The sequence below is a fragment of the Winogradskyella psychrotolerans RS-3 genome, assembly GCF_000427335.1.
Classification (GTDB): domain Bacteria; phylum Bacteroidota; class Bacteroidia; order Flavobacteriales; family Flavobacteriaceae; genus Winogradskyella; species Winogradskyella psychrotolerans.
This window is the reverse complement of record NZ_ATMR01000124.1, coordinates 57672-173014: the sequence shown is the minus strand read 5'-3', so window position 1 is coordinate 173014 and position 115343 is coordinate 57672. Positions and strand designations below refer to the sequence as shown.

General features: G+C 33.7%; 95 protein-coding genes, 1 tRNA gene and 7 pseudogenes (1 of these 103 only partly in view). 33 read left to right on the top strand and 70 right to left on the bottom strand.

Features of this window, described 5'->3' with window-relative positions:
* The 4 genes from ADIWIN_RS12510 (at position 1) to ADIWIN_RS12495 (ending at position 3746) form a co-directional block, all read left to right on the top strand.
* Positions 1–327 carry a DUF59 domain-containing protein gene (locus ADIWIN_RS12510; RefSeq protein ID WP_020897552.1) on the top strand — a complete coding sequence of 109 codons (327 nt, stop codon included), beginning with the start codon at positions 1–3 and terminating at the stop codon, positions 325–327.
* Between the two features lie 13 nt (positions 328–340).
* Complete coding sequence (locus tag ADIWIN_RS12505) at positions 341–2176, top strand: ABC transporter ATP-binding protein (protein ID WP_020897551.1); 1836 nt, start codon at positions 341–343, stop codon at positions 2174–2176.
* An 18-nt stretch (positions 2177–2194) separates the two neighbouring features.
* On the top strand, positions 2195–2701 hold the full coding sequence (locus tag ADIWIN_RS12500; RefSeq protein WP_020897550.1) for a DUF2480 family protein: 507 nt from the start codon (positions 2195–2197) through the stop codon (positions 2699–2701).
* Between the two features lie 115 nt (positions 2702–2816).
* The gene (locus ADIWIN_RS12495) at positions 2817–3746 is read left to right on the top strand and encodes a DUF3078 domain-containing protein (protein ID WP_020897549.1); all 930 of its coding nucleotides are present in this window, start codon (positions 2817–2819) and stop codon (positions 3744–3746) included.
* A 75-nt stretch (positions 3747–3821) separates the two neighbouring features.
* On the opposite strand, the gene ADIWIN_RS12490 is transcribed toward ADIWIN_RS12495, so the two are convergent.
* The gene (locus ADIWIN_RS12490) at positions 3822–6092 is read right to left on the bottom strand and encodes a transglycosylase domain-containing protein (protein ID WP_020897548.1); all 2271 of its coding nucleotides are present in this window, start codon (positions 6090–6092) and stop codon (positions 3822–3824) included.
* Between the two features lie 13 nt (positions 6093–6105).
* Positions 6106–7317: a GTPase HflX gene (hflX, locus tag ADIWIN_RS12485; RefSeq protein WP_020897547.1), complete on the bottom strand. Its 1212-nt coding sequence runs from the start codon at positions 7315–7317 to the stop codon at positions 6106–6108.
* Positions 7318–7388: 71 nt separating this feature from the next.
* Here hflX and ADIWIN_RS12480 point away from each other — a divergent pair, with 71 nt between their 5' ends.
* From ADIWIN_RS12480 to ADIWIN_RS12465, 4 genes and pseudogenes are all read left to right on the top strand, one after another.
* Positions 7389–8339, top strand: coding sequence for an endonuclease/exonuclease/phosphatase family protein (locus tag ADIWIN_RS12480; RefSeq protein WP_020897546.1), 951 nt, complete (start codon positions 7389–7391; stop codon positions 8337–8339).
* Positions 8340–8561: 222 nt separating this feature from the next.
* A complete protein-coding gene (locus ADIWIN_RS12475) occupies positions 8562–13805 on the top strand; it encodes an FIDD domain-containing protein (RefSeq protein WP_161624674.1) in 5244 nt (1747 codons plus the stop codon).
* 43 nt (positions 13806–13848) lie between these two features.
* Positions 13849–14757, top strand: coding sequence for a PorP/SprF family type IX secretion system membrane protein (locus ADIWIN_RS12470; protein WP_020897544.1), 909 nt, complete (start codon positions 13849–13851; stop codon positions 14755–14757).
* A 20-nt stretch (positions 14758–14777) separates the two neighbouring features.
* Positions 14778–16690, top strand: a pseudogene (locus ADIWIN_RS12465) (OmpA family protein).
* Between the two features lie 160 nt (positions 16691–16850).
* On the opposite strand, the gene ADIWIN_RS12460 reads toward ADIWIN_RS12465, so the two are convergent.
* The 3 genes from ADIWIN_RS12460 to ADIWIN_RS12450 are packed head-to-tail and all read right to left on the bottom strand — an operon-like array spanning position 16851 to position 18374.
* Positions 16851–17330, bottom strand: coding sequence for a GNAT family N-acetyltransferase (locus ADIWIN_RS12460; protein WP_020897541.1), 480 nt, complete (start codon positions 17328–17330; stop codon positions 16851–16853).
* Between the two features lie 25 nt (positions 17331–17355).
* Positions 17356–17913, bottom strand: a complete 558-nt coding sequence (locus ADIWIN_RS12455) for a YciI family protein (RefSeq protein ID WP_020897540.1) — start codon at positions 17911–17913, stop codon at positions 17356–17358.
* On the bottom strand, positions 17901–18374 hold the full coding sequence (locus ADIWIN_RS12450) for a CYTH domain-containing protein (protein ID WP_020897539.1): 474 nt from the start codon (positions 18372–18374) through the stop codon (positions 17901–17903). The genes ADIWIN_RS12455 and ADIWIN_RS12450 overlap by 13 nt, the downstream gene beginning before the upstream one ends.
* Positions 18375–18427: 53 nt before the next feature.
* On the opposite strand from ADIWIN_RS12450, the pseudogene dinB reads away from it, so the two are divergent.
* Positions 18428–19539, top strand: a pseudogene (gene dinB, locus ADIWIN_RS12445) (DNA polymerase IV).
* Between the two features lie 122 nt (positions 19540–19661).
* On the opposite strand, the gene pyk reads toward dinB, so the two are convergent.
* The 5 genes and pseudogenes from pyk to ADIWIN_RS12420 form a co-directional block, all read right to left on the bottom strand.
* Entirely contained in the window at positions 19662–21104 is a 1443-nt protein-coding gene (gene pyk / locus ADIWIN_RS12440; RefSeq protein ID WP_040757220.1) for a pyruvate kinase, read from the bottom strand.
* A 1-nt stretch (position 21105) separates the two neighbouring features.
* Complete coding sequence (locus ADIWIN_RS12435; RefSeq protein WP_020897536.1) at positions 21106–21585, bottom strand: IPExxxVDY family protein; 480 nt, start codon at positions 21583–21585, stop codon at positions 21106–21108.
* A 132-nt stretch (positions 21586–21717) separates the two neighbouring features.
* Positions 21718–22457: pseudogene (rnc, locus tag ADIWIN_RS12430) on the bottom strand (ribonuclease III).
* A 6-nt stretch (positions 22458–22463) separates the two neighbouring features.
* A complete protein-coding gene (gene fabF, locus ADIWIN_RS12425; protein ID WP_020897534.1) occupies positions 22464–23714 on the bottom strand; it encodes a beta-ketoacyl-ACP synthase II in 1251 nt (416 codons plus the stop codon).
* Between the two features lie 13 nt (positions 23715–23727).
* Entirely contained in the window at positions 23728–23961 is a 234-nt protein-coding gene (locus ADIWIN_RS12420) for an acyl carrier protein (protein ID WP_020897533.1), read from the bottom strand.
* A 180-nt stretch (positions 23962–24141) separates the two neighbouring features.
* On the opposite strand from ADIWIN_RS12420, the gene purN reads away from it, so the two are divergent.
* Together purN and ADIWIN_RS12410 are read left to right on the top strand one after the other, a co-directional pair.
* Positions 24142–24708, top strand: coding sequence for a phosphoribosylglycinamide formyltransferase (gene purN / locus ADIWIN_RS12415; RefSeq protein ID WP_020897532.1), 567 nt, complete (start codon positions 24142–24144; stop codon positions 24706–24708).
* A 102-nt stretch (positions 24709–24810) separates the two neighbouring features.
* Positions 24811–25446, top strand: a pseudogene (locus ADIWIN_RS12410) (ribonuclease H1 domain-containing protein); the annotation flags it as partial.
* A gap of 166 nt (positions 25447–25612) precedes the next feature.
* Here the strand turns inward: ADIWIN_RS12410 and ADIWIN_RS12405 are convergent.
* Positions 25613–27181: a T9SS type A sorting domain-containing protein gene (locus ADIWIN_RS12405; protein ID WP_020897530.1), complete on the bottom strand. Its 1569-nt coding sequence runs from the start codon at positions 27179–27181 to the stop codon at positions 25613–25615.
* Positions 27182–27570: 389 nt separating this feature from the next.
* Here ADIWIN_RS12405 and ADIWIN_RS12400 point away from each other — a divergent pair, with 389 nt between their 5' ends.
* The 3 genes from ADIWIN_RS12400 (at position 27571) to ADIWIN_RS12390 (ending at position 31392) form a co-directional block, all read left to right on the top strand.
* On the top strand, positions 27571–28275 hold the full coding sequence (locus ADIWIN_RS12400) for a phage tail-like protein (RefSeq protein ID WP_020897529.1): 705 nt from the start codon (positions 27571–27573) through the stop codon (positions 28273–28275).
* 224 nt (positions 28276–28499) lie between these two features.
* Positions 28500–29426, top strand: coding sequence for a PfkB family carbohydrate kinase (locus ADIWIN_RS12395; protein ID WP_020897528.1), 927 nt, complete (start codon positions 28500–28502; stop codon positions 29424–29426).
* Between the two features lie 67 nt (positions 29427–29493).
* Positions 29494–31392, top strand: coding sequence for an amidophosphoribosyltransferase (locus tag ADIWIN_RS12390; RefSeq protein WP_020897527.1), 1899 nt, complete (start codon positions 29494–29496; stop codon positions 31390–31392).
* Positions 31393–31971: 579 nt separating this feature from the next.
* Here the strand turns inward: ADIWIN_RS12390 and ADIWIN_RS12385 are convergent.
* The 4 genes from ADIWIN_RS12385 to ADIWIN_RS12375 form a co-directional block, all read right to left on the bottom strand.
* Positions 31972–33381, bottom strand: coding sequence for an RtcB family protein (locus tag ADIWIN_RS12385; RefSeq protein WP_040757216.1), 1410 nt, complete (start codon positions 33379–33381; stop codon positions 31972–31974).
* Positions 33382–33630: 249 nt separating this feature from the next.
* Positions 33631–34473 carry a slipin family protein gene (locus tag ADIWIN_RS12380; protein ID WP_020897525.1) on the bottom strand — a complete coding sequence of 281 codons (843 nt, stop codon included), beginning with the start codon at positions 34471–34473 and terminating at the stop codon, positions 33631–33633.
* Positions 34467–34730, bottom strand: coding sequence for an SPFH domain-containing protein (locus ADIWIN_RS21425; RefSeq protein WP_020897524.1), 264 nt, complete (start codon positions 34728–34730; stop codon positions 34467–34469). The genes ADIWIN_RS12380 and ADIWIN_RS21425 overlap by 7 nt, the downstream gene beginning before the upstream one ends.
* 1582 nt (positions 34731–36312) lie before the next feature.
* A complete protein-coding gene (locus ADIWIN_RS12375; protein ID WP_051155463.1) occupies positions 36313–36885 on the bottom strand; it encodes a hypothetical protein in 573 nt (190 codons plus the stop codon).
* 590 nt (positions 36886–37475) lie between these two features.
* On the opposite strand from ADIWIN_RS12375, the gene ADIWIN_RS12370 reads away from it, so the two are divergent.
* On the top strand, positions 37476–38486 hold the full coding sequence (locus ADIWIN_RS12370; RefSeq protein WP_020897522.1) for a helix-turn-helix transcriptional regulator: 1011 nt from the start codon (positions 37476–37478) through the stop codon (positions 38484–38486).
* Here ADIWIN_RS12370 and ADIWIN_RS12365 read toward each other — a convergent pair.
* The 8 genes and pseudogenes from ADIWIN_RS12365 to ADIWIN_RS12330 form a co-directional block, all read right to left on the bottom strand.
* Positions 38437–39378: an ABC transporter ATP-binding protein gene (locus ADIWIN_RS12365; RefSeq protein WP_020897521.1), complete on the bottom strand. Its 942-nt coding sequence runs from the start codon at positions 39376–39378 to the stop codon at positions 38437–38439. The genes ADIWIN_RS12370 and ADIWIN_RS12365 overlap by 50 nt on opposite strands.
* A gap of 91 nt (positions 39379–39469) precedes the next feature.
* On the bottom strand, positions 39470–41941 hold the full coding sequence (locus ADIWIN_RS12360; protein WP_020897520.1) for an FG-GAP-like repeat-containing protein: 2472 nt from the start codon (positions 41939–41941) through the stop codon (positions 39470–39472).
* A 10-nt stretch (positions 41942–41951) separates the two neighbouring features.
* Entirely contained in the window at positions 41952–43313 is a 1362-nt protein-coding gene (locus ADIWIN_RS12355) for an Ig-like domain-containing protein (protein ID WP_020897519.1), read from the bottom strand.
* A gap of 155 nt (positions 43314–43468) precedes the next feature.
* Positions 43469–45634, bottom strand: coding sequence for a prolyl oligopeptidase family serine peptidase (locus ADIWIN_RS12350; RefSeq protein ID WP_020897518.1), 2166 nt, complete (start codon positions 45632–45634; stop codon positions 43469–43471).
* A gap of 186 nt (positions 45635–45820) precedes the next feature.
* Positions 45821–46810 (bottom strand): aspartate-semialdehyde dehydrogenase, encoded by a 990-nt coding sequence (locus ADIWIN_RS12345; protein WP_020897517.1) that lies wholly within the window; start codon positions 46808–46810, stop codon positions 45821–45823.
* Positions 46811–46994: 184 nt separating this feature from the next.
* Positions 46995–47396 carry a large conductance mechanosensitive channel protein MscL gene (mscL, locus tag ADIWIN_RS12340; RefSeq protein ID WP_020897516.1) on the bottom strand — a complete coding sequence of 134 codons (402 nt, stop codon included), beginning with the start codon at positions 47394–47396 and terminating at the stop codon, positions 46995–46997.
* Positions 47397–47477: 81 nt separating this feature from the next.
* Positions 47478–48583, bottom strand: a pseudogene (alr, locus tag ADIWIN_RS12335) (alanine racemase).
* Positions 48576–49223, bottom strand: a complete 648-nt coding sequence (locus ADIWIN_RS12330; protein WP_020897513.1) for a thymidine kinase — start codon at positions 49221–49223, stop codon at positions 48576–48578. Before ADIWIN_RS12330 ends, alr begins: the two are co-directional and overlap by 8 nt.
* Before the next feature lie 187 nt (positions 49224–49410).
* Between ADIWIN_RS12330 and ADIWIN_RS12325 the strand changes: the two genes are divergently transcribed.
* The 6 genes from ADIWIN_RS12325 (at position 49411) to ADIWIN_RS12300 (ending at position 53631) form a co-directional block, all read left to right on the top strand.
* Positions 49411–50184, top strand: coding sequence for a DUF8457 domain-containing protein (locus ADIWIN_RS12325; protein WP_020897512.1), 774 nt, complete (start codon positions 49411–49413; stop codon positions 50182–50184).
* Positions 50184–50540, top strand: a complete 357-nt coding sequence (locus ADIWIN_RS12320) for a DoxX family protein (protein WP_040757214.1) — start codon at positions 50184–50186, stop codon at positions 50538–50540. The genes ADIWIN_RS12325 and ADIWIN_RS12320 overlap by 1 nt, the downstream gene beginning before the upstream one ends.
* A gap of 41 nt (positions 50541–50581) precedes the next feature.
* On the top strand, positions 50582–51256 hold the full coding sequence (gene rsmI, locus ADIWIN_RS12315; RefSeq protein WP_020897510.1) for a 16S rRNA (cytidine(1402)-2'-O)-methyltransferase: 675 nt from the start codon (positions 50582–50584) through the stop codon (positions 51254–51256).
* A gap of 4 nt (positions 51257–51260) precedes the next feature.
* On the top strand, positions 51261–51605 hold the full coding sequence (locus ADIWIN_RS12310) for a HopJ type III effector protein (RefSeq protein WP_020897509.1): 345 nt from the start codon (positions 51261–51263) through the stop codon (positions 51603–51605).
* A gap of 91 nt (positions 51606–51696) precedes the next feature.
* Positions 51697–53058, top strand: coding sequence for a dihydrolipoyl dehydrogenase family protein (locus tag ADIWIN_RS12305; RefSeq protein WP_020897508.1), 1362 nt, complete (start codon positions 51697–51699; stop codon positions 53056–53058).
* Between the two features lie 3 nt (positions 53059–53061).
* Positions 53062–53631, top strand: coding sequence for a uracil-DNA glycosylase family protein (locus tag ADIWIN_RS12300; RefSeq protein WP_020897507.1), 570 nt, complete (start codon positions 53062–53064; stop codon positions 53629–53631).
* Positions 53632–53764: 133 nt separating this feature from the next.
* Here the strand turns inward: ADIWIN_RS12300 and ADIWIN_RS12295 are convergent, their stop codons facing one another.
* Positions 53765–54367 (bottom strand): carboxymuconolactone decarboxylase family protein, encoded by a 603-nt coding sequence (locus tag ADIWIN_RS12295; protein ID WP_020897506.1) that lies wholly within the window; start codon positions 54365–54367, stop codon positions 53765–53767.
* A 64-nt stretch (positions 54368–54431) separates the two neighbouring features.
* On the opposite strand from ADIWIN_RS12295, the gene ADIWIN_RS12290 reads away from it, so the two are divergent.
* The 4 genes from ADIWIN_RS12290 (at position 54432) to ADIWIN_RS12275 (ending at position 59082) form a co-directional block, all read left to right on the top strand.
* Positions 54432–54860 (top strand): OsmC family protein, encoded by a 429-nt coding sequence (locus ADIWIN_RS12290; RefSeq protein ID WP_020897505.1) that lies wholly within the window; start codon positions 54432–54434, stop codon positions 54858–54860.
* Between the two features lie 16 nt (positions 54861–54876).
* On the top strand, positions 54877–56568 hold the full coding sequence (gene recJ, locus ADIWIN_RS12285; protein WP_020897504.1) for a single-stranded-DNA-specific exonuclease RecJ: 1692 nt from the start codon (positions 54877–54879) through the stop codon (positions 56566–56568).
* A 69-nt stretch (positions 56569–56637) separates the two neighbouring features.
* Positions 56638–57735, top strand: a complete 1098-nt coding sequence (locus ADIWIN_RS12280; protein ID WP_081669576.1) for an OmpA family protein — start codon at positions 56638–56640, stop codon at positions 57733–57735.
* Between the two features lie 75 nt (positions 57736–57810).
* Positions 57811–59082 (top strand): MFS transporter, encoded by a 1272-nt coding sequence (locus ADIWIN_RS12275; RefSeq protein WP_020897502.1) that lies wholly within the window; start codon positions 57811–57813, stop codon positions 59080–59082.
* A gap of 8 nt (positions 59083–59090) precedes the next feature.
* On the opposite strand, the gene ADIWIN_RS21420 is transcribed toward ADIWIN_RS12275, so the two are convergent.
* Complete coding sequence (locus tag ADIWIN_RS21420; protein WP_161624673.1) at positions 59091–59246, bottom strand: hypothetical protein; 156 nt, start codon at positions 59244–59246, stop codon at positions 59091–59093.
* Between ADIWIN_RS21420 and nrtS the strand changes: the two genes are divergently transcribed.
* Positions 59218–59373, top strand: a complete 156-nt coding sequence (gene nrtS / locus ADIWIN_RS22195; RefSeq protein ID WP_369021496.1) for a nitrate/nitrite transporter NrtS — start codon at positions 59218–59220, stop codon at positions 59371–59373. The two genes, ADIWIN_RS21420 and nrtS, sit on opposite strands and share 29 nt — an antisense overlap.
* On the opposite strand, the pseudogene ADIWIN_RS12265 reads toward nrtS, so the two are convergent.
* Positions 59354–60144, bottom strand: a pseudogene (locus ADIWIN_RS12265) (UDP-2,3-diacylglucosamine diphosphatase). The gene nrtS and the pseudogene ADIWIN_RS12265 overlap by 20 nt on opposite strands.
* A 10-nt stretch (positions 60145–60154) precedes the next feature.
* Positions 60155–60607 carry a 6-pyruvoyl trahydropterin synthase family protein gene (locus ADIWIN_RS12260; RefSeq protein ID WP_020897498.1) on the bottom strand — a complete coding sequence of 151 codons (453 nt, stop codon included), beginning with the start codon at positions 60605–60607 and terminating at the stop codon, positions 60155–60157.
* A gap of 124 nt (positions 60608–60731) precedes the next feature.
* Here ADIWIN_RS12260 and ADIWIN_RS12255 point away from each other — a divergent pair, with 124 nt between their 5' ends.
* A complete protein-coding gene (locus ADIWIN_RS12255) occupies positions 60732–61361 on the top strand; it encodes a 2OG-Fe(II) oxygenase (protein WP_020897497.1) in 630 nt (209 codons plus the stop codon).
* A gap of 106 nt (positions 61362–61467) precedes the next feature.
* Here ADIWIN_RS12255 and ADIWIN_RS20890 read toward each other — a convergent pair whose 3' ends face one another.
* The 3 genes from ADIWIN_RS20890 to ADIWIN_RS12245 are packed head-to-tail and all read right to left on the bottom strand — an operon-like array spanning position 61468 to position 63503.
* Entirely contained in the window at positions 61468–61644 is a 177-nt protein-coding gene (locus tag ADIWIN_RS20890; RefSeq protein ID WP_020897496.1) for a hypothetical protein, read from the bottom strand.
* Positions 61645–61671: 27 nt separating this feature from the next.
* Positions 61672–63006 (bottom strand): MATE family efflux transporter, encoded by a 1335-nt coding sequence (locus ADIWIN_RS12250; RefSeq protein ID WP_040757210.1) that lies wholly within the window; start codon positions 63004–63006, stop codon positions 61672–61674.
* Complete coding sequence (locus ADIWIN_RS12245) at positions 63003–63503, bottom strand: GNAT family N-acetyltransferase (protein WP_020897494.1); 501 nt, start codon at positions 63501–63503, stop codon at positions 63003–63005. The genes ADIWIN_RS12250 and ADIWIN_RS12245 overlap by 4 nt, the downstream gene beginning before the upstream one ends.
* 41 nt (positions 63504–63544) lie before the next feature.
* Here ADIWIN_RS12245 and ADIWIN_RS12240 point away from each other — a divergent pair.
* Positions 63545–63618, top strand: a tRNA-Ala gene (locus ADIWIN_RS12240).
* A gap of 28 nt (positions 63619–63646) precedes the next feature.
* Here the strand turns inward: ADIWIN_RS12240 and ADIWIN_RS12235 are convergent.
* The 6 genes from ADIWIN_RS12235 to ADIWIN_RS21415 all read right to left on the bottom strand — a co-directional run bounded on the left by ADIWIN_RS12235 (position 63647) and on the right by ADIWIN_RS21415 (position 73205).
* The gene (locus tag ADIWIN_RS12235) at positions 63647–64486 is read right to left on the bottom strand and encodes an alpha/beta hydrolase family protein (RefSeq protein WP_020897493.1); all 840 of its coding nucleotides are present in this window, start codon (positions 64484–64486) and stop codon (positions 63647–63649) included.
* Entirely contained in the window at positions 64486–67245 is a 2760-nt protein-coding gene (locus ADIWIN_RS12230; protein WP_020897492.1) for a PD-(D/E)XK nuclease family protein, read from the bottom strand. Before ADIWIN_RS12230 ends, ADIWIN_RS12235 begins: the two co-directional genes overlap by 1 nt.
* Positions 67246–67306: 61 nt before the next feature.
* On the bottom strand, positions 67307–68704 hold the full coding sequence (locus ADIWIN_RS12225; RefSeq protein ID WP_020897491.1) for an OmpA family protein: 1398 nt from the start codon (positions 68702–68704) through the stop codon (positions 67307–67309).
* Positions 68705–68839: 135 nt separating this feature from the next.
* Positions 68840–70033, bottom strand: a complete 1194-nt coding sequence (kbl, locus tag ADIWIN_RS12220; RefSeq protein WP_020897490.1) for a glycine C-acetyltransferase — start codon at positions 70031–70033, stop codon at positions 68840–68842.
* Between the two features lie 41 nt (positions 70034–70074).
* A complete protein-coding gene (locus tag ADIWIN_RS12215) occupies positions 70075–72144 on the bottom strand; it encodes a UvrD-helicase domain-containing protein (RefSeq protein WP_020897489.1) in 2070 nt (689 codons plus the stop codon).
* 47 nt (positions 72145–72191) lie between these two features.
* On the bottom strand, positions 72192–73205 hold the full coding sequence (locus ADIWIN_RS21415) for a UvrD-helicase domain-containing protein (RefSeq protein ID WP_020897488.1): 1014 nt from the start codon (positions 73203–73205) through the stop codon (positions 72192–72194).
* 114 nt (positions 73206–73319) lie between these two features.
* On the opposite strand from ADIWIN_RS21415, the gene ADIWIN_RS12210 reads away from it, so the two are divergent.
* A complete protein-coding gene (locus ADIWIN_RS12210) occupies positions 73320–73928 on the top strand; it encodes a superoxide dismutase (protein ID WP_020897487.1) in 609 nt (202 codons plus the stop codon).
* Between the two features lie 110 nt (positions 73929–74038).
* On the opposite strand, the gene ADIWIN_RS19670 is transcribed toward ADIWIN_RS12210, so the two are convergent.
* From ADIWIN_RS19670 to pdxA, 18 genes are all read right to left on the bottom strand, one after another.
* Entirely contained in the window at positions 74039–74599 is a 561-nt protein-coding gene (locus tag ADIWIN_RS19670) for a 4'-phosphopantetheinyl transferase family protein (protein ID WP_020897486.1), read from the bottom strand.
* Positions 74599–74850, bottom strand: coding sequence for an acyl carrier protein (locus tag ADIWIN_RS12200; protein ID WP_020897485.1), 252 nt, complete (start codon positions 74848–74850; stop codon positions 74599–74601). The genes ADIWIN_RS19670 and ADIWIN_RS12200 overlap by 1 nt, the downstream gene beginning before the upstream one ends.
* A gap of 135 nt (positions 74851–74985) precedes the next feature.
* A complete protein-coding gene (locus tag ADIWIN_RS12195) occupies positions 74986–76260 on the bottom strand; it encodes a beta-ketoacyl-[acyl-carrier-protein] synthase family protein (RefSeq protein ID WP_020897484.1) in 1275 nt (424 codons plus the stop codon).
* An 81-nt stretch (positions 76261–76341) separates the two neighbouring features.
* Entirely contained in the window at positions 76342–76779 is a 438-nt protein-coding gene (locus ADIWIN_RS12190) for a 3-hydroxyacyl-ACP dehydratase FabZ family protein (RefSeq protein WP_020897483.1), read from the bottom strand.
* A 4-nt stretch (positions 76780–76783) separates the two neighbouring features.
* Complete coding sequence (locus ADIWIN_RS12185; protein WP_020897482.1) at positions 76784–77836, bottom strand: type III polyketide synthase; 1053 nt, start codon at positions 77834–77836, stop codon at positions 76784–76786.
* Between the two features lie 58 nt (positions 77837–77894).
* A complete protein-coding gene (locus ADIWIN_RS12180) occupies positions 77895–78605 on the bottom strand; it encodes a methyltransferase domain-containing protein (protein WP_040757207.1) in 711 nt (236 codons plus the stop codon).
* A complete protein-coding gene (locus tag ADIWIN_RS21935) occupies positions 78602–78922 on the bottom strand; it encodes an NAD(P)/FAD-dependent oxidoreductase (protein ID WP_020897480.1) in 321 nt (106 codons plus the stop codon). Before ADIWIN_RS21935 ends, ADIWIN_RS12180 begins: the two co-directional genes overlap by 4 nt.
* 377 nt (positions 78923–79299) lie before the next feature.
* The gene (locus tag ADIWIN_RS21930) at positions 79300–79734 is read right to left on the bottom strand and encodes an NAD(P)/FAD-dependent oxidoreductase (protein WP_020897479.1); all 435 of its coding nucleotides are present in this window, start codon (positions 79732–79734) and stop codon (positions 79300–79302) included.
* A gap of 95 nt (positions 79735–79829) precedes the next feature.
* Entirely contained in the window at positions 79830–80279 is a 450-nt protein-coding gene (locus ADIWIN_RS12170) for a GreA/GreB family elongation factor (RefSeq protein ID WP_020897478.1), read from the bottom strand.
* A complete protein-coding gene (gene mtgA / locus ADIWIN_RS12165; RefSeq protein WP_020897477.1) occupies positions 80276–80959 on the bottom strand; it encodes a monofunctional biosynthetic peptidoglycan transglycosylase in 684 nt (227 codons plus the stop codon). The genes ADIWIN_RS12170 and mtgA overlap by 4 nt, the downstream gene beginning before the upstream one ends.
* 3 nt (positions 80960–80962) lie before the next feature.
* Entirely contained in the window at positions 80963–82078 is a 1116-nt protein-coding gene (locus tag ADIWIN_RS12160) for an NAD(P)/FAD-dependent oxidoreductase (RefSeq protein ID WP_020897476.1), read from the bottom strand.
* Positions 82079–82130: 52 nt separating this feature from the next.
* Positions 82131–84836 (bottom strand): reprolysin-like metallopeptidase, encoded by a 2706-nt coding sequence (locus ADIWIN_RS12155; RefSeq protein WP_020897475.1) that lies wholly within the window; start codon positions 84834–84836, stop codon positions 82131–82133.
* Between the two features lie 130 nt (positions 84837–84966).
* Positions 84967–86319, bottom strand: a complete 1353-nt coding sequence (gene accC, locus ADIWIN_RS12150; protein WP_020897474.1) for an acetyl-CoA carboxylase biotin carboxylase subunit — start codon at positions 86317–86319, stop codon at positions 84967–84969.
* Between the two features lie 76 nt (positions 86320–86395).
* Positions 86396–86869 carry an acetyl-CoA carboxylase biotin carboxyl carrier protein gene (accB, locus tag ADIWIN_RS12145; RefSeq protein ID WP_020897473.1) on the bottom strand — a complete coding sequence of 158 codons (474 nt, stop codon included), beginning with the start codon at positions 86867–86869 and terminating at the stop codon, positions 86396–86398.
* Positions 86870–86900: 31 nt separating this feature from the next.
* Positions 86901–87896, bottom strand: coding sequence for a beta-ketoacyl-ACP synthase III (locus ADIWIN_RS12140; RefSeq protein WP_020897472.1), 996 nt, complete (start codon positions 87894–87896; stop codon positions 86901–86903).
* 177 nt (positions 87897–88073) lie between these two features.
* Positions 88074–88277 carry a 50S ribosomal protein L32 gene (gene rpmF, locus ADIWIN_RS12135; protein ID WP_020897471.1) on the bottom strand — a complete coding sequence of 68 codons (204 nt, stop codon included), beginning with the start codon at positions 88275–88277 and terminating at the stop codon, positions 88074–88076.
* 8 nt (positions 88278–88285) lie between these two features.
* Positions 88286–88825, bottom strand: coding sequence for a YceD family protein (locus ADIWIN_RS12130; RefSeq protein WP_020897470.1), 540 nt, complete (start codon positions 88823–88825; stop codon positions 88286–88288).
* 79 nt (positions 88826–88904) lie between these two features.
* Positions 88905–89945 (bottom strand): 4-hydroxythreonine-4-phosphate dehydrogenase PdxA, encoded by a 1041-nt coding sequence (gene pdxA, locus ADIWIN_RS12125; RefSeq protein ID WP_020897469.1) that lies wholly within the window; start codon positions 89943–89945, stop codon positions 88905–88907.
* 51 nt (positions 89946–89996) lie between these two features.
* Between pdxA and ADIWIN_RS12120 the strand changes: the two are divergent.
* A pseudogene (locus tag ADIWIN_RS12120) lies at positions 89997–90586 on the top strand (riboflavin synthase).
* Here ADIWIN_RS12120 and ADIWIN_RS12115 read toward each other — a convergent pair.
* The 4 genes from ADIWIN_RS12115 to ADIWIN_RS12100 form a co-directional block, all read right to left on the bottom strand.
* Positions 90583–90789: a hypothetical protein gene (locus ADIWIN_RS12115; protein WP_235047109.1), complete on the bottom strand. Its 207-nt coding sequence runs from the start codon at positions 90787–90789 to the stop codon at positions 90583–90585. The pseudogene ADIWIN_RS12120 and the gene ADIWIN_RS12115 overlap by 4 nt on opposite strands.
* Before the next feature lie 231 nt (positions 90790–91020).
* Positions 91021–93519, bottom strand: a complete 2499-nt coding sequence (locus ADIWIN_RS12110) for a TonB-dependent receptor (RefSeq protein ID WP_040757204.1) — start codon at positions 93517–93519, stop codon at positions 91021–91023.
* Entirely contained in the window at positions 93506–94411 is a 906-nt protein-coding gene (locus ADIWIN_RS12105) for a FecR family protein (RefSeq protein WP_020897464.1), read from the bottom strand. The genes ADIWIN_RS12110 and ADIWIN_RS12105 overlap by 14 nt, the downstream gene beginning before the upstream one ends.
* A gap of 55 nt (positions 94412–94466) precedes the next feature.
* Positions 94467–94985: an RNA polymerase sigma factor gene (locus ADIWIN_RS12100; protein ID WP_040757202.1), complete on the bottom strand. Its 519-nt coding sequence runs from the start codon at positions 94983–94985 to the stop codon at positions 94467–94469.
* Positions 94986–95376: 391 nt separating this feature from the next.
* On the opposite strand from ADIWIN_RS12100, the gene ADIWIN_RS12095 reads away from it, so the two are divergent.
* Both ADIWIN_RS12095 and ADIWIN_RS12090 read left to right on the top strand, forming a co-directional pair.
* Positions 95377–96459: a hypothetical protein gene (locus tag ADIWIN_RS12095; protein ID WP_040757266.1), complete on the top strand. Its 1083-nt coding sequence runs from the start codon at positions 95377–95379 to the stop codon at positions 96457–96459.
* Positions 96460–96494: 35 nt separating this feature from the next.
* On the top strand, positions 96495–96971 hold the full coding sequence (locus ADIWIN_RS12090; RefSeq protein ID WP_020897460.1) for a hypothetical protein: 477 nt from the start codon (positions 96495–96497) through the stop codon (positions 96969–96971).
* Between the two features lie 123 nt (positions 96972–97094).
* On the opposite strand, the gene ADIWIN_RS12085 is transcribed toward ADIWIN_RS12090, so the two are convergent.
* The 5 genes from ADIWIN_RS12085 to ADIWIN_RS12070 form a co-directional block, all read right to left on the bottom strand.
* Positions 97095–97952 (bottom strand): EcsC family protein, encoded by an 858-nt coding sequence (locus ADIWIN_RS12085; RefSeq protein WP_020897459.1) that lies wholly within the window; start codon positions 97950–97952, stop codon positions 97095–97097.
* Between the two features lie 222 nt (positions 97953–98174).
* Positions 98175–99545, bottom strand: coding sequence for a spondin domain-containing protein (locus ADIWIN_RS12080; RefSeq protein ID WP_020897458.1), 1371 nt, complete (start codon positions 99543–99545; stop codon positions 98175–98177).
* A 99-nt stretch (positions 99546–99644) separates the two neighbouring features.
* Positions 99645–100577 carry a HAMP domain-containing sensor histidine kinase gene (locus tag ADIWIN_RS19665; RefSeq protein WP_020897457.1) on the bottom strand — a complete coding sequence of 311 codons (933 nt, stop codon included), beginning with the start codon at positions 100575–100577 and terminating at the stop codon, positions 99645–99647.
* Between the two features lie 83 nt (positions 100578–100660).
* Entirely contained in the window at positions 100661–101122 is a 462-nt protein-coding gene (locus ADIWIN_RS19660; RefSeq protein WP_020897456.1) for a hypothetical protein, read from the bottom strand.
* A gap of 6 nt (positions 101123–101128) precedes the next feature.
* Positions 101129–101836: a winged helix-turn-helix domain-containing protein gene (locus ADIWIN_RS12070; protein ID WP_020897455.1), complete on the bottom strand. Its 708-nt coding sequence runs from the start codon at positions 101834–101836 to the stop codon at positions 101129–101131.
* 371 nt (positions 101837–102207) lie between these two features.
* Between ADIWIN_RS12070 and ADIWIN_RS12065 the strand changes: the two genes are divergently transcribed.
* Positions 102208–102717 carry a patatin-like phospholipase family protein gene (locus tag ADIWIN_RS12065; RefSeq protein WP_020897454.1) on the top strand — a complete coding sequence of 170 codons (510 nt, stop codon included), beginning with the start codon at positions 102208–102210 and terminating at the stop codon, positions 102715–102717.
* A gap of 90 nt (positions 102718–102807) precedes the next feature.
* Here the strand turns inward: ADIWIN_RS12065 and bglX are convergent, their stop codons facing one another.
* The 7 genes from bglX to ADIWIN_RS12035 form a co-directional block, all read right to left on the bottom strand.
* Positions 102808–104955 (bottom strand): beta-glucosidase BglX, encoded by a 2148-nt coding sequence (gene bglX, locus ADIWIN_RS12060; RefSeq protein ID WP_020897453.1) that lies wholly within the window; start codon positions 104953–104955, stop codon positions 102808–102810.
* 230 nt (positions 104956–105185) lie between these two features.
* A complete protein-coding gene (locus ADIWIN_RS12055; protein ID WP_020897452.1) occupies positions 105186–106325 on the bottom strand; it encodes a glycoside hydrolase family 5 protein in 1140 nt (379 codons plus the stop codon).
* Positions 106326–106353: 28 nt separating this feature from the next.
* On the bottom strand, positions 106354–107379 hold the full coding sequence (locus ADIWIN_RS21410; RefSeq protein ID WP_235047113.1) for a glycoside hydrolase family 2 TIM barrel-domain containing protein: 1026 nt from the start codon (positions 107377–107379) through the stop codon (positions 106354–106356).
* Positions 107355–108179, bottom strand: a complete 825-nt coding sequence (locus tag ADIWIN_RS21405) for a sugar-binding domain-containing protein (RefSeq protein ID WP_235047106.1) — start codon at positions 108177–108179, stop codon at positions 107355–107357. Before ADIWIN_RS21405 ends, ADIWIN_RS21410 begins: the two co-directional genes overlap by 25 nt.
* A gap of 15 nt (positions 108180–108194) precedes the next feature.
* Positions 108195–109811, bottom strand: coding sequence for a RagB/SusD family nutrient uptake outer membrane protein (locus tag ADIWIN_RS12045; RefSeq protein WP_020897449.1), 1617 nt, complete (start codon positions 109809–109811; stop codon positions 108195–108197).
* Between the two features lie 18 nt (positions 109812–109829).
* Complete coding sequence (locus tag ADIWIN_RS12040; RefSeq protein WP_235047104.1) at positions 109830–112790, bottom strand: SusC/RagA family TonB-linked outer membrane protein; 2961 nt, start codon at positions 112788–112790, stop codon at positions 109830–109832.
* 243 nt (positions 112791–113033) lie between these two features.
* Positions 113034–115343 carry the 3' portion of a hybrid sensor histidine kinase/response regulator transcription factor gene (locus ADIWIN_RS12035; RefSeq protein WP_020897447.1) on the bottom strand. It continues 1776 nt past the right edge of the window, so the window shows 2310 of its 4086 coding nt (coding positions 1777–4086); its start codon lies off the right edge, out of view; the stop codon is at positions 113034–113036.

Sequence of the window (115343 nt, the reverse complement as noted above, 5' to 3'; positions counted from 1 at the left end):
ATGAGCAAACCAACTATAGATACAGCAGCATTAGGAGAAAAAATCCTAAGAGTTATAAAAACTATTTACGATCCAGAAATCCCAGTTGACATCTACGAACTAGGATTAATCTATGACGTTTTTGTAAACGAAGATTTTGAGGTTAAAATCTTAATGACATTAACAACACCAAATTGTCCGGTAGCTGAAACTTTACCTTTAGAGGTTGAAGAAAAAGTGAAGTCCATTAATGAAGTTAAAGATGCTGAAGTAGAGATTACTTTCGATCCACCTTGGTCACAAGAACTTATGAGCGAAGAAGCTAAGTTAGAGCTTGGGATGCTTTAATTAAAAGGAATACATGCCAAGACGCAGTCCAAACTCTTTAAAAGACGATAAAAAAACCAGTATTAAATCATCATTTAATGCTTTAGTTTATATCCCTAGATTTTTTAAAGAAATTTGGAGAGTTAACAAAAGTCTTTTCATATTATCTGCATTCTGTAGACTCATTGGTGCCTTACTTCCTGTTGTCATTTTATGGATTGGGAAACTAATTATAGATGAAATTATATTACAAATTTCATTAGATGTACCTGACTATAATTCACTTTGGACGTATGTTGCTGTTGAGTTTGCTTTAATTATTCTTTCTGATTTAATAAGTAGAGCCATTTCTTTAACCGATGGTTTGCTTGGCGATGAATATAGTATTACTACATCGATAACTATCATTAAAAAAACCAATCAGATTAATATTAGTTTATTAGAAGATTCCGAGTTTTATGATAAACTAGAACGTGCCAGAACACAAACCAATGGTCGTGTTGGCTTAATGTCTAATGTTCTTGGACAAGCACAAAGCGCTATTTCTATTGCAACACTTGTAGCTGGTTTAATTTACTTTGAGCCTTATTTAATTATTCTGTTGGTACTAAGTATTATTCCTTCATTTATAAACGAAGTTCGCTTTAGTCAGCAACAATATTCTTTAGCAAGAAGCTGGACTTCAGAACGACGCGAGTTAGATTATTTAAGATTTATAGGAGCAAACGATAAAACAGCAAAAGAAATTAAGCTTTTTGGTTTAACAGATTTTGTGGTAAATCGTTTTAAAAATCTATCCGAAGAATATTATCAACTCAATAAAAAATTAGCTATAAAGCGTTCTGCATTAGGATTTTTATTTAATGTTTTAGGCTCCATGAGTTATTATGGCGCTTATGTGTTTATTATTTATCGCGTGCTTTCTGGATCGATTACTCTTGGTGAATTAACTTTTTTATCAGGTTCGTTTAACCGCTTAATGCGAAACCTTCAAGATTTCTTTTCAAAGTTCACACGTATTTCTGAAAGTGCTTTATACCTAAAGGATTATTTCGATTTTATAGATATTTCCATTGTTTCAAAAGTAAAAGAAGACATTCCGCTACCGAAGAAAATCACTAAAGGTTTTGAGATTAAAGACGTTCGTTTTGCCTATCCAAATTCTGAACTAGAAATTTTAAAAGGCATTACATTTAATCTTAAGGCAGGTGAAAAACTAGCATTCGTAGGGCAAAATGGAGCCGGAAAAACCACTTTAATAAAATTGCTCTTACGTTTTTATGAGCCCACTTCTGGCGAAATACTATTAGATGGCATTAATATTAACCGTTTTAATATGGCGGAATATCAAGAATATTTCGGAGTTATTTTTCAGGATTTCTTTAGATATGAATTTACCGTGAAAGAAAATATAGCTATTGGAAATATTAATGAACTAGACAACCAAAATAAAATTGAAAATGCCGCTGAATTAAGTTTAGCCAACGAGGTTGTCTCCGAATTAAAACATGGCTACAATCAACAATTGGGAAAACGTTTTGCTAACGGACAAGAATTATCTGGTGGGCAATGGCAAAAAGTAGCTTTGGCAAGAGCCTACATGAAAAATGCTGAAGTGATGATTTTAGATGAACCAACATCAGCCTTAGATGCCAGAGCAGAAAGCGAAGTATTTGAGCGATTTATAGGTCTAACAGAGGGCAAGACCAGTATTATTATTTCGCACAGATTTAGTACGGTTCGGCAAGCAGATAGAATTTTAGTTTTAGAACATGGAAAAGCATTAGAAATAGGCACACACGAAGAGCTCATAAAAAACCAAGCTTTGTATGCTGAATTGTTCACATTACAAGCTGAGGGCTATCAGTAAAACAATTACCTTTACACTATGGCAGAAGAAATTATAAATAGAATTGCAAATAGCAAACTAAAAGTTATAGATTTAGAAGACTATTACCCAAAAGGTGAGCGTGTTCTTTTTGATATTACAGATTGGTTATTGGAAGGCTTTGTACTCCGAGAAAAAGAGTTTAGAGCTTATGTTGCAGACCACAATTGGTCGCAGTACCAAGATTGTTATATGGCATTGCATTGCTCAACTGATGCTATTGTGCCAGACTGGGCTTATATGCTTATTGCTATTGAACTTCAAGATTATGCTAAATTGGCTATGATAGGATCTTTAAATGATTTAGAATCTATTTTATATGCTGACATTATTTCGAAATTAGATGTTTCAATATATGAAGGTTTACCAGTTATTATAAAAGGATGTTCTCATAAGCCTGTACCTTCAAATGCCTTAATATTACTATCGCAAAAATTAAAACCTATAGCAAGGTCTATTATGTTTGGTGAGGCTTGTTCTTCTGTTCCGCTCTTTAAAAGAAAATAATAACACAAAAGTGTGACTTTTTGGTGATTATAGGGTCTAAAAAGTGATTTCGTAACTATAAACAGAAATCATTTAATACTTATATTTGCAACTTAAAAATTTAACACAATTGATTATGAACAAAAAACTATTATTAATAGCTATTTTAATGCTATCTGTTACTTTTGGTTTTTCTCAAACTAAGGAAGAATTACAGGCTCAAAAAGCTGAAAAACAAGCAGAAGCAAACAAGTTTCAAGGTGAAGCGAATGCTATACAGAAACAAATTGATGCTTTACCAGGTTGGAGAATAGGTGCTTTTGGTACTATTGGTGGTAGCCTATCTAACTTTAACGATTGGTATTCTCAAGGAACACCAAATAACAGTTCTGGTAATATTGGTATTTCATTTAATGCATTTGCTAATAAAATTGAAGACAAATATTTTTGGAGAAACTCTTTAACTACAAATTTTGCATGGGTAAAATTAGATGATAAAGATGATCCCACTGACAGCGATTCCTTCGAGTCCACTACAGATGTTTTTAATATTTCTTCGCTTTATGGGTATAAATTAAGTGAAAAAATTGCTATATCTGCTTTAGGTGAATACAGAACAACAGTATTAGATAACTTTAATGACCCTGGATATTTAGACCTTGGTATTGGTGCAACTTGGACACCTCTTGAAAACTTAATCGTAGTGGTTCACCCTTTAAACTACAACTTTGTATTTGCTGATGATAGCACTATTTTTGAATCTTCTTTAGGTGCAAAAATTGTAGCAGATTATACACGACAAATTGGTGCTATAAGCTTTAAAACGAATCTTTCTGCATTCCAAAGTTATGAATCTTCTGATTTATCTAACTTTACTTGGACCAACTCATTTAGCTACAAATTATGGAAAATGATTGGTGTTGGTTTCGATTTTGGCTTACGTAGTAATAAGCAAGAAGCTTTAGATTACTCGGTTAATACTTTAGGTAATGCTACTGAAACTTTTGATTCTGTAGACAACAAAATACAATCATACTATACCGTTGGTTTAAGCTACGCTTTCTAACAACAACAACATTTTTAAAATGAGAAACCTGTCTAGATTAAATTTAGACAGGTTTTTTTATACAATTATATCACTCTAATTAAACTTTTTCTTTTTCTCTTTTTTCTTAAACAATCGCTTAATAAAACCATCTCGTTTTGTAGGCTCACAGTCTAGATCACTTAAAACTTGTTCAGAGGGTTTTTCAAACTGAGCCCCCGTTATTGATTTGTAATCACTGTCTTTATTCAACTTCTGATAAAACTTTGCAAAAATCGGTAAGGCTGAATTAGAACCTTGTCCCATACCTGTAGATTTAAATCCGATGCTGTGATTGTCATTACCAACCCAAGTTATAGTTACCAAATTAGGTGTTAAGCCAACAAACCATCCGTCCTTATTGTTTTGCGTGGTTCCTGTTTTACCTGCAATGTCATTTTTTAATCCGTAAGTACTTCGCAATCGTGATGCAGTTCCGTTGTTAACTGTAGATTTCATCATCTCTAAAAGCACTTGCCTCGTATAATCACTATACGCTTGTTCTTTAAAAATTTCGGGTTCAAATGTAGCTATGATATTTCCAGATTTATCTTCAATTTTAGTAATATAATAAGGGGTTACAGCTTTGCTTTTATTTAAATAACTAGCGTAAGCACCTGTTAAATCCTTCAAACTAATTTCGGCAACTCCTAATGCTAACGAAGGCTCATTGGGTAGTTTTTTTGAAATTCCTAACTTTTCAACTTGCTCTAATACCTTCGGAATACCAACTGTTTCCAAAACCTTAACAGAAATGGTGTTTACAGAATTACTTAAAGCGTTTTCTAAATTGTAATTGATATAAATGTCTTCTTCTTCGCTTCCTGAATTCGTTGGTGTCCAATCATCATAATTGGTATACGTTACTTTATTTAAAGAAAAATAAGTACACGGATTTAAATCATTATCAATAGCAGCAGTATATACAAAGGGTTTAAAGGTAGATCCGACTTGGCGTTGACTTTGCGAAATATGATCGTATTTAAAATAACGATAATCAATACCACCAACATAAGCTCTTACTGCTCCTGTGGTTGGCTCAACAGACAACATTCCTGTGTTTAAAAATTTAAGATAATGCTTTAAACTATCTATAGTAGATATATTTTTAATGGTATCTCCTTTCCAACTGAATACATCTGTAGGTCGTTTAATATTTAAAGAATCTTTAATTTGCTTTTCTGATAGCCCTTGGTCTTTATATTTTTTGACTTGGTCTAATTTAGAAATCGCACGTTCTAATAGTTTAGAATTTGTTTCCCAAGGCGAATTATTACCATACGATGTTTCAAAATCTGCTTGAAGCTTGCTCATATGTTCCTTCATGGCGGCTTCCGCTAGTTCTTGCATTTTGTAATCTAAAGTAGTATGTACAATAAGACCATCTTTATAGAGATCATAGTTTTCTCCTTCAGAATTTTTTAAGGTGTCTAAAATAGACTCTAGTTGTTTCTTTACTTCAGCTCTAAAATAAGGAGCTAAACCTAAATCGTGATTAAAAGAGCGGTACTCTAATTTTAAATCTTGGTTTGAGTAAAACTCTAACGAATCTTCAGAAAGGTAACCATAGTTTTTCATCTGATTTAAAACTACATTTCTTCGATCTTTACTACGCTCTAAATGGACTCTTGGATTGTAATACGTATTGGCTTTTAATGTACCCACCAAAGCTGCGGCTTCAATAATAGAAATATCTTGTACCGACTTATTAAAGAATTTAATGGACGCACTTTCTATACCATAGGTATTATCCGAAAAAGGAACTGTGTTGAGATACAAGGTTAAAATTTCGTCTTTAGAATACACTTCTTCTATACGTTGTGCAACTATAGACTCTTTAAACTTAGTAATCAGCATACTGAAAAACGCATAATTCTTCCGTCCATATAGATTTTTCGCCAATTGAAGGGTTATCGTACTTCCACCACCTGCAGATTTATCTTGAAGGATTAAATTCTTAACAAACACGCGCATTAAACTAATGTTGTCTATACCGTTATGCTCATAAAACCGTGAATCTTCTGTGGCGACTAAAGCGTCAATAAGATGTTTGGGTAAATCTTCGAAAGTTACAGGCTGTCTGTCATAGATATAATACTTACCTATTAATTTTTCGTCTTTGTCTAAAAGTTGTGTGGCTTGCTCTTGCTTAATAGAACTGATATCTTCTATCGTTGGGACTTTTCCGAATAAGCCAACATATATACTAATATATAGACCAAATAGAAACAACAAAATGGCTGCTATGAGAATAACGAGCCATTTTATCCATTTGTTTTTTAATATCTTTTTAATCGAAGTTGTAAAGCGTGATTGGGAAGCTTTCATATAAAAGAACTTTTTATTCTATATCTTCAACGTCGGGATATAGGAAATGATTGTATGGAAAACGCGTCACATGGATTTCTCGCACTTCTTTATAAACACGTTTTCTAAACTCTTCCATATTCTCCTTATTCAATGCCGAAATAAACAAAGCGTTGTCACCAACTCTATTCATCCAGGTTTTTTTCCATTCTTCAATAGTATAATTGGCTTCTGTACGAACTTCTATTAAATCTTCTTCATCAAACGGTTCCGCTTCATAAGCATCAATCTTATTAAAAACCATAATTGTTGGCTTGTCTTTGCTTTCTATTTCGTCTAAAATTTGATTAACAGATTCAATATGTTCTTCAAAATTAGCATGAGATATATCTACAATATGAAGTAATAAATCAGCCTCTCTAACTTCATCTAAAGTACTCTTAAACGATTCTACTAATTGCGTTGGCAGTTTTCTAATAAACCCAACAGTATCACTTACCAAAAAAGGTAAATTACCAATCACTACTTTCCTAACCGTAGTATCTAACGTAGCAAATAATTTATTTTCTGCAAATACATCACTCTTACTAATGACATTCATTAATGTAGATTTCCCAACATTGGTATAACCTACTAGAGCTACGCGTACCATTTTTCCACGATTACCGCGTTGCACAGCTTGCTGCTTGTCTATCGTTTTTATCTTGGCTTTTAATAAAGCTATCTTATCTCTAACAATACGTCTATCCGTTTCAATCTCAGTTTCACCAGGACCACGCATTCCAATACCACCTTTTTGACGCTCGAGGTGAGTCCACATTCCTTTTAATCGTGGGAGTAAATATTCACATTGCGCTAATTCTACTTGCGTTCTGGCATAGCTCGTTTGTGCACGTTGCGCAAAAATATCTAAGATTAAGTTCGTTCTATCGAGAATCTTACAGTTTAGAATCTTACTAATATTTCGTTCTTGAGCTGGAGTTAATTCATCATCAAAGATTACTGTACCAATGTCATTTTCTTGTACAAAATTAGCAACCTCCTCCATTTTCCCTGTACCAATAAAAGTTTTAGGATTCGGTAGCGCCATTTTTTGAGTATATCTTTTTATAACCTCTCCACCTGCTGTATAGGTTAAAAACTCTAACTCATCTAAGTACTCTTGTGACTTCTCTTCATCTTGATTTTGGGTAACAACACCAATGAGTACTACTTTTTCTAAATCTATATCTTTCTTTTCTATCATAATATATTAAAGTACAAAGTTAAGCAAATGGATTAGTCCTATTAATATTTTAAAAACCTATATTTAATCCTATGAATAATAATATTGACGCTTACACAATTGCATTTTATAATATCGAAAATTTATTCGATATAAAAAAAGCCCCTTTAACAAATGATAGGGATTTTTTACCAACCTCTCAAAAACGCTGGACTTTAAAGCGCTATCAAAATAAATTAATGAAATTGGGAACGGTAATTCCCAAAATAGGTAATGAAGATAGTAAAATTGCACCAGTAATAATTGGTTTAGCCGAAGTTGAAAATCAAAACGTCCTCTCAGATTTAGTAAATAGTAAGAATCTCATAGATGAAAACTATAAATTCATTCACTTTGATTCTTTAGATGAAAGAGGCATAGATGTCGCATTACTATATAAACCGGATATATTTAAAGTAAGACATTCTGAAACCTTTTCTGTGTATCTACAAAATGAAAAAGGAGAGCAAGATTATACTAGAGATATTCTTTTGGTACAAGGAGAACTAAATAATGAATCTATTAATGTAATCGTTAATCACTGGTCATCTCGTAGAGAAGGTGTACGAGAAACTGAATTTAAACGCATGGCCTCGGCAGATGTTGTGAATTCTGTAATTAAGAAGCTTAAAAAGGAAAACTTAAACGCTAAAATTATTGTAATGGGTGACTTTAATGATAATCCTAATTGTAATAGTTTGTTATTACTTGAAGAAGAAAGTGATCTCTTTAATCCATTTAAAACCGTTTGGTCTCGAGATAACGGAAGTCTAAGTCATAATTTTCAATGGAACTTGTTTGACCAAATTTTAGTCTCTACTAACTTTTTTGATACTTACAATTCTAACTTAGTATACAGCGATGCTAAAGTTTTTAATAGCAAATTTCTTACTCAATTTGATGGAAAATACAAAGGTCAGCCATTTAGAACCTTTGTAGGCAAAAAATATAAGGGAGGTTACAGCGATCATTTCCCTGTTTTTATCGAATTGAAGCCTTCATAAAAAATAGCCAACCCATTTATCGATTAATACGGTAGTTAATCTATTTTAGCAATGTTAACAACATGTTAATAGTCATTTTTTATATATTCGGGTTCGGATAGAAAAATCGTCTAACCAACGGTATCTATACGATTTGCAACTCTTTTTTTTTGCCAAACAAACAAATATCTTTGTAATCAGATGATTACAAAGACAATAAACCATTTAACAAACCGATTAATAATGAAAAAAATTACTCTATTTTTAATCATGCTAAGTTTCTTCCTGACGGCTAGTGCACAATATGATTTCCCCGCACTTACAGGCACCACAAATGTGGAAAACTTATCACCAATGACTTTTAACCTGAATAACGCAGCCAATGTAGCTGGCGTACCAGCCTCATCTTCGGGATCGTATTATTCGTTTCTGTTAACTGCAGATTGGACTGCAGGCGGTGGAGGACCTTGGTCTTCCGAAGCAGGTCTCGTAATTACAACAGCTTCAGGGTCTATTACAATGATTGAGCCACCAACCACTTATGGCGCAGCCGGGCTAGATACCGAGATTACATTTTCAGGTCTTCTTCCTGGTTCATATGACCCTACTTCAAATGGTTTTTTAGACATTGAAATAAGTCAGAGTTATCCAGATTCTGATGCTAACTGGTCTAATATTGTTCTAACTATATATGAAAGCCCAACTTGTTTTGAGCCATCAGAAATGGCTACGACGACGTTAACAACTACGACTGTAGATTTAATCTGGAATGCAGGAGACGCAGAAACAGCATGGAATTTAGAATATAATACTACTGATTTTACACCTGGAAATGGTGAAGCATCAGGAACAGATACAGCTACTGGTACACCTGCAACTTCAATTACAGGTTTAACAGAATCTACATCATATTTTGTTTATTACCAATCTGATTGTGGTACGGTTGATGGTGTTAGCGAATGGGTAGGACCATTTACTTTTTTTACTGGTTATTGTGAATCTTTACCGACAGCCCTAGAGGGTAGTGGTATCTCACAAATAGTATTAGGAGAAGAGACCTTAATCTCAGGAGGAGATCTTAATAATGAAGACTTTACAGCAACAACTGTTGATTTAGCCTCTAGTATAAATACTAATATGCAAATTACATTTGTTACTGGTTATGCATACTATGCTTATGTTTGGATTGATTTTAATGAAGATTTAGTATATGATGCGACTGAACTCGTTTTTTCAGGACAAGCACCAGTAGGAAATCCTACAACATTAGATGCATCATTTGTAATGCCAGATGTACCTTTAGGAGTTTATAATATGAGAATGACTAGTTCTTATGGCGCTCAAGCACCTCCTAACCCGTGTTATTCAGGAATCTGGGGTGTTACCGCAGATATGAGTATTAACGTAACACCTGCTCCAAGTTGTATTCCACCTACTGCATTAGCAGCAAATGGAATTGGTGCAAATAGCGCAGAACTTAGTTGGTCTCAAGTAGGAACAGTACCACAATGGAATATTGAAATTGTAACAAATGGCACTGAACCAACAGGATTAGCAACAGATACTGGTATTTCTAACCCCTATAATGCTACAGGATTAACTGGATTAACAAGTTATGACTACTACGTTCAAGCCGATTGTGGTGCAGGTGACCTAAGTGCATGGACTGGACCTTTTACGTTTACTACATTATGTGACGTAATAACCCCAGATTATATTCAAAACTTCGCAGATGTTACTTTTACCGCTATTCCAGAATGTTGGAATGAGGCTGATAATGGTAATCCAACCACTGGACCTACAGATTTAGGAGCGAGCTCTTGGACTTCTGATGGATTTCTTAATAACGGTACCACAGGCGCATATAAGTTAAATCTTTACACTCCATTTTTTGGTGATCCTTTAAATGAATGGATATTATCACCGCAATTTGATTTAACTGGTGGTCCTTTTCAAGTAGAATTTGATTTTGGAATTATGGATTTCGCTAGTTCTACACAACCAGGTGTTTTAGGTTCTGATGATGTTGTACAATTTTTAATGTCTACTGATAATGGCCTAACATGGACGGCTTTAATTACTTATGATAATACATCTGCACTACCAATTACGGGCGTACACCCTGTAATAGACTTAACAACATATGGTGGTCAAATAGTACAGTTTGCATTCTACGCTACTAGCGGAACTGTTTCTGATAGTGAAGACAATGATGTATTTGTAGATAACTTTAGAGTAAGAGGTATTCCAACCTGTCCTGAACCTACAGATTTATTAGGTACAAACCTAAGTCTAACTTCTACTGAATTAGCTTGGACAGAAAATGGAACTGCTACAACATGGAACATACAATATGGTGAAGCTGGTTTTGCTTTAGGTGACGGTACACTTATAAACGATGTTGCTTCAAACCCTTATATTTTAGAAGGTTTAACATCAGATACTAGTTATGAGTATTATGTACAAGCCATATGTGGTTCTGGTGATCTAAGCTCATTTAATGGTCCATTCGAATTCTTTACAGGCTATTGTGCATCTTTTCCAACATCCAATGATGGTGATGGTGTTAATAATGTTACTATTGGTATTACAGATTTCCCTAGTCCTGGTGATGTAACTTACGAAAATAATACATCTCCTGCAGTTAATGTTTTTAGAGGACTTGATGCTAATGTTGAAATTGAGTTTGGACATAGCGCAACATACAATACTATTATGTGGGTTGATTTTAACGATGATTTAGTATTTGATGCTACTGAGATTGTATACCAAGGTGTATCATCTGGTGGTGGCAACCCTCATACACAAGATGCCTCATTTCTTATGCCTGTTACGGCTCCATTAGGTGATCATAGAATGCGCATAGTCTCAACAGACTTTGCTCAAGCAACTCCAAATCCTTGTTATAATGGCACTTGGGGTGTTACCTTAGATTTTACGCTTAATGTCCAAGAATTAAATTGTACACTAGCAGAAGCAGAATATACAGTAGTAACAGACTGTACTACCGACACATTTTCTATTGATGTTAATATTACCGATGTAGGTGATGCAACATCTTTAGAAATTTCGAATAATTTTAATACTGACACAACTCAGGCGTTTGATGCTGGTATCTATCCAATAGGTCCATTTGATTTTGGTACTGAGGTAAAAATATTTATCACTAACGAACAAGATAACAATTGTACAATTAGTAGTAATAATTATGTGGTTGTAGGTTGTCCTCCAGTCAATGATAATCCATGTAACGCTACAGTAGCAGTTGTTAATGACGACATACTCTGCGCAGTTAGAACCTCAGGGACAATATTAGCGGCAACTACGTCTGATATTCCAGACCCGTCATGTGGTGGATCTGCTGACGATGATGTTTGGTTTCAATTTGAAGCACAAAGTGAATCTCAATTAATTGCTTTAGCAAATATTGCAGGAAGTGATACAAACTTAGGGCATGCGCTTTATGAAGGTTCTTGTGACAACTTAGTTGAAATAGCTTGTGCTGAAGCTGGCTTTTTTAATGCTGAATTATCTACTGCTACACCGCAACTTACGATAGGAAACACGTACTATATTAGAGTATTCTCTTTTGGTACTTCAAACGAAGACACCACATTTGATTTATGTATTACACCTTATGTTGCACCAGTAAATTTAGCGTGTGACTTAGCAGACAATTATTGTAGTGGTAGTGACGCAAGTGATATATTATATACTTACAACACTATAAATCAAAACGATGGAGCTGGCCAAATTGAATGTCTATTTACAACACCTAATCCTACTTACAGTGTTTTAGAAGTTGGAACCTCTGGTGATCTTTTCATTCAAATGGTTCAAAATACTGCTTTTGACGAGAATGACAATCCGATTGGAGATGAGCTAGATGTTGATTTTATTCTTTGGGGCCCATTTGCACCAGGTGATAGTTTATGTGATTTATCATCAGAAGTAGATTGTAGTTATTCTGCAGCTCCAGTAGAAGATGTAACACTTACAGGTGCCGTTCAGGGTGAAATATACCTTTTACTAATTACTAATTATGCAGAAGGCGCTGGTGTTATTCAAGTGAGACAAACAAATGTTGGTCAACCTGGCTCTGGTAGTACAATAGCAGATATTAATGCCTCTATTGTTAGTAACGAAGTCCCTATTGATCCTACTAATGATCCAGATGAAACGGATGAAGTATCAGTTTGTGGTTTCGAATCTATAACTCTAGAAACGTACTCACCATTTGCAGATGATTTTGTATGGACAAAAGATGGAACTGTAATACCAGGTGAAAACTTAACCTCTCTTGTTGTTACTGAATCAGGTAGCTACCAAGTACAGGCGTTCGATTCACAGTGTAATGCTAATGCACTATCTCAAGTTGTTATTGCAAATCTTTATAAGGATCCAGAATCATTAGCTCCACAAACCATTACAGCATGTGATGGACCAGAAGCAGATGGATCAGAACAATTTGATTTAGACGCTCTATCAACATCTCTCGCACTAGATGGCTTTACAATAACTTACTATACAAGTACTGCCAATGCTAACCAATTGATTGACGCTGTAGCATCACCATATACCTCAGTTGGAGAAACACTAATTATGAGAATAGAAGATACTGCTGCATATAACAATGGATTTATTGGATGTAGAGAATTATCTCAAGTAGAATTAATTGTAAATGCAAGACCAGTTATTAATCAGCCTGACGATTTTGTTGTCTGTGATGATTTAGATGGTGTTGTAGATGGTGAAACCGTATTTGATTTAGTCTCAATAAATGGTGATGTTACTGCAGATCCAAACATGATTATTTCATATCACACATCACTTGATGATGCAGAGGCAGGAACAGGTGCATTACCTAATTCATACTCTAGTGGAGATGAAACTATCTATGTAAGAGCACTAGATCCATCAACAGGTTGTTACGAAACGACGTCATTTGCTTTAGTAATTAACTTAGTACCATTGGCTACTTTTGATCTTCAGTATGACTACATCGTTTGTCCTCCACCATCAACAGCAACTAAAACAATAGGCATTACACCTACTAATTTTACAGATGCTGATGTAACTGTAAGTTGGACTCTAGATGGTATTGATTTTAATGGTAGTGGTTTAACCTTAACTAATGTTGTAGTAGCCGGTGAATATTCAGCTACAATAACATTTAATGAGAGTGGTTGTTCTAATACAATTACTAAAACTGTTGAAGAAGCTGAAACATGTATATTCCCAGAAGGTATTTCGCCAGGTGTTTCAATAGGTCAGAATGATACTTTTGACTTAAGTAGCTTTGGTGTTACTAAACTTGAAATATTTAATAGAAACGGAACGCTAGTATATTCAAAAAATAATTACACCGATGAATGGGTTGGACAAACTAATGATGGTGATGAATTACCAGTAGGTACTTATTTCTATACAGTAGTTTACGAAGGTGGAGCAAAGACAAAAAGTGCTTGGGTATATATTAACAGATAAATCAATAATAGAATTAATTAACTAACAGAATCAACTTATTATAATGAAAAAACTCTCTATTATAGCGGTTTTGCTTTTAGCATTTCAGATGCATGGGCAACAAGACCCTCAGTACACGCAGTACATGTATAATATGAATGTCATTAATCCTGCGTATGCAGGCTCAAAAGAAAATCTTTCTTTTGGACTATTATACAGAAATCAATGGACTAAGATTGATGGAGGACCAGAAACAGGAACGTTTTTTGGTCACACACCTATTGGCAATAACCTTGGGTTAGGTTTATCTGTCATTTCAGACCGAATTGGTCCGGTTAAGGAAACCAATGCTTATGTAGATGTTTCTTACACCTTACAATTAGGTGGAGAACACCGTTTAGCATTTGGAGTAAAAGCTGGAGCTACATTTCACGACATTGGCCTAAACTCTGATGTGAGTGTTGTAGATAATACAGATCCATTCTTCGCACAAGATATTAGTAGTACAACACCTAATATTGGAGCAGGTTTCTTTTATTATACCGACAAATACTATGTCTCTTTATCAGTACCAAATTTATTATCATCGGTTCATTTAGATGCTGATGGTTATAAAATAGGATCAGAAACACAGCACTATTTCTTAACTGGTGGTTATGTGTTTGATCTTTCACCTAATACAGAATTGAAGCCTTCTGTAATGGTAAAGTCTGCATTTGATGCACCAACATCATTTGATGTTAACGTCAATGCAAGGTTCTATAAGAAATTTGAAATTGGTGCGTCATATAGATTAGACGATTCATTTTCAGGTTTAGTTAATTTTGCTTTAACGCCTTCTCTAAGGATTGGTTATGCTTATGACGCTATATCGTCAGACATCAAAGCGTATGCACCAGCATCTCACGAGATCATGTTATTATTTGATCTTAATTTTTCGAAACGTGTTTCTCGTTCACCTAGATACTTTTAATCAGTTAAGCTAAAACAATTATGAAAAACTATAGAATATTATTATTGATTACATTGATGAGCGGCTTTTACTTAACTGCTCAGAATAAAGATACCAAAAAAGCAGATAAGCAATTTGCACAATACGAATTTGTAAAAGCTATAGAAAGCTATAATAAGCTCGTAGATAAAGGTGAAGCTGATGCTTATGTTTACGCACAACTTGCTGAAAGTTATTATAACATCTTTAATACTGAAGCTGCTGAACGCTGGTACGCCAAAGCATTGGAGACATCAGATAAGCCAGAGATGGTATATAAGTATTCACAAATGCTAAAAGCAAATGGTAAGTACGAAGCATCTAATGCGCAAATGGAACGTTTTGCTTCAATGCGTCCTTCTGATCATCGTGCTGCAGCATTTAGAAAAACCCTAATTACCTTCCTAAAATATTAGAACAAGGTAAAAAGTTTAATGTTCAGAATGCTGACTTTAACTCTGAGCAGTCAGATTTCGGTGGGATTATGAACGATGGTAAATTATACATTACATCTGGTCGTAACGATAGTCGTAAAACTTATGGATGGAACGATCAACCGTTTTTAGACATTTATACAATTACTAAAAATACAGATGACACCTACCAAGAAGCTGAGTTAGTGAATAACAAAATTAATACTAAATACCACGAAGGTTTAGTATCATTTTCACCAGATGGTAAAACCATGTATTTTTCTAGAGAAAGCTTTTATGAAAAAGATTTTCAAAAAGATTCTTTAAGTAATAGAAAATTTAGTCAAGTTTATTTATTTAAAGCTACAAAATTAGGTAAGGACTGGGATACTGTAGAAGCGTTAGCGTTTAATAGTGAAAACTATTCAGTTAAAAACCCAGCAGTAAGTGCAGATGGTAAAACATTATACTTTGCTTCAAATATGCCAGGTGGTTTTGGTGACTTTGATATTTACAAAGCAGCAATAAACGATGATGGTACTGTAGGTGAAGCAGAAAATTTAGGTCAAAAAGTAAATACAGAAGGACAAGAAATGTTCCCTTACATCAGTAGTAATAATACGCTTTACTTTTCATCAACAGGTCATTTAGGTCTTGGTGGATTAGACGTTTTTTACACAAAGGAAATTGACGGAAAAATGGCACCTATCCGTAACCTTGGTATTCCTATCAACAGTAACGGAGATGATTTTGCATTCACTATTGATGAAGAGAGTGATGAAGGGTTTGTATCTTCTAATAGAGATGGAGGAAAAGGTAGTGATGATGTGTATACATTTAAAAAACTACAACCACTTTGCGACGTATTAATCACTACAACAGTATTAGACGATAAAACTCGCGAACCTCTAAGTGGTGCATCTGTTTCTTTATTTGATGCCGAAGGAAATAAAGTAGTTTCTAAAACAACGAACGCAGAAGGTGTTGTTGAATTCATTGTAGAATGTGAACAAGATACCGAGTTAGAAGTTGTAATTGATGGCTTTGATAGTAAGAAAGTACAGGTAAAAGGTACTAACGAAGAAGAAAATAATGTTCAAATTTCTTTAGATCCTATTGAGAAGCTAATTGCAGCGGAAACTATTGATTTAGCGCCAATTTTCTTCGATTTTGATCAGTCTAACATCACAGCTCAAGCAGCTTTTGAGTTGGATAAGTTAGTTCAAATCATGACGAAATATCCTAATATGGTTATTAAAGCAACATCACATACAGATAATAGAGGAACAGATTCTTATAACAATGCACTTTCTGAGCGTAGAGCAAAAACTACGGTCCAGTATGTCATATCTAAGGGTATCGATGCATCTCGTATTTCTGGAGAAGGTAAAGGGGAAACTGAGCCTAAAGTAGATTGTTCAACAGGTTGTACCCAAGAACAACATTCTGAAAACAGACGTTCTGAGTTTATTATTGTTAGCGGAACACTTGCTGCAGAATAAACAAAATCTTATTATAATAACATAAAAAAAGCTCTGAATTACTTCAGAGCTTTTTTGTATTTAACGGTTTCGTGAATTGAAAGGTTGCACTTTTGCATGTAAGGAATTTATGAAGGAAACTCAGACGTAACAAAAAAATATAACAATCTTTGTTTAATAATTAATCCAGTATTTTTGACACACGTGGTTCGCTGTAATTATTTTTTAATTCCATATGTAATGTTGGGTATGGTTTTCCAGAAGCATCCAATTCAGAGCGTTTTATAGTTTTAAACCCACAATGTTTGTAAAACCCTACTGCCTGCTCATTCTGTTCATTGACATCAACTTTTTTCACATTTAATTGGTTAATTGAATAATTTAATAGCGTTTTTCCAATGCTTTTCCCTCTATATTCAGGGTGAATAAATAACATTTCTAAATTTTGTTCAGCAACTCCAAGAAAACCAACTATTTTTTTATCATTATTTTTGATGCATCTTAACTCAACCACATCTAAATACGTATTTAAAATTAAGGGTTTAAAATATTCAATATCTTCTTCTTTTAGGAAGTGATGCGTTGCTCGAACTGAAGATTCCCAAAGTTCAACTACACTTTCATATTCCTTTTTTTCTATTTTATATATTGTATTCGTCATTTGTTCTAATTACCGCCAACATTTGTTATCGCAAATTATAACCTTTTGCTGCCCACCAAGGATGCATTTCAATTATCAATCGACCTGCTTTAACCATTGGATCCGAATTAGCTAAACTATCCGCCATTTTTTGTGTTGGCACATTATAAATAGTAATGCCTCTTATATCACCATCATCACCAAAAGGTCCTGAAATATCGGCATAACCTAAATCGTACATTTTCCCCAAATGTGCTAAATGCTCTTCTTGAAGTATCACAACTTCTTCTTCATTTTGGTTTCGAATTGGTCCATCTTTAAGAAACGCCATAAAGTATTGTTGCATTAATACAGTATCTTTTGTTTTCTCATTTACATAATCAAAAACTTTAAACCCTTTTGCAGTCAATTCCCCTTTTAAAACAGCAATAGACTGTTTTTCTACTTTAGGAGCTTCAGCTTCTTCAGCTTCTTCAGTAACTTTATCTTTAGGCTCTATAACAATTGGTTCCTCCTTAATACTTTCGGATTTAGCTTCCTCTTTGCAAGAGACAACGCCGAAAATAAAAACCAATAAGATTAGTACTCGTTTTAATGTTTCCATAGTTTATAAGGTGTTTTAATTAATAAAGAATTATAATATTTAAGATCTCCTGTGACTTCTTTACCCAGCCAATGTGGTTTTTTATACGATTCATTTTCAGAATTCAATTCAACTTCAGCAACAATTAAACCTTCATTATCACCATAAAATTCATCAATTTCAAAAATATGATCATTAGATTTTACTTCATATCGTGTTTTATCAATAATTCCTGGTTCACAAAGAAGTAATAAGGCTTCAGCATCGGATTTAGAAATTTCTTTCTCCCACTCAAAACGAGATAAACCATTGGCTGTAGATTTTCCTTTAACCGTTAAGTAGCCTTTGTCATTTTTTAATCTTACTCTAACTGTTCGGGCTTTATCACTATTTAAAAAACCCTGTTTTATAGAGTAGGACATATATGCTTCTGTTTTAAAAGCATCAGAGTTTACCAAAAATTTTCGTTCTATTTCAATCATCACAAGTCTTAATAATTATAATTTAAAAGGCATTTAATGCCTAAATTTACAGTATGATTAACGATTTACCAATAAGAAAGATAATTCATGTCGATATGGATGCATTTTATGCCTCTGTAGCGCAAATGGATAATCCGGAACTTAAAGGTAAACCGATTGCTGTTGGAGGTGGTGGCACACGGGGTGTTGTTAGTGCTGCGAGCTATGAAGCTCGGAAATTTGGAGTAAAAAGTGCCATGTCTGGCCGGTTGGCTATAAAACTATGTCCGGAACTGATTTTTGTAAAAACAGATTTTGAACGTTATACTGAAATTTCTAAACGCATTCGCAAGATTTTTTTAGAATATACGGATTTGGTAGAGCCATTGTCGCTAGATGAAGCCTATTTAGATGTCACAGAAAACAAAATAGGATTCCCTAGTGCGTCATTAATTGCTGAAGAGATAAGACAACGAATTTTTAACGAAGTTGGCTTAACGGCTTCCGCAGGTATCTCTATTAATAAATTTATCGCTAAAGTAGCTAGCGATTACAATAAACCCAACGGACAGAAAACAGTAAATCCAGAAGATGTCTTTCAATTTTTAGAAGATTTAGACATTAGAAAATTCTATGGTGTAGGCAAAGTCACAGCTGAAAAAATGTATCAAAAAGGCATTTTTACAGGAAAAGATTTAAAATTAAAATCCTTAGAGTATTTAGATAAAAACTTCGGTAAATCTGGACGCTATTACTATGATGTTGTACGCGGCATTCATTTCAGTGAAGTTAAACCCAACCGAATTAGAAAATCATTAGCAGCAGAACGAACGTTTAGCAAAAATCTATCTTCAGAAATTTTTATGCTGGAAAAATTAGAGCATATATCAGAAGAAGTTTCAAAACGACTTACTAAAAATAAAGTCTCTGGTAAAACCATAACTTTAAAAATAAAATATAGCGACTTTACGTTGCAAACACGAAGTAAAACGTTACCCTATTATGTAAGTGATACATCCATTATATTAGAAACCGCTAAAGATTTACTTTACCAAAATAAGTTGAATAATTCTGTTCGATTGCTAGGCATCTCTTTGTCTAATTTAAATACAGAAAAGCCTAAAAAACCCAAACCATCAGATCAAGAAAAAAAAGCGTTAGTGTTCAATTAAAATTTAGCTTTTAATTTTATATATAATTCTATGTAATAGGAATTCAGATTAAACCATACATTTTTCAACATAAAAAATGCAGTATCGTTTAACAACAATACTGCATTTCGTTTATCTTAATTATTAAGGCTAGTCTCTAAAAACTACAACTTTCAATTTCTGAAACTCGTAATGTATTTACCATTCCTTTATCTTGTATTGGCATTGCTGCTAAACTAATTAACATATCACCGACTTCTAAATACCCTTTTTTACATGCTATGGCATTTACATCTTCTATCGTTTCATCTGTGCTTACAAATTTGTCATAATAGAACGCTGTAACACCCCAAAGTAAACTAAGTTGCGTTAAAATACGTCTGTTTGATGTAAATACTAAAATATGAGCAGATGGTCTCCAAGCCGAAATCTGAAACGCTGTATAGCCACTATTTGTTAATGTAGAAATCGCTTTTGCATTAATCTCGTTTGCCATATTAGCCGCGTGATAACAAATTGCTTTAGTTATATAACGCTTAGTACGAATATGTGGAGGAGATTGTGGCACTTCAATAAGTGGTGAATCTTCTACACTTCGTATAATATTTGACATTTGACGAATGACCTGAACAGGATATTGTCCAACAGATGTTTCACCAGATAACATTACAGCATCTGCACCATCCATCACTGAATTGGCAACATCATTAACCTCTGCACGTGTTGGTGTTAAACTCGTAATCATGGTTTCCATCATTTGAGTCGCAATAATTACAGGAATTCTAGCACGTTTAGCTCTTAGCACTAACTGCTTTTGAATTAACGGAACTTCTTCCGCAGGAATTTCAACACCTAAATCACCACGAGCTACCATTAAACCATCACAATACGCAACAATCTTGTCTATATTTTCAACAGCTTCTGGCTTTTCTATCTTAGCTATAATTGGAATTTTATGATCACTATGTTGAGAAATCAACTGTTCTAATTCCATTAAATCTTCTGCATGACGCACAAATGATAAAGCGATCCAATCTACTTTTTGCCCAATGGCGAAAATAGCATCTTCAATATCTTTTTCTGTTAATGCAGGTTGCGAAATATTTGTATTTGGAAGGTTAACTCCTTTCTTCGATTTTAAAGGACCTCCTTGTATAACTCTTGCCTTTACTTCAGAAACTTGATCTGTAGATACAACTTCAAAAATTAATTTTCCGTCATCTAATAAAATCCGTTCGCCTGGTTTTGCGTCTTGTGGAAACTTATCATACGTCATGTAGACGCGTTCTTTTGTGCCTTCGAAACGTTCGCCTGTAGCAAAAATAATTTCGTCACCAGGATTTACAAATACTTCACCTTTCATAGTTCCAACACGTAATTTAGGACCTTGAAGATCTCCTAAAATTGAAGCGTTATAACCAAACTCTTCGTTGAGTTCTCTAATCATTTTAATACGTTCTTCAACGTCTTTATAATCAGCATGAGAGAAATTAATTCTAAATACATTACAGCCTTCATCTAGCATTGCTTTCAATACTTCTTTGGTGCTCGTTGCAGGACCTAATGTGGCTACTATTTTTGTTTTCTTGTTTGACATCAATTCAAAAAATTAAATGGTCTTTTGACCTTATTTTTAACGGATCTACCGTATAACTTGTTATAATTTGCGGAATGGCTTTTAACTTATTTAGAATACGATTTTCATCTACATTCTGTATTTCGTCTGAAATTTTAATAAAATAGTCTACCTTCTTAAATTCAGGAATTAAATGAAATGTTTTAAGTACTTTTTCAGTATCATTAAATAATGTTCCTGTACTGTGCAAACTATCTTCCTCCTTCTTACAGACGTTAGAAATTAAATTCCACATCACGTATTCTGTTTCATTATCCCATTCAAAAATACTGTATGAGGATTCTAAATATTTAAAGTCTATATCTGCATCCTTACGTTCTAACTTAAGCTCTAAATGCTTGTTCAGCAAATAGGCCAATCGATAATCTTCTACCCTACAATGAATCGCAATTAATTTATAGGAATCATCGTAGAAATCATCTACCTGAAGTTTGTGTAAAGCCATACAATTATAACTTTGAAGTGTAAATATAGTATAATAATAACGTAAGTTTATTAAGAAAATGCTAAGATTAGCTCTCAAAATCTACGAAAACGTTATAGTTCTGTTGATTTAATTCTGTTAAGAGATTAAATACTATTGTAGCTTAGTGATTTGATTTTGTAAAGCAAAAAATGCGCGTTTAGATGCCTTTTCTTCTGCTTTTTTCTTGGATGTTGCCCTAGCTTTAGAAACTACTTTATTATTTATCGTCAGTTTTACTGAAAAATGCTTTAACTCATCCTTACCTGTATCTTCATACACATCGTAATCAAAAGTATTCTTCTCTTTTTGGCACCACTCTATTAGTAAACTTTTATAGCTAATAACTTTACCTTCTAAAGATTCAATATCTACATGCGGATTAATAACTCGTTTGTAAATAAATTTTTCGCAAAAACGATAGCCTTTATCTAAGTAAATAGCACCAACTAAAGCTTCAAAAAGATTACCATGAATGTTATTTCCAAAATTAGATGTTGGAATTTTACTTTCAACAAGATTTATAAGTCCTAACTCTTCACCTAATTTATTAAGATGTTCTCTACTAACAACCTTAGAACGCATTTTTGTGAGATAGCCTTCATCACCATGCGGTACTTTTTCAAATAGATATGCAGCAATTACAGACCCTAGTATGGCATCACCAACAAATTCTAAGCGCTCATAATTAATGGTATTACCTTTATCGTCCTTTAAATTCATAGAACGGTGGGTAAAAGCAGTGATGTAGAGTGCTTTAGTCTTAGGTTTGAACCCAAGGATATCCTTAATTTTTAAAAAAAATTCCCGTCTTCTTGAGAACGGGAATTTAATATGTTACGAATGAAACTCATTCAGGATTAATCTAGTTTTTTAAATAATACACAGGCGTTGTGTCCGCCAAATCCAAAGGTATTACTCATCGCGACTTTAATATCTCGTTTCTGAGCTTTATTGAGCGTTAAGTTTAATTCTGGATCGATGTTTTCGTCAACCGTTTCGTGGTTGATTGTTGGTGGTACAATACCATGCTGCATAGCTAATATAGAGGCAATAGACTCAATAGCTCCAGCAGCACCCAACAAGTGACCTGTCATCGATTTTGTTGAATTAATATTAATGTTTTTAGCATGACTGCCAAATACTTCAGATATAGCTTTTAACTCGGCAACATCACCTAAAGGTGTCGAAGTTCCGTGTGTATTAATATGATCTACATCTTCAGGATTTAAACCAGCATTTTCTAAACAATTTTTCATTACCGCAACAACACCAATTCCGTCAGGATGTGGGGCTGTCATATGATAGGCATCTGAAGATAAACCTCCACCTACAACTTCTGCGTAGATTTTAGCTCCTCTTGCTTTAGCATGCTCATACTCTTCTAAGATAATCGCACCAGCACCTTCACCTAATACAAAACCGTCGCGGTTAGCATCAAATGGTCTAGAAGCTGTTTGTGGATCATCATTTCGCGTACTCATAGCATGCATAGCATTAAACCCTCCCATACCAGCGATAGTAACTGCAGCTTCACTTCCTCCTGTAATAATCACGTCACAAGTACCTAAACGAATTGTGTTTAAGGCATCGATCATTGAATTTGCAGAAGACGCACATGCAGATACGGTAGTATAGTTAGGACCCATAAAACCATATTTTATAGATATGTTTCCTGGCGCTATATCAGCAATCATTTTTGGAATGAAGAACGGGTTGAATCGGGGTGTTCCGTCACCAGCAGCAAAGTTTAACACTTCTTCTTGAAATGTTTCTAAACCACCAATACCAGCTCCCCAAATGACTCCGACTCTTAATTTGTTTACAGCGTCTAAATCTAGTTTCGAGTCTGCAATTGCTTCATCCGAAGCGACCATTGCATACTGTGAAAACTTATCCATTCGCTTTGCCAACTTTCTATCAATAAAGTCAGTAACCTCAAAGTTTTTTATTTCACAAGCGAACTTTGTCTTGAACTTTTCAGGGTCAAAATGTGTTACACGAGCGGCACCACTTTTACCATTAATAAGAGCATCCCAATATTCATCTATTGTGTTTCCTATTGGCGTAAGTGCACCTAAACCCGTTACTACGACTCGCTTTAATTCCATAAAATTTGAGTTATTATTTTGCTCCTTCTATATAAGAAACCGCTTGACCAACTGTAGCAATGTTCTCAGCTTGATCGTCTGGTATTTGAATATCGAATTCTTTTTCGAATTCCATTATTAATTCTACAGTATCTAATGAATCCGCTCCTAAATCGTTTGTGAAGCTTGCTTCAGTTACAACTTCGTTTTCATCAACACCTAATTTATCTACGATAATCGCTTTTACTCGTGATGCAATGTCTGACATAATTTTTTAATTTAAGTTTTAATTAGATGGCAAAAATAAAAACTTTATTTGAATATTCATCTTTACCGATAAAATGTGTTTTTAATTTAGTAAAAATAAACAGAAGTATTTTAAGTTATACCCTAATTGTTAATTATTATTCTTTTTTTGTTTGAATAATTTGAAGAAATATACCTGTAAATGAAACGTGTTGTAATTTTTGCGTCCGGAAGTGGCTCTAATGCTGAAAATTTAATTAAGTTTTTTCACAACAGCGATAATGCGTCTGTTATCCAAGTACTAACTAACAATCCTCATGCCAAAGTTTTGGATCGCTGTAAAAAACTAAATATTAGCGCCTTATCATTCAATAGGATTGCTTTCTCTAAGTCTGAAGATGTCTTAAACATCCTAAAAACATCTCAACCAGATCTTATTGTGTTAGCTGGTTTTCTCTGGAAGTTTCCAGAGTTCATACTCAAAGCATATCCTAATAAAGTGATAAATATACACCCTGCATTACTGCCAAAATATGGAGGAAAGGGTATGTATGGAATGAATGTTCATAACGCTGTTGTGGAAAATAAAGAGACCGAAACTGGCATTACGATACATTATGTAAACGAAAATTATGACGAAGGAGCCATTATTTTTCAAGCAAAATGCACTGTTTTGTCGACAGATTCAGCAGAAGATGTCGCTGAAAAGATTCATTTATTGGAAATGGAGCACTTTCCTAAGGTGGTTGAGAAAACATTAAATCAATAATTCAGATGTCATACTGAGCAAGTCGAAGCATCTTTTATAGATGCTTAATTCCGTTCAGAATAACACAAAGAGACTCCCGTTTTCACGGGAGGTAAACATGAGCAAAAAGAAAAAAAATATTATACCGTTTGGCAAGGCCATAAAAAAGGAGTCTTTAATACTTGGAACGCCTGTAAAGCCCAAATTAAAGATTACCAAGGCGCACAATACAAATCATTCGCTACGCGTGATGAAGCCGAAAAAGCATTAGAAGGGAATTACTTTGACTATATAGGAAAGAATAAATCGTTTTCGAGTGGACTTTCTGATGCTGAACTTAAAAAAATAGGTCTGCCTAATTATAATTCTATATCAGTAGATGCCGCTTCAAGCGGAAATCCTGGCATTATGGAATATAGAGGAGTGGATACAAAGACAAAAAAACAGCTCTTTATTCAAGGTCCTTTTGAACAAGGCACTAATAATATAGGTGAGTTTTTAGCCTTAGTTCATGGTTTAGCCTTTCTTAAGCAACATAAGAGCGAGCGTATTATGTATACAGATTCTAGAACCGCTATGAGTTGGGTACGCAAAAAAACGTGTAATTCGAAGCTAAAACGTAGTGCCAAAAATAAACCGGTTTACGATTTAGTAGATCGTGCAGTGCAGTGGCTAAAAACCAATGAATATACTACCACTATTGTAAAGTGGGAAACAAAGGCTTGGGGAGAGATTCCTGCGGATTTTGGCAGAAAGTAACAATGCACGCTGTATAATACTCTAAGTCGGCTAAAAACACCTTATTGAGATCACAGTGACTTTAGAATGTTACTTTATTTAATCTTAAAGAATGGTACAAAAAAAGGGTTAGTTATTAAATTAAGATTTAATAACTAACCCTTTAAAATTATAACGTTTCTTAAAATTATTTAAGAATCACTTTTTTGGTAAGTTCTTGTTTTCCATTAGTTAATTTAACCACATAGATACCAGCATTTAATTGTGTCGCGTCAATTTCATTTGTATGAGATCCTGTTTCTAAACTAGAGCCCATTACTAAACGTCCTAATGTATCATACACATCAACTTGTGTTGTTTCTAATAATTGACCTTTTACAAAAATCTTCTGATTAGCTGCATATAGATTTAAGCTGTTAAGCGCATTATCAATTTGAGACAATGTTGAATTACCAACTCTTAAATAAAACCGTCCAGTTCCTGCTAGCGTTGTATTTGCAACAAACGTATAATTACCTTCATTTAATAAGGTAAATGTATTTGTAAGATTATCTTCAAGATACACTTCAACATCGTTTGGCAACGTCGTATTCTCAATACTGAGCGTTACTTGTTGTCCTTGTGCTACTTTAAGCCCTAAAGGAATTACAACATCATTAACGTCTGAAGTCCCTAAACTTTGAATTGCCATACTTGTGCCAACATTATCTTCCACTAAATGCGAGTATAATGAAAAACTAAGTGAAGACTCTCCAAAAAGTCTGGCATCATAACCAGGATCTAATCCTATGCTAGAATTATTATTAAAATAAATCTCTGTCGCAAAGTTAGCGTTGGAGTGTTCTGCTTTTAACCTCAACATTTGATTCACATTTTCATCTCTTCCTGCTATAAAATCATCCTCACCACTAAACACACGCATCGAAGTGGTAAAGTTGATGTCATTTGGTGTAGTACCAGCATTAGCAACTAAAAATCCTTGGCCAGGTGCAATCTTCCACGTTGTATTTACTAAATCGTTTATTATAGTAAAGTTCCCTATAACCCCAGGTCCAGACCCTGCTCCATTATTATAAGCGTATATAGCTCCAGCCTCTTCATCTAAACTTGATGCATTTTCTGTTAAAAACGCTTGTGAATCTAAATAGGTAGGGTATGGATTTCCAACAGAGTTCCATTTATATTCCTCAGCTGTTGTTATACTAACCGTTTCTGTAACCTTAGAAATTGTACCTGTAAATCTTAAAGTGCCACCTAAATTAGTCGCTGCTCTATAACCAACAGCACGTTCTAAGACGTCTCCATTACCTACTGTAGCTGATGCATAGTTAGTGTAAGATCTGTTACCATTATCATAAGGACCAAAAGCATAAACAGAACCATTAGTTGGCATTGTTGCTGAATTTGTTGTTGAACCATAATCTGCACTATAATTTAAAAAATCACCAAAAGTGGCAACCGAAGTTTTAACTGGCAATGAAATTAAATCATTACCGCCATTTACTCCAGAAGTTCCTACAACATTGACATATCGGTCGTAATTAACTACTGTTGATGGAGTAATAGTCCCATCTAACATAACACTAGAAAAACTATCTGAAGTAGATTTAAGGTTTAATTCTGCTGCGGATAGTGTTGTACCAGCTGCAATTGAAATTGAAGTACCAGGAGCAACAGTCATTGTTTTTGATAAATCTTGAGCGTTAAGATTTAAACAATAAAGTATTGAAAATAATATTAAAAAATTGTATTTCATATGAGTTAAGTTTTAATGGGAACGCGCAATAAACGCTAATAATTCTTATTATTCAAATGAAACAATATTTAATTATACTCCGCAATAGACACTAATACATCTTAACCACTAAAATTCAATAGATTACAAAATATAAAATGAAAAACTAAGTATTTTATAATTTTTATCTAAATCTGAAATTCAAATTCAACCTTCGAATCTAATTTTACCGAATTAAAAACCACTATGTCAATAACATAACATCCTATATATTAAAAATATTAGTGTTTTTTCTACCTAAACACGGTTTATAAAGCATAACCGCTCATTTTTAAATAATTGTCTATGAAGTTTGATTCTTTAAATTTTTAATGTTTATTTGTCGCTAAATCCCCTTAATTATAACAAAAATGAAATCAAATTTAACACTAATAGGTCTATTTTTAATACTAACAACTGCATCTTTTGCTCAAGTAGGTATTGGAACAGACACTCCAGACGCATCAAGTATTTTAGAATTAAAAAGTACAGAAGCAGGACTATTATTACCTAGACTTACAACTGCAGAACGCGATCTTATTGCATCACCAGCAGAAGGTCTTACCATTTACAATACAACAACTCAGAGTTTAGAAATTTATACAGACAGTTGGAAACGTTTAACTGCTGAAGAAGAAGGCACACCATCTTTAACTATGTATAGAAATATAAATGGTGGAAGTATACCTACCACTAGTAATTCATCTAATTTCGATTCTTTCCCGTTAGGAGCTAGTCATACTACAAGTATCAATACCGATTATTTTCAAGTGGTAAGCAATGGAAAAATAAAGATTTTAAAAGCTGGAACTTATTTAATCAATGCAAGTTGGGCAACTAGAAATTTAGAATCTGGTAATGTAAAATACGTTTTTGGAGTATTTAAAAATGGAATCCGTACTGGATATTTAACAAGAGGTGTAGTAAACCTGCCTTCACAAGATTTTTTTGGTGCTTCAGGTACATTTCAACATGACTTTGCTGCAAATGATGTTGTTGATATTAGCTATTTCATAGGTAATACTGCGATTGCTGTAAGCGGAGACTTAATGCATATTGGTATTGTTAAATTATAATACTTTATAAAAAACTTACACAAAAAAGCCACAATGTAAAAATTGTGGCTTTTTTTTGTTTCAGAATTATAATGATTGCTAAACTCTTTTAGCAAATCTTAAACACTATTAAAAAGGTAGCAGGTTTACTTTAATAAGAATTATATCCCAATTGGAATGTCGCATTTCATGTTTCACAAGGAATATATTTTACGTAAATTTGCACTTTAATTCAAACTACTTTTATGAGTAAATTAGTAATTGTTGGTACTGTAGCCTTTGATGCTATTGAAACACCTTTTGGTAAAACCGATAAAATTCTTGGCGGAGCAGCAACCTATATAGGTTTATCAGCTTCAAATTTCAATGTAGATTCTGCAGCAGTTTCTGTTGTTGGTGGCGATTTTCCTCAAGAATATTTAGATCTTTTAAAAGATAGAAACGTTGATATTGAAGGTATCGAAATTGTAAAAGACGGTAAAACATTCTTTTGGAGTGGCAAGTATCATAACGATATGAACTCTCGTGACACGTTAACAACTGAGTTAAATGTCTTAGAGCATTTTAATCCTATTGTTCCAGAAAACTATAAAGATGCAGATGTTGTGATGTTAGGTAATTTACACCCACTTGTACAGCAAGGTGTGCTCAACCAAATGACTAAAAAACCAAAGTTAGCCATTTTAGACACTATGAATTTCTGGATGGACATCGCTTTAGATGATTTGCTTTCTGTAATTAAAAACGTCGATGTCATTACCATTAATGACGAAGAAGCAAGACAGTTAACTGGAGAATATTCTTTAGTAGTTGCCGCAAGAAAGATTCAAGAAATGGGTCCAAAATATGTAGTGATTAAAAAAGGAGAACACGGAGCCTTATTGTTTCATGATGATAATGTATTCTACGCTCCTGCTTTGCCTTTAGAAGAAGTGTTTGATCCAACAGGTGCTGGTGACACATTTGCCGGTGGTTTTGCTGGGTATTTAGCTAAAACGGGTGATTTCTCTTTTGAGAATATGAAAACAGCCGTCATCTACGGCTCAACGCTTGCCTCCTTCTGTGTCGAAAAATTTGGCACCGAGCGCATGCAAAATTTAACTGATAAAGAAATTTACAAACGTCTAGACCAATTTAAGAGTCTGACTCAATTTGATATAGAATTAACATAAACTAACGCGCTCAGAAATTGAGCGCGTTTTTTATTTCATATAAAATAAATAGCGGAAAAAATTAATCATGAGTGATGCGTTAAAACATGAGTGCGGAATTGCACTTATTAGACTTTTAAAACCATTAGAATACTATAAAGAAAAGTATGGAAGTGCTTTCTATGGTGTTAACAAAATGTATTTAATGATGGAAAAACAGCACAACCGTGGACAAGACGGAGCTGGTTTTGCAAGTATTAAATTAGACGTGAAGCCCGGAGAACGTTACATCAGTCGAGTGCGATCTATTGCGCAACAACCGATACAGGATATTTTTGCTCAAATTAACGAACGTATTAACCACGAGCTTACAACTCATCCGGAATACCAAGACGATGTTGATTTACAGAAAAAACACATTCCGTACATAGGCGAAGTATTATTGGGCCATGTTAGGTATGGTACATTTGGTAAAAATAGTGTAGAAAGTGTACATCCGTTTTTAAGACAAAACAATTGGATGCATAGAAACCTTATTGTCGCTGGTAACTTTAACATGACGAATGTTAATGAACTTTTCGATAATCTTATTGAAATAGGTCAGCATCCAAAAGAGAAAGCCGACACCATTACGGTAATGGAAAAAATCGGTCATTTTTTAGATGATGCCGTTTCAAAAATTTATAAAGACCTTAAAAAAGAAGGTTACAATAAAAATGAGTGTTCTCCATTAATTGCAGAACGTTTAAAAGTTGGTAAAATATTAAAGCATGCCGCCAAAAATTGGGATGGTGGTTATGCTATGGCAGGTTTATTAGGCCATGGAGATTCTTTTGTATTAAGAGATCCTTCTGGTATTAGACCAGCTTATTATTATAAAGATGATGAAATTGTTGTGGTAGCATCAGAACGCCCTGTAATTCAAACCGTATTTAATGTCCCTTTTGAATCGGTAAAAGAATTAGATCCAGGACACGCCATCATCACCAAAAAATCTGGTGAAACAAAAATCAAGAAAATATTAGAGCCGTTAGAGCGTAAAGCTTGTTCTTTTGAACGCGTTTATTTTTCTCGTGGTAGTGATGCTGAAATTTACCAAGAGCGTAAAATGCTTGGTCGATTATTAATGCCTAAAGTCCTTGAAGCGATTAATAATGACACTAAAAATAGTGTGTTTTCATACATACCTAATACGGCGGAAACCTCATTTTATGGTATGATTGAAACCGTTGAAGATCACCTTAACGAAAAGAAAACAGAATCCATATTAAATGGTAATGGTCAATTATCAGCAGAGAAGGTTACCGAAATTTTATCTGAACGCCCAAGAATTGAGAAAATAGCCATTAAAGATGTAAAGCTAAGAACCTTTATTACCGAAGATAGTAGTAGAGACGATTTAGTGGCGCACGTCTATGATGTTACATATGGTGTTATAAAACCTACAGACAACTTAGTAATCATTGATGATAGTATTGTAAGAGGTACAACGCTTAAAAAGAGTATCATTAAAATGATGGACCGATTAAACCCTAAGAAAATAGTTGTGGTTTCTTCTGCTCCTCAAATACGCTATATTGATTGTTATGGTATAGACATGGCAAACCTTGAAACACTCATCGCTTTTAAAGCCGCTTTAGAGCTATTAAAAGATAATAATCAGTATCATATTGTAGAAGAGATTTATAAGAAATGTCTAGCGCAAGTCCATATGAAGGATAAGAATATTGTAAATTATGTCAAAGAGATTTATGCTAATTTTACAGATGAACAAATTTCTGATAAGATTTCGGATTTATTAGGTGGTGAAGACATAAAAGCCGAAGTTAAAATTATTTTTCAACCCGTTGAAAATCTGCACAAAGCCTGTCCTAAAAACTTAGGCGATTGGTATTTTACAGGAGATTATCCTACACCTGGAGGAAATAGAGTTGTAAACAGAGCTTTTATTAATTTTTTCGAAGGAAATAAAGAACGTGCTTACTAAAACACAGTAAACAAAACCTTTTATCCGATAAAAAATGTTTTTTGTCGGATAAATATGTATTTAAGCCGATTATTGATTTGTTTTAACAAATTAAATATACATTGGTATCACCATAACATAAGTAGGTTAAGTTCATGGTAGATTTGGGGCAAAAAAAGGTGAACTTCGTTCACCTTTTTTTATGCGCTTTATTGAAATAATATTTTAAGGCCTATAATTATACGTAATGTGTATTTATACAGTTATTATCTTATAAACATTGCACTTTCCACGCTTAGACTAATATATAGGTCGTTTATCCAAAAAAATGCATTACTTACAATATTGTCCACTTATATTTGACTCACCATAACATAAGTAGGTTAAGTTTATGGTAGATTTGGGGCAAAAAGGATGAACAACTGTTCATCCTTTTTCATTTTTAATAACCTCATAATTAGCAACTTTTCTAACTACTACTCTAACTACTACTCTCTTTAATTAAAAAAAGCAGAGCAACCGAAGTCAGACTATTTTTTTCCTTTTTGAATAATATTTTAATCTTTCAAATTTTGAAAACCCAACAAGTCTTGTTATCAATTAACGCGTCTTTCTCTTTGAATTATTACCTTTCTCTCGCCTAATCTTCCAAGGCGCATTTTTCTGCCAATCACCAGCCATAATACAACCATAAGGCATCACTTCGTCAATGACTTTACCTAAACCGTATTCTTCCATTTGGTTTCTTACGTTTTGTGCGTTTTTATAAGCCGATGGCAACTCGGCTATATCAATTTCCTTTGAGAAAAATCGGATATCTAAACCTCTTGTTTCCTCTTTAAAAATTTGCATTGTAGAACCAGTTTTACTTTTTCTATGTTGTGTTCTACTCACGTTTCTACCTGCACCATGTGGCGCAAAACCTAAATTGGTTTTAGTTGTATTACCTTCAACAATTAAAACGGGTTCGCTCATGTTTAAAGGAATCAATCGTGGTCCTGTAATATCTGGCATAAACTTCGCATCCAAAGGTGTTGCACCTTTTGCATGGTAAAACAAATCACCATCCTTAAAAACAAAGTTGTGTTCGTTCCAGTAACGGTTTTCAATAGCTATTTCTAAAGATTCTGCAACTGAATTATGCAACACTTCGTGATTAGTTTTAGTCCAGTCTCTTATGATTTGTAACGCGTCCCAATACGATTTTCCTTCTTCGGTTTCAAAAGGAATCCATGCATTTTGTTTATTAGTTTCTGGCGATAATTCCTTTCTAAAACGTTCCGCGATTTTCATACCTTTTGTATACAAACGTGCACCAGGACCTCTAGATCCATGATGTGTGACCATCATTGTGTTTCCTGTTTTTTTAGATTTACCAACAAACAAGAAATGGTTACCATCGCCTTGGGTTCCTAAATGCGATCTTGCAATCTGCAACATGTTACCATCATTTAAAAAATAGTTAGATTCAAAAGCGTCTAATAGCTCCTTCGGAAAACGAAACTGTGAATCTCTATCGCGTCCACCAGGACCAAAATGAGTATTAGCATGCGCTGCATCTAAAATAGCTTTTGGATCTCCTTTTCCGAAATCGGTTAGCATCACAGAACAACAAATATCTGCACTATGCATTCCTGGATGAATCGCATTTTTGGCAACCGCAACACCACCAACAGGAATGGTTCCGTCTGGACCAGCAGGACAAGCATCTGGCATAATGGCTCCATCAACTAATGTTGGTGTTTTCATTAAGGTTTGCATTGAGTTAATCACCTTATCTACATTGTCTTTCTCTTCTTCGTTTTCTGCTTTTATGTTTATAGAAAAGTCAATAGGTGTTTTATGTAGAGCAATAGGATCTGGTGATTTAAATTGCTCTAAATACGTTTCTATTTCTTCTCCTTCTAATTTGTTGTCATTAATATAAGTAATGGCTTCTTTCATCCATTTCCCTTGTGTAAAACCTAAGGCTTTTAAATCGTGACCTGTTATTCTAGTTTTCATATTCATTTCCCACGAAAGTGGGAATCTTATTAAATTAATACTTTTTTTTCATTGAGATTCTTCGCTTTGCACTTCGACTGCGCTCAGTGTGACACCCTGAATGACATTTATATCACACTACAAATATTATAGTGTGCTGGGCAATATTTTTGCGTACTTGAATTTTATTTATCCTGCAAGGTCTTTTTTTGACCTTGTAGGTTTGGCTACTTATAATACCTACAAGGTTTTTGAAACCTTACAGGATTATAGAATTTACTTATTTACAGAGAAAATATCCTTTAATTGTTCAATGACGTTACCGTTGCCAGCAACTGTAATTTCGCCAATTTTATCAGCAATTTTCTCAACATATTCCATCTCTTTTAATTTAAACAACATGCTGTTATCTTCCATTAATTTCGCGGTATTTAACAAGCTTCTAGTAGAAGCTGTTTCTTCTCGTCTGGTTACTACATTAGCTTGCGCTTTTTTGTGAGCAATCAAAACTTGGTTCATGATGTCTTTCATATCACCTGGTAAAATGACGTCTCTAATACCAGAATGCAATACAATAACACCCAATTTTTGAGCTTGTGTTTTTACATCTTCTAAAACGGCTGTTGCAATGGTTTCCTTTTGCTCTAACAATTCGTCTAAAGTATAAGCGCCAACAAACGCTCTTAATGCCAATTGCAAAATTGTGTACAATTGTTTTTCGTAATCTTTGTTATGCATCAACGCTGTTTCAACGTCTGTAACCTTGAATTGTGCATAAAAGTTAATACGAACTGTCGCTTTGTCTTTGGTCAATAACTCTTGACCAGCAACTTCTAATTGCAATTGACGCATATCGGCTTTTGCTATTTTAATGGTTTGCTCGTTTTTCCAGAAATGATAAGTCCCATGCTCTAAGATTTTAACAAACGTATCATTAACAATCATAATGGCTTTTTCAAAAGCAGCAACTTCAAAAGTTCTAATGTATTGACGCAATTGCATATTGCTATACAAGGCTTTACTGATGTCTTCTGTAATTTCGATTTTACTTAAATCGGCAGTTACAAATTTGTAGTCAATTAAGCTGTTCCAAAATGTATAACGACCAGCAGTTAACATGCGTTTAAAGTTTTGTTTTCGTAAACCAAAACAATCTCGTTATCTTTTACGTCAACTAGGGTTAACATTGCTGCTAAGACCTCATCTTTAAGCAAGATTTCTAATGCTTTTGGCGCACTGAAAGCTTGTGACAAATCGCATCTTAAGACTTGCTCGCTAAATTTTATCCAATGCTTTCCTTCTGTAATAACACGCGTGTAATTACCATTTTTAAACACCAAACCTACTGTACCTGCATTAATTCTTTCTCTATGCATGATTTCTAATTTTTTGTCCTTTAGTTTTCTTTTTTTTACTTCAGAACGGTTATACATTTATAATAGAATTCCGTTTTCCGGAATGACTATTCAAAAAGATCCCGCTCTTCAGCGGGATTAGTTCCACTATTATTTTTGAATGCGTCTTTTAGACTTTTCAAAAACAAGTTTCACTAACAAAGCGAAATAAAACCATCTTTCTAACTACGGAAATACAATCGATTTTAAGTGTTTTAAGAATTGTTTTGCAGATGATTTATCAATGTTGAAACGACGATTGCCGAAACTATAATTGAAAAATGAATCTTTAAAAGAATACCTAAAGCGACCTACAATACAATTTGTATGTCAAGGTGTTTTCTAGACTGCACTAACAACTAGTTGCTGTTGCGAGTTTTAGTTCACTTTGTTTTTGCCATTTAAAGTGTGACGCACTTGGTGGTCGATTTTTAAAAGTGACCTTCTTCGGGAATATGGATTATGAGTCCATTTCAAATACAACATCTAAAGTGTTGCGCGTCTACCAATTTCGCCACAAGACCTTTTGGTCTTGGTAGGATTCGAACCTACACATTGATCTACTGCTTAACCGAACTTAGCTACTTCCCGTTAGAGAAGACAGGATTCGAACCTGTGTACATAGATGGCGGTTATTATTTGGCTAATAACCGAAGCCTTCAAGTCAAGTTGCATATAATATCCTCATACTAAATAGTAAGGATTTATACAATAGTGCTATACAGAAACACTTAACAAGACTTGCTTGATATTACTTCCTGCGAAAGCAGGAATCTCAGTCTGAGAAGCAGGATTACTCATTTGCTATTAATTGATAATTAGGTATTCGTGAATGCTTTGCATTTCGAACCTGCAACCTCTCGCATCCAAAGCGAGTAAACAACCAATCGATATCTTCTCAGTTTTTATTTTAAAGAACTTTTTTAAGCTTTACCTATCTTTTTCTTCATATTCATTTTGCCTTGATGCAAAACGAACCAAAAAATCACAATCAAAATGTAGGAATTACTCATTAAATACATATTGTTTAATAAGGTATTCGTGAATGCTTTACATTTGCTAAAGCATCATTCACTTTCGAGATTTCGTGCTTGAAGCTTTGCTTCGCATCTTCATCTCTTCGCTCATTATTTCTGAATTTTGATGTTCAATTCTGCTAATTGATTTGGGACTTGCATATTTGCTACACCTTATCATAAATTACAGATTATATTAATTTCCTCTAACTGTCATTGGTTACGGAAAACAGTTCCCTTGATGTGGAAGCAGTAGGACTACTCACTGCTTTATTATTTTATTTTGGTGTTCGTGAATGCTAGGCATTTCAAACCTACAGGCTTAAAAAAACCAGATTTTAACTCAACAATTTTTATTTTTATAAATAAGATTCGTTGAATGCGTAAAAACGCATTTCAGTCTGATGAGCCAACCAATTGCTCAATGCTTCCGTTTTTATTATGATAAAGAACTTTTATTAAGCTCTGCTAGATTCCTTTTCTAACAGAGCGCTACTTTTAAAAATCTGATTCCAAAAAGACTTCTAATTAATTACTCTGCAAATATTTCAAGCTAATGCGCAATCTTTTTGCGTAGTTAAATTATTTTTTATTTTATTCTTCTTTTTCTTCTTGCTCTTGGTTTTTTTAGTCTTTTTAGGTTTCATTTTGTTTTTGATTCTTTTCATTTCAGAATCTATAAAACTGACGTAACTGTTGTTATAAGCAATTCGCTTTGCGAGCTTTAAAGCCTTTAATGCTTTCTTGTACTTCTGAAGACATTCATAAACATACCCTTGAAACAGGTGGATTTCACTTTTATAGACTCCCTTGACAGTCAATGCGAAATCAATTAATTTCTGAGCTTCGTCGTAATCTTCATTCCATATTAAAACTAAAATGTAGTGCGCATACACTTTGTGAAAATCGAGTTTGCTTGCCAAAGCCTCTGCATAATAGTGCTTGGCTTTTTCGTAATCGCCAAATTGTTCGGCTTGTAAACGTCCCATTAAATACAAGGCATAAGCATTGTTAGATTCATAGGATAAGGCGTAGTTTAGATTTTCTACTGTTTCTTCTAGTTCGTATGGATAAGCATCTATGGCTTTAAGCACGTAGTTGTTTAACAAATTCGTGTCCATGGTTTTCATTGTCCTGAATTGGATTCAGGATCTCTTTTTTAAATATTTATAGTTTCATTTGAACTGTACATGAGATTCTTCGCTGTGCTCAGAATGACATAAAGTTCGTTTTATAATTACTGTTTGTGGAAATATGTTTAGCAGAATCGCTAATTGTGGAAAACAAAAAATCCGAAACAGTATTTAACTGGCTTCGGATTTTTCATTTATAAATTTGAAAAGTTTATCTAACGATAATCACGAAGCATCACAAAAGGCAGAATTCCTTTTGGATCGTTTTGATATGTTATACATAAACTCATAGTTTCTAATTTTTAATCTGATTTTAGTTGCAATTTAGCTCACTTCGACTTCGCTTAGCAGCCAGAATATTCATTTATTACGTTGCAAATATTGAGCTTTTTTTTGACTTTACAAAGTTTATTTTTCGAATCGCTTAAAATTGAGCACCATAATACGAAGTATTATATTTTTTTGAGAAATGCAAATATTTTTTTCAATCGATGAACATTTTTATGAATTTTCTTAGCTACGCATGATAATTGCGCACTAATATTTTACTTTTATGGTATATCAAAATTTGAATCTAAATGGCAGTAAATAAAAACGCATTAATACGCTATAAAACCATCGATAAATGTCTTCAGAATCAGTTTAGGAAATGGACGCTTAACGACCTAATTGAAGCGGTATCGGATGCTTTATACGAATACGAAGGCAAAGCTGTTGATGTGAGCAAAAGAACTGTTCAGTTAGATCTACAAATGATGCGAAGTGACAAATTAGGTTACAATGCTCCCATTGTGGTTTATGACCGTAAGTTTTATAAATATGAGGATGCTAAGTATAGTATTATTAATATTCCTGTAACCGATAAGGATATCAAAGTGATGAATGAGGCGATTCAGTTATTGAGACAGTTTAAAGATTTTTCATTATTTAAAGAAATGGATGGTGTTTTACAACGTTTGGAAGACTCGGTAAATTCATCACAGAAAGACAAACGTCCTATTATTCATTTAGATAAAAACGAACAGCTAAAAGGGCTTGAATTTATTGATGTGTTGTATGCTGCGATTCAGACACAAAACGTGATAGAAGTAACTTATCAATCTTTTAAAGCACGAAATGCGAGTGTTATGATTGTACATCCGCAATTACTAAAAGAATTTAATAATCGGTGGTTTTTATTAGCTAATCAGAAAGGAAAATTTATCACTTTGGCTTTAGACAGAATGACTGAAATTGTCTCGCTTGATGATGAAATTTACGAGGATTTCAAAATTGATGGTGATGACTATTACAAGGACGTTGTTGGTGTTACCGTTTCAAATTCTAGAGCAGAACGCATTCAGTTTAAAATAGACAACAAAAATGCACCTTATGTCATTACAAAACCTTTCCATCCCTCGCAACGTATCATTGAAGAAACAGAGGACGGTGTGATTTTCAATATATTTGTACAGATAAATTTTGAGCTGGAACGTCTTATTTTAGGATTTGGTGATACTATTGAAGTTTTAAAACCTCAAAAATTACGGAACAGAATGCTTAAAAAACTAAAAACTTCAGTGAGAAATTATGAGGAAATTGAAAATTGAATTTCTGCATCTTTTTTAATTCAAAATCATGATCAATAAATATTGATTCTGATTTATAATCCGCTTCAATCAACCAAGAACTCCCATTAAAATAAGATGTCTTTACAACAGCTTTTAAATCTGAATCGTCTACAATTTTAATCTGATTAGCATACACTATCCCATAAGGTTCTATGACATTAAATTCGCCAAAAAATGACGCAATTAATGGACGCTTAGGATTTTTATATAAATTTTGAGGTGTGTCTTTAGCTATGATTTCAGCTTCGTTAAGCACAATCATTTGGTCTGCAAAACCAAGCACATCATTTCTGTCGTGAGTCGCAACAATACAAGCTATATTTTTTGATTTTAAGTAATTAAAAACATTGCGTCGTAAGCCTTGTTTTTGAAAATTATCAATATGACTAAACGGTTCGTCTAATAATAAGATTTCGGGTTCTTTTGCTAATGCTCTAGCAATAGCCACACGTTGTTTTTGTCCTCCACTTAAAAATTTAACTTTGGTATTTGCAAAGTCTTCAAGTTCTACAACTTTTATTAATTCCTCTGTGCGTTTTTGTTTTTCTTCAGGGTAAAAGCGTGATAAGTGTTTTCCTATGTTTTCTTCAACCGTAATCACTGGCATTAAATCGAATTCTTGGGTCACGTATTTCATAAAATCGTAACCCACAACCAGATTATATTTTGGACCAAGAATCTCTTCATCTTTCCAAAAAATCTGTCCTTGTTTTAAATCGTGCTCACCGTATATAAGTTTTAACAGCGTGCTTTTGCCAGAGCCACTTTCACCAATAATAGCAAGGTTTTCTCCAGCTTTGACATTAAAGTCAATAGCTTTTAAAACCTTAGTTTTAGAATACCCGAAAGTGACATTTTTTACTTGAAGCATATTACAAAAATACTACATCGTTAAAGAATTGTCATAAAAAAACCGTCTCGATTAGCATCGGGACGGTTTTAAACTATTTACAGTCTATAAATTATTTCTTTATAAACTTTCGTTTGATAATTTTCCCTTCAGATTCTAATCTTAAAAAGTAAATTCCACTAGTTAAATTTGACACGTTAATAGTATTCGAATCCAGTTTTTGGCTAAGAACACGTTTTCCATTAATATCAAAAACTGTGGCTATTTTATTAATAACGTTTGCAGAAGTTTTGATCGTAAGTTCTGCTTCCACCGGATTAGGATAAATAGAAACATCGACTAACGTTTCATCTACAACACTTAATGCAGAACCTTCAACAATAGTATGTGCTGTATTTATAGCCGGATTTGAAATAAAATCTACAGTACCAGACGGCCAGTAAATAGTGATACTATTAATACTTGTTGAATTACCAATTCCGAAATGTGTGTTTAACGAACTCATATACTCAAAACCTTCTCCACTCCTCACATCTCTTATTTGTGTGCCGTTAGATGTTTGTATTTCTACTCTAGCACCAATACCATTGATATTACTTATTGTTCCTACGGTATTTATCTTTATCCAGTTATTGGCATTTGTATTGTTTAAATAAATATTTCCATTACGAAAAACATCTAAAAAGCCATCATTATTTACATCTCCAATAGCACCACTTGGCGGCATATTAGAGGAGTGATTAGTAAATGTGAAATCACCATTATTAAATAATATGTCTCCATTACTTAAAATATCTACATAACCATCATTGTCGAAATCAACTGGGACATTTTCTACACCCAATGCTGCATCTAAAACACCAGAACCAGCAGTAATATCGGTAAAGGTTCCATCTCCATTATTGCGCATCAATTTAGAATCACCATCAGAAGTACTACTTGCACCAACATAAACATCCATATCTCCATCGTTATCAAAATCTGCCCAAGCAGAAGACCATGTTTGCACTAAGTCACCTAAATTAGAAGAATTATTATGACCCACACCTGGATAATTATTATCGTACCAACCATTACTATCGGCAATATTTACAAAGACACCATTACCGTCATTTCTCCATAGTTCATTGATGCTAATTGAAGAACCTCCTCTGCACTTTGCAATAAATAAATCCATATCTCTATCATTATCAAAATCGATCCAAACTGTACCATAATTACCACCACCTGGCACTAAACCTATTCCATTTGGTAATACGGCACTTTGACCTTGATGGAATGTTAAATTTCCAGATCCATCATTAATATAATAGACATTGGGATCTACATCATGACAAACAAAGGCATCTAAGTGACCATCGTTATTAATATCCACAAAATTAGAACGTTGAGAGAACACATACTCTGATCCTGATATTGGACTATACCCTGTACCTGTATTATTTGCTTGTAAAAAAGTAACACGCGCACCACCTCCGTATAAAAGGTCATTATAGCCATTACGATCAAAATCACCTGCAGCTAAACTCCAATTTGGTCCACTAGTAACACCTGGCGTTGGTATATTTGTCATATTAAAACCACCAGAAGCCACTTGATAGTGTATATTTAGATTATTAGTACTTACAGAAACAACATCGTCTAAAAAATCCCCATTTAAATCTACAAGTGCAATATCATATACACCTATTGTATTTATCGGGTTGGTAGTGAATGATACTGGATCTCCCGTGTTATTTGTTCCAGTTGTAAAACTTACAGTTTCCCAATAACTATAACCATCAGCATCGCAATTCGCTCTTATATAAATACTGTAATCTGTTCCTGGAGAAAGATTTGTAAAACTATAATTATTAATTGTTGAAATAGCTCCCGATGCTGGCACTCCATCTGTAGCTAACTGAATTGCTACTTCCCATGACGTTTCTGATCCGCCTGCATTCCAGTTTACCATAGCGCCAACGGTATTGATATTACTTACCGCAACCGATGCAACATTCGGACAAGGTAAAGGAGCAGACGAACTTATTGTAGGAGAATCAATACAAAAACCCCATCCGAAAGAATCATTATCGTCATATAATATGCGGTATTTAAATCCTGTTAATTGTGTGTTTGAAAACCCAGAAATATCTAGTGTATCGCTAATATAGTTTGTAGAACTAGCATTACAAAAATTGTCTTGAGTTGATGAATTAGGCGAAATTTCGGTCCCCAAATTAACCCACTGACTAGTACTATTATCCCAGTATTGTAAGAATAAAGATTGATCATTTTGATATATATTATAAACATAGGCAAACGTAACTTTTACTTCAATTTCATTAGCATTATATGCATCAGTAAGATTAATAATAGGAGATTCAGCTGCAATAGTATTATAAGAGGATCCTCCTGCGTTATCATCATTAAATGAAAATGATGCGCTCGTTGTTGTTGGATCTGCATCTAAATATGCTGCATCATAAGTGCCAGATAGCACCCACTGATTGTTAGGCCAATTCGCAAATTTGTTTAATTCCTGGCCATAACTGTGAGCGCAAAACAACGTTAAAAGCAATGTAATAAGTAGTGTTTTCTTCATATCAAATTTATTAATTACAGTTTATGTTTAATGTATTTATCCATTCTTCTATTAATTGAACACCTTCTTTATGCACAATTGTACGTGATAACAGTGGCATTCTGTTTGAAATTTCAGTAGAATTTACCCTGAAGTACAGTACGGAATTCCTAGCATTTCCAGGCTCTACAATGTGACCAAGACCAAATCCAAGATCTGTATTAGCATCTACACATACTCCCATATTTATTGAATCTTCTGTAGACAAATAATCCAATCGCATTGGTCTATATGAGCAATGTGTACTTTCTGAATGGCAATGCGCGCAATTTATCTCTAAATAACCTCTTACTCTCTGATTTAATGACGCACTAGAATCGTTATAATCTGGAAGTTTTGCTATTGTCCCAGGAAGTGTATTTTCTAAATACCCTAAATTAACCCATTTTTCTAATTGATTGGATTCTCCGTCATTGTAAATATAGGATAAATTTAAATTTCTAACCTTAGGTCCAATAGGTTGCGCAATTTCGCTCACTTTATGGCAGGTGTGACACTCAGGTCCTGACGGAATTCTATACTCTACAGCTTTAGTTACGCCTCCTTCTTGCCATTGCAAATCGATATTACTTCCATTCATATCTAAAGAAGCTTCTGACTGCTCAGTATTCCATACGTAATTTGCAAAAACCCAACCCTCTTGTTTTTTAATTATTAGTCGTGTTTCTACAATTTGCGTTGAATTATTTGGAAGGACATTATCGTAGTAAAAGTTCTTTATCAAAATTGTTCCGACAGGAAAATCTAAAAGTTCGTTTTCATTTACAAACGACGCTTTACTATTATTTGGCATCCATACAAAACGTTTCTTATTTGCATAATCACTAAACAAAGTGGAGTTTAAGGTATAAGGAATAACACCATTAGTCGGCTCTAAATTTTTTAAATCCCCTTCAAAAAATTGATATTCGGACAGCGTTTGAAATGGCATATTACCTAAATCATAAAGCACATTAGAGCTCGTTGTAATAGTAATTGATATTGTTTCTGTTTTGCAATCGCCTGAGATACTACAAATAGTATATTCAAAATTATCTAAACCCGATTCGTTTGGGTTTGCCGTATATTTTAAATGGTCATCACTCGGGTTATTAGGAGTATTATTACTATCAATTATTACCACATTACCTTTGGTGGGTTGGCTTAATGATAATTCACCACTTGAAGGAATATTTGAATCGTTTAGAAATATAAAAATCTCAATTTCTGAATCTTGTGCTATGGTTAAACTATCCGGATTTGTTTCAATAACCAAAGGGATTAAGCCATCATCATTGCCACATGAAAACAGAAATAAAATTGAAAGAAAAACTAAAAGGTACTGTTTTTTCATTTGCAATAATTATACACTAATAATAAGACAGTTAAAGGTTAAAAAGTCCTACAAAAATTATCAAATAATTGATATTTTTAAATTCTTTTAGTTCCGTATTCTATAATTAGAGACCTGGAGGCAACTCAACTGACTTGGTTAATATGTTCTAATTATTAGCCTTTTATTTTTTCCTCTGTCTTAGATGGTAATGCTTTAAACCCCATATTATATAACGTAAACCCAAAAATATCTGTGTACTCTTCAATCGTTTTGCTTACAGGTGTACCAGCTCCGTGACCAGCATCTGTTTCAATTCTAATAAGTGTTGGGTTAGAACCGGTTTGCTTACTTTGTAATTCTGCAGCAAATTTAAAACTGTGTGCTGGTACCACGCGATCATCATGATCTCCTGTAGTAACTAGTGTTGCTGGATATTTCACTCCTTCTTTTACATTATGAACAGGAGAATAGCCTTTTAGGTATTCAAACATTTCCTTATTATCTTCAGCAGTTCCATAATCGTATGCCCAACCAGCTCCGGCTGTAAACGTATGGTAACGTAACATGTCTAAAACACCAACAGCAGGCAAAGCAACCTTCATTAAATCTGGACGCTGTGTCATTGTTGCACCAACCAACAAACCTCCATTAGAACCACCTCTTATGGCTAAGAAATCTGATGAGGTATAGTTTTCTGAAATAAGGTATTCTGCTGCCGCAATAAAATCGTCAAAAACATTTTGCTTTTTAAGCTGTGTTCCTGCATTGTGCCATGCCTTCCCATACTCACCACCACCTCTTAGATTTGGCACAGCATAGACACCCCCTTGTTCCATCCATACCGCATTTGCAATACTGAAACTTGGAGTTAAACTAACATTAAATCCACCATAACCATAAAGTATTGTTGGGTTTTTACCGTTAAGTTCTAATCCTTTTTTATGCGTAATAATCATTGGCACTTTAGTACCATCTTTAGATGTAAAAAAAACTTGTTTGCTTTCGTAATCTTCTGGATTGAAATCAATACTCGGTTTTCTATATAATTCTGAAGTTCCGTTTTCTATATTATACTTATAGATACTTCCAGGAGTTACATAATTTGCAAATGAATAATAAAGCTCTTTTTCGTCTTTCTTTGCACCAAAACCAGCAACTGTACCAATTCCTGGTAATTCTACGTCTCTTATAAGTTTTCCATTATAATCGTACTGCATTACTTTTGAAACGGCATCCACCATATAGTTGGCAAAAAAGTAACCTCCAGCAGTTGATGGGCTTAAAACATTTTCTGTTTCAGGGATAAAATCTATCCAATTTTCTGGAGTTGGATTTGAAGCATCTACGGTTACAATTCTTTGATTTGGAGCATCCAAATTGGTCATAATATAAAGCTTAGAACCTATGTTTTCAATAATGTAAGAATCACTATTTGCATGATCTAAAATAGTTACAAGTTTGCTATTTGGTTTTGACAAATCCTTAATAAAAAGCTTATTTCCAGAAGTTGAAACACTTGCAGAAATAATAAGATACTTATCATCTTCTGTAACTCCACCACCAATATATCTGTGCTTTTCTTCAGGTGTACCACCAAAGATTAATTGATCTTCGGATTGTTTTGTACCTAATTTGTGATAATATACTTTATGCTGATCCGTTTTTGCAGATAATTCACTTCCTTTTGGCTTATCGTAACTAGAATAATAGAAACCTTCATCTTTATACCAAGACATGCCGCTAAATTTTATATCAACCAATGTGTCTTCTATAATCTCATTAGTTTCAGCATTCATCACCAAAATTTTTCTCCAGTCGCTTCCTCCTTCAGAAATAGCATAAGCTAATGTTTTTCCGTTTTTAGAAAAGCTCATACCTCCTAATGAAATAGTTCCGTCTTCTTTAAACGTATTAGGGTTTAAGAAAACCTCAGCTGTTTTAGGATCGTCACCTGTTTTATATCTATAAATTACCGATTGATTTTGTAAACCATCATTTTTAGAGAAATAGGTATAGTCTCCTTCTACAAATGGTGCACCGATTTTTTCGTAGTTCCAAAGTTTTGTAAGACGTTCTTTTAATTCTTTGCGATACGGAATCTGCTCTAAATAACCAAAAGTAACGTCGTTTTGATCCTTAACCCAAGCCTCTGTTTCTTTACTTCTGTCGTCTTCAAGCCATCGGTAAGGATCTGCTACAGACTCACCAAAATAAGTATCTACAGTATCTATTATATTAGTTTCAGGGTAATCTAAGGTAGTTGTTTTCACAGTTTTGCTTTCATTTTTACAAGACACAAAAATTGCTAACACTAAAGCAGAAAGAAGTAATTTTTTCATAAGTTAGATTTTTTGAAATAAACATCGTTACTTCAAATATAAGGTTTTAGTTACATGTTAATAACAAACAACTAAAAGTAAATTTGTAACGACAATATATGCAGAATTTCAACTAACTATATAAATAATGAGTTGAAATTCTTGAACATACGCTATTTTTAAAAAATCTAAATTGCTTTTATGATACTATACTAAAGCATTTTTAATAAGATATTCTGCTATTTGAATTGTGTTTGTCGCCGCTCCTTTTCTAAGGTTATCACTAACAACCCAAAGGTTTAAAGTGTTCGGCTGAGAACCATCTCGTCTAATACGACCAACAAAAACATCATCCTTACCATTAGCATACATAGGCATAGGATATACGTTAACATCTAAATTGTCTTGTATAGTAATGCCATCTGTATCGTTAAGTAATTGTCTTACTTCACTAACATCAAAATCATTATGAAACTCCACATTGATAGCTTCACTGTGTCCCCCAGCTGTAGGAATTCTTACTGCTGTTGCTGTTACAGCGATAGTTTTATCATTAAGGATCTTTTGAGTTTCATTAACCAATTTCATTTCTTCCTTGGTATAACCATTCTCCTCAAAAACGTCGCAATGCGGAATTGCATTCTTATGAATTGGATACGGATATGCCATTTCCCCTTTGATACCTGCAATTTCATTTTCCATTTGCTCAACAGCCTTAACACCTGTACCAGATACAGATTGATATGTTGAAACAACAATACGTTTAATTTTATATTTCTTATGAAGCGGTGCTAATGCCATCACCATCTGAATAGTAGAACAGTTAGGATTAGCTATAATTTTATCTGTTTTTTCTAACTCATTAGCATTGATTTCTGGAACCACTAATTTTTTTGATAAGTCCATTCTCCAAGCCGAAGAATTGTCGATAACCGTTGTACCAACTTCAGCAAATTTTGGAGCCCATTCTAATGATGTATTTCCACCTGCAGAAAATAAAGCAATATCTGGACGTTTTTCGATAGCAGTAGGAATGCTAATCACTTCAATATCCTTACCTTTAAATTTTAATTTACTACCTACAGAACGTTCTGAAGCCACTAGTAATAACTCATCTAAAGGAAAATTACGTTCCTCTAACACTTTAAGCATTACATTACCAACCATTCCCGTTGCACCTATAATTGCTACTTTCATAAAACATATATTTAGAACTTTCAAAATTATAATATTTCTTTAAGTAAAGCCTTCAATTAGTCTTAAAAATCTAATAAAAATATAGGGTTTTAATTATTGATTTTGTAATTAAAAAAAGAAACCCAGACTGTCACAGTCTGGGTTTAGTTAAAAATAATAGTGTAGCGATGACGCTAAACGTAATTTACTTTTTTAATGAATCTCTGATTTCGATTAATAACTCAACCTCAGATGGTCCTGCAGGCGCAGCTGGTGCAGGCTCTTCTTTCTTTTTCATATTATTAACACCTTTTACCACAAGGAACATTACAAATGCTACAATGATAAAATCAATCACATTAGTTAAAAATGTACCGTATTCTAAGAAAACATCACCAACCATTTCGCCAGCATCATTCAACGTTCCCTCTTTTAACTGGTATTTCAACGCTTTAAAGTCTGAGTCGAAAATCATACCAATTAACGGAGATACGATACCTCCTGTAAATGCGGTAACTACTTCTTTAAAAGCGGCACCCATTACAAAACCAACTGCAATGTCTATAAGGTTGCCCTTCATTGCAAATTCTTTGAATTCTTTTAACATAATCTATGTGTTTTAATTTTTAGTTAGGTTATTAATAAGACACTAAGTTACTAAAAAAGTCACAAGATGTTAAAAATATTTTCAAGGTAGAAATACACGCTTTATCCGCTTAGATAATGCTGTCAGAATTTCATAAGAAATTGTACCTGCAGATTCCGCAATTTCATTGGCTCTATGAGCTTTATCAAAGATAATGACCTCATCACCTTCCTTACAATTAATGTCTGTAACATCGACCATAATCATATCCATACAAACATTACCAATGATATAGGCTTTCTCATCATTAATAAAACAAAGCCTTTTTTATTGCCATAAATACGACTAAGACCGTCTGCATGACCAATAGGTATCGTGGCAACCCTTTCATTACGATTAGACGTATAAGCTCTATTATAACCTACAGATTTTCCTTTATCAATCTCATGTATTTGAGAAACGACAGATTTTAAGTTCGCTATAGGTTTGAAATACTTATCCTCTAATTCTGAATTGCCAAATCCGTATAGACCAATTCCACTTCGCACCATATTAAAATGAGCTTCTGGGTAATTAATAATGCCTGAGGTATTACAAAGATGCAACCAAGGTTCTATTCCTGATTTTGATTTAAAGCTTGAAGCTATAGCCTTAAAAGTTTCAATCTGTTGTAATGTAAAATCCTTTTCATTAAGATCTTCACTTGCTGCCAAATGAGAAAAAATAGATTTTACATACACTGCTGTCGTAGACTTTAATCTGGCCACTACAGTATCTACATCCTTTTGATTAAAACCTAAACGGTTTAAGCCTGTATTAAATTTAAGGTGTATTGGGTAATCTTTTTGACCTTGCTGTTCGGCTACGGTTATAAAGTCATTTAAAAGTTTAGCACTATAAATATTAGGCTCTAAACATCGGTCTATTAAAGTTTCAGCATTTATAGATTGCGGATGCAAAACTAATATTGGTGTTTTAATGCCTGCATCTCGCAACGCTATGCCTTCTTGCGTATAAGCAACAGCAAAATAATCAACGTTTAATTTCTGAAGATGTTTTGCGATTTCTACGGAATCACTGCCATAAGCAAAAGCTTTAACTACTGCTAAAAATTTTGTTTGTGGCTGAAGTTTAGACTTTAAATAATTGAAGTTATGCGTTAGCGCACTTAAATCAATTTCAAGAATAGTTTCTAGAGCTTTAGACATTACGATTTTCGTCTTTAGAATCTATTTCTTCCGCATCATTCACCTTCATTTGTCTTACTTTATCTCTTTGCATACTTTTATAATAAGCAGCCCTACTTAAAGGTTCGTATTCGTCAACTTCACCAAGTAAAACCAAATCATTACTCAATGCTTTTCTATAACTGTATTGTGCTAAATTTCCGGTTTTTGTACAAACGGCATGTACTTTAGTAACATACTCTGCTGTCGCCATAAGATTTGGCATAGGCCCAAAAGGATTGCCTTTAAAGTCCATATCTAATCCTGCAACAATTACACGCACACCTTTGTTGGCCAAATCATTACAAACGCGAACAATCTCATCATCAAAAAATTGAGCTTCGTCAATACCAACCACATCACAACCGTCTGCTAAAATTGGAATATTAGCAGCAGCAGGCACTGGCGTAGAACGGATTTCATTCGCATCATGAGAAACGACCATCTCTTCATCGTAACGCACATCTACAGCAGGCTTAAAAATTTCAACTCTTTGTTTTGCAAATTGGGCACGTTTTAATCGACGAATTAATTCTTCCGTTTTACCGGAAAACATGGATCCGCAGATGACTTCAATCCACCCAAATTGTTCTTTCTGATTTACTGTATTTTCGAGAAACATTTTGTAATTTTAGCACTAAATCAAAGTTGATCTTCGATTTTATAAAGGTGAGACAAATTTATTAAAAAATCGAAAGCAAAACTTACGAAAAGAGCATAAAGAAATTATATTCCTATTTTATTAGACATCCAAAATAATTTCAAAAACTCAAAAGCCCTAAAGTGCTTCAATATAAAAATTTAGAACTATGAAAAAGAAATTAGAATCAGAATTAGTTAGTATTGCCCATAGGATTCTAAAATTAACAGGCAGAGAAGACATTAATAAACTTCATGAAGAAGTCGCTGTACTCTACGAAAAACTAACTGTTTTAAAATTTGCACAAGAAAATTTTGAAGACAGAATTCCTAAAATTGGTCATGACTCATCATTTTTTGACATGCTAGATACAGCATTCAACAACAAGTATAGTGACAACATAGAGATTGAAGATAAAACTTACGTTCATTTAGATGAAACCGAAGATGATGGTATAATGGAACCTGTAATGTCTAAAATTAAAGACTTAGTATCACATATGCCTGATGAAGACGTTGAAGAAAAACATGTAATAGAGGAAACACCTACATCAGAAAAAGTCTTACCAAAAGAAACCGAAGCAGAACAATCCTCTATTGATTTTGAAGATATTACCTCTGGTTTTGATGAAATGCCAGAATTTGAACCTATTGAAGTTGCTCAAAAACGCGACGTAGAAGTTGCAAATAAATCTCTAAATGACAAGTTAAAAGGTCAAAATCTAAAAATAGGATTAAACGACAAATTAGCTTTTATTAAACATTTATTTGAGGGAGAAAATGAAGATTATGATCGTGTTATTTCTCAAATTAACACCATTGGATCTTTGCCTGAAGCTAAAACATTAATTTTAGAAATGGTAAAACCTGATTATAACAATTGGGTAGGGAAAGAAGACTATGAAGAACGCTTTCTTCAATTAATCGAAGGAAAATTTAATTAATGAGAGTCAAACAAATTATTTATTGGTTCTGTACCATTGTCTTGTGCCTAATTTTTCTGTATTCAGCACAGATGTATCTGTTAAATACCGAAATGATTAAGGGCTATTTTGAAGGCCTTAATTACCCAAGCTATTTTGTAATACCGCTCGCTATTTTAAAACTTCTTGGTATTGCAATGGTTTTGTGGCGAAAAAGTAAATGGCTAACAGAATGGGCTTATGCAGGTTTTTTCTTTGATTTAGTTTTAGCAACCGCAGCGCATCATTATGCTGGTCATGGTATCTTTGGCTTTTCTTTTTACGGATTAGTAGTTCTTTTTCCGTCCTACTTTTTAGGTAAATATTTAAGAGACTAAATAATAATTTTAAAATATTCTCATTTTTTCGAGAAATAAATATGGGTAAACTTTACTTAGTACCAACACCAATTGGAAATTTAAAAGACATCACTTTTAGAGCTGTCGACGTTTTAAAAGAGGTCGATTTAATTTTAGCTGAAGATACCAGAACATCTGGAAAACTTTTAAAGCATTTTGAGATCACCACACATATGCAAAGTCACCATATGCACAACGAGCATAAAACGGTAGACCATTTAATAGAAAAACTTAAAGCAGGAATGACTATCGCTGTCATTAGCGATGCAGGAACACCTGCCATTTCAGATCCTGGATTCCTATTAGTAAGAGCGTGTGTAGAAAACAATATTGAAGTGGATTGCCTACCTGGCGCAACCGCATTTGTACCTGCTTTGGTTAATAGTGGTTTACCAAATGATAAATTTGTTTTTGAAGGCTTTCTTCCTGTTAAAAAAGGACGACAAACACGATTATTACTCTTAGCAGAGGAAACTAGAACTATCATTTTTTATGAAAGTCCTCATAAGCTTATAAAAACTCTTGGTCATTTTTGTGAATACTTTGGAGAGGATCGATTAATCTCTGTATCCAGAGAAATAACGAAATTGTACGAAGAAACCATTAGAGGAACAGCAAAAGAAGTTTTAGAGCATTACACTAACAAACCACCAAAAGGCGAAATTGTAATTGTCGTAGACGGAAAACACAAATAGACTGATGGCCTTAAATAATTTTTTAGTTAAACTTAAATCTAGTCCTAAACATATAAAATTTTCTGAAACCATGAACATCATAGAGGCCCATTACGAGTTTATTCCAACAGCTTTTAAAAATGGAACATTACACAATGGTAAAGGTGAAAACTCAGGCTCTTGTAAACTGTTCGCCTTTGCTGTGCACCAAAATTTGAAAGCAGAAGAAACCTTAGCCTGTTTTGGCAACTATTATTTTGAAGATGTTTTAATAAATCCTAAGGGAACAGGACATCAAAACATGAGAAATTTTATAACATCAGGATTTCAAGGCTTGCACTTTGAAACCTTCCCGTTAAAGAAGAAATAAAAATCACTTTTCGTAATTGGGTTAACCTTTGCAGCTACAGCATCAGTCGTTATCATTTTCTTTCCTTAATTTTCTATTTCAAACTAAAATTATGGAGACTAAACATTATAATGTATTTGTAATTGGCAGCGGTATTGCAGGCCAAACAGCGGCAAAAGCTTGTGTAGCAGCAGGATTAACAGTTGCTATTTCAGATAAACGCGAATTTGGAGGCACTTGTGCAACACGAGGTTGTGATCCTAAAAAAATACTGATTCAGTTTGCTGACTTAGTGCAACATTCAAAACAACTTAAAGGTTTCGGGATTAAAAAATCACCTAAAATTAATTGGAAAGCTGTTCAGAAATTTAAAACGTCTTTCACTAAACCCGTGCCATCTTCAACCGAAAATAACTTAACGGATTTAGGCATTGATTTATATCATCAATCCCCAAAATTTATCAGTAAAAATGAAGTTATGGTTGAAGGCAAAACCATTTCTGCAGATAAATTTGTAATCGCTACAGGTTATGTACCAAGAACATTAGAGTTTGAAGGATTTGATTTATTGAAAACTAGTGATGATATTCTCAACTTGAAGAAAATTCCGAAATCAGCCATATTTATTGGCTCAGGTTATGTTGGAATGGAATTTTGCTACATGCTTTCAACACTAGGCTGTGAAGTCACTATGATTGAGATTAATGATAGTGCACTCACGCAATTTGATTCGTTTTTAGTTGATAAATTAACCAAGGTTTTAGAAAAAAATGGAGTGAAATTTATGTTTAGCACAAAACCCGTTGCTCTAGAAAAACTGAAGAAAAACCTAAAACTGACGTATGAAAAAGACGGCAAAACTAAAACGATTAAAGCCAGAAAAATATTTAATACCGCAGGTCGCGTGCCAGCAGTAGAAAAACTAGATTTAGAAAATGCTGGTATAAAAGCCGATGAGTCTGGTGTTTTAGTCAACGATTTTATGCAAAGTACAAGCAACGAAAATGTGTACGCTTGTGGAGATGTATCTAGTAAATCTTTACCGCTAACACCATTATCAGGACTGCAAGGTTATATTGCGGGTCATAACATTATAAATGGTAATTCTAAGGAATTCGAAAATCCATTAGTGCCATCTATTGCATTTACGAAACCACAATTGGCAAGTGTAGGCTATTCTGAAGAAGAAGCTAAAAGTAGATACAAAAACGTATTAGTTTATAAAGAAGATACTTCTGGTTGGTACAATTCTAAAAAAGAAAATGCAAATGCTTACGCTTATAAAATTATAGTTAATGAGCGTACTCAAAAAATAGTGGGAGCACATTTATTAAGTTCTCAAGCTAATGAAACTATTAATGTTTTGACTTTAGCAATGAATGAAGGTTTAACGATTCGTGATTTTAAAAAGCAGATATTTACATATCCCTCTTATACTAATGATCTAAAGAGTATGCTGAAGGATGAAGATTAAAAAATGAAAGAATTAATTCATAATATAAGTCAATGTACCATTTGCAAAGCACATTTACCATTAGGGCCAAGACCTGTAGCTACAGCACATATTAATTCTAAAATTGTAATTATTGGACAAGCACCAGGAACAAAAGTGCATCAATCTGGAATTTCTTGGGACGACCAAAGTGGAAAAAAACTAAGACAATGGCTTAATGTCACCGATGAGCAATTTTATAACACAGAAAACTTCGCCATTATCCCTATGGGATTTTGTTATCCAGGGAAAGCGAAAACGGGCGATTTACCACCACGACCAGAATGCGCACCACAATGGCACGAGCAGTTATTAGATAAAATGCCTAACGTAGAATTGGTGATTTTAATTGGTGCTTATGCGCAGAAGTATTATTTAAAAGAGAACGCAAAACGAAACTTGACAGAAACTGTAGGTGATTATAAAGAGTATTTACCAACCTATTTTCCAATCCCACATCCATCACCAACCAATCGGTTTTGGCGAAGTAAAAATCCTTGGTTTGAGGAATTGGTGGTGCCTGAGTTGCGTAAGAAGGTAAAAGAAATTTTATAAGAAAACCTCACCATTTCTGGTAAGGCTTAAAAAGAATTATTTCATGAATTGGCTGCAAAAAATCTTATAAACACAGTTTCAAATCAAAATCAAGAATATTAAGAATGAGATTCCTGCTTTCGCAGGAATAAAACTAATACCGAGACCCATCATGCTTCCCAACCTCATAACCATGCTTCCCTAAATATTTGTTTCCACTTTCCACAGCACCCTCTTCAATATCAGTACCCATAGAATCATTCCAGCGGTTTAAGTATCCAAAAAGCGAAATTACTCCTAACATTTCAACAATTTCACCTTCATCCCAATGTTGATATAAGCGTTCTTTTATCTCGGCATCCACAGCATTTGGTACCATTGAAGCTGCTAAACTAAAGTCGAGAGCTGCACGTTCTGCTTCAGAAAAAGCAGGATGCGTTTTATATTCCCAAATATTATCTAATTGTTCTTGTTCTGCTCCATAGCGTTCTGCTGCTCTAATGGCGTGTGCTTGGCAATAACGACAACCTGTAGCGTTACTACTCACCCAAGCAATCATACGTTTTAAAGCTGAGGTTACTTTGCCTTCATTGGCCATAACGGCTTTATTTAAATTGATGAACGCTTTACTTATTGCTGGTCTGCGTTGCATGGTTAGAACCGAATTTGGACAAAATCCAAGAGTTTCATTAAAGAATTCCGCTAATTCTCTGGTTTCCAAATCGTGGTCAGCAGACAAAGGTGTTACTAGTGCCATAGTTATTTTTTTAATAGTATTTTTGAGGTAACAAGATAGTACTTATAACTTTTAAACTTAAAAAATGACAAATAAAATCACAACCCAGTGGAAAGGTGGCTTAACCTTTGAATCTGATAACCCAAGCGGAAAAACCGTAATAATGGATACCAATATTGAAGGTACTGACAAACGTAATGGCTTATCACCAAAAGCCATGATGTTATCCTCTTTAGCTGGTTGTTCTGGTCTAGATGTTATTTCTACGTTAGAAAAAATGAAAGTAGAAATAGATGATTTTAAAATGGATGTTACAGGGGAATTAACCGATGAGCACCCAAAATACTACCACACTGTAGTAGTAGATTATCATTTTTATGGTGCGGATTTAAATCAAAAAAAATGCGAACGTGCTGTAAATTTATCGGTTGATAAATATTGTGGTGTGATGGAAATGTTTCGTCAATTTGCAACAGTTAAAACCCATATTCACTTTCATAAAAGCACAAAATAAAGCTTCCTAAGAAACTATGCGTTGGACATTAAAACCAAAACCAGAAGCCACTCAAGTGGCATTAATGAAGAAAGCACTTCAAGTCGATGATATTGTTGCCACATTATTGTTACAACGCGGCATTGATACTTACGACGCTGCTAAAACATTTTTCAGACCAAGTTTTAGTGAGCTCCACGATCCATATTTAATGAAAGATATGGATAAAGCGGTTGCTAGAATTGAAAAGGCCATTGAAGAAGGTGAAAATATTATGGTTTATGGTGATTATGATGTTGATGGAACCACATCTGTCGCATTAATGTCATCCTATTTAAAAACAAGAACGGATTCTGTTGCCACGTACATTCCAGATCGTTATGATGAAGGTTATGGTGTGTCTTATAAAGGAATTGACTTTGCAGACGATAATGATATTTCACTAATTATAGCGCTCGATTGTGGTATAAAAGCCATAGATAAAGTCGCGTATGCTAAAGAAAAAGGCGTCGATTTTATTATTTGTGATCACCATAGACCAGGAGCTGAAATTCCAGATGCAGTAGCTGTTTTAGACCCTAAACGCGACGATTGTGATTATCCTTTTAAAGAACTTTGTGGTTGTGGTGTTGGTTTCAAATTAATTACAGCATTAGCATCCAACCAAGGGCAAACGGTTGAGGATTTAACAGAGTATCTCGATTTAGTAGCGACAGCAATTGGTGCAGATATTGTCCCCATTGTAGATGAAAATAGAGCGTTGGCTTATATGGGTTTAAACATTATAAATACCAACCCAAGACCAGGAATGAAAGCCATTATTGCTGAGGTCGAAAAGGACCTTCTTACCATAACTGATGTGGTTTTTATTATCGCGCCAAGAATTAATGCCGCAGGACGAATGAAACACGGTAACCATGCCGTAACACTTTTAACCGAAACCGATTTTAACTTAGCCGCAAAATATGCCGCAGATATTGATGATTTTAATACCGATCGTCGCGAAACCGATAAACGCATTACACAAGAAGCTTTAGTTCAAATTGAAGAGAATAACGAGCAAGGAGGCTTCACCACAGTTGTTTATGATGAATCATGGCACAAAGGAGTGATTGGTATTGTGGCATCTCGTTTAATAGAAACCTATTATAGACCAACATTAGTATTTACAAAAAGTGGAAATAAGCTAGCGGCTTCAGCACGTTCCGTTTCTGGTTTTGATGTGTATAATGCATTAGAAGCCTGTTCAGAGCATATTGAACAATTTGGAGGCCATAAATATGCCGCAGGTTTAACATTGTTGCCAGAGAATTATAAAGCTTTTAAAGCTAAGTTTGAAAGTGTGGTTAAAGCAACTATAGACCCTAAACTTCTAACCCGAGAACTTAAAATAGATTTAGACATTGAATTAGGAGAAATCAATGATAAATTAATGCGTATCCTAAAACAATTTGCGCCATTCGGCCCTGGGAATATGTCACCAACATTTATGTCTCAAAACCTAAAAGACACAGGCTACGGTAAATGTGTAGGTGAAGATGATAAACATTTACGTATTACTGTGACGCAATCCTTCAATGATAAAATCGTTTGTATTGGTTTTGGCTTAGGCGATAAAATTGGTGTTATTAAAAGTAAAAGACCATTTAGTGCTGCGTATTCCATAGATGAAAATCATTGGAATGGCAACGTTAGTTTACAGTTGAAATTGAAGGACATAAAAGAATGATAAATCCTGCAAGGTTTCAAAAACCTTGTAGGTATAAAATATAATTGATTATCTCTCCGTTGATTGTGTATGAAACAACCAATCCTATTTCTCTTCTTTTTTTGTGGCTTTATTTCAAATAGTCAAAACCTAGTTTTAAATCCAAGCTTTGAAGATTTCTATGATTGCCCTAGAGATATGAGCTTATTTCATAGGAATGTAAAGGACTGGACGATTCCCAATAATGGCACAACGGATTATTTTAATTCGTGTAGCGAGAAAATGGGTTTCCAAAACTTCAATGGATATCAAAAAGCCAGAACCGGAAATGGTTATGCTGGTATATATGCGTATTTCAAGAAAGACTATAGAGAATATGTTCAAGGCACATTAAAAACTACCTTAGAGCAAGGGAAGAAATATCAAGTTAAATTCTATATCAGTTTAGCGGAAAACTCAAGATACGCCCTCAAAGAATTGGGGATTATGATGACGTCTGAGAAATTTAATGCATCCAAAAGCAAAGTGAATATCAACGCAAAAAACTTTGCAAAACGAATTCCTAATTTAACATTTCGACCAACGTTCAGCAAAGAATTCTACGATAATGATAAAGACTGGATGGAGGTTTCCTTTCTATATACCGCAAATGGTTTTGAAAATTACTTTGCTTTAGGAAATTTTAAAACGAATGCCGACACTAAAAAAAGTAAAGCTAGACAAACTAAATATGAATCGTTTTCCTATTACTATATCGATGACGTTTCAATTGAACTCTTAGAAAAAGAAGAGAACGTCAAAAAAGAAACCCTCAAACCAGTTGAAGAACCCACCATTAAAACTAATGAGATTTACACCTTCAAAAATGTATTATTCGATTTTGATAAATCAGATTTATTAGACATTTCAATAAAAGAATTGAATCAACTTTACAAGCATTTAGAAGCTAATCCTACATTAAAAGTTGAAATCTATGGTCACACAGATACTATTGGATTAGAAGCCAGAAACCAAGAATTATCAGAACAACGTGCCAAAGCAGTTTCAGATTATTTAATTGGAAAAGGATTAGATGTCACACGCATTACATCCTTTGGTTTTGGAAGCACACAACCAATTTCAGATAATAACACAGAAGAAGGACGCCAATTAAATAGACGTGTTGCTTTTAAATTAATTGAAAATTAAAATAAGACCTTTGCTTATTATACATTTGTATTGAATCAATTGCAGACCTGCTAGGTCTCGTAACTTTAAACCAAATTGGCGAAAAACGATCCATACGCAGCATTAAGAATCAAAGAATTCAATATCTTTTTACTGGTGCGTTTTGCACTGGTTTTTGGTTGGTCTATGCAATTTATTGTCATTGAATGGCAGGTTTACACCTTAACTAAAGATCCATTATATTTAGGTTTAGTTGGTTTAATGGAAATAATTCCAGCTTTTACCATGGCACTCTTTGCTGGTCATATTGTAGATCAAAAAGAAAAACGCAATCTTTTTGCACTTTGTATTGCTGCATTTTCCTTAATTAGTTTAGGCCTATTTTTCTTAACATGGGATAGAGTAGTTGGAGATTGGGAAACACAAACCATCTTAATTTTCATTTATATTTTAGTGTTTTTTGGTGGCTTTTTAAGGTCGTTTTTTGGTCCCACGATATTTTCATTAATTGCCTTAATTGTTCCTAAGAAAATTTATCCAAATGCGGCAACTTGGAGCAGTAGTACTTGGAAAGCCGCTACAGTTTCTGGAGCTTTATTCGCCGGTTTTTCTATTGATTGGATTGGCGTACACACCACACTTTGTATCGTTTTTGCTTTAGTAACACTGGCATTAGGCGTTACCTTTTTTATTAAGAAGAAACCGATTTTAAACCCAAATATTGGAGAATCTGTAAAAGAAAGCTTGAAAGTTGGACTGCGATTTGTGTTTAGTAATAAAGCTATTTTAGGTGCTTTATCTTTAGATATGATTGCTGTTCTATTTGGAGGAGCTATAGCCTTATTATCTGTTTTTGCTCAAGATATTTTACACGTTGGTTCTAAAGGTTTTGGTATATTAAATGCTTCTGTTTCTATCGGAAGTATATTAACCATGTTCATAACAACGTATTTACCAGTTAATAAAAACGCAGGTAAAAAACTACTGATTTCCATTTTTGGATTTGGAATATGTATTATCATTTTTGGGTTTTCAGAATTGTTTTGGTTAAGTGTTATAGCCTTGTTCTTTTCTGGTGTTACAGATGGAGTGTCGATGGTTATAAGACAAACCATTTTGCAAATAAAAACACCAGATCATATGCGTGGTCGTGTAGCATCTGTTAATTCCATGTTTGTAGGTTCTTCTAACGAACTTGGTGCTTTTGAAAGCGGTATAGCAGCTAAAATCTTAGGGCCTTCTGTTGCCGTTATTTTTGGTGGAGTTATGACACTAATAACTGTAGCCGGAATTGGAATTAAAAATAAAACCTTAAGAGAATTAGACCTTACCTTGGATATTGAAGAATTTGAAAAAGATGGATTGTAAAATGACCATTAAGCGTTATCATTTTTGTTATTTTTGCCATCAATATCTTTAAAAATTTCAATTAGCATGATTCTAAAACTGCTTAAAATAGCTTTAGAAAAAGACATCGTCACCTCTTCAATTAAAGTCGCCATAGTGGTTGGTTGTATTTTGAATATTATCAACCAAGGAGAACTTTTATACCATTTGAATTTTGAGAACGTAAATTGGTTAAAGCTTTCATTATGCTTTGTGGTACCTTATTCTGTGTCCACTTACGCATCTGTTAAAGTTAAAACAGAACGTAATTAATATTTTTTAGTTCAAAATTTTTACCGTCAAAAACTCCGTAGGTGTAATACTGAATCCAGTCGCCTAAATTAATGTACTTAGAGCTTTCATTTAGGTCAATTTCTAAAGGCAAATGTCTATGACCAAACACAAAATAATCTCGGTGTTTATCTTCAAGCTTACGTTTACAATACACAGCTAACCATTCGTTTTCTTCACCTAAAAATTTAGCATCATCATCACCAGAAATCATTTTGTTTTTTACAGACATATATTGCCCTATTCTGATTCCAATATCAGGATGCATCCATTTGAATAACCACTTAAATAAAGGATTCGTAAACACCTTTTTCATGCGTTTATAACCCTTATCACCAGGCCCTAAACCATCGCCATGACCAATAAAAATTGTTTGGTGGCTGAGCGTAGTCGAAGCATCATAACTAACCGTAAACTCTTCAGGTTTATGATACACAGGAATACCTAATTCTTCTTCAAAATAGCCATTCATCCATAAATCGTGATTACCCACAAAATAATGAATCGGAATTCCGGAATCACTAATTTCAGCAAGTTTACCAAGGGTTCTTGTGAAGCCTTTTGGAACAACCGTTTTATATTCGAACCAAAAATCGAATAGATCTCCCATTAAAAAATAGCAGCAGCATCATCTTTTATCTCATCTAACCAAGCGACGAATTTTTTTTCACGAGGTCGGGATGCTTCACTTGTAGGTGCTCCTAAATGATTATCTGATGCGAAATAGATTTTTTTTCCGTCGGCAATATGTATGTGATTCGGTTTACTCATTATCACTAGCAAACCATTCTGCGAAAGAAGACGCTGTTTCAGAAAGTCTTAATGAATGTAATTTAATGTTATCAGGTAAGCGTTGTTTAATTTTTTCAGCAAAATCAATCACCATCATTTCACTTGTTGGCTGGTAATCTACTAATAAAACGTTGTGATCTCTAGCTTGTAATTCTTTGGCTAAGTCAACGTGTGGTGTGTTTTTATTAAAAACGGTAGCATGATCAAAAACATCTACAATATCCTCTTTTACAATTTTCTTTAAATCACCGAAATCGATCACCATACCGTACTTTACGTTAGACGCATCCGAAATTGGAGTTCCAATGACTGTGACATAGAGTCGGTAACTATGACCATGCACATTTTTACACTTGCCATCATAGCCGTAAAGTGCGTGACCTGTTTCAAAAGAAAACTGTTTTGTAATGCGAATTTTGCTCATGCGTTTCTAAATTATAGTGCAAAGATATTATAAATGTAAAAGGAATAGCTTTTTAGTCTACTTTTGACTACTTTTTTTAAATTTTGTAAAAGCATGAAAAGATTAAATTTCTTCAAAAGTCAAGGTGAGTAGTCTTTTTGAAGCCATTCCGTTTGTTGAAAATGCGCTTTACGAGCGTGTTATTTCAGACATTTCATCACAAAAATATAGTATTGTTGATGATTTTTTTTCAGAAGATGAGGTTATTGCTTTACGGCATTCGTTACTTTTAAAGTATGAAGAAGATGCATTTAAAAAATCGGCTATTGGAAATAAAACCAACGAGCTGGTAAAAAAAGCAGTACGTGGTGATATTATTCTTTGGATAGATGAAAACGTCATCAATACTGCCGAGCAATTATTCTTTAATAAAATCAACGATTTAAAAGATTACCTAAACCGTACCTGTTTTCTCGGTATTAACCAAAAGGAATTTCATTATGCCATTTACCCTAAAGACACCTATTACAAACGTCATTTAGATACATTTCAGAATGATGACAGACGTAAATTATCTTTTGTTTGTTATTTAAATAGTGAAGACTGGAAACCAGAAAACGGCGGAGAACTTGTTTTATATTTAGATGGAGAAGACAAAATTATTTATCCATTTCCTGGCAAAGTTGTCATTTTTGAAAGTCAAGAATTAGAGCACGAAGTTAAACCCGTAAATACACAAAGATTGAGTATTACAGGTTGGTTAAAAACCCGTTAAGTACTTTTAGCGTCTTTTATTTTTATTATAGAAATAGACAATAATAAGCACTACACCTAAAATTAGGAATAAGCCATTTCCGCTAAAAAAACCAAGTACATCCATATTATTCTTCTTTATATCTGTTTTTGTTATACCTATAAACTATATAAGCAAGTCCGACCAAAATTAAAAAAGGTAAGAGCGATCCTATAAAAATACCAACGCCATAACCACCATCTGGGGCAGTTTTTAGTTTTTCGTCAATATTAACCTCTTGAAGAATTGTTATAATTAGGTTCATTTACTTAAAATAATTTATGATTCAAATTTAGTTGTTTTGGGCAAGTGTTATAAATGTTTTTCGAAATTTTATGATTAATGGCAAACCACGAGCAATCATCCAAAATGTAAATGCTATAAAAATGCCGTAAAGTTTATAATCTAAAGCATCCGCCCAAAAGATAATAGGCACAAAAACAAGAAGCGTAGAAAAAACCAGGACATTTCTGAGGTATTTCATTTTACCAAGTCCTTTAAAAACACCATCGAAAATAAAGGCTAAGGCACATAAAGGTTGCATGGCTAAAACAATCCAAAATACGTTGTAGAATTCCGTTAATACTGCTTCGTCATTACTAAATAGATTGCCTAAAGGATAATAGAATACAGCACCAATGATGCCAATAAAAAGCCCAACGACAATGCCATATTTAATCAGTTTATTACTTAATTCTAAAAGGCTTTTATAATCTTTTGCACCTAACAATTTTCCTGATAAAATATTACCAGCACTTGCGTAACCGTCAATTAGAAAAGCACCCAAGAACCAAAGATTTATAGCAATAGTATAAGCTGCAATATAACTCTCACCATATTTTGTAGCGAAACTAGTTCCAAAATACAAGGCAATATTTAAGGCAATCGTTCTAATGAATAAATTAAGAATCATTAGCGTAAAACGTTTCATTTCTGGATTAAAAGGCAACTTTGCAATTAGAGGAATATCTGTTTTTTTAAGTAAATAATATGCTGAAAGTAACGCCATAATTAATTGCGCGAGAACACTGGCATAAGCCGCACCTTTGATGTGCATGGCGGGGATAATACCTTCGATACCATATACAAAAACAAAATCTAAAATGATATTTGCCAATGCTCCAGAAATAGCAATTAACATAGGAAAATAGGTGTTTTGAAGTCCTCTAAAAGTTCCAAAAACAGCTATCGTAAATAATGTAAAAGGAAATCCAAATACACGAATTTGGTAATAGTCTACACTATAATTTAGAATGTCACCTGAGGCATTATAAAGTTTAAAAATATGTGAAGCTAAGGGATACGTAATGGCTATAATTACAAGACTGAGTGTTGTAATTACAAAAATAGCTTGTGCTGGTAAATTCTTAACGGCTTCCACATTTCCTGCTCCTAAGTATTGCGAAATAATAGAAGAAATGGCACTTCTGGTTTGACCTAATACCCAAATTAACATGGATAAAAATGTGGTTACAATACCAACAGCTGCTAAAGAGGTTGTAGCATTCTGCTCCATATTACCAATAATAGCAGCATCAGTTAAGGATAGAATAGGTTCAGACACTCCCGCAATTAAAGCAGGAATAGCCAATTTATTAATTTGTTTTAACGTTATAGATGTGCTCACAATACTAGTTCGTAACAATGAAAAGGAAATTCACTTTGCTTTGGAAAGTAAATATCACCTAATCGTTTATAACCGCGAAGTTCGTAAAACTTTTGGTTTCTCTTGTTCTTCGAAAAGGTATCTAATCGAATAGAGCTATAGCGGTTGTCAATAGCAAATTGCTCTGCAAAACGCATCAGTTGCTGCGCATAACCTTTACCTTGAAGTTTTGGGTGAATTGCCAAACGGTGAATATAAATGTTGTTTTCATTTTTAGTCAACCAATCAATAGGCTCATATTCGCAATCCATAAGTGTAGAAATCACAATACAACCTTTTATAACTTTATCGAACTCTAAAACATAAAGTTCGTTACGTTTTATATCATTTTGAAAGGCAGACATATTTGGATAATCGTCGTTCCATTGAAAAATACCATTATAAATCATAGATTTAGCACACGATTTTGTGATTTCTAAAATTGTTTGAATATCTTTTTGTTCTGCTAAACGAATCATAATATTGTTTACTTTTACTAATCTATTTTAAATACTAATTTGGGGATGTAGCTCAGTTGGCTAGAGTGCTTGACTGGCAGTCAAGAGGTCGTCGGTTCGAGCCCGATCTTCTCCACAAAAAGCATGCGTTCGGCATGCTTTTTTTATTTCACAAATTCAGTAATACTGTTTATTACTGTGTTTAACTCGCCTGAAGGATTATTTTCGTTCCAAGGATGTTTGGTATTAAATACATGATCTCCTCCTGAAATAATTTCTAACTTACTATTTTTGCTCCACTCATAAATACTGTAGGCCTCATTTATATTTACGCCAGTATCGTTATCGCCATGAATAATGAGAATTGGGATGTCTATTTGTTTTGTTGCAGATTCAATATTTAGGCTTTTTTCATGCGCTTTAAAATCTTCAAAGAATTGATAATAATGAGGCATTTGCTGTTTCGTTCTACCGTTTACAACATACTTAACACCTTCTTCTTTCCAATTTTTAATTTCATCTTCTGTACCGAATCGATTCCCAAAATCACTAACACTTGCTAAGGTAATTAGTTTTGTAATCCGTGTGTCTTCAGAAGCTTTAAGAATGGTTATGCCACCACCACGACTATGACCAATTAAACAAATAACGTTAGTATTTATCTTTGAGTTAGATTCAAAACGATTTTGAGCCCAAGTCATAACAGCATCTAAATCATCCAATTCTTTAGTATAATTATTATTCCCAAAAGCCTCTAAGTCTGGAAAATCAATAGGGTTTTCCATAGTGCCTCCATTATGAGAAAAGTTGAATTTTATAAAGCAAAATCCAGCCGCAGCAATACGTTCTGCCATTAGGTTCCAAGCTCCCCAATCTTTAAACCCTTTGTAACCATGGCAAAATATGATTATAGGTTGATTCGTTTTCTCTTCAGAGTAAAAGGCATCAATTAAGATGGGTTTTTTACCGCCTCTTTCTAAAATTATATTTTTGTCAATTATCATTAGTCCAGTTCCTTTTCAGTAAAATTAAGCTTTGGGTTACAGATTTCGGTGATGAGTTTTTTAAGTTCTATTTCAAAATTATCTAATGTTTCATTCGTAATTAATTGGTCTTTTGTTCTGGCATGAGATGATGCTTTTTTTCCAAATTTCAATAAGCCTTCGCTTAAGTTTTTAAATGAAATAATTCCTGCTTCAATTGGTAGTTGTATTAGATTTTGTTGTCGCATCATATAGGCATAACACAAAATTTGAAACGATTTGCTGTACTTATCATAATCTGAAGTCAAGTCTTCCCAATTAACGATTTCAACTTTATTTTGTTCCACCTTACCAGATTTATAATCTACAACTCTAGTCATGCCATTAAAGCTATCTATTCTATCCACTTTCCCTTTTAACTTAATAGGAAAATCTAAACCTTCAATTTTAATGTTGATAGCTTCATCAGCTTCAATAGAAAGAATTTTAATCTCATTGCCTTGTTTAATACTCTCTAGTTCTAAGTTTAAGAAATTTGAAATGTAGCGTTGGGCAATTTCAAAAATGATAAGATTTTTACCTTGAGAAAAACCACCTTTGTTATAAAGTTCTTCAAAATGTTTTGTTACCATTTCCTTTATTTGACTTTTAAAGCCTTTAATATGCTCCATAGTTAAAATAGAGCCTTCTAATGGCTTGTAAAAATCTTCTAGTGAATTATGAATAACAGAGCCTAAAGTATTCGCTGCAATGTTTTCCTCAACCTCATCGAATTCTTTAATTCCTAAAATTTTGTCATAGTAAAAATCGATAGGATTTCTAATATAATTGGTCAATGACGACGGAGAGTAACCTTTACCAGACAATACTTTTATTTGTTCAATTACTGAAGGTGTTTTAATTATCTCAGTTAGTTTTTGTTCTATAATCGGAACGTCTGGAGATACAATACTTGTTTTTATATCATGAATGCCTTCAATCTCTAACTGTGTTAAAAATCGACTTTTTTCTCCTCCTTTAAGTGCATCAATTTCTGTATTGTATAGAATATATACGTTTTTAGCACGCTGTAAAAGTCTGTAAAAATGATAGGTATAAACGGCATCCTTTTCTTTAAAGGTTGGTAACTTATTTTCAATTTTAACATCGAAAGGAATAAAGGAGTTATTTGTTTTTCCTGATGGAAGAATACCTTCATTCACAGAACTAATAATTACCGTTTCAAAATCTAAAACACGAGATTCTAACATTCCCATAATTTGAAGTCCTTCTAAAGGTTCTCCTTTAAAATCTAAGGTTTCTGAACTTAATAATTCTTTATAAATGGATTGTAATGCAACAATTGACTTAAGGTGTTTGTAGGTCGTATCTAATTCCGACAGTTGATTAAATAAGGTATTAAAACGATATAAATATTCTAATTCTAAACTGTGATTTTGTTTGTTGCTGTCAAAATTCGCTTTCATTTTTAAAATCAGTACCGAACAATATTTTAAAGCAGTTTCCGGATTATCGCTCCAAGACTGAAATAGCAATTCTATCAGTTCTTTATGAGAATTAGTAAGCTGTTTAAGCTCGTTTACAGTGATATAAACCGTATTATTTTTTTGAATATCTGCGACTATAACACTTGAAACATTTGTGGATGTTGTTTCAAACAAAGGGTACACCGAAGGATGTGACAATAGACTAATAACATCCTTATAATAAAATTGTTTTGGACTGTTTTTATGAAGGTTAAATAATTGCTCAAAAAACGACGCCAAAGGCACTAATTGTAATGGCAAACCCATCGTAACATTGAGCTTGGTTATATTTTTAGGTATTGAATTTAATACCGGAAGTAATAATTGTTCTTCACCTAAAATGACAGCAATATTAGATAAATTAGTGTCCTTTTCCGTTAACTCCTCCAACAGTTGTCCAATATATTTAGCTTGGCCAACCAATTTAGGGATCCCAATAGCTTGAATATTCTTTGGTTCGTTATAATGATTAGTAACCCAATTAAAAGGTTGCGTTTCAAAGTAACTCCATTGTTTTCTATGTTGCCTAGTAAACAAACCGGCATCATGTATAGCATCATCAATAAATGCTTTATCAATATCCCAATAAATATGAGCTAAATCGTTTTTCAGTAAACCCTGAATAATTTGAGATTCAGCTGTATTCAAAGCATTAAATCCTAAAAACACATGGGTCTTTCCTTTACAATTTTCCATGTAAGATTCTAAATTATCCACGGCTTCCCTATAAATTAAACCTTGATACCCTTGTTTTGATTGCAGTAGGTTCTCAGTAAAAGCCGTATAATAATTTTTAAGCTGTTTCCAGAACTTTAAATGGTTTTTAACAAGATCGGTTTGATTAGGATCTAAAGACCAATGATGAAGCTCTTTTATAGCATTTAAGTAATCGAAGATGTGTTCTTGAGGTATAAGATAACGGTCAATTTCGTTGAAATCCTGTAATAAGATTTGAGCCCATTTAGAAAAAGACTCAAAAGACTCTTGTTCTTCTTCATTTGTTAACGCTTTATACGTTTCGTAAAGTCTAAATAATAAATCTGTATTAGGTAGATTTTGTAAACCAGATAACTCTTCTACAAATTCTTCACTACTGAGTATTTGAGGAGAAAATATGGGTTGGTCTATTAATGTAGAAAGGTGGTGCTTAAGAAAAACACCAGCACGTTTACTTGGTAGAATGAAATAGAGATCCTCTAATTTTAAGTGTTTACTTTGAAGATCAATGAGAACCGATTTTATAAAACTTATCATTCTATAAAAATAAAAAACGCCCCGAATATCGGGGCGTTTTTTTAATATATTTTAGATGAGATTAGTTTTTCAACTTCACCTCTACACGTCTGTTTTCTTTTTTACCAGCTCTTGTACTGTTACTAGCGATAGGATTAGACTCACCGAAACCAGCAGCAGTTAATCTATCAGCACTAATACCATTAGCAATTAAGTAATCTCTAACTGCACTTGCTCTTCTTTCAGATAAAGCTTGGTTCATTGATTTAGAACCATCAGAATCAGTATGACCTTCTAAAGAGAAGTTAGCTTGTGGGTATTCTTTAAAGATAGCTACCATTGACTGTAATACTTGATCAGTTTGCTTCTGGAAAGTTGCCTTACCTGAATTAAATAAAATAGATCTTGCGTATTCATTTAAAGTTTCCATTACTGGAGCAGTTGGCTTAACTTCTGGACAACCATTGTTTGCAACTGTACCAGCTTCGTTAGGACACTTATCATCTTTATCTAATACACCGTCACCATCAGTATCTGGCCAAGGACATCCACTGTTTGCAGCAGGACCTGCTTCGTTAGGACAGTTATCATCAGCATCAGCAACACCGTCACCATCAGCATCTGGACAACCAGCTAAAGTTTTTAAACCAGCAACATCTGGACACTTATCATCTTTATCCATTACACCATCTCCATCAGAATCAGGACAACCGTTAAATTCAGCTAAACCTGCAACATTAGGACAATCATCTTTTGAATCTTGGATACCATCGTTATCAGAATCAGGACAACCATTGAAGATCTCTAAACCAGCTTCTTCAGGACAAGCATCATCTTGATCGTATATACCATCTCCGTCTGTATCAGTACCACCAAACTTAAAAGTAAGACCAACTGAATGTTGGAAATGCGTTGGTAAATAATCTTCGAAAGAATGCTTATAAGTAGATTGAACATCTAAACCTAAACTTTCAGAGAACCATACTTTGAATCCTAAAGTACCGTTTAAAGTTCCAGCACCGATTTCATCTACCCATGTATAACCACCACCAACACCTAAGTAAGGATCAATTGTTTTAGAGTTAATGATATCCATAAAGCTATAAGAAACTCTACCATCTAAACCATAATATGTTAAATCATCAACTTTATTAGTCGATTCAGCACCAGTAATAGGGTCAAAATTAGAACCAAATTTATCAATTCTATTTATCGAACCTTTTGCAGTAAATACAAAACCGTCACTAAGGTATCTAGATACTGAAAGTGTTGAAATTGAAGGTAGAATATTCCAATGATCTGTTGCATTGAAGTACTCGTCAAAATATTCTCCTTGTGGTGTGTCTTCTCCTACTGGGTAAAAGTCAACTGCGTTGGCTCCAAATGTAATGGCCCATGGATTGTTTTTGTCTTGTGCATTAGAAGTGCTAAAACTTGCGATAAGCACTGCGACAAAAAATAATCTGCTAAGATTTTTCATATTCTAATTAATTTAAATTTTAAGTGTTAATTGTTGGCAAAAATAAGTTGTTAAACTGTATTAACAAAGACAAATATATAAAAATATTGCAAAACCGCCCTAAAATAAGGCGATTGGGTTAAAATTATAATGGTTTCAGATAACATTTAGCTCTTTTCCTACTTTCACAAAGGCCTCTATAGCCTTATCCAGCTGGCTTTTGTCGTGAGCAGCAGAGAGTTGCACTCTAATTCTAGCCTTATCTTTTGGAACTACAGGAAAAAAGAAACCTATGACATAAATCCCCTCCTCAAGCAGCTTATTAGCCATAGTTTGAGACAGTTTGGCATCGTATAACATGACTGGAACTATAGCCGAGTCTCCATCTACAATATCGAAGCCTGCCTCTTTCATTCCTTTCTTAAAATATTTAGTATTCCAATCGACTTTATCTCTTAATGTTGTATCGTTTTTAAGCATGTCAAAAACCTTAATTGAAGCTCCAACAATTGCTGGTGCCAAAGAATTTGAAAACAAATAAGGTCTAGAGCGTTGACGTAAAAGTTCAACAATCTCTTTTTTGGCTGTAGTGTAACCTCCCATTGCTCCGCCAAGTGCTTTTCCTAAAGTTCCGGTAATGATATCAATTCTACCTAAAACTCCTTTTTCTTCAAGAGTTCCAATTCCTGTTTCACCTATAAATCCTGTAGCATGGCATTCGTCAATCATCACCATAGCATCATACTTATCTGCTAAATCACAAATTTTATCTAAAGGTGCTACTAAGCCATCCATAGAAAACACACCATCGGTTACAATAATTTTGAATCGTGCTCCTTTCGCATTTGCATCAATTAATTGCGTTTCTAAATCTGCCATATCGCTATTTTGGTACCGATATCTTGCCGCTTTACATAATCTTACACCATCTATTATTGAAGCATGATTTAATGAATCTGAAATAATAGCATCTTCTTTTGTTAATAAAGGTTCAAAAACACCTCCGTTAGCATCAAAAGCTGCAGCATATAATATGGTATCTTCAGTACCATAGAAGTCCGCAATTTTTTGTTCTAACTCTTTGTGAATATCTTGTGTTCCACATATAAATCGAACTGAAGACATCCCAAAACCATGCGTATCCATAGTGTCTTTGGCTGCTTGTACAACATCTGGATGTGAGGATAAGCCTAAGTAATTATTAGCACAAAAGTTTAAAACTTTCTGTCCTGTATTAAGCGTTATTTCTGCTCCCTGTGGTGAAGTAATTATGCGCTCTTCTTTAAAAAGACCAGCGTCTTTTATAGATTCTATTTCTTGTTGTAAATGATTTTTTATATCTCCGTACATTGCGTTTGGTTTTGAATATGAAACAAAGATACTATGAAAAATTAGACTTCAAGAACTTCGATTGTATCATTTATATAAACTACTAATTTATGCGTTACCTTTAAATTCATTTGGCTCAAAACAGCCTCGTAATCATTTAATTGTGCGGCATGAAATCTTTTAGCATCACCAGTTTTATAATCAATAATTACAGCTTCATTATTAGCGCTTATATTTAATCGGTCTGGTCTTAAGAGTTGGCCAGAATTCGTAATAATATCGCGCTCATTGTAGACCTTAAAATTATCTTGATAATATGCCTTTAACTTTGGATGTTCTATCACGTTTGTAACTAAAGTCATCAATTCTTCTTTGTCCTCGTTAGTCACATCTCCCGAAATCAATAAATCATTAAACGCAAAATCAACATCATCACCCGTTTTTATTTTGGATAAAATTAAGTGCACTAAATTTCCGCGTTCTATAGCAGCTTCTTGTTGCGTGTCCCAAAGCAATCCTGATTTCGTAACAATATTTAAATTATGAGCCTCTTTGGGTACTGAAATTAATTTTAAAGGACTCGCAGTAATTTCCTTTTCGGAACTATTTTCGTTTAGTTTTAAAGTTCCAAAACTATAATTGAGTTGGGTATCGGTCCATTTATTTAGATGTTGTAAAAAATTAATAAACATACCTGCATAGGTATTCTTTTTCACCTCCCCTTTTGCGCTGATATCTTTTTTTGAAATAATATATAATTGCTCAACAGCCCTAGTCAATACAACATACAGCAAATTGATATTATCTAATTCTAATTGCGATTGATGTGTGTTATAGATAAGTGCCCCTGTCTCTTCAAAATGCTCTACCTCTTTGTTGTAATTAAGAAGTAAGGTATTAAACCCACTATAATTTTCAGCTTGTACAGGAAACCACACTTTTGGTTCTATTTCTCTATAAATATCAAGATCGGCATACGGAAATATCACTACAGGAAACTCTAGGCCTTTAGATTTATGAATGGTCATAATCTGAACTGCATTCATGTTTTCTGGAGTTACAACACTTAATTTATCTGCTTTCTTTTCAAAATAGCTAACAAATGCAGCGACATCCGAATTTTGTTTTTGTGTAAATTCTAAAACAACATCCAAATAAAACTGAAGATACGCATCCGATCTTTCATTAAGATCGAATAACCGTACTACATGTTCTACCAATTCGTAAAGTGGTAATTGTAAACATTGATTAGTGTCTATATATAAATCTAATGCTTTTAAAGCTAAAAACATGTCGCTTAGATCGTCCTTGAGATAAGTGATAAAAAACTGATGTTTATCTTCAATTTGAAGCTGTTCTGCTAAATAGGAAAGCACCTCAACTTTAAGACTGTCGTTATTAGGTTGAATCAGTAATTTTAAAAATGAATTTATAAAATTAACCTTATCAGAATTTTTTAAAAGTAAGGTTTCCGAAGAGGTGATTTTTATGCCATTTTCATTCAAGTAATTAGCAATCGCAACCCCTTCCTTTCGTTTTCTAACCAAAACACAAATATCATCTAATGGAAAACCATTGGCTTGGCATTGTTTTATAGTTTGCAATACTTTGTTTGCATACATTTCGTGAATGTCATCCTCTTTTTCAACATTTAAGAAATTAAGATTCACATAGCCTTCAGATTTATTATGTGTTTTTTGACGGGCTTGCTTATAAAGTTCGGCATAAGCGACTTCACTAAAAGCACTCTTGCTAAGAAATTCAAAAAATGAATTATTAAATTCAATAACCGCTTTTGCGCTTCTGTAATTGGTATCTAAAGCTAAAACCTCAGCTTCAAGTTGAAATGGATTATCCAGTTTATTATACAATTTTATAAACTGTTCGGCTTCACCACCTCTCCATCTGTAAATGGCTTGTTTAGCATCACCAACGAGCATGGCAGAACCATTAGCGCTTGAAAGTGCATTTTCTAGCAAAGGCACTAAATTGTCCCATTGCATTTTTGAGGTATCCTGAAACTCATCTATAAAATAATGCTTGAATTTTTCACCTAAGCGCTCATATATAAATGGAGTGGGTTGATTTTTTATTTCTTTACTAATAATAGTATTAAACTCTGAAATCAACATTTTGTTTTGGTCAGCCTTTAAGGCGTCTAACTCATTTTTAATAGCATTTAATACAGACAGCGGAGTAATATTTCTGTAAAATCCTTTTTTAGTTTTAACTCGAAAATCGATTTTTTAGTGGCAACAAAAGCTTCTGCTAATTGGGACTGAATACTTTCTATGGTTGAAGCAACAGTTTCCGAAACACGTTTTGGAAATAATGAATTACCCTCAATTAAATCGTTTTGCCATGCCGACTCAAAATTAATACTGAAGCGTTTGTTTTTTAGATTTTCAAAATGTTTTGGCAATGAACTTCTATTAAAATCATCAAATTGCAATCCTGATTCCTCTATTAAAGTTAACGTTATTACAGATGTATTTATAATGGCTTCTTCTTGTTGTTTAATCTCCTGAGATAATTGTTGTTTTAAGTTTTTAAAATCTTCAAGTGTCTTCTTCTTTAAAGTCTGAATTGCGAAAAGGTCATTCTCATTAACCAGCAATTTTGAAATTTTATTAAAGTCATAACTAATGTCCCAACTTTTATCATCATCTGCTTTTTCAATCGCAAAATCCACTAAGACTTTCGTTAATGTTTTATCACTTCCTGCTTTAGCGATAAGACTATCTACTGCTTCATTAAGAAGCCTTTCCTGATCGAGTTCAACTTCAAAATTTATAGGTAGTTTTAAATCGTGCGCAAAGGTTCTAATCACTCTGTGTGTAAACCCATCAATCGTAGAAATATCAAAGGCTCCATAATTATGTATAATATGTTTTAATATACGATTCGATTTTGTTTGAAGCGCTTCTGGTGCCATTTCTAACTCATCACAAATAGCAATAAACATTGGGTTAGGATCTGTTAAGCTATCTTCAGAAGAAAACGATTTTAGCATATCTACAATACGCTCCTTCATTTCACCAACGGCTTTGTTGGTAAATGTTATAGCTAAAATAGATTTAAATTGATCGAGACTTTTAGACTGAATCAGTATTTTTAAATAGGCTTTGGCTAACGTAAATGTTTTTCCACTACCTGCAGAAGCGTTGTATATTTTGAAGGCTGAATTTTGCAAGAGATAATTTTTATACCAAAATAGGGAATCTTAATAGTTTATTAAGAGAAAATCAGAGACAAAATTGTAAATTTGGGTTGAGACAATTTATAAACCAATTAAAACATTAAGATTATGGCTTTCGAATTACCGAAATTAAAATATGCTTATGATGCTTTAGAACCAAATATTGATGCTCGCACAATGGAGATTCATCATACTAAACATCATCAAGGCTACACCACTAAATTAAACGCTGCTATTGAAGGTACTGATTTAGAAGGGAAAACTATAGAAAATATTCTTATTAACCTAGACATGGATAATAAAGCAGTTAGAAATAATGGAGGTGGATTTTACAACCACTCATTGTTTTGGGATGTTATGAATCCTGAAGGAAAAGGACGCTTATCTGGTGAATTAAAAGATGCTATTGAAGCAGAATTTGGTTCTTTTGATGCGTTTAAAGATGCTTTTTCTAAAGCTGCTGCAACTCAATTTGGTTCTGGTTGGGCTTGGTTGTGCGTACATGAAGGTGGAAAAGTTGAAGTGTGTTCTACACCAAACCAAGATAATCCATTAATGCCAGGTGTTACTTGTGAAGGTACTCCAATTTTAGGATTAGATGTTTGGGAACATGCCTATTACTTAAATTACCAAAACAGAAGACCAGATTATATTGATGCATTTTTTAATGTCATTAACTGGAATGAAGTAGAAAAACGTTATGCTGAATCTAAGTAAGCAAAACTATAATTATATCTATTAAAGAATCCGAGTCTTAAAAAGATTCGGATTTTTTGTTTCAATGACCCAATTGTTGCTTTAGGTTATCGTCAAAATTTCAAAATCTATTAAATTGCATAAGCGCCAAAATGACCATGATGCGTTAAACTCACATGCATATTTACTGAATTACACAGTACTATAGGAATATTAAATTCGGATTTTTGAAATTTTAAATCCTCTTTTGAAAGCTGATATAATTCTGAAAGCGTAATTAATAGTGCATTTCTTAAAACAGCACTCTGATTTTTGTAGGTTTTGTCTTTAAATTCTATGACTTCTGAAGTCATGCGAACATCTAGAAGTCTAGCTTCAGATAAAATGTATTTTGAAGTGATACTAGTCTTAATTTTACATTCGAAATTTTTATACTTTACATTACCGTTTTCAAATTCAAATTCACACTCAAAACTTTTCGGATTATAAAATTGGCTTGGGTTAATTTGCACATATAATTTATATGCAGATTCTTTCATGCTCCACAATCTCCAAACCACATGAAATGGATTCGTACAGTTCTTAATTAATTGCTGTTCTGTTTCTGTAAAAATTTTTTCTAAATAACGCGGTCGCTGCCAATGAGAAGTAAATTTCGCTTCCTCTAAATCCACGATATCATTGCCAACCATTAGGCATTTAATTTTGTATTTATAATTAGCATAGCAGCTTTAACATCGAGCATTTTTTCCATGTCTTCATTTTCTAACCTTATACTAAATTCATCTTCAATATCTAAAATGATATCTACGAGATTTGCTGAATTGACCTTTAAATCATTAATAAAGTCTGTGTCTTCAGTAAGATTTTCGAAAGCTTTTTCATCTTGAACGTAAGGCGCAATGATGGCTTTTAATTTTGTTATGAGTTCGTCGTTCGTCATATTTATTTCTTGTACAAAAGAGAATGTTGGTTTAATTAAACTTTGTGTAATGCTGTATTGTAAATTTACGCAAAGTGATTACAATATAATTTAAGAACTATTTCTAAAATCTAAATGCGATATCATTACAAATTACTAATCGCTAAATTTCTTGAAAATTACACACGCATTCACGTCACCAAAACCAAAACTCGCTTTCGCTATAATATCAAAATTGAAATCGGTTTTTTCTGTTGGAATTTTATTTGAATCTACAAGCGCTTCAATTTCTGGGTGTAAATCTTCACAATTAATATTGGGTGCTACAAATTGCTCTCTAAGTTGAATAATACTTGCCACAGATTCAATAGAGCCTGAAGCTGCTAAACAATGTCCAATCATAGATTTTGTAGAATTAATGAATGGAAAATCATTTCCACTTCTATTTAAAGCATTCGTCCAGTTTTCAATTTCTAATGCGTCTTTTGCTGTTGCTGTTAAATGTCCATTAATCACTTCAATTTCCTTTGCTGTAATTCCAGAATTTTCAATTGCTTTTTTTATGCAACGTTTTACAGCTTCCGCATTTGGTGCTGTTAGTGTGCCTCCTTGTCGTTGACCACCAGAATTTACTTCACCTCCCAAAACCTCAGCATAAATATTAGCTCCACGTTCTAAAGCACATTCTAATGATTCAAGCAGTAAAGCTCCCGCTCCACTTCCTGGCACAAAACCACTAGCTGTGGCGCTCATTGGTCTCGATCCTTCTTCTGGGCTTTCATTGTGTTTATAAGTCATTACACGCATGGCATCAAAGCCTCCCCAAATATAAGGACCATGATCACTACAGCTACCAACTAACATGCGTTTGGCCTTTCCGTTTTGAATACGTTCATAACCCATTAATAGCGCTTCGGTTCCTGTAGTGCAGGCGGAAGAATTTGTGGTTACTTGATTTCCTAAACCCAACATACCACTCAAATAAGCACTTACACCACTTGTCATGGTTTGCAAAACTACTGTACTTCCTAAACGCCTTACATTACCATCGTCAACACCATAAATTGCCTCTCTAAATTTTTCAACGCCTGAGGTTGCTGCTCCAAAAATTAAACCTGTATCATAATCTAATTGACTTTCAGAATCCATATCAAAACCAGCATCTTTCCAGGCATCAATACCTGCGATGCATCCATATAAAATTCCTGAACTATTAAATCCTCTTAATTGTAAATCTGTAAAATATTGTGATTTTTTTTCCTCAGAAATTTGAGGAATACCACCAATCTGACATGAAAATTTAAAATCTTTTAAGTTATCATGACATGTGATTCCGGACTTACCCTCTTTTAAAGCTTTTGTAAAATCGGGAACTCCAACTCCATTGGGTGCTACAACTCCTAATCCTGTTATGACTACTCTATTTTTCATCTTGTTTTAACCTTTCTAAAAGGGAAAAATTTATAATTCTGAAAGCTATCTGATTTTTGAAAGCTGACAGTTCCGTATAAATTAAACTTTAATCATTCCTGATATTGTACCTCTACAAACCAATTCCCCCTTTTCATTTAGCATCTTCACTTTACATTTTAACTTTTTAAAACGAAAGACTTCCTTTTCTGAAATTACAGTTACTTTTTCATTGGGCAAAACAGATAAATAAAAATCCATTTGATGAGATGTTAAAGCTATTTGAGGTTTTGTAGCTTCGCTCAATTCATCTTTTAATAAAAAAACACCCAAACATACCAAACCAATTTGCGCCATACATTCTGTAAGAATCACTCCTGGTGTTATTGGATGATCTTTAAAATGGCCTTCGTAAAAACTTTCATCTTCTTTAAACCTGTAGTAACCCGTTATTCCATTTTCTGAAATAGCATCAATACCATCAACAAATAAGAATGGTTTTTGGTAAGGTAGCCGTTTTATGATGTCTTCCTTTATCATATCATTACCACTCTAACAAAATACGTTGTGCGGAAAAACCTGGCCCAAAACTTAGCATTATCCCCTTGTCGCCTTTTGGTAAATCTCGATCCATAAAACGCTCCAAAACATATAAAACAGTTGCGCTACTCATATTACCAAATAATCTTAAAACCTCTTTGGTATCATCTATGTTTTTACCCAAAGCACCAAACAAATCTTCAACGGTTTGCACTATTTTTTTTCCACCAGGATGAAATATCAAATGATCAATATCTTCAATAGTTAAATTATTTCGTTCTAAAAACGGATGTATAATTTTTGGAAAATGATCTGCAATGGTTTGTGGTACAGATTGATCTAAAATCATTTGTAAGCCTGTGTTTTTCAACTTGAAACCCATCATGTGGTTGGCATCATAAAAATGATACATGGCTTCGTCTTTGATTTCGGGTCCTTTTTCATGATCGTAAGATGATAGAATTACACTTGAGCAGCCATCTCCAAAAATAGCTGCACTGACTATGTTTACCATAGAAAAATCATTGAGCTGAAAAGTTGCAGTTGGCGCTTCTACGGCAATAACAACCGCTCTTTTATTCGGATTTGCTTTTAGAAAGTTCTTAGCATAGATTATTCCTGAAACTCCTGCTGCGCATCCCATTTCTGTCACTGGCAAACGAACAATATCTTGTTTCATTTTTAAGCTATTTATTAAATAAGCATCCAACGACGGAATCATAATCCCTGTACAACTTACTGTAATAATATAGTCGATATCTGTAGGTTGTAAATTTGCTTTATCTAAGACTTTCTGTAAACTCGCTTCCGCTAATTTTATAGATTCTCTAGTATAAATATCATTTTTTTCCTCAAAAGAGGTACTTACAAATACCTCTTCAGGATCCATGATAGAATATCGCTTATCTACAGCTGCATTTTCAAAAATCTTTAAGACTTTTCGTTTAAAACGTTCTTCTTGGCCATCTAACCATAACTCAACAAAGGGTAAAATATCTTTAGTTTCTCTGCTGTATTTTGGTAATTGTTTTGCTACTGCTGTTATTTTTACTGCCATATATTTTCTATTAAAGGCGATTTTTATTTTTAGTTTTTAAACAAACCTGCACAAAGACTCAACTTCGAATAAGCCATTGATAACGAAAAGCCCATTGCCAACGAATCTCTGATTTTAGATGTAATGTATTAGAATATGTTTCCAAATCCTTTCGGCTAAAAGCTCTTAAAATTGAAGTTAATCCGTCTTCAACTATCATATCGTTAGAAATTGTTAATCCTAATAATTGAAATAACCTATAAGCTATTTTACTACGCTGCAAATCGTTAACCACGATTCCTAAGTTAGCATTTGTTGAAAGACGTTTTAATAAACTTAAAATATCGTTATCCTTAAAATGATGCAAAAACAAGGTGGTTAAAGCGATATCAAACTCTAAAACTTCAAATTGATCTGAAAAAACATCAATGCTTTCAAAGCTTAATTCCGGAAATTCAGTTGACAATTCGTTGGCATAAGCAATAGCATCTGCATTAGCATCTATTCCAATTAATTTAAAATTGTACTGATGCTTTCTTCCATAGTTCGCTACTAATCTTAAGATATCTCCATGACCACAACCTAAATCTATAATGGTGTAGGTTTTATCTTTAGGTTGATTTTTTAAAAGTTGAGCAATGCCATTTAGAGTTACCCGATTGCCACCCAACCATTTATTAATGTTACCGAGTTTATCCAAAGTATCCCGAAGCAATTCTCCATTAAGAGAAAAATCGTCCATGATTTCGGTTTTACTACTTCTATGTGCTGTGTTTATAAATAAGCTCATTTCATATTCATAGGTTTACCATGTGTCATTTTAATAATCATTGGCATTAAAAACGGGAACCATCGCAATACCGTTAACAATTTTGGAGACAACCAATCTTGTCTAAACAAATACGCAATGCTATGTCCTGCTTTTAACCTTAGACCGAAAGTTTTCTTCCAACTTTTAGTGTATCGATTTTCTAGTGTTTTGCGCAATTCAATTTTTCCTTGAAGATAATCAATAATCAATTCAGATGCTAATTGCGCACTTCTTATTGCCATTCCCATACCGTTTCCGCATAGCGGATGAATCATACCAGCCGTATCTCCGCACATTATGATATGGTTTTCTACAGGATGTTTCGTTTCGAAAGAAATTTGACTTATGGTTATTGGCTTTTCAAATTGTGGTATTGTAGTCTTAAAAAGTCTCTTTAATTCGGAATTTTTAAAAAGGACTTCTTCTTGAAATGTTGCAATGTCTTTGTAGGTTTTGAAAGCTTCAAAATTAGTAATGTAACATAAGTTAATATGATTGTTTTCTACTTTTGAAACACCACAGTAACCTCCTTTAAAATTATGTAATGCAACTTTATCCTCAGGAAAATCTCCTGAAACATGAATTTTAACTCCTAAATATGGTGACTTCTTTTTAATGAATTTTCTATTAAACTGAATATCTAAATTTGAGCGTTTGCCATATGCTCCAATAACTATTCTAGCTTGAAAACTTTGATTCGTTTTTGTTTAACTTGAAAGTTGTCTGCTTCAAAATTCACATCCACTACAGAATCTTGAAGTACGGAAACACAGTTTTTAATAGCTAATTGATACAGTTGAAAATCCATCTCATAGCGACTCATGCCAAAACCTCCAAGCGGTAAATTAGCTACAATGCTTTTATTGTTATGTGTGGTTAATTCGAAATTAGAAATTTGTTTTGCTCCGAATTCAAAAGGATTAAAACCCAAAAATTCTAAATAAGGCAATACTTCGTTAGATACATACTCTCCGCAAACCTTATGTTTTGGATACTCATTTTTCTCGATGAGTAAGACTTCTAATTTAGATTTCGCTAAATGAATTGCACTTGTTAATCCGGCTAATCCTCCACCAATAACGATAACATCAAAGTGTTTTTTCTTCATTTAAAGCTTTTAGTAAAACATAAAATTCTTCGTGCTGATTTACATGTTGTTAAGTTACGTTAGAAAAGAAAGCAATAATAAGAGTTTAACGTTTACTATTCGATTTTAGTAATTGTAAACACATCATCTCTAAATTGAACCGTATCACCAACAGATTTTGAAAGTAATAATTGTGCCATCGGTGTCGCCACCGAAATTGCATAAATTTTAAAATCTTTTAAACTGATTTCACCTGCACTAATAGCTATAAAATAATTGGCTTTTGATGTGAACACCACACTACCAAATGCCACTCTTTGATGCTTAGATTCGGTATTAATGTTCTGAAGAATTTCTTTTTGCTTTTCAATTTCAGCTAATTGATGACCGGCTTTCTCACGTTCTAACTGTAACATCGCTCTACCTGTTTCGTGCTTGTCTCCTGCACTACTTTTTGTTTCAGACTCTAATGAATATTGAATGTCTGAAATCGTTGTTGTAACCGTTAATAATCGGTCGTCAATAAACTTTATACAGGACTTATATAATTCTTCTTTTATATTCATTCTTTAATCTTTAAGTCTAATTTTCCGTAAAATCGCATCTGTTTTACAATCCATTGCTTTCGCTTTTGAATATATGATGTCGCTGGATTTGCACGATATTTTCTTGGGTTTGGTAAAATAGAAGCAATTCCGGCAGCTTCATAAGCATCTAAACGAGAAGCCGGTTTTTTAAACCAATACTGTGCAGCAGCTTCTGCACCATAAATGTCGGGCCCCATTTCAATACTATTTAAATACACTTCGAGAATGCGTTCTTTGCTCCAAATTGTTTCAATTAAAAACGTAAAATAGGTTTCTAAGCCTTTACGTAACCAGCTACGATCTGGCCATAAAAATACATTTTTTGCTGTTTGTTGGCTTATAGTGCTTCCGCCCTTAATGCGCTTACCTTTTTTATTGTGTTCATACGCCTTTTCAATAGCTTCGACATCAAAACCGCTATGTTGCAAAAATTTCTGATCTTCACTACAAATAACTGCTAATTGCATATTTTTTGAGATATTATCTATTGAAACCCAATCGTGTTTCCACATTTTAGACGCTTCGGTATTTTCAAAATATCGAATAACCATTAGCGGTGTTACAGGAACAGGAACATACTTAAAAAGCACCACGAACCCAACTGAAAGTATAATGCTCCAAATAAATAATTTTGCTATAAATCGAAAAATTCTCTTCATCCTTTAATCTAATAAATCTGCTAATTGTTTTCCGATTGTACTACCGATTGCAATTCCCATTCCACCTAATCGCACTCCACAAAACACGTTATCTGATAGTTGTTTTACAATTGCTTTTTTCTGTTTGCCAACTCCCATTATGCCACTCCATCGATAATCTATTTCAAAATTAGTATCTGGTAAAATAGTGGTTTTTAAAAGCTCGTCAAGCTTATTTTGAATAAGAGTAGTTTCTCCAAATTCTGTAGTTTCCTCGGTTTTAAAATCGAGATTTCGACCTCCACCTAACAAGAGTCTGTTGTCTATATTTCTAAAATAATAATACCCTTCATCTAAATGAAATGTTCCTTTAATATGTAAATTTTCAATAGGTTTTGTAATTAAAACTTGCGCTCTAGCTGGTTTTACTTCAGAAATATTGAGCTGTTTTGCAAATCCGTTAGTAGCAATAAAGAGTTTTTTTGTTGTTATATCGAAATGATTCGTCTTCATTTTTACCGAATTTGAATCTTCAGAAAACACTTCAACTGTAGTATTATTCAAAATTTTTACACCTAAAGATTGGACTTTATGCAATAAAGCATCCATCATTTTCCCTGTATCAATTTGTCCTTCAAAAGGATTAAAGCTATAATGGGATTTTATCTTTTTGAATCCAAAGCTATTTTCCTTAAACGAAAAAACCTCAGTATTAAAAAGTGGATACAATAATTGATTAATGTATTCTTGTTTATCCACACATAAATTATATAACCTTTCATCAGAACCTAAAAACAATTCATAACCTCCAAGATTTTGATAACCTATAACTTCATCGCCTAGAGTTTTACGAAGCAATTGCAGTCCAGAAATTCGTTGCCTAATTAAATCTAAAACTTCAATTTCCGAATGATGGTTTAAATCGTCTATAATTTCACTTAAACTTCCAAAGCATGCAAAACCTGCATTTTTAGTACTAGCACCTTGTGGAAGTATTCCTTTTTCAAGAATTAAAATCTTAGAATTTGGAAATCGTTGTTTTAGTTGTAAGGCACAATTAAGACCCACAATGCCGCTTCCAACAATTGTAAAATCAATGTTAGTTAGCCAGTTTTTTATTTCCCAATATGATAAATTCATAGCATAAAAAAAGCTCCTGATTTAGGAGCTTTTAAAGTAATAAAATATATTCTTAATCTACTATAATTTTCTTAGTCACTTTTTGCGCTCCATCCGTAATAGTTAACAAATAGACACCAGATTGTGCATTGTTAAGTTGAATCGTTTCTTCAAACCTGCGGACGTTAGTATAGTTTTTAGTATAAATTGATCGGCCTCTAATATCATAAACAACGACAGAGATATCCTCACCTGATTTTGGATTAAACTGAATATTAAATGCACCATTATTTGGATTTGGATAAATACTTAATTGATCTAGTTCGTTATCTTCAATAGATAATACCGCTTCAACAGAATTTTCACAAACCTCAATTGTTACAGAGTTAATTGAACTAACCGTATTATTTACTGTTCTGTCAAAAATGAAAAATGTCCAAGTACCTTGAGAATCCGTACCATTTACGGCAGATAATGCATCTTCTGGAATAACACTATCTCCATTACTTAAAGTAGCACAGTTAATTGCTCCTCCGTCATCGTCAAAAACAAGATTTGGATTGGCACTAAAGGAACATTCTAGAGAAGCCAATCTAATAAGGAACGTTCCTGAATAAGCGGGATGCCTTAAACCATAATTTAAATCTCCACTGTTTGGATGGGTAACATCTACTGTAATATTTGCATCTGTCATAATTAAAGACGTTGGAACATTAAGATTAAATCCTATATAAGTATCTGTCCTTTCAGGTACTGTTACTCCCAAATCAAATGTATAACTTTCACAGACTTGAACTGTATCATAAATATAATTACCGATTGCAAAAAAGGAAGTGTTAAGATTAAAAAAGATATTTCCTGCACCTTCAACCATAATTCTACATTTTGCTCCGCTTACATTAGGTACAACAATCTGGTGAGAGCCGTCATTTGGAACATTAGTAGCTAAAAAAGTATCGTACGTTAAACCTTCATCGGTTGAAAGACGAATGTTAACATTGGCTGTATTAACTCCGTTACTTGTTGTACCAGCAACATTCCAAGTTATGGTTTCTGTTTCACCTGGTGTCCAAACTATTTGATTTGTGCTTTGTGATGTTACTGTAAACGGACCTGCTGCTGCAATATTAGTAATGGTCATTTGATCTGAATCTGTTTGCCCCCCTCTCGCATCATTATCTCTTACGGTTAATACAAAATTGATATTACGACTAATAGTTACTAATTTTTCCCAAGTTGTTGATATCCCACCATTTCCTAAAATGTCTTCTAATCTCGGTACGTATCTCACAGGATTATTAGTGCCTTCAAAAGATCTTACTAACGGACCGGTAGTTGTAGTTTCAGTTGGTAACCCAGCAGTCCCTAAATCGTACTGCTCCCATGTGTAAGTTAAAGTTTCCAAGCCATCTACATCGCTAGTATTACTGCCATCTAATAAGTACGGTGTACCTTGAGGTATCACATAATTAGCGCCTGCATCTGCAACTGGTTCTAAATTACCCGTAGCAACTCTATTTACAGGGCAAGCACCTGTACTTGTTACGTGATTCCATATCCTATTTATACTATTCTGATGAAAATATGCATCACTACCAACCTGTATATTATCCGACCCACATATACCTGCATAAGCCATAATTGTTGAACCACTTCCTGGCTCATAAGCATTAGAACCCGATCTATTTGCTCCTGAACAATTACCCACTGTTCCATTAAAGGTATGTGGAGCACCAAATTGATGCCCCAACTCATGCGCAACAAAATCTATATCAAATGCATCTCCTACCGGTTGTGATATACCAGTAACTCCCCTTGCTTTAGAATTAGTATTACAAGTAACTCCAGGGCTCGCTAACCCACCTGCACCTGTACTAAAGGTATGACCGATATCGTAGCCTGCCGAAGTTATAGCCGCATTAATAACGCTTTGGCTTTGACTAATTAAAACCGAATTACTATTGTTTGAAAAAACGTCTGTTTCCCCATCAGTATATATAATGCTGGCATTGTCTGCTACTAAAGTTAAAGTTATAGATAAGTCTCTCTCGTAAATACTGTTAACTCTATTTAATGTTACCACTATTGCTGCCATGGCATCAGGAACCGTTCCTCCATGGAATTGCGTATATTCACCTGTACATGCTACCGCAATACGATAATTTCTTAAGAGACCATCATCAGCATTTCTCGCTAAAGAATTACTAAAGCTTGTAGTCTCTAATAATGAATCATCATCTATAACACCACATTCAAATTCAAAATCGCTATCGGTTAAATCTCGCTTAGAATAAACTGTATATATATTTCCTTCTTTAGAAAATGGATCGATAAACTGAGTGCCATAAGATGTTCCTAGAAAAATAGCATGAAAGCCTTTAGGTGTAATACTAAATCTAATTATTTCTGTAGGATTATCAATTCCTTGACCAGCATAAGTTCTCATATTTGGAAACTGAGCCTGAAGTTCTGATTCCATAATTGAAGCTTCAAAAACCTTAAACCGATTTAGTTCACCTTCTGAATTTGGAAAAGAAATAATTGTATTTCCTGTGTTTTCTCTGTTTCCTATATTTTGAATCGCGTTTTTTAAGCCTTCAATATTTAATTGGAAAAATTTCTCAGATTTAAGATTTATTTTTCTAAAAACTTGTTTGGATTGTTTTGCTTTCGATTCATTAACACTAGTCCACAATTCATCTGATGTTTGTGAAGTTGCTGAAATGGAAAAGAATACTATTACAATAGTTATACTTTTTATTAAGTAGTTTTTAAACATCGTTCCTTATTTTTTAAATAATCTTTAAAGTTAAGCTATTTAATTTATTAATAATAAATCACCCATAGCCGAATACGTATAGAAACGGACTTAAACAAAAAAAACCCAAACTTACATTTGGGTTTTAATTTTAATCTTCAATCTCTTTTTGTATTTTGAAATCTTCCATGAACTTAGTGGTATAATTACCTGCTAAATAATCTGGATGATCCATTAGTTGTCTATGAAATGGAATCGTGGTTTTAATCCCTTCAATTACAAATTCATCTAACGCACGTTTCATCTTATTAATAGCTTCTTCTCTAGTCTGAGCTGTTGTAATCAGCTTTGCTATCATAGAATCATAGTTTGGAGGAATAGTGTAGCCAGCATAAACATGCGTATCTAAACGTACTCCATGTCCACCCGGAGCATGCAATGTTGTAATTTTTCCCGGTGAGGGCCTAAAATCATTAAACGGATCTTCAGCATTAATTCTACATTCTATAGAATGTAATTTAGGCGTATAATTTTTTCCGGAAATTGGTACTCCTGCTGCTACTAATATTTGTTCACGAATTAAATCGAAATCTATAACTTGCTCTGTAATTGGATGCTCTACTTGAATACGTGTATTCATCTCCATAAAGTAGAAGTTTCTATTCTTATCTACTAAAAATTCTACAGTTCCGGCACCTTCATATTTAATGAATTCTGCTGCTTTTACAGCAGCTTTACCCATTTTAGTTCTCAATTTATCAGTCATAAATGGAGAAGGCACTTCTTCTGTTAGTTTTTGGTGACGTCTTTGTATAGAACAATCACGCTCAGATAAATGACATGCTTTGCCACGAGAATCACCTACAATTTGTATTTCAATATGGCGTGGCTCTTCAATAAGCTTCTCCATATACATATCATCATTCCCAAAAGCCGCTTTAGATTCTGCACGCGCAGATTCCCATGCATTTTGAAGATCCTCTGCTTTCCATACGGCACGCATTCCTTTTCCACCACCACCTGCAGAAGCCTTCAGCATTACAGGATAACCAGTTTCTTTAGCTACTTTTTTACAATCTTCAAAAGTTTCTATTACTCCTTCGCTTCCAGGTACACAAGGTACACCAGCAGCTTTCATAGTTGCTTTAGCATTAGCTTTATCCCCCATTCGGTTAATCATCTCTTCAGATGCCCCTATGAATTTAATCCCATGCTCTTCACATATTTTTGAAAATTTTGCATTTTCAGATAAAAATCCATAACCAGGATGAATCGCATCTGCATTTGTAATTTCTGCAGCTGCAATGATATTTGATATTTTAAGGTAGGATTCACTACTTGATGGTGGTCCAATACAAACAGCTTCATCTGCAAACTTAACATGAAGACTTTCTGCATCTGCTGTAGAGTATACAGCTACCGTTCGTATGCCCATTTCCTTACAGGTTCTAATAACTCTAAGCGCTATTTCCCCTCTATTGGCTATTAATATTTTTTTAAACATAACTTTTATGTATTTAAAATTTCAAATTCCAAATTCCTATAAGTTTAGAAATTATACTTTGGAATTTTAAATCGGGTTATGATGGATCTACCAAGAATAAAGGCTGATCAAACTCTACTGGAGACGAATCATCAACAAGTACTTTAACAATTTTACCAGAAATTTCTGATTCTATCTCGTTAAATAATTTCATTGCTTCGATAACACAAAGTACATCTCCTTCTTTAATATCTGTACCAACCTCAACAAAAACTGGCTTGTCTGGAGATGGTTTGCGATAAAATGTCCCAATTATTGGTGACTTTATAGTAATGTATTTTGAGTCTTCAGCAGGTGCAGGAGCTTCTTGTACAGGTGAAGCTGCTTGTTGAGCTGGCATCTGTTGTTGCATTACTGGAGCTGATTGCATTGGCATTTGTTGTACAAATGTCGTCTCGCTTTCTGAACCAGTTCTGATGGTGATTTTAATATCATCCATTTCTAACTTAACCTCGCTTGCTCCAGATTTAGCAACAAATTTAATTAAGTTCTGAATTTCTTTTATATCCATAATTTTAGATATTTTGTTAGTTAGTTTTTAGTTAGGAGTTATAAGCCCACTTAAGATAAATAGAGCCCCAAGTAAATCCACCACCAAAGGCAGCAAATATAATTTTATCACCTTTTTTAAGTTGTGATTCGTAGTCGAATAATAATAAAGGCAGTGTTGCAGAAGTGGTGTTACCGTACCTCTGAATATTCATCATTACTTTATCACTTTCTAATTCAATTCTATTGGCTGTAGCATCAATAATACGCTTGTTAGCTTGGTGTGCTGCCAACCATGAAATATCATCGTTTGTAAGGTTATTTCTTTTCATAACCTTTTCAGCGACATCTGCCATATTGAAAACAGCATTTTTAAATACTGTTTTTCCATCCTGAAAAATATAATGTTTACCTTCCTTGAAGGTATCTTTATTGATAGGGTATGAAGAACCACCGTAAGTCGCTTGTAAAAAATCTCGACCTTCGCCGTTACTTCTCAATAGCTCATCTTGCAAACCTAAACCTTCATCATTAGGCTCAAAAAGAACTGCTCCTGCTCCATCACCAAAAATAATGCAGGTTGCTCTATCTTCATAATTAATAAATGATGAATTTTTATCCGCTCCTATTAGAAGAACTTTCTTGTAGCGTCCTGCTTCTATATAAGCTGTTGCTGTTGACATGCCGTAAAGAAAACTAGAACATGCCGCTTCCAAGTCATACGAAAAAGCATTTACAGCTCCAATTTGTGTTGCTGTATATGCAGCTGTTGCAGCCGCTTTCATATCTGGCGTTGCAGTACAAACAATAACTAAATCAATTTCTTTTGGATCTAATCCTTTTTTTTGAATTAAGTCTTCTGCTGCTTTTATGGCTAAAAACGATGTGCCTTTTCCTTCTTCTTTAAGAATTCGACGCTCCTTTATACCTGTTCTTGATGTGATCCACTCATCATTGGTCTCAACCATAGTTTCGAGGATTTTGTTCGTTAAAACATACTCAGGAACATAGCCTCCGACAGCTGTAATTGCTGCTGTGATTTTACTCATTATTAGCTTTTAGATTAATTAAAAGTATGAAAAATCAATAAAAATGTTTCGTTTTATTCAATTTTCCTCGTTTTCTAGCAAATAGTAACGCAAAGTAAGTGGTTTTTGCTCTATTCAAAAAATAATAACAAAAAAAACGCTCACATAGGAGCGTTTTCTTGTATGCATGCATAGTACTTATGCTGCGTTTTCTTCTTCAACAGAGTTGTCAATTAGAACTTGACCTCTGTAATATAGTTTACCATCATGCCAATGAGCTCTGTGGTATAAGTGTGGCTCACCAGTTGTAGGGCAAGTTGCTATTTGAGGTACAGAAGCTTTATAATGTGTTCTTCTTTTATCTCTTCTTGTTTTCGATATTTTACGCTTTGGATGTGCCATTTTAAATGTTATTTATCCGTTAATAGTTTTTTTAAATTATTCCAACGAGGATCAATATCCTCTGATGATTTTACTTTGTGGTCCTCACTTGGACTTAGTTCTTCTAATTTTGAAAGTATATCGGTCTGTAACGAACCGTCTTCAATACCTGGATGAATTCTTTTTATAGGAACTGCTAAAATAATCAGCTCATATATGTATTGTGCTATATTAATTTCATATTCGCCATGTTGTACAATTAAGATGTCTTCATTCTCGTCATTATACTCATTACCAAATTTAACAACTAACTTAAAATCGTCGTTAATAGCTTGGTTATAGGGTTCATTTGAAATATCACAATTCACATTTACTGAGCCTTTCGCCGAAAAATACAACTCTAAAAGTGTTGATTTTTTTTCGAATTCTAGATCAATTTTAACATCAATTGCATTAAATTCATCATATTCAAAATGCTGAAAGAACGTATTATCAATTTGAAAATCAAAATGATGCATTCCTTCTTTTAATCCTACAAAAGGGATAGTATAAGATTTTAATGCCTTCATTATCACATTCAATTTGAGCGTGCAAATATATAAATTTTTCCTTACTTAAAGCCTAGATATCAACAAATTTTGTTTATAACTATCTAGAAGCCTTTTTTAAGGGGTTTTTACTATAATAATTGTAGTCTTCTCTATGTCTAAAAATTTCGATTGCAGTAAAGATTGCTTGTTTCATTGAGCTTTCATCTGCAATCCCTTTTCCTGCTATCTCATATGCCGTACCATGATCGGGTGAGGTTCTTACTTTATCTAGACCAGCTGTGTAATTAACTCCCTTTCCAAAAGCAATAGTCTTAAATGGAATTAGGCCTTGATCATGATAAGAAGCTATTATGGCATCAAAATTTTTATAGGCATTAGAACCAAAAAAGCTATCTGCAGAATAGGGCCCGTAAACTAAAGTGCCACCAGCTTTAATTTTTTCTAAAGTAGGTTTTAAAATAGTATCGTCCTCATTACCAATTACTCCATTATCACCGGCATGTGGGTTTATAGCCAAAACAGCAACCTTAGGTTTTCTTACACCGAAGTCTTGTATTAAAGATTTAGTAACCGTTGCTATCTTTTCTATAATGAGGTCTACAGTAATCGCATTGCTGGCATCTTTAAGCGGTACATGGTCTGTTAAAAGTCCAACTCGCAATTCATCAGAAACCATAAACATTAAACTTTTTCCATTTAAGGCTTTAGCTAAATAATCTGTATGGCCAGGAAAGTTAAACTTTTCCGATTGAATATTATGTTTGTTAATTGGAGCAGTAACCAATACGTCAATCGTTCCTTCTTTTAAAGCCTTGGTAGCCGCTTCGAGAGATTTTATAGCATATTCTCCTATCTTTTTGTCCTCTGTACCAAATTCAATTTTTACAGGTTCGCTCCAAACTTCAACCACATTAACTTTTCCGTGAACCACTTTTTCAGGAGTATCAATACTAAAAAAATTAATTTTACTATTAAAATGGTTCTTAAAGAACTGCATTGTTTTAGCCGAAGCAAAAATTACAGGAGTATTTAATTCTAAAGATCTTGGATCTTCGTAAGCTTTAATCACTATTTCTGCACCAATACCATTAAGGTCACCAATAGAAATTCCTACAATTATCTTTTCGTCTTTTTTCATTTTTTGTCTTTAACTTTGTAACTGCAAATTTAACTAAATAAAGTACAAATTATGTTTACAGGCATTATAGAAGATCTCGGAACAATTGAAAAACTAGATAGAGATGGTGGAAATCTTCATATTACGGTACATACCTCTATTACAAATGAATTAAAAATTGACCAAAGTGTCGCTCATAATGGCGTCTGTCTAACCGTTGTTGGTATTACAGGAGATACTTATACGGTTACAGCAATCCAAGAAACACTTGATAAAACCAATTTAGGCTTGCTTAAAGAAAAAAATGTGTAAATATTGAACGTGCCATGAAACTTGGGGACCGATTAGATGGTCATATTGTTCAAGGACATGTTGATCAAATTGCAACTTGTATTGATATAAAAGAAAATGAAGGTAGTTGGGTTTTCACCTTTGAATATGATAAGGAACTTAATAATATTACGATCGAAAAAGGATCCATTACAGTGAATGGAGTGAGTTTAACGGTTGTAAATTCTCAGTTGAATCGCTTTTCTGTAGCCATTATACCTTATACGTTTAATCATACCACGTTTAAGACATTACAAGTTGGAGATACTATAAATTTAGAATTTGATGTCATAGGAAAATATGTGAAACGCCTTAATGACTTAAGAAATTAAGCTGTTTGCTTAGATATTTTATACGACTTATAGACACCATAGCACAAAGCAATTATAAATAAAGCTACAATACCTCCATCAATAGGAAGGCCTGGTGGTGGTGGTGGCGCTGGTGGTGGTGGTACTCCCGTACCGCTCTGAGCTATAGATGCAAAGCTAACGAAAACAACTAAGATAGAGGCGAACATATTTTTCTTGTGCATGCTATAAATTATAGTGTAAAAGTATAAAAAAAAATGAGTTAACAAAATTAAATGAACTAAAAAACATCTTTAAACGGTAAATTTTTCCGACAAAGTGCATAAAATGAGGTTTAAATAGGGAAGTTACCTACATTTTTGTTTTTACTTAACGCAAATATAATATTAAAATTATATAAAGAACACAGTGTACTCGCTCAACGAACAAAATAAGCGTTTAACTACCAAAGGTTTCTAAAAATAAAGTCGAAAAACGGCATTAGTAGTAATACCTAACGAATATCTAGAAAAATTTATAGCATTAGCCTCTGCATCAATTCTATAATAATTATTTATTGGATTTTCAATATCAGAGATGTTCCAGGCAGAAATACCCACTTCTGAACGTAAGGTTTTATTTATTTTAAATTTATAAAGCGCGGAAGCGTCAATTCTTAAATAATCTTGCAATCTTTCGTTATTTGCGCTATCAAAATTGATATCATTATCTGTAACTTCATTTTCTAATAATGGTATCGATGTTGGTTTCCCTACCCTATAATTTAATCCCGTAGATATATTCCATGAATCATTACTATATGTTGTGCCGATTGTAAACGCATGCGTAATATCAAAATTACTAGGGAATTCAATTTCTTCAAGACTTTCAAAGGTGTAATCGTTTTTTATATATGAATAACTCAACCACGTATTTAGATGATTGAAATTTTTCCGGACTAAAAATTCAGCTCCTAAAACATCATAGCTTCCTTTTTCTTTTTCAAATTCATACTTCGTAGTAAATCCTTGGCTTTGTGTGGTTATGCCATCAACTTTTTTGTAATATGCTTTGACATCAATTAACCAACCTTTGTTTTTATAAAGCAATCCTAATGAGGCTTGTTTACTTTTAATTATTGGTATACTATCATTATCAGTAAGTTGCCATCGTCGCTTTTCTACTCCTAAAAAATCATTTTGGAAATTGATAATTTGCGAGGTGTTTTGATGTTTAAACTCGCCCAATGCTTCTATTTCAAAATGATGACCTAATGCTTTTCTAACGCTTAAACGCGGTTCTATTAGTAACTCATCAAATTTTTCAATATAATTAACTCTAACCCCAAAATTTATGTTAAAATCTTTGTTTTCATTTCTAAACTGCGTTTGTGCAAAGACAGCTTGTTCTCGTAAAACTTCAGAATCACGTCTTACAAATCTTGGGACATCAATATCATTTAAGTTTGTAATTTCCGATTCAATAAAATTATAGCCCAAATTAAATTGCCATTGGTTTTGAGTATAAAACCCTTCCAATTTTGCCGAAGTTTCAGACACTATATTTTCTTGCAAGAAGCGTTGTTCTGCCATAATATTAGCATTTACAGCTTGTAACTTGTAATCTGTATTATAAATATTGAGAACTGTGCTCAAATTATCGTTCCATTGTCGTTTATAATTTAATCCTGCAGAAATACTCTTTTGAGAAATACTACTTTCTCGAGTTTCTTCTACTCCATTAAAAAGGGCAGATTCATCAAAGGTTAAATCGTTATGAACTAGCATGAAATTTAATCGTACAAAATCCTTATCCGATGGTTTATAAAGCCACCTTAAAGACGCATCATAAAAATCGAAGGCTTGATTTGAGTTACTAACATTAGATGTGTTTTCTGCTACTTCTGTATCTTGTGTCACACGTTCAAAATATGTTTTGTAGGTTGGTGTTCTTACCAATTCATCAATAGATTTACGTCCTGCAATTTGAACTGAAGATTTTTTACCAATTGGTGCATTTAAAAATAAATCGGCATTAAGAAGGTTCATTCCAAAGGAGCCTTTAAAATTGGATTCGATTGTTTTACTAGATTGCATATCAATAGTTCCTGAAACTCCATCGGTATAAGACGCATCTGTACCGTTATTAATTACGGTTGCCGTTTGCGTGATTTGCGGATTGAAACTTGAAATAAGTCCAAAAAAATGACTGGATTGATACATTTTTATCCCATCCCAAAGCAATAAATTCTGGTCGTGAGACCCTCCTCTTATATTAATATTGGAAACCGTTTCATCTACACTTAGTACACCAGGCAATGCCTGAACCGTATGTAACACATCAGACTCTATAAGTCCTGGCAGCAACGTAAACTTACTATAATCAATAGCTATGCTTCCGTCTTGTTGTTTCTCTATACCTTTAACAATATAGCCGTTGAGCACTACAGAACTAAACACCTCAGCTTCTTCAATTAAAGTAATAGCCTCACAACTATTTAATTTAAAAAACTTGGCTTGACGCTCTATGGTTTTAAAACCTATAAATCGGATGGTAAGAAGCGTCGCTAATGATGGTACTTCGATTTCAAAATAGCCATCATCATTAGTTACAGTGTAATTGTGTTTAGTATTGATGGTTGCTCCATAAAGCGGATTTTCTAGGTTGTCTCGCAAATAACCACAAATTGTAACAGGTTTGGTGATACTAAAGACCACGTCGCTAATTTTAGTAAAAATTAAATTGGTCTGTTGTTCTAAGGTTTCAATTTTTGTATTAAGACTTAGATCGTCAGCTAAAGGAATAACATAAACCTCTTTTAGAAGGTCACTTTTATAATTGAAATTAACATTATGACTTTTAGAAATCTCATTAAGCACTTGTATGATCGATATTTTTCCATCATTAGTTTGTGCCTTTACTGAAAAGCAAATTAATACACTTATTAAAAAAGTTATATACTTAATCTTTAGCATTGTGTATGACGACCTCTTTATTATTTATAATTTCATAGGTCAAACCAAGCGGCTGTGTAATTGATTTTAAAGCATTATTGAGATTATCGTGCTCAAATGCGCCTGTAAATCTCAACGTATTTGCAGCAATGGAATCCGTAATTGTGATGTTATATTGATTTTCGAGCTCTAAAAACACTGCTTGTACTGACGCATCTTTAAATACACTCATATTTTTAAGCCAATACGGTTCTGCTATAGCAATGTTAGATTTTTTAGCAGTTCCTGATTTTAAAATAAACTCTGAACCGGCTGGTAATTTAATAATCGCATCGTTATAACTGACTTGCACCAAACCTTCATAACAGGTGACTTTAAAAATGCTATCCTTTGTAAACACATTAAACTCGGTTCCTAAAACTGTTACTTTTCCAAATTCAGTATTGACATCGAATTGCTTTCCTTTTTCGACATCAAAAAAGGCTTCTCCTTTTAAATTTAAGATTCTTTCGTTATCCCAATTTGGGGAGCTGTAGGTAAGTTGAGATAACTCATTAAGTTCTACTCTAGAATTATCAGGAAGCATAATGGTTTCTTTTTGTGCTAAATCTGTTGCAATTGTATTGGTATTAGCTCTATTTAAAAATAAAAATAAGGTTAAACCAATAACAAAAACGGCTGCAAACCGTGATGCTATCTTCATCCAATTTATTGACGCTACTTTTTTGTCTTGTAATTGACTTTCTAAAGCTTCAAACGCAGGCACTTTTGCATTATGATGACCACTAAACCGCTGTGCTTCTTCAGCTATTTCCTTATACAGCTTTGCATCCTCTAAAGCATTAAAAGCTTCCGTCTCTGCTTCAGATAAGTTGTTGTCCAACCATTTTTTTAGTAAATATTCTTTGTCCATAACTTGATGCTATACTTATAAAACAACTCAACTTTCAATTGTCCCAAAATTATTTTCAATTCAGTTCTTCCAATTGATCTTTCAATTTATTTAAGGCGGCATAAATTCTGTGTTCAGCTACTTTTTTGGTAATATTTAATAACTCCGCTATTTCTTTATGGGTTTTCCCATCGACCTTACTTAGAAGAAAAGCCACACGTTCTTCTTCTTTTAATGTTGACAAAGCTGATTCGTAACGCTTTAAAAATTCCTTTTTACGCAACATGAATTCTGGAGTCTCATTGGTGTAATCCTTAGGCTTTACTTCTTGGTGCTTAAAAACAATCTTTTGGTGCTTCACCTCGTTAAGCATCATATTATTTGCAACCGTATATAAATAAGATTTTGCAGCTTCAGGTGCTACTTTAGCACAATTTTCCCATAATTTAATAAAGGCATCTTGCACTTTATCTGAAGGGTTTAATAAATCACCATACTTGTAATACAAAATAGTACTCATGCTTTGCGCATACTTTTCGTAGAGTTTAGAAAAGCGCAATTTATCACAGATATCCTTGTGGAGCGACTTAGGCAATTATAAGTGGTTTTTGAAGTTTGAATCCCCAAAAGTATGCTTTTTTTTTAAAGACCATGCAAAAGTTACTGTTACTAAAACATGAAATTTAAATTCTAAAATTAGATCGAGAATCACCATCAAAAAATTTAATTAAAATAATTTTGGGAGATTATACAATGTGATTGTTTTAAAACTATACGTTCAATTTAAAATCACATAACACATGAATCAATCTATTAAAAGCAAAAGCAACTATTCAGAATTTGAAACGACTCAAATTCCAATTAAATAAAAAAACAATAAATTTCTTGGGACATTTAATTACTGAGTTGTTCTAAGTATAAAGGCAGTAATTAAAGCGCCTTATAAAATGAAAAACTTAACCATGATCATAAAAAACAAATTAATTATGAAAACTATCAAACCTTATCTTTTTGCCTTATTAGGTTTATTCCTAACGATGACATCTTGTAGAACCGAAGATGATATAAGTATTGATCCACCAGCAGAATCTACATTACAAGCTAATTCAGCTTTGGCAAGTCAGATTCAAAGAGTCACCATGAACGACGGTTCTGTAGATAACGTCGTTTACAATGCCAATTGTTTTACCATTCAACTGCCAATAACAGCAACCATAAATGGAGTAGAATTAACCATTACTAATATTGAAGATTATGACGATCTTGAAGATATTCTTGATGAATTTGATGACGATGATGATACGGTTGTTATCAATTTTCCTATCACTATAATTTTTTCAGATTATTCTGAAATTCAAGTTAACAGTTTAGATCAGCTAGAAGATTATGCTGATGATTGTAATGATGAAAATGAATTTGATGATGATATAGAATGTTTAGATTTTATATATCCAATTTCGGCTTCCGTTTTTAACACCAATAATGAAGTTATTGCAACACTAACATTCACCAATGATTATGACCTTTATGAATTTATTGATGATATAGACGAAGATGATTTAATTGGTTTCGAATTTCCTATAAGTATCATAATTGCTGATGGTACCGAAATTGTAATTAACAATTTTAATCAGCTTGATGATGCCATTGATGATTTTGGTGACGATTGCGATGAAGATGATGATTACGACTATGACGATGACGATTGTACGAACTGTACACCAAGCCAATTAGAATCTATTTTAACAGCTTGTTCAGGTTGGTATATAGACGAATTAGAACGTAATGACACTGATTTAGAAGACAATTATACAGGTTACCTATTTAATTTCTCTACAGATAATTCCGTTACAGTCATTTGGACTGGTAACACTGCCAATGGAACTTGGACGACAAGTGGAAATGGGAATAACATCACAGTAACCTTTGATATTCCAGGATTTGATGACATCAATACTACTTGGAATTTACATGAAATCGATAACGACGATGATGACAACGAGGTGGAAGTCAGCTTTGAAATTGGAGATGATGACGAACTAGAATTTAAAAACGACAATTGTAACTAATCTTTAAAATTAATTAATACCTAAAATTAAATAGTATGAAATCACATTTTATAAAACCCCTATTTACATCCAAAATCTTATTATTCGCTCTTCTAGTTTTCAGCTTATTATCTTGTTCTAATGACGATGATGATGACCATAACGATGATTGTAATACTTGTACTACAGAACAATTAGAAACTATTTTAACAGCTTGTTCGGATTGGTATATTGAAGATTTAGAACGAAACAATATCGATTTAGAAAGCAATTATGTAGGTTACCTCTTTAATTTCTCAGCAGACAATACGGTTAGCGTGACATGGGATGAAAATACAGCGAATGGAACTTGGACTACCAGTGGCACAGGAAATAACATCAATGTAACCTTTAATATTCCAGATTTTGATGATATTAACGCGACTTGGATATTAGACGAACTTGATAATGATGACAATGATTACGATGTTGAAGTCAGTTTTGAAATTGGGACTACTGACGATTTAGAATTCAAAAACAATACCTGTAATTAATCACCTTAATTACACTATTCTAAATTTAAGTTTCCAAACTTAATTGATTAATAGCAGAGCCAACCTTGAAGAAATTCTTGGTTGGTTTTTTATTGAAGACCTAAGAAAAGTATATAAAAAGCCCTACTTCTCTTTAACATCTACGTTTATAGTTTCATAGACCAATTTAACCTCAGCCTCTCCATACTTGCGCTCTAAACGTCTTATGGTAAAATGTGCCGTTGCCATATTCTGGAAATGATCTACAAACACATAATTTAATCCACCTCCTCCAATGGCTCCTACAATAGGTACAGCTTGTGCTAAAAATTTCTCACTGATAAGAAGACTTAATCTCGTCGCAATTTTAGATAAAAAATTACCCACAGCATTAGATCCCAAAGCACTTGCTCCTTTTACCAAACTATCTAAGCTCATTTTTATACCAGCTGCTGACACGTTATTTAATGCTGAATTTAATGCCATACGCGTCGTGTAGTAACTGGCTTCCATACCGTCATCATCTATAGAATCTCCACCAAGCGCAAAAACTTGCAGACATGCCATTTGTCCTTCTAAAGTGTAGATGTCTTCACCTTCGCTTCGTGCGATATCCATAATGGTACGCATTAAAAACTTAGTGGTAAGTGTCACTTCTGAAGCAAAAATAGCAGTACCAAAACCTGTAGAAGACCCGAAAAAACCACTTAATGCTCCTGTACCTGTGACAATACTTTTATACGTGTTTTTTGAAGGCTTTTTAAATGTTTTGTTTTTTTGAATGGTTAATAAATTAGCTTTTATAATTTTTAATAATACCGATTCTGTAATCTTCTGCACTTTAACTAATACTTTTTCTGGCACGTAGCTAATTCCTGTTTCAACCGTATTACCAATTTTATTGACATTACGAATTGCCCAACCTAAATTTTGCATGCTAGATTTTGCGTGCACTAAGGCTTCTTTGTCTTCTGGTGTTATGGGATTTACTGTTAGATTCAAAACATTTCTATTTATTATAATAGGTCGTAAAAACTTAGCAATTGTTACACAGCAATGAAAGACTAGCCACGAACGATATCAAAAAAGGATGCATATCTTCTTTGTTTTTGGCAAAAACGATGCTGCGTCCTTAAATCATATGTTTAGACGTCTTAAGTCACATAAAAAAATCCGCGTTTCACAATTAAGTGAAACGCGGATTATACACTAGGTTTTAAAATTTTAGTTTGGGGTAATTGTAATTCTAAGAACGGTATCAACATTTGGGTAACTATAACCATCGTTAACATTAGATAATAATTGAACTGGTTCCGTTTCATCGATTCCAGTATCGGCAGCTAATTGATTAGTCACTGTATTAGGACCAATAGCAGGCTGTTCGTTAACCTCAGTTCCAGCATCCCATAGGTACACCTCATTTGTAATATCACCACTTAAAGGAGTTCCGTCTGCACTGAATAATTCAATTCCTGTATCTTGAGTTGCAAACAACACATCATTTGTAGCTGCTAACATGCTTGCAAATGATAATCTATTTCCTGCTTCGGCTGTAAAGCTAAACGTGTACGTGTTTCCTGGTAATAAAGGCCCAGGACCACTACCTCCATCTACAGTATTGAACACAGCTCCTGAAATTTGGCCTTCTAACCCACTTAGATTATCAGCTAAAACAGCCGTATTTCCATCTTCAGCGATATGTTCTAATCCTAAATCGAAATCTGTAACTCCCGATGTGAATAATGGCATCGTATTTCCTTCATGAACCACAAAGATTCCAGGAGATGATGGGTAAGTCACTCCAGTATTCTCTGCAGTATAGTCGCTTAAAGGTGCTGCATTTCCGTCTTCAGCAATCGCTTCAACACCTTGTCCGTAATCCGCTTCACCTTCTGTAAACAAAGGATTTTCACCACCATGAATCACATAAACACCAGGTGATAAAGGCGCAACAGAAGTTCCTACGCTAGTCTCTAAACTTGCTGTTGTTAAATCTTCTATAGAAACAGTAAATAGTGTCCCTTCTACATGAGTGATGCTTACAGAAATTATTTCGTTTACCGCTGGGTAATCAAACATAAAACCATTGGTAACGTCCGCAATTTTTAATACGTTTCCGTTTTCTACCGCTCCAGTATCTGGACCAGATTGCATGCCTACAGTATTAGGCCCCACTGCTGGTTCTTCGTTAACTTCTGTTCCCGCATCCCATAAATAAACTTGATCGGTAACATCTTCAGAAATAGGATCTCCATTGTCATCGTAAAACGTAATGCCGTTACCATCAGGCGCAAAAAATAAATCGTTGGTTGCTGCTAACATGGTTACAAAAGATAATTTTTGACTTCTACCGGCATCAACCGTAAATTCGTAACGTTTTCCTGGCGTTGCTGGCCCAGGACTTGCATCGCCTACTGGCGTATTAAACACTCCAGAGTCTATAAAACTATAGGCACTTCCAATATTTTCAATACTTACTGTAAAGTTAGAAGTTTCACTTGGGGTTAAGTTTACTATCGTGCTGTCGTCGTCACTATCGCAACTTGCAAAAAGGGTAATAACGGATAAAAGTGTAATAAATTTAAATTTTTTCATTTGTAAATGTGTTAATGATTATATATCTACAAATATCCTCCGAGAGTATCACCAAATTATAACAACGCCATAACTATAGTATAAACTATTATATAAAATTTATAACGAAGCGGTTCTTTTAAGCACTGGCAGATTAAAATAAAACTCGGTACCCTGATTTAAAATACTATTCACTTTGATAGTTGAATTGTGAAGGTCCATAATCTTTTTAACAATGGCCAAGCCTAGTCCACTACCTTTTGTGGCATCGGAATAGAATTTGCCTTTTCGGTAGCGTTCAAATATATAAGGTAACTCTTGAGATTCTATACCGCTTCCGGTATCGGACACCTTTACCATCACCTGATCATTTGCTGTGTAAAGCTCTAAGGTAACAACATCGCCTTGCTCGCAATGTTTAATCGCATTGTCTATGATATTCTGTAATGCTCTATCGATTAAGGCAATATCCGCGTATACAAAAGGTAAATCTTTAGAGTACACCGTATTTATACTTACTCCTTTATTTTTGGCGATAATGCGGTATTTATCGGCGATATCTTGAATAATTTCTGCCATCTGTAAGGCTTCAGGCTGCACGGCTTTTTGATTGGCTTCCAAAACACTTAACTCAAACAAATCGTTCACCAATTTCTTAAGACGTTCCGAATTTTTAAGCACTATTTCCATGTAACGCTGCTTTTCTTTGTCTTCTAGGCTGTCTCCTTTAATCATGATGGTTTCAACAAAACCTTGAATAGACGCAATAGGTGTTCTTAGATCGTGAGAAATATTTGCAATAAGTTCTTTACGCAAGTTGTCTACACTCTGCAAATCTTGAATATTACTTTGAATGGTATCGGCCATGTCGTTATAGGTATTGGCCAATAATCCCATTTCGCCATGCTGCACACCTGCAACACGAGCATCATGATCCCCATTTTTAAAAGATGTAAACGCCGCAATAATTTTATTGAAATTTCTTGTGATAATATAAATGGAAAGCAACGCCACCAATAAGGCTGCAAATAGTGCATATAAAATATTACGCATGCTGAGTTTACGAATATAACTGGCCTCATGTTTATTAATTAGCGAGTCGTAATCGTTACCACCAACGATCGTATAGATGTAACCTACTTTTTTATCTTTATAAAGGTAAGGTGCTGCTGAAAATATTTTTTAGTTCCCGGTAATTTTGGGTCGTCACCCTTAATAAACACCTCTCCATCTTGGGCGATAAATTCGGTTACAGGTTTTAAGTCAATGCGTTTTGCTTTCACCTCTTTATTCATGGCAACATGCTTAAGAATGTTCCCTTCTAAGTCTAATAAGTAGACTTCAGTCGCAGGATTAGTGGCCATAACATGATGCATTAAACTGCTCATTTTAGAACCCACTACCGAATCGCCGTCGTAGAGTCCTTGGATTTCTTCAACAATAAATCCTGAGACATTTTTATTTAAGCCTTGGGTAATTTCGTCGTGATAATCTTCTGAAAGCTGTGTAGATGTTTTGGTAATTAAAAAAGCAAGTGCTACAAATAAGAGGGTGAGCACACCAGCAATTTTGTAGAATAAGGTGTTTTTTGTTTTCATAAGGTCTTAGGATTCAGAAAATCGGTAGCCCACTCCCCAAGTGGTGAGTATGTATTCAGGGTTTCCAGGGTCTTGTTCTATTTTTGCGCGTAAGCGGTTAATATGAGAATTTACAGTATGTTCGTAACCTTCAAACTCATAGCCCCAAATGCGGTGTAATAATTGCGCACGGCTATAGGTTTTACCAACGTTATTGGCTAATAAACAGAGTAATTCAAATTCTTTGGGCGTAAGATTAAGTCGCTCACCTTGTAATTCTACTTTTCGCATTTCCTGATTGACCACAAGATCTTTACGCGTTAATACCGGTAAATCTGGGTCTTCTTCTGAAGTCGTGCTTGCTGTATCAAAGCTTTGGCGCCTAATGATCGCTTTTACACGGGCTTGCAATTCACGAACACTAAAGGGTTTAGTCATATAATCGTCTGCCCCAGTTTCAAGACCTAAAATCTTGTCGATCTCATCGCTTTTACTAGTGAGCATGAGTATGGGAGTATTAACTTTTGAAGCTCTTAACTCTCGACAAATATCTAAGCCTTTTTTACCAGGTAACATTAAATCTAAAATAACAAGATCATAAGCATTTGTAGAGGCTTCTAAAAAACCTTCGTTACCATTATAACAACTTTTTACGCTTGTTTGATCGTCTTCAAGGTTTATTGTAACCAATTCTGCGATATGCACATCATCTTCAACAACTAGAATTTGAACCATTTTCAATTTATTTTGTGGGCAATCTAGTCCTAAAGTATCATAAAAGTATCCCGATACTATGTTATTTTAAAAACAACATCTGCTTAGATTACAGGTTAATACTTGCAATAGACGAAAGAAGCTGCAGATGCTTTCAAATAAGTTGAGCAATAAAAGATTTACTCCCAAAATTTTTCGATTTCTTCAAGGGATTTGCCTTTATTTCAAAAAAAATATGATAATCTGTTATAGCTTATCCACTATATTCTAAAAATACCGATCTAATTACCTGCTTTAATGAATTGTAGTTACGTAGAACCTTATTAATTCTTTGTCAGACAATCCATTTAAAAATCAGCTAATAAGTCGACGCAACTTTGTACTTTTATAACATGAATATAGGATTAGTACTTTCTGGTGGTGGTGCTCGTGGAGCAGCACATATAGGCGTCATTAAGGCACTAGAAGAACACGGCATCTTTCCTACACATATTGCAGGCACAAGTTCTGGTGCTATTGTAGGAGCCCTTTATGCCGCTGGTGTACCTTGGTCAGAAATATTAACGTTCTTTAAAACTATACCGCTTTTTCACACTAAAAGGTATGCGCGAAATAAGCCTGGATTTTTAAATTCTGACAATTTTTATGAAGACCTCAAAACATATTTTCCGAAAGATAATTTTAATGATTTAAAAAAGCCTTTATTCATTCCTGCAGCAAATATTATTGATGGAACGTCTAAGATGTTTAGCAAAGGACAACTTATAAAACCGATTATAGCTTCTGTTTCTTTTCCTGGTGTGTTCACACCAACCGAAATTAATGGACAGTTCTATGTCGATGGAGGCACCTTAAATAATTTTCCTGTAGAACCCTTAAAAAAGACTGTGATAGAATTATAGGTGTATTTGTTAATCCTTTAAAAGAGATTAGCATAAAGGACTTAAAACACTCTTAATCATCAATATAACGCGCTTACAATAGTCGCTTTACTAGATTTTGAAATTGGCTTCTAAAACGGTTTCAGAACTACCTCCAATAAATAGTTTAAAATCACCAGACTCTACTTTAAATTGTTGCTCATTGTTATAAAACCCTAACTCTTTTTCTGTTAGTTTTATACTGATCTTTTTCGTTTCACCAGCCTGGAGTTCAACTAACTCAAAGCCTTTGAGTTCTTTTACAGGCCTTGTAACACTACCTACTAAATCTCTAATATATAATTGTGCCACTTCCTTTCCTGTAACTTGCCCAACATTCTTTAAATCGAAAGCTACGGTTACTTCTCTATTGCTTTCGTAAGTATTAGTTACTGTTACATTAGAATATTCAAAACTGGTATAACTCAATCCGTGTCCAAAAACAAATAATGGTGTTTTATCAACATCAGAATAGTGAGAATAAAACACATTATTATCCTTATCTGTTGGTCGTCCTGTGTTTTTATAATTATAATATATTGGCATCTGTCCTACATTTCGTGGAAACGTCATTGGTAGTTTTCCGCTAGGATTATAATCCCCATATAATACTTGTGCTACAGCATTACCTGTTTCTGTTCCTAACTGCCAAGCTTCAACTATAGTAGGAATATACTCAGCAGCCCAAGTTATTGCCAAAGGCCGACCATTATTTAAAACTAGTACAATATTTTGGTTAACCTCATATACTTTTTCTAGTAACTCTTGTTGTAAACCTGGTAATTCTAGATTAGTTCTACTTCGTCCTTCACCACTTTGAAAACCATGTTCACCAAGCACCATAACAACAACATCTGCACTTTTAGCTGTTTCAATAGCGTCTTTAAAACCACTATAATCTGTGGTATTTATATCTAATTCTTTTAGAAAAGTAGAAGTGCCTTTAAAGACCTCTGGACCATTGCTAAAGTTAAGCGTGTTGCCCTTATAATTCTGCATTCCTTCTAATATAGAAACGGCAGTTTCATCATCTGAAGCTAATCTCCAACTCCCTAAAGGACTGGATTTATCATTTGCTAAATCACCAATTAATGCTATCGTTTGTCCTTCTTTTTTTAAAGGAAGAAGGTTATTTTCATTTTTTAGCAAAACAATTGATTTTTTAGCCATATCTAAAACAGATTCATGGTGTGGTTGACTGCCTGTTCTTGTTTCTTCATCAATTTCATTACCGTATTTATACGGATTGTCAAACAATCCTAATTCATACTTAACTCTAAGAATTCTACTTACAGCATCATTAAGTAGCTTAACATCTACGGTACCATCTTTAATTAAGGCGGCCAATTCATTAATATAAACATGACCTTCCATATCCATATCAGAACCAGCAGTAATGGCTAGTTTAGCAGCTTCCTTTTTATCTTTAGCAATGCCCCAAGCAATCAATTCGTTCATAGAAGCCCAATCGGAAACTACGAACCCATCAAAATCCCACCCGTCTTTAAGAATATCTCTTTGTAGAAATGTACTAGCGGTTACAGGAACACCGTTTAAATCATTAAAAGAATTCATAAACGTTTTCACACCTGCTTCTTCCGCAGCTTTAAATGGCGGTAAAATAGTATTATAAAGGGTAGAAAGGCCAACATCAACGGTATTGTATTCTTTTCCTGCTTCCGCAAATCCATAACCCGCAAAATGCTTAGCACATGCAGCTATTGTATTTTCATTCGTTAAATCATCTCCTTGAAAACCATTTACGCGTGCTATTGCAATAAGGCTCCCTAAAAACGGATCTTCACCAGCTCCTTCCATGACGCGTCCCCAACGTGCATCTCTAGACACATCAACCATTGGTGCAAACGTCCAATTTATCCCAGCTGATGATGCTTCTATAGCTGCAATACGTGCTGATTGCTCAATAGCCTTAAGATCCCAACTTGCCGACTCAGCCAATGGTATAGGACTTAAAGTTTTGTAACCGTGAATAACATCGAACCCAATTAATAACGGAATTCCTAATCGCGATTCTTCAACGGCAATTCGTTGTACTTTATTAACCTCTTCAGTACCTCTTACATTAAGCATGGCTCCAACCCATCCCTTTTTTAAATGTTCGTATTTAGTAGCGGCACCTCCAAATTCTGGAGCTGGACCGGTTACATTCCAAAAACCATTGTACAAATTCATTTGTCCAACTTTTTCTTCAACAGTCATAATTTCTAATAACGAATCTATTTTTTTTCTATTATTAGTGTTGAAGGACTTGATTGTGCATAAAAATTATGGCCTAAATAGCTAAAAAGAGTAATTATTACAAATAAGAGTAATTTGTATTTAAGAAACATAAATGAAAATTTTAAGAAGAATTAATAAATGATATTTTACAAATAAAAAGCCTGTGAAAAATATAAATTCACAGACTTTAATAAATTAAATACGTGAGACTAATCAAGCATAAAAGGCACAATATCAAATGTAAAATCGGTTGCTGTATTGTCAACTAACTTAAACCATCCGCGATCATCCCAAACCGTATAAGACATAGATTGACCAATGGTAGCATCTGCTACTGTTTTATAATAACCTCTTACTAAAGGTGTATTTCTTTCGCTAGCATTTGATGCTCTACCGACACCAAATTCGCCATAATTAATAGCCACATCTAACCCAGAAGCATGAACACTCACATCTTGAATACCTTGTTCGAAAAACGAATTACCAGGAAAAGCAGCATTACTACCTGTTTCTCCACAAAACGCCCATGGAGAATAACTATGAACCTGAATCGCTAAGTAAACATCTGAACCTTCACCAGGAAGACTTATTTTATTTGGGTATACTTCATCTATATAAAGTGCATTACCTTGACTATTGACACCTACCATTACGATACGCGTTAAATTGTTGCCACCTGTTGCTCTAATAGCATCATAACCAATATTATTAATATGTCTGGTATACGCTATAGCAGTTGCATCTGTTGGGTCTGGAAAAGGTCCGTCACCATCAAACTCACCTAAATTTCCTTCAGGCTCATTAAGAACTTCAAATATTAAATGATTAGAACGATCCTTAAAAAACGTTGCGATACCAGTCCAAAGGTTTTGAAATTTTATGTCAAAAGCCTCACTTCCATCGTAATTGTCTTTTAACCATGATTCGTGATGTGTATTTAGAACCACATAAATATCTTGGCTCAATGCATAATCTATAAGTTGAACTAATTCTAAAAACCTAGGGTGGCTTGTATCTATATTTCCATTCTCATCCGCAATATGATCACCATCAAAACGATCCATCCATGTTGTAGGTATTCTTACATGATTCATACCTGCACCAACATATAAATCTATTATTGGTTTTGACTCTAAAAAAGTTGTTGGATTTTGACCATTATCAAATGTGTTTCCTAAATTAAATCCTGCAGCCATTTCTAGAATAACCTCCTTAGCATTTGGAAATTCAGAATCTATTGGAGAATGATCAATAGTATCTCCATCTATGAATACAATTTTTTCATCTTCAGTACACGAGCAAGACGTGAGAAGAATTAAGAAAGCGAAAATTTTTAATTTATTTTTCATTACGTATATTTTTCTTAAATAATTCATACTAATTATATTGCTTCGTTTTTTTCTTGTAATAATTCTGTAAAGTGAAAAATGCTTTTTTCTTTTCACCTGTATTTGAAATTAATCCTTTTCTATTCCAGAAATTCTGAAACACAGGATTTTGTCTTCGAGGGGATTTAAAATCAACTAAAATCCATGGAGTCATGCCTCTTAAGCCATCCATTTTATCTAACATTTCTAGTTGATTAATGTAAATTAATTCTTGATGTTCTTCACTCCACATGGTATCATCATCTCCATGAAAACCAGCTAAGGCTCCTGCTCCAAACTCTGATATGATGACGGGTTTATTAAACTTAATATCGTAAGAATATTTTGGTAATTCTTTAGCATTAGACCAATACCAGCCACCGTATTCGTTAAAACTGGCTAAATCTAATTTATCTCCTAAGGGATCTTCAACGGTTATTTTATAACCTTCACGTTCTATTTCTAATGCAGCAGCTACTAACCTTGTGTCATCTAATTCTCTTACTTTATCGACTAGGTTACCCATAAAAACATTTCGATCTTCATTTACTGGAGTTTCATTTCCTATTGACCAAATAATGACACTTGCTCTATTTTTATCTCTTTCTACACCAACTGACAATTGATTTTCGGCATTAGCGTATGTCTCTGGATTGGTCCAAGAAATAGTCCAGTAAACTGGTACTTCTACCCAAACTAATAAGCCCATTTCGTCAGCTAATTGCAACATTCTTTCGTTATGCGTGTAATGTGCTAAACGTACATAGTTACAACCCAATTCCTTAGCCCAAGTTAATAGCATTCTCATATCTCCTTCTGATCTTAGTCTCCCGCCTAATAAGGGGTTTTCATCATGTATGGAAATACCTTTTAAGAATATAGACTTATCATTTAATAAAATATTTTTATCGACTGTTTTAATTGTTCTAAAACCAATTTTATCATTGACGTTATCTAGCTTTGACGATATTTTTACGTCGTAAAGCTTTGGTGACTCAGGTGACCAATATTTTAATTTTTTGTTGGAATATTGAATTTTACGAAACCGTCATTATCTGTTTTGAAGACTGATTTTATCTTTAATTCAGGAATTTCAACACTTACTTCTTGGCTATCTTTAGCACCATCAATTTTTACAAAGCCTTCAATAACATTTTTGTTGTCTTTGGCTAATTGAACTTTATAATCATTTATATATTCTTTAGGTGTTGACACCAATAAGACATCTCTTGTGATACCTCCGTAATTCCACCAATCTGTATTAATTGTAGGTACTTCATCCTTTTTTCTTGTATTATCGACCATTAATACTACAAAGTTTTCACCGTTGTTAAGTTTAGAGCTTACATCAAATTGGAACGGTGTAAAACCACCTTTATGTGTTCCTAATTTTTTACCATTGAGATAGACATGACATTCGTAATTAACAGCTCCAAAATAAAGCATGTAATTTTTATTGTCTTTTGGTGTGATCACAAAATCTTTTTTATACCACAGTGTTCCTTCGTAGAACATTAATCGCTGATCTTGAGAATTCCAATCTCCAGGGACATCTAAAGTAGGCTCGTTGGTAAAATCGTACTCTACTTTGGTCTCTTTAGACACATTATTAAGATTGTCGTAAAATCCACCTTTACCAGATGGGCTTTCGTCAAATGGTTTTTGTCTATAATCTAAATAGCCCATTTGGTATGGATCTATAATATAGTTCCATGAACCTTTTAAACTTATAGACTCCCTGTCGAAAACATTTTGAATTGTTTTTTGACTATAAACATTAAAATTGATTGTCGTAAACGCTATAAAAGCGAAAATTATGTTTTTGTAATTCTTCATCTCTTTATAAAAATCTTAATACCCTATATTAAACTGTGATGCATTTTCTCCTATTATGTCTATTTGACTTTGTGGTATAGGACAATTAACAAAATGAGGTTGAAATGGAGTTGCACTATTGATGGCGTCATTGGCTTCTGCCGTAGAATTATCACCATTTCTATAATACAATGAAACTCGCTCTTGTAATAAGCCTAAACGTTTTAATAAAAACCATCTGTTGTTTTCAAAAGCCAATTCTCTAGCAGACTCTTCTAAGTAGTCTTCTAGATTCCATGCTGGAAAGTCAACTCCGATAGACGCTGTATTGGGATCTAAACCATAACCTCTTCGTCTTACTTTGTTTAGATATTCTAAAGCAATACTATTTTCTCCTAAGTTAGCGTGAGCTTCAGACCCTAACAATAGTGTTTCTGCAAATCTGTAATACAAATAATCTTTAAAGCTTTCGTTGCCATTAGGTAATTTGCTTTCAAAATCTGCATATTTCTTAAGACTCCAGTGAAATCTTCTGTAATTATCTTCAGGCTCCGTAATTGGCTGACCAAAATTTGGATGGTCTGGATTATTCACTGTATAAGAGGTGTAATCTTTTGGCCAATAATACGTTGTGTAACGTAAATCCGTAGCAGTATCATACAAGGATTCTAAATAACTATTTGGAAAAAACCAACCTAATGATTGACCTCCATAATCTAAATCATTAATAACCTCAGCACCTGCAACGGGATCTGAACCCGATTGCTTTTCGTAGATTCTTTGATTAAAAACACTTCCTAACCAAGAACCACCACCTCCAGCAAGCGCATCTCCTTCACCCAATAATTGGTCTTTTTGATACACAAATAATGCTTCTTGATGATTTACATCAGCACCATAAACTTGATTAATATCTACTAAACTGTGTGTTCCGTTATCTATAATAGCATCAAATTGATCTGCTGCTTCTTGCCAGTCACCAGTCCACATTGCAGATTTACCTCTTAGATGTCTAGCTACACCTTGGCGATAACGCCCTATTTGGTCTTGCCACTCTAAATGCTCTATTGCAAAATCTAGATCCTGATTTATAACTCCGAAAATAGCATCTTGTGATGCAGCCTCATAAACCACTGGGTCGTTAATGTTTTCTGGTGTTGTAGGTACTGTATCTAGTATAATATTTCCATACATTCTAATTAAGTCTAGATAGAGTTCTCCTCTAATTATTTTAGCTTGTGCTACTAATTTGTTTTTATCATCTTCGTTCATACTCACCGTCCTTGCACTTGTGATGACAGCAGAAGCTCTATCTATAATTCTATAGGCGTTATTCCACTTATCAGCAGGGAATCTAGCAGGAGTATGCTCCGTAGCTCCGTAAGGAGTAAACCATGTTCTGTGAAGTCCCAAATCTGTGGCTGCCAAAAAGAACACATTAGATCTTAAATTATCGTTATCTCCACCTGGAGAGTTGTATAAACGCATTCTATTATAGAGCGCATTAACACCAACTTCTAATCCTTCGGGTGAATTATAAATGAAATCAACTGAAACCTCATCTAATATTTCTTCTTCAAGAAAATCCTCACAAGATAACAGCGTTGTTGCGATTAAAAATGTGGAACACAATAGATACTTAATATTTTTCATAACTAATTTTTGTTTGTTTTAAAATCCTAATTGTAAACCAACCACTACAGTTACAGGTTCTGGATATTCATTTGGATTTCTTTCTGGGCTGTAAGACTGATAATCTGTAACGGTTATTAAATTACTTCCTGTAACATATAACCTTAGTTTTGTCATTCCAAAACTGTCTAATAAATCTTTTGGCAGTGTATATCCTAAAGTTATATTTTGTAATCTCACATAAGACGCATCTTGTAATCCTAATGAAAAAATATTGCTAGGATCATTTCCTTCTCTAGGTCTTGGAAAATCACCACCAGGATTTTCTGGTGTCCAATAGTTTTGTTTAATTCCGTTTTTAATTCCTCTTAAAGAACCACCTTCTAAATAGCCATATAAAAATGAATTGCTTCTAGTTACACCTTGAACCATATAAATATCTGCTGAAAAGTCTATTCCTTTGTATTCGGCACCAATTGAAATCGTTCCAAACCAATCTGGTGCTTGTGATGTAATAACACGATCTTGATCGTCAATAACATTATCACCATTTACATCACGTAATTTTATATCTCCGGGAAGCGACAAAGGTTGTGCTGAATTAGCAATATCTTCTCCAATCTGAAAGATGCCAACAGGTTGGTATTGGTAGAATACATTTATTTCTTCTCCTATGAATCTTCGGTTAAGAATATCATCATCTTCAATGCCGTCTCCATTATCATCTCTACCATAAAGACTAATAATTTTATTATCATTTTTGGTAAAAGATAACCCTAGATTTAGCTTAAAATCTTCGTTTCTTACAATGTCAGAGTTTAAAGTAATTTCTAAACCTCTATTCTCAATTTCCCCAATATTTGTAAGCTTTGAGGTGTAACCAGAAGAAGGATCTAGTTGCTCACTAACCAATAAATCTTTAGTTCTAGTATTATAGTATTCGATTGTAGATGTTATTCTATTATTAAAAAGTCCAAAATCAATCGCTGCATTAAATGTTGTTGAGGTTTCCCAACGTAAATCTGGATTTGGTAACGTATTTCCTGGCACATAACCAGAAACCTGACTATCGTCTATAATATAATTTCTTTGATCTGCTGTACTTTGACTCTGTCCAGGACTTATCCCTTCATTTCCAACACTACCATAACTAAATCTTAATTTTAGGTTATTAATAGCATTTACATCTTCTAAGAAAGATTCTTTATGAATATTCCACCCTAAATTTGCTGCAGGAAAAAATGCCCACTTATTATTTCTACCAAAAACGGTGGATCCATCAGCTCTTCCTGAAGCCGTGAAGTAGTATTTGTTGTCGTAATCGTATTCAACTCTTCCTACAGCAGAGACAATACCTCTCTTATTTGCACTTATACTCGGCGTATTTAAAAACGCACCTTCCAAACCATTTATTCCCAAAATATCGTTTGGTATTCTGTCTGCAACATTCATATAGTTACTATACTCGGACTCAGATATACTTTGAACTGCTGTAATCCCAAAATGATTAACTTCGTTTAAGTCAAACTCATAAGTAATGATATTTTCAATTTGCCATTCTACGTTATCTTGATACTGAATAGCGCCACTACCTTGTCCGCTATTGGCTATACCAGATAGTGACTGCGTTGTATTATAAGATTTACGCTTATAATTCCATGATCTTCTACTTAAATTTACTCTATAATTGAAACCTTTAAAGGGTGAGACATCTACAAATAAATTGAGGATATCATTTCTTTGATCAACGACGTTTGTAGTTTCATCTAAATCTATTAGAGGATTTTTGTTTTCTTCAAATCCACCTGGTAAATAACGTAAAGAGCCATCAGTATTATAAATTGAACCTAAAGGTGTAGTGGTTAATGAGCTTAGAATTATACCACTGTTATTAGGGTTATTAGTCTCCGAAAATTGAAATGAGGTATTAAGTCCAATATTTAACCAATCATTTATCCTTTGATCTGCATTTAATCTTAAACCTACTTTATTATATTTAGAATTAGGAACAACTCCTTTTGTATTAATATAATTAACACTACTAAAGATTCTAAACTTGTCTGTACCAGAAGAAATATTTATTGCATGGTTTTGAGTTTCACCTGTTCTTAAAATTAAATCTTCCCAATTTATATACTCTTGGCTTTGGACACTTGCCAATTCTAAACCTGAGAATATATCTTCATCTAATCGGTACTCTCCACCATTATTCGTTCTAAATGCTTCTCTTTTTAATTGCGCAAATTCATCTCCATCATAAATATCAAAATTTCTGTTAATAGTCTGTAATCCAGAAAAACCATTATAAGACACAGATGTTTTACCTTCTTTACCTCTTTTAGTTGTTATAAGAATAACTCCATTAGAAGCTCTTGCACCATAAATAGCTTGTGCCGCTGCATCCTTTAAAACTTCTAAAGAAGCAATATCATTAGCATTAATATCATTGATGCTTCCTATACGTACACCATCTGCAATTACAATAGGATCATTACCGCCACTAATAGAATTTTGTCCTCTAATTCTAATCGTTGAAGAACCACCTGGAGCACCACTCGCTAAAGTAACTTGTACACCAGCCGCTTTACCTCTTAGCATTTCACCAACATCTGAGGTTGCAACCTTAACTAAATCGTCTTTATCTACAGTAACAACAGAACTAATAATATCACTCTTCTTTTTTGTTCCATACCCTACAACGACCACCTCTTCTAACGCTGAAGCGTCTTCCTCTAGTGTAATATCAATTACATTTTGACTGCCCACCGTTACACGTACCACTTTAAAACCTAGATACGAAAACACGATAATATCTTCTGGTTCAGCTTCTATGGTATATTCACCATCAAAATTTGTTTGAGTCCCTGTAGTTGTCTGATCAATTAGAATATTTACCCCAGGTAAAGGAACACCTGCATTATCGACAACCTTACCTGTTATTGTTTTACTTTGAGCATATGCACTTGAAAACATTGCACAAATCAATGTTAGAAGTAGCATCTTGGTACATTTAGAAATTAAAAACTTATTTTTCATTTTATCAAGAAAGTTAGTTGCGTTACATTTATGTAGCACACAAATATGATTGAATAAAATAAATCTTTAGGTATTAAAATATGCGTTTCAAGGGGTGTGAATGTGTTTTATATTTAAAGTACTTATTTACAGTGTTTTAAAACTAAAATATTCACCGCATTCTTCTTTAAATAGGTAAGGAAAACTCATAAATTAGATGAAATTCTGCTAATCCTCAACACCCTCTTGAAGTTTTTTATAGGCCGACGGTGAATGTTTATATATCTTTTTAAATTCTCTGCTAAAGTGTTTACGATCGTTAAACCCAACCATAAATGCGACCTCTGAAATTGGATAACTTGTCTTCACTATAATATCAGCTGCCTTTTTTAATCTAAGCTGTTTAATTAAACTAGCAACCGAATGATTAGTTAACGAATTTACTTTTTTGTAGAGAATGGTTCTACTCATTCCTATTTTGTCGACTAACATGCTCACATCAAAATCGGGATTTTCTAAATTTTCCTCAATGATTTGCATTAATTTTTTAAGAAAGACTTCTTCAGGAGTTGTTAATTTTTCAAGATCCGAATCCACTATGAAGTTACCACTGTATTTTTGCCTAAAAATTTCTTTAGATTTCAATAAATTTTGAACGCTTAGCAATAAAACCTTTGTACTAAAAGGTTTTGAAATATAGGAATCTGCTCCTGTGGATAGTCCTTCAACTCTATTATCAACAGTCGCTTTTGCTGTTAATAGTATAACTGGAATATGATTAGTACTTTCGTTCGTTTTGATGAATTTACAAAATTGTAAACCATCCATTTCTGGCATCATAATATCACTTATAATTAAATCAGGAATTTCTTTTTCCATATAACTTATAGCCTCCTTAGCACTAGAGAAGTCCAAAACATTATAGTTTTCAATTAAAATATCCGCGATAAATTTTCTTACCTCATCATTATCCTCTACCGTAAAAATCGTTTTTTTATCAGGATCATATTCTGTGTATTCAAATTCAAAATCCTCGTGATCTGTAAAGGATTCTCTAGAATTGAGATCAGCATCTATAACCGTATTTCCTGCCGCTGATTCACTGTCGTCAATTTGATCTGCATCAAAGTGTGCTTTACCTAATAATAATCCAATTTGAAATACCGTATTCGCCCATGACTCTTTTTCTTCTTCTAATACTAATTCTCCTTTGTGCAGTTCTACAATAGTTTTAGACAACGCCAAGCCAACACCACTACCCATGTTATGAACACCTCTATCATCTACCTGAAAGAACCTATTAAATATGTTGCTTTTACTTGTTTCTGGAACACCAATACCATTATCCTTAATCTTAATAAGCACTTTGTTATCTCCACTATTAGTCTGCTCTACCGCAAATACAATTTTTCCATTTTTTTTGGTGAATTTGAATGCGTTAGAAAGAAGATTAAAAATCACTTTTTCCATTTGATTTTTATCAAAATACACTTTTATAGAGTTGGAATTCAAAACAAAATTATATTCAATACCTTTTTTAACAGCCAAGCCTTTAAAAGACTCAAAGATTTCGAAACAAAAGGCAACAATATCTTGTTCCTCACAATAAATACGCATATGGCCTTTTTCGGCTTTTCTAAAATCTAACAGCTCATTGACTAACTTTAGTAATCGATCTGAATTTTGCTTTATAGTTTTAAGTTTGTTTTCTGATTTAGGATCCTTATCAGCATCTTCTAGTAACTCTTCAATTGGACCTTTTATAAGCGTTAAAGGAGTTCTGATTTCGTGAGAAATATTTGTGAAAAAGTTGAGCTGCATATTTAGCATTTCTTGTTTACGCTCACTTTCTACGTGCTCTAAAAATAATTCCCTTTTTAGTTTTACTCTATTATTTATAAAATTCGCTATAATAAAGCCCACAAGTACCACTAATAAAAAGTAAATGAAATAAGCCCACCATGTTTTCCACCATGGAGGTAATACCGTTATTTCTAAAGTTTTTATTTTAGGATTCCAAATGCTATCTTCATTTGTAGATTTTATGGATAACAAATATTTTCCAGGATTTAAATTTGATAAGTTGATTCGATTTTGAGTTCCTGTGTCGTGCCATTCATCATTTCTTAAGTCGTCATCTAGCTTATAGGCATATCTACTTTTTTTAGGATTAATAAAATTGAGACTACTAAATTCTAAGCCTAAATAACCTTGATCATAATTAATCGTTATTTCGGAAGTTTCTGAAATAGGTTTACTTAATATTGAATTATCTTCATTACTCTCTACAACTTCATTATTAATAATAAGTGTTGTTAAAACTATTTCATTTTCATTAGGAGCTTTATAAATCGTTGAAGGATTAAAAATTGTTACTCCTTTAGTGGCTCCAAAAGCAAGCTGTTTCTCATTAATTAATACGCTAGCATTATATGAGAATTGTTTTATAGAAACCCCATCTTTATTTGAAAATTTGGTAATTTGAATATCTGAATTATCAAATGCCGTAGTTTCGCTATTAATTTTTATTCGAAATAA

Coding starts and splice junctions, on each gene's coding strand:
- ADIWIN_RS12475 (WP_161624674.1), top strand. CDS start 8,562: ATGAAAAAAATTACTCTATTTTTAATCATGCTAAGTTTCTTCCTGACG.
- ADIWIN_RS12495 (WP_020897549.1), top strand. CDS start 2,817: ATGAACAAAAAACTATTATTAATAGCTATTTTAATGCTATCTGTTACT.
- ADIWIN_RS12435 (WP_020897536.1), bottom strand. CDS start 21,585: ATGGCTTTACACAAACTTCAGGTAGATGATTTCTACGATGATTCCTAT.
- accB (WP_020897473.1), bottom strand. CDS start 86,869: ATGGATATAAAAGAAATTCAGAACTTAATTAAATTTGTTGCTAAATCT.
- ADIWIN_RS12460 (WP_020897541.1), bottom strand. CDS start 17,330: ATGACGAATACAATATATAAAATAGAAAAAAAGGAATATGAAAGTGTA.
- accC (WP_020897474.1), bottom strand. CDS start 86,319: ATGTTTAAAAAAATATTAATAGCCAATAGAGGGGAAATAGCGCTTAGA.
- ADIWIN_RS12140 (WP_020897472.1), bottom strand. CDS start 87,896: ATGAGTAAAATCACAGCAGCAATTACAGCTGTCGGAGGCTATGTTCCT.
- ADIWIN_RS12380 (WP_020897525.1), bottom strand. CDS start 34,473: ATGTTAACTGCTGGTCGTTATACATTTTGGAACAGCTTAATTGACTAC.
- rpmF (WP_020897471.1), bottom strand. CDS start 88,277: ATGGCACATCCAAAGCGTAAAATATCGAAAACAAGAAGAGATAAAAGA.
- bglX (WP_020897453.1), bottom strand. CDS start 104,955: ATGACTGTTGAAGAAAAAGTTGGACAAATGAATTTGTACAATGGTTTT.
- ADIWIN_RS12230 (WP_020897492.1), bottom strand. CDS start 67,245: ATGATAAGTTTTATAAAATCGGTTCTCATTGATCTTCAAAGTAAACAC.
- ADIWIN_RS21405 (WP_235047106.1), bottom strand. CDS start 108,179: ATGAAGAATTACAAAAACATAATTTTCGCTTTTATAGCGTTTACGACA.
- ADIWIN_RS12345 (WP_020897517.1), bottom strand. CDS start 46,810: ATGAAAGTAGCAATTATAGGTGCAACGGGAATGGTTGGTAATGTAATG.
- ADIWIN_RS12280 (WP_081669576.1), top strand. CDS start 56,638: ATGAAACAACCAATCCTATTTCTCTTCTTTTTTTGTGGCTTTATTTCA.
- ADIWIN_RS12300 (WP_020897507.1), top strand. CDS start 53,062: ATGAAAGAATTAATTCATAATATAAGTCAATGTACCATTTGCAAAGCA.
- ADIWIN_RS12450 (WP_020897539.1), bottom strand. CDS start 18,374: ATGATTGAAATAGAACGAAAATTTTTGGTAAACTCTGATGCTTTTAAA.
- ADIWIN_RS12115 (WP_235047109.1), bottom strand. CDS start 90,789: ATGCACAAGAAAAATATGTTCGCCTCTATCTTAGTTGTTTTCGTTAGC.
- ADIWIN_RS12360 (WP_020897520.1), bottom strand. CDS start 41,941: ATGAAGAAAACACTACTTATTACATTGCTTTTAACGTTGTTTTGCGCT.
- ADIWIN_RS12480 (WP_020897546.1), top strand. CDS start 7,389: ATGAATAATAATATTGACGCTTACACAATTGCATTTTATAATATCGAA.
- ADIWIN_RS12040 (WP_235047104.1), bottom strand. CDS start 112,790: ATGCTACTTCTAACATTGATTTGTGCAATGTTTTCAAGTGCATATGCT.
- ADIWIN_RS12455 (WP_020897540.1), bottom strand. CDS start 17,913: ATGGAAACATTAAAACGAGTACTAATCTTATTGGTTTTTATTTTCGGC.
- ADIWIN_RS12385 (WP_040757216.1), bottom strand. CDS start 33,381: ATGAATATGAAAACTAGAATAACAGGTCACGATTTAAAAGCCTTAGGT.
- ADIWIN_RS12260 (WP_020897498.1), bottom strand. CDS start 60,607: ATGAGCAAAATTCGCATTACAAAACAGTTTTCTTTTGAAACAGGTCAC.
- ADIWIN_RS12130 (WP_020897470.1), bottom strand. CDS start 88,825: ATGAAGGCATTAAAATCTTATACTATCCCTTTTGTAGGATTAAAAGAA.
- ADIWIN_RS12185 (WP_020897482.1), bottom strand. CDS start 77,836: ATGGCAGTAAAAATAACAGCAGTAGCAAAACAATTACCAAAATACAGC.
- ADIWIN_RS12375 (WP_051155463.1), bottom strand. CDS start 36,885: ATGGACACGAATTTGTTAAACAACTACGTGCTTAAAGCCATAGATGCT.
- ADIWIN_RS12355 (WP_020897519.1), bottom strand. CDS start 43,313: ATGAAAAAACAGTACCTTTTAGTTTTTCTTTCAATTTTATTTCTGTTT.
- purN (WP_020897532.1), top strand. CDS start 24,142: ATGAAACGTGTTGTAATTTTTGCGTCCGGAAGTGGCTCTAATGCTGAA.
- ADIWIN_RS12510 (WP_020897552.1), top strand. CDS start 1: ATGAGCAAACCAACTATAGATACAGCAGCATTAGGAGAAAAAATCCTA.
- ADIWIN_RS12070 (WP_020897455.1), bottom strand. CDS start 101,836: ATGGTTCAAATTCTAGTTGTTGAAGATGATGTGCATATCGCAGAATTG.
- rsmI (WP_020897510.1), top strand. CDS start 50,582: ATGGGTAAACTTTACTTAGTACCAACACCAATTGGAAATTTAAAAGAC.
- ADIWIN_RS12055 (WP_020897452.1), bottom strand. CDS start 106,325: ATGAAAAATAAATTAAAAATTTTCGCTTTCTTAATTCTTCTCACGTCT.
- ADIWIN_RS12180 (WP_040757207.1), bottom strand. CDS start 78,605: ATGAGCTTATTTATAAACACAGCACATAGAAGTAGTAAAACCGAAATC.
- ADIWIN_RS12490 (WP_020897548.1), bottom strand. CDS start 6,092: ATGAAAGCTTCCCAATCACGCTTTACAACTTCGATTAAAAAGATATTA.
- mtgA (WP_020897477.1), bottom strand. CDS start 80,959: ATGAAGAGAATTTTTCGATTTATAGCAAAATTATTTATTTGGAGCATT.
- ADIWIN_RS12330 (WP_020897513.1), bottom strand. CDS start 49,223: ATGTTTCTCGAAAATACAGTAAATCAGAAAGAACAATTTGGGTGGATT.
- ADIWIN_RS12190 (WP_020897483.1), bottom strand. CDS start 76,779: ATGATAAAGGAAGACATCATAAAACGGCTACCTTACCAAAAACCATTC.
- hflX (WP_020897547.1), bottom strand. CDS start 7,317: ATGATAGAAAAGAAAGATATAGATTTAGAAAAAGTAGTACTCATTGGT.
- ADIWIN_RS12095 (WP_040757266.1), top strand. CDS start 95,377: ATGAAAACTATCAAACCTTATCTTTTTGCCTTATTAGGTTTATTCCTA.
- ADIWIN_RS21935 (WP_020897480.1), bottom strand. CDS start 78,922: ATGTGCGGAGATACGGCTGGTATGATTCATCCGCTATGCGGAAACGGT.
- ADIWIN_RS12215 (WP_020897489.1), bottom strand. CDS start 72,144: ATGTTGATTTCAGAGTTTAATACTATTATTAGTAAAGAAATAAAAAAT.
- ADIWIN_RS12350 (WP_020897518.1), bottom strand. CDS start 45,634: ATGAAAAAATTACTTCTTTCTGCTTTAGTGTTAGCAATTTTTGTGTCT.
- ADIWIN_RS12160 (WP_020897476.1), bottom strand. CDS start 82,078: ATGAATTTATCATATTGGGAAATAAAAAACTGGCTAACTAACATTGAT.
- ADIWIN_RS12420 (WP_020897533.1), bottom strand. CDS start 23,961: ATGTCAGACATTGCATCACGAGTAAAAGCGATTATCGTAGATAAATTA.
- ADIWIN_RS12500 (WP_020897550.1), top strand. CDS start 2,195: ATGGCAGAAGAAATTATAAATAGAATTGCAAATAGCAAACTAAAAGTT.
- ADIWIN_RS12405 (WP_020897530.1), bottom strand. CDS start 27,181: ATGAAATACAATTTTTTAATATTATTTTCAATACTTTATTGTTTAAAT.
- ADIWIN_RS12325 (WP_020897512.1), top strand. CDS start 49,411: ATGAAAAAGAAATTAGAATCAGAATTAGTTAGTATTGCCCATAGGATT.
- ADIWIN_RS12170 (WP_020897478.1), bottom strand. CDS start 80,279: ATGAATATAAAAGAAGAATTATATAAGTCCTGTATAAAGTTTATTGAC.
- ADIWIN_RS12110 (WP_040757204.1), bottom strand. CDS start 93,519: ATGCTAAAGATTAAGTATATAACTTTTTTAATAAGTGTATTAATTTGC.
- ADIWIN_RS12505 (WP_020897551.1), top strand. CDS start 341: ATGCCAAGACGCAGTCCAAACTCTTTAAAAGACGATAAAAAAACCAGT.
- ADIWIN_RS12370 (WP_020897522.1), top strand. CDS start 37,476: ATGGCAGTAAATAAAAACGCATTAATACGCTATAAAACCATCGATAAA.
- ADIWIN_RS12245 (WP_020897494.1), bottom strand. CDS start 63,503: ATGATTCGTTTAGCAGAACAAAAAGATATTCAAACAATTTTAGAAATC.
- kbl (WP_020897490.1), bottom strand. CDS start 70,033: ATGTACGGAGATATAAAAAATCATTTACAACAAGAAATAGAATCTATA.
- ADIWIN_RS12400 (WP_020897529.1), top strand. CDS start 27,571: ATGAAATCAAATTTAACACTAATAGGTCTATTTTTAATACTAACAACT.
- ADIWIN_RS12225 (WP_020897491.1), bottom strand. CDS start 68,704: ATGAAAAATCTTAGCAGATTATTTTTTGTCGCAGTGCTTATCGCAAGT.
- ADIWIN_RS21930 (WP_020897479.1), bottom strand. CDS start 79,734: ATGAAGAAAAAACACTTTGATGTTATCGTTATTGGTGGAGGATTAGCC.
- fabF (WP_020897534.1), bottom strand. CDS start 23,714: ATGGAATTAAAGCGAGTCGTAGTAACGGGTTTAGGTGCACTTACGCCA.
- ADIWIN_RS12320 (WP_040757214.1), top strand. CDS start 50,184: ATGAGAGTCAAACAAATTATTTATTGGTTCTGTACCATTGTCTTGTGC.
- ADIWIN_RS19660 (WP_020897456.1), bottom strand. CDS start 101,122: ATGAAAACAAAAAACACCTTATTCTACAAAATTGCTGGTGTGCTCACC.
- ADIWIN_RS12310 (WP_020897509.1), top strand. CDS start 51,261: ATGGCCTTAAATAATTTTTTAGTTAAACTTAAATCTAGTCCTAAACAT.
- ADIWIN_RS12235 (WP_020897493.1), bottom strand. CDS start 64,486: ATGATAATTGACAAAAATATAATTTTAGAAAGAGGCGGTAAAAAACCC.
- ADIWIN_RS12210 (WP_020897487.1), top strand. CDS start 73,320: ATGGCTTTCGAATTACCGAAATTAAAATATGCTTATGATGCTTTAGAA.
- ADIWIN_RS12305 (WP_020897508.1), top strand. CDS start 51,697: ATGGAGACTAAACATTATAATGTATTTGTAATTGGCAGCGGTATTGCA.
- ADIWIN_RS12295 (WP_020897506.1), bottom strand. CDS start 54,367: ATGGCACTAGTAACACCTTTGTCTGCTGACCACGATTTGGAAACCAGA.
- ADIWIN_RS20890 (WP_020897496.1), bottom strand. CDS start 61,644: ATGAACCTAATTATAACAATTCTTCAAGAGGTTAATATTGACGAAAAA.
- ADIWIN_RS19665 (WP_020897457.1), bottom strand. CDS start 100,577: ATGCGTAATATTTTATATGCACTATTTGCAGCCTTATTGGTGGCGTTG.
- ADIWIN_RS19670 (WP_020897486.1), bottom strand. CDS start 74,599: ATGGTTGGCAATGATATCGTGGATTTAGAGGAAGCGAAATTTACTTCT.
- ADIWIN_RS12105 (WP_020897464.1), bottom strand. CDS start 94,411: ATGGACAAAGAATATTTACTAAAAAAATGGTTGGACAACAACTTATCT.
- ADIWIN_RS12395 (WP_020897528.1), top strand. CDS start 28,500: ATGAGTAAATTAGTAATTGTTGGTACTGTAGCCTTTGATGCTATTGAA.
- ADIWIN_RS12080 (WP_020897458.1), bottom strand. CDS start 99,545: ATGAAAAAATTTAAATTTATTACACTTTTATCCGTTATTACCCTTTTT.
- ADIWIN_RS12365 (WP_020897521.1), bottom strand. CDS start 39,378: ATGCTTCAAGTAAAAAATGTCACTTTCGGGTATTCTAAAACTAAGGTT.
- ADIWIN_RS12155 (WP_020897475.1), bottom strand. CDS start 84,836: ATGTTTAAAAACTACTTAATAAAAAGTATAACTATTGTAATAGTATTC.
- ADIWIN_RS12065 (WP_020897454.1), top strand. CDS start 102,208: ATGAATATAGGATTAGTACTTTCTGGTGGTGGTGCTCGTGGAGCAGCA.
- pdxA (WP_020897469.1), bottom strand. CDS start 89,945: ATGAAAAAAGACGAAAAGATAATTGTAGGAATTTCTATTGGTGACCTT.
- ADIWIN_RS12195 (WP_020897484.1), bottom strand. CDS start 76,260: ATGAAAAATAGAGTAGTCATAACAGGATTAGGAGTTGTAGCACCCAAT.
- ADIWIN_RS12390 (WP_020897527.1), top strand. CDS start 29,494: ATGAGTGATGCGTTAAAACATGAGTGCGGAATTGCACTTATTAGACTT.
- recJ (WP_020897504.1), top strand. CDS start 54,877: ATGCGTTGGACATTAAAACCAAAACCAGAAGCCACTCAAGTGGCATTA.
- ADIWIN_RS12090 (WP_020897460.1), top strand. CDS start 96,495: ATGAAATCACATTTTATAAAACCCCTATTTACATCCAAAATCTTATTA.
- mscL (WP_020897516.1), bottom strand. CDS start 47,396: ATGTTAAAAGAATTCAAAGAATTTGCAATGAAGGGCAACCTTATAGAC.
- ADIWIN_RS12470 (WP_020897544.1), top strand. CDS start 13,849: ATGAAAAAACTCTCTATTATAGCGGTTTTGCTTTTAGCATTTCAGATG.
- ADIWIN_RS12045 (WP_020897449.1), bottom strand. CDS start 109,811: ATGAAAAATATTAAGTATCTATTGTGTTCCACATTTTTAATCGCAACA.
- ADIWIN_RS12200 (WP_020897485.1), bottom strand. CDS start 74,850: ATGACGAACGACGAACTCATAACAAAATTAAAAGCCATCATTGCGCCT.
- ADIWIN_RS21425 (WP_020897524.1), bottom strand. CDS start 34,730: ATGCATAGAGAAAGAATTAATGCAGGTACAGTAGGTTTGGTGTTTAAA.
- ADIWIN_RS12290 (WP_020897505.1), top strand. CDS start 54,432: ATGACAAATAAAATCACAACCCAGTGGAAAGGTGGCTTAACCTTTGAA.